The organism is Microbacterium marinilacus (assembly GCF_019753765.1).
Classification (GTDB): Bacteria; Actinomycetota; Actinomycetes; order Actinomycetales; family Microbacteriaceae; genus Microbacterium; species Microbacterium marinilacus.
The window spans coordinates 156,289-269,608 of sequence record NZ_JAIJZW010000001.1 but is presented as its reverse complement, the minus strand read 5'-3'; the positions used below and the strand labels follow the sequence as shown (position 1 = coordinate 269,608).

Below are 113,320 nucleotides of genomic sequence, written 5' to 3'. Positions count from 1 at the left end.
GGCTCCGCTGCGCGGAACCCGACACCCACGACCGAGGGCTCCGCTCCGCGGAACCCCACAACGCCTGCGGATGCCGGCCCGGCATCGGCCTGACGAAGGGAACACCATGGCCACTCGCACCGTTCGCATCGGATCGTCCCACGGTCTGCACGCCCGCCCCGCGAAGCTGTTCGCACAGGCGGCGAAGGACGCGGGCACGCCCGTGACCATCGCGAAGGGCGACGGCAAGCCCGTCAACGCGGCGAGCATCCTCGGTGTGATCGCGCTCGGCATCGACCAGGGCGACGAGGTCACGCTGGCGGCGGAGGGCGACGGCGCGGAGGGCGTGCTGGACTCGCTCGAGCAGCTGCTGCTCACCGACCACGACGCAGAATGAGCGGCCCCGCGATGGACAGCACGACGTTCGCCGGCGTCGGCATCGGCCTGGGCGTCGCCCAGGGACCGGTGGCGCGGATGGCGGAGCGCGCGCCCGCCCCGGCGGACGCGGCCAGCGAGCGCAGCGCGGAGGAGGAGGCCGGGCGCGTGCGCGAGGCCGTCGCCGCCGTCGCCGCGGAGCTGAACCGACGCGCCGACTCGGCCGGCGGCTCCGCGCGCGACGTGCTCGAGGCCCAGGCGATGATGGCCGAGGACCCGTCCCTCGAAGAGGCCGTGCAGTCGCGGCTCGACGACGGCAAGACGGCCGAGTGGGCCGTGCACGACGCGTTCGCGGAGTTCCGCACGACGCTCGAGGCCGTGGGCGGCTACCTCGGCGAGCGCGCCGCCGACCTCGACGACGTCGCGGCGCGCGTGGTCGCGCACCTGCGCGGGGAGCCGGCGCCCGGCGTGCCGTCCCCCGGGCACCCGTTCGTGCTGGTGGCGCCCGACCTCGCGCCCGCCGACACGGCTCTGCTCGACCTCGACCCCGAGTCGCCCAACCGGGTGCTCGCGCTCGTCACCACCGACGGCGGGCCGACGTCGCACACCGCGATCCTCGCGCGCGAGAAGGGCATCGTCGCCGTCGTCGGCACGACGGACGCGGCGGGGCTCGCCGACGGCGACGTCGTGATCGTCGACGCCGCCGCCGGTGCCGTGATCGCTCACCCGGACGACGCGCAGCTCGCCGACGCACGGGGGCGTGCCGAGGCGCGTGCCGCGGCCGAGAAGGCCCCCGTCACGCCGGGCGCGCTCGCCGACGGCACGGCCGTCCCGCTGCTCGCCAACCTCGGCAACTCCGCCGGCGCCGCCGAGGCGCTCGAGCTGGGTGCCGAGGGCGTGGGTCTGTTCCGCACCGAGTTCCTCTTCCTGAGCGCCAAGGAGGCGCCCACGGTCGACGAGCAGCGCGCGGAGTACGCGAAGCTGCTGAGCGCGTTCCGCGGCAAGAAGGTCGTGGTGCGCGCGCTGGACGCCGGCGCGGACAAGCCCCTCGCCTTCCTGAACGACGCCGAGGAGGACAACCCCGCCCTCGGACTGCGCGGGCTGCGCGCGCTGCGCGCGAACGAGCAGATCCTGCGCGACCAGCTCACGGCGCTCGCCGAGGCGAACGCGGACGCCGGCGCCGACCTGTGGGTCATGGCGCCGATGGTCGCGACGGTCGAGGAGACGGAGTACTTCACGTCGCTCGCGCGCGAGCTGGGCATCCGGACCGCGGGCGTGATGGTCGAGGTGCCCTCGATCGCGCTGCTGGCCGACCGGGCGCTCGCGCACACCGACTTCGCGTCGATCGGCACGAACGACCTGACCCAGTACACGATGGCGGCCGACCGCCTGCTCGGGTCCGTGGCGACGCTGCAGGACCCGTGGCACCCCGCGGTCCTTCGCCTGATCGAGCAGGTCGGCGCCGCCGGCGAGAAGCACGGCAAGCCCGTCGGCATCTGCGGCGAGGCGGCCGCCGACCCGCTGCTCGCGGTCGTGCTCGTCGGCCTCGGCGCGACGACGCTGTCCATGGCGCCCGCGGCCCTGGCCGACGTGCGCTACTCCCTCGGCCGCCACACCGCCGACGACGCCCGCCGCATCGCGCGGGCGGCGCTCGACGCCGACGACGCGGCGGGCGCCCGCGCGGCCGCCCGGTCGGCGGCCGATCCCGCGTCCTGACCTCCCTCCCCTCCTCACCTGGACCGGGCGTCCGCAGCGGACGTCCCGCACACATCGAAAACACAGCAGAAAGTCGAGTCATCATGAGTGACACAGCGACCGCGGCGAAGGCGCCCGGTTCCGTTCGAGTGGGCGTGCAGAAGTTCGGCACGTTCCTCTCCGGCATGATCATGCCGAACATCGCGGCGTTCATCGCCTGGGGCCTGCTCACCGCCTTGTTCATCCCCGACGGCTGGCTCGGCAGCAACAGCCCCATCGTGGCGTGGCAGTGGGCCGACTCCGCCATGCTCGGCGGCGGCACCCTGGCCGACGGCACCGAGGCCACCGGCCTCGTCGGCCCGATCATCACCTTCGTCCTGCCGCTGCTCATCGCGTTCACCGGCGGCAACATGGTCTTCGGCCACCGCGGCGGCGTGGTCGGGGCCCTGGCCGCGCTCGGCGTCATCATCGGCGCGGAGGGCACCGTGATGTTCCTCGGCGCGATGATCGCCGGCCCGCTCGCCGCGTGGATCCTGAAGCAGGTCGAGCGGCTCTGGGAGGGCAAGATCCGAACCGGCTTCGAGATGCTGGTCAACAACTTCTCGGCCGGCTTCATCGGCTTCTTCACCGCGCTCGCCGCGTTCTTCTGGCTCGCGCCGGTGATGAAGTGGGTCACCGAGCTGCTCGGCGGCGTGGTCGGCTGGCTGGTCGACACGGGCCTCATCCCGCTCGCGAGCATCATCGTCGAGCCGGCGAAGGTGCTGTTCCTCAACAACGCCATCAACCACGGCGTGTTCACCCCGATCGGCAGCGCCCAGGTCGAGGATATGGGCCGCAGCCTGCTGTTCCTCGTCGAGGCGAACCCCGGCCCCGGCGCCGGCCTGCTGCTCGCGATCGCGGTCTTCGGCGTCGGCGCGGCACGCGCGACGGCTCCGGGAGCCCTGGCCATCCAGTTCCTCGGCGGCATCCACGAGGTGTACTTCCCGTACGTGCTGGCGAAGCCGATCCTCATCGTCGGCCTCATCGCGGGCGGTGCGTCGGGCGTGCTGACGAACGTCATCTTCCAGTCCGGCCTGGTCGCCCCGGCGTCCCCCGGCTCGATCTTCGCGGTGCTGGTGCAGACCGCGCCCGGCAGCCACCTCGGCGTGATCCTGTCCGTGCTCATCTCGGGGGCCGTGACGTTCCTGATCTGCGCCGCGTTCCTGCTCGCCAGCCGCAAGCGCGACCTGGCGGCCGACGCGGCCGGCGGCGACGGCTTCGCCGACGCCGTGGCGCGCACCGAGGCCAACAAGGGCAAGTCGTCGGCCGCGCTCTCCGGTCTCACCGGTGGCGCGACCACGACCCTGACGGCGCCGGCGCGGACGATCGAGCGCGTCGTGTTCGCCTGCGACGCCGGCATGGGCTCGTCGGCCATGGGCGCGAGCGTGCTGCGCAACAAGTTCAAGGCCGCCGGAATCGAGGGCGTGAACGTCACCAACAAGGCCATCGCCGCGCTGGACGGGAAGGCCGACCTGGTCGTCACGCAGCAGCAGCTGACCGATCGCGCCAAGCAGCGCGAGCAGTCGGCCGTGCACGTGTCGGTGGACAACTTCATGAACTCGCCGCGCTACGACGAGATCGTCCAGCTGCTGCTCGCGCAGCGCACCGAGGGCGACGCGGCAGACGCAGGCGGCGTGCCCGAGGCCGCTCCGGCCACCCGGGCCGAGGCGCGCGCCGCCGCCGCGGAGACGACGGGCGGCGACGACGACCGCGTCCTGAGCCTCGGCAACGTGCGCATCCACGAGGGGGCCGTCAGCCGCGAGGAGGCCATCCGCGAGGCGGCGGACCTGCTCGAGGCGACCGGCGCGGTCACCGGCGCCTATCACGACGCGATGCTCGCCCGCGAGCAGACCGTGTCGACCTTCATGGGCAACGAGCTCGCCATCCCGCACGGCACCAACGACGCCAAGGACGCGGTGCTCGCCTCGGCGCTCACCGTGATCCGCTACGACGGCGGGGTCGACTGGGACGGCGACCGGGTCACGTTCGTGGTCGGCATCGCCGGCCGCGGTGACGAGCACCTGAGCCTGCTGCAGAACGTCGCACTGCTGTTCTCGGACGAGGAGCAGGTCGCCGAGCTGAAGAAGGCCCAGACCCCGGAGGAGCTGTTCGCGCTGCTCCGTTCGGTGAACGAGGACTGAGAGGAAGGATCCGGATGACCAAGGCGGTGCACTTCGGTGCAGGCAACATCGGGCGAGGCTTCGTGGGGCTGCTGCTGCACGAGGGCGGCTACGAGGTGGTGTTCTCGGACGTGGCGGCGGCGCTGGTCGACGCGATCAACGACGTCTCCGAGTACACGGTGCACGAGGTGGGCGAGGGCGGACGGGACCGGGTCGTGACCGGGTTCCGCGCCATCGACAGCGCCGCCGATCCGGAGGGCGTGGCGGCGGAGGTGGCGACGGCGGACGTCGTCACCACCGCCGTCGGCCCGACGGTGCTGCGCTTCATCGCGCCGCACATCGTCGCGGGTCTCGCGCTGCGCGAGCCCGACGCGCCGCCGCTGCAGGTCATGGCCTGCGAGAACGCGATCGGCGCGACCGACACGCTCCGGGAGCACATCCGGGAGCAGGCGGGCACCGCCTGGGACGCGCTGTCGGCGCGCGCGGTGTTCGCCAACACCGCCGTCGACCGCATCGTGCCGGGCCAGCCGGAGGGCGGCGGCGTCGACGTCACGGTCGAGCCGTTCTTCGAGTGGGCGATCGAGCGGCATCCGTTCGGCGACACCCCGCCCACGATCCCCGGCGCGCACTTCGTCGACGACCTCGCGCCGTACATCGAGCGCAAGCTGTTCACGGTGAACACCGGCCACGCCACCGCCGCCTACCTCGGCGCGCGGGCGGGCCTCGAGCGGATCTCGGACGCGCTCGCCGACGAGGCCGTCGAGGCAGGCGTCGCCGCGGCGCTCGAGGAGACCTCGGCGCTCCTGGCCGCCAAGCACGGTTTCGACGCGGCCGACCTGGCCGGGTACCGCGCCACGATCCTCGGCCGCTTCCGCAACCCGGCCCTGCCCGACACGGTGCGGCGCGTCGGGCGGCAGCCGCTTCGCAAGCTGTCGCGCCACGAGCGCTTCGTGGGCCCGGCGGCGGAGGCGGCCGAGCGCGGCCTGCCGGTCGACGGCCTCCTGGCCGCGATCGGTGCGGCGCTCGCCTTCCGCGACCCGGAGGACGAGCAGGCGGTCGAGCTGCACCGGCTGCTCGCCGAGCTCGACGCGCCGTCCTTCACCGAGCAGGTGACGGGCCTCGAGCCCTCCCACCCGCTGTTCGCGTCGATCGTGGGCGCCGTCGAGCGGGCCCAGTCGGCCTGACCCCTCGCGCCTCGTGGGGCGGCGGCCGCCGCTCCACGAGGCGCGCAGCCGCTGCCTCCGCGCACCCACCCGGTAGGCTCGTGTCCCTGAGCGTGCGGGAGGACGGATGAGCGGGCAGCGCGTCGTGCCGGTTCGCGTGCGCATCCTCGCGGCGATCCTCGTCGTCACCGCACTCGGCCTGCTCTCCGCCGGCTCCGTCGCCTACCTGCTGCAGCGCGGGCGCGAGATCGCCGAGATCGACGAGGAGCTGATGCAGGAGCTCGACGACGTGCGGCTCGTCGTCTCGGGCGGCGGCGCCGACGTCACGGGCGACCGCTCGGATCTGGACGTCCGCTCCCCCGCCTTCGCGACGACGGCGGAGCTCATGCACGAGATCGTCCGCACGGTCACACCGGGGATCCATGCCAGCGCGGTCGGCATCGTCGACGGCGAGGCGGCCTTCGTCCCGGGCGTCGCCACCCCGTTCCCGCTCACCGACCCGGGCTTCGTGAGCGCGATGGTCGAGGCGACCGGCGGAGAGCGCACCATCATCGGCACCACGGACGGCCCCGACGAGCGCTCGCTGCGCTACATCGCCGTGCCGGTCGGCCTGACGGGGTCGGACTCGACCGGGCTGTTCGTCTCCGCGGTCGACGTCGACGGGCGCCTGCAGGACCTGCACGGGGTGATGACGATCTTCTGGTGGGTCGCCGGCGGCGCGCTCGTCATGGTCGGCCTGGTGGGCTGGTTCGTCGCCGGCCGGCTGCTCTCCCCCGTCCGCGAGCTGCGCGACACCGCCGCGCGCATCACCGCCACCGACCTCGGCGAGCGCATCCCCGTCGCGGGCAACGACGACCTGTCCGAGCTGACGCGCACGATCAACGAGATGATCGCTCGGCTCGACGAGTCGTTCCACGGCCAGCAGCGGCTGCTCGACGACGTCCGCCACGAGCTGTCCACACCGCTCACGATCGTGCGGGGCCACCTCGAGCTGGTCGACCCGCACGACCCGGAGGACGTCGCGCAGGCCCGCGAGGTCGCGCTCGACGAGCTCGACCGGATGTCTGGCCTGGTCGCCGACATCGCCGCCCTCGCCGACGCGGAACGCGCCGCGATGCACCGCCCGGGACTGACGCGCGTCGACCGGCTGACGCGCGAGGTGTTCGAGAAGCTGCGCGTGCTGCCCGGTCACGACTGGGCGCTGGAGGCGGCCGGGCACGGGACGGCCGTGCTCGACGCGTCCCGCGTCACGCAGGCGTGGCTGCAACTCGCAGACAACGCGGCGAAGTACGCCCCGGCGGGCAGCCGCATCGGGATCGGCAGCGACCGCCTGGACGACGCGGTGCGGTTCTGGGTGCGCGACGAGGGCCCTGGCATCCCGCCCGAGGCGCATGAGCGGATCTTCGAGCGCTTCGGCCGCGCCGACGAGGCCCGCGGCGTGGCGGGCTCGGGGCTCGGGCTGTCGATCGTGCTCGCCATCGTGCGGCAGCACGAGGGACGCGTCGAGGTCGAGTCCGCGCCCGGCCGTGGCGCGCTGTTCCGGATCGAGATCCCCCTGCGCCAGCAGGCCGACCCTCCGACGGAGGCCGCATGACCAGCATCCTGATCGCCGAGGACGAGGCGCGGATCGCGCGGTTCGTCGAGAAGGGCCTGCGCGCCGCGGGTTACCGCACCACCGTCGCGGAGCGCGGCGACGACGCCCTGGCACTGGCGACGAGCGAGGACTTCGATCTCGTCCTGCTCGACGTCGGGCTGCCGGGCATCGACGGCTTCACGGTGCTGCGACGCCTGCGCGCGACCGGCGTGTCGACCCCCGTCGTCATGCTGACCGCCCGCGGGTCGACCGAGGACATGGTGCGCGGGCTCGACGACGGCGCGAGCGACTACGTCACGAAGCCGTTCCGGTTCGACGAGCTGCTCGCCCGCGTCCGGGCCAGGGTGCGGGAGTCGGGGGCGCCCGGCGGCGGCGATCCGACGACGCTCGCGCACGGCGGCGTCGTGCTCGACCTGCGCACACGCCGCGCCGAGGTCGACGGCGCCTACGTCGAGCTCTCCACCCGGGAGTTCGAGCTCGCCGAGACGTTCCTGCGCTCGCCCGATCAGGTGCTCTCGCGCGAGCAGCTGCTGAGCCGCGTCTGGGGCTACGACTTCGACCCCGGGTCGAACGTCGTCGACGTGTACGTGCGCTACCTGCGCGCGAAGCTGGGATCGGACCGGATCCAGACCGTGCGCGGCTCGGGGTACCGCTTCACCGGCTGATCCGTCCCGTTCCGCGGCCTCCGCGCCCCGCAGGGAGCAGCGGGAGTCGAGAAAGCGAGATGAGAGTCCTCTCATCCTGGTTTCATCGTCGTCTTCGCGGCGCTCGCGAGGCTGGTTCCCGAACGAAGGGAATCCGCCGTGACGATCCGCATTGTCCTCTACTCGCACGACTCGGTCGGCCTGGGGCACATCCGCCGCAACCTGGCCCTGGCGCACGCGCTCACGGAGGGCCTCCACGCCGAGCTCGACGAGCCCGTCACCGGACTGCTCGTGGCCGGGCGCCCGGAGGCCACGGAGTTCCCGGCCCCGCCGGGATGGGACTGGCTCATCCTGCCCGGGGTGCGGCACTCCTCCGGCGGATACGCCGCGCGCACCCTCGACGTCGAGCTGGGCGCGCTCACCGCCCTGCGCGGCCGAGCGTTCGCCGCCACCCTGACCGCGCTCGAGCCCGACCTGGTCATCATCGACCGGCACCCCCTCGGCGTGGATCGCGAGCTCGAGCACGCGCTGCACCAGCTGCGAGCGCGCCGCCCGGGCTGCGCCGTGGTGCTGGGGCTGCGCGACGTGCTCGACGCGCCGGACGTCGCGCGCGCCGAGTGGCGGGCGGCGGGCGGCGCACGCAACCTGCGACAGCTGTTCGACGCCGTGTGGGTCTTCGGCGACCCCCGCGTGCACGACGCGGTCACCAGCGGCGAGCTGCCGCCCCGGCTGCGCGGTCTCGCGCGGCACACGGGCTACCTCTCGACCGGCCGCGCCGTCGGCGCGGAGCGCTCGGCGGCGGAGCCGTTCGTCCTCACCACGGTCGGCGGCGGCGCCGACGGGCTGCAGCTCGCACTCGCCGCCGCGGCCGCCGAGGTGCCGGAGGGCCACGCGCACGTGGTCGTGACCGGTCCCCAGATGCCGCCGGCCGACCACGCCGCCGTGACGGCGGCGGCACGGCCCGGCACGCGCGTGGTCCATCGCGTCGCCGACGTCCTGGCGCTCGCCCAGCGCGCGGCCGCCGTCGTGTGCATGGGCGGCTACAACACCGTCAGCGAGGTGATGAGCACCGCGACCCCGGCGCTCGTCGTGCCGCGGATCGCGCGACGCAGCGAGCAGCGCATCCGCGCCGCGGCGCTGGCGCGTGCCGGCGCCGTCGACACCGCCCTCCCGGGCGACATCGACGCCGAGACGATCGGCGCCTGGTTCTCGGCCCGCGTCGGCACCCGCGTCGCGCGCAGCGGCATCGACCTCGCGGGCCTCTCCGAGGTGCCGCGTCTCGCCGCCGAGCTGGTCGGTCAGGCCCGCGACGGAGGTGAGCGCGTTGCGATCTGAGCCGCGCCGCATCGGCTACGTCGTCAAGGTGTACCCGCGGTTCTCCGAGACGTTCGTCGTCACCGAGATCCTCGCGCGCGAGGCGGCGGGAGAGCACTTGACGGTGTTCGCGCTGCGCCCGAGCGACGATCCGCGGTTCCACCCGGAGCTCGCGCGCGTCCGCGCGGAGGTCCGCTATCTGCCTCGCCCGACCCGCGTCGCGGCGCTGTGGGAGGCGCTGGGCGCCGCCGCGAGCGCGCCGTGGCTGCGCGACGCGGTCGGTGCCCGCCTCGACGAGCTCCTGGCGGTCGATGCCGCCGACGCGATCGCCGCCGTCGCCCTGGCGCGTCAGGTGCGCGAGGAGCGCATCTCCCACCTGCACGCGCACTTCGGCTCCTCCGCGACGACCGTGGCCCGGCTCGCGGGACTCCTCGCGGGCGTGCCCTACTCCTTCACCGCCCACGCGAAGGACCTGTTCCACGAGTCGGTCGATCCCGCCGATCTCGAGCGCAAGGTGCGCGACGCCGCGTTCGTCGCCACCGTCAGCGCGTTCAACGTGCGTTTCCTGCACGCCCTGCTCCCCCACCTGGAGGACCGCGTGAGACTCGTCTACAACGGCCTGGAGCTGGACCGCTTCCCGTATCGCCGACCGGCGGCGATCGGCCGCCCGCTGCGCATCCTCGCGGTGGGCAGGCTGGTCGAGAAGAAGGGCTTCGCGGTGCTGCTCGACGCTCTGGCGCTCCTGCGTGCCGACGGGGTGGATGCGGTGCTCGACCTCGCCGGCGGCGGTGAGCTCGACGCCGCGCTGCGAGGGCAGGCCGCGGGGCTCGGGCTCGACGACGCCGTGCGGTTCCTCGGCCCGGTGCCCCAGGACGACGTGGCGCGGCTGCTCGACAGCGCCGACGTCTTCGCAGCGCCCTGCGTCGTCGGCGCCGACGGCAACGCCGACGGTCTGCCGACCGTGCTCCTCGAGGCCATGGCGACTGGGGTGCCCTGCGTGTCGACCGCGGTGACGGGCATCCCCGAGGTGATCGTCGACCGCGAGACGGGCATGCTGTGCGCCCCGGGCGACGCGGGACAGCTCGCCGAGGCGCTGCGGGCCCTGGCGACCGGCGAGGTCGACGGCTCCGCTCTCGCGACCCGCGCACGTCGCCTCGTCGAGCGGAGGTTCGACGCGCGCCTGCTGGCCCGGAGGCTGGCAGAGCTCACCTGCGGGCCGCGCGAGCACGCATCCACGACGAACGAGCCGGTGAAGGAGATGGTGTGATGCGAATCGCCTACCTGTGCGCGGATCCGGGCATCCCGGTGCTCGGAGACAAGGGAGCGTCGATCCACGTGCGCCAGATCGTCCGCGCGTTCGTGCGCCGCGGCGACGAGGTGACGATCTACTGCACGCGTCGGGACGGCGCGCCGGGCGACGAGGCCTCGGCGCCGGCGCGCGCCACCGAGCACGGCCTCGACGGCGTGCGCATCGTCGAGGTGCCCGTGCCCCGCGTTCCCGCGGCCGAGCGCGAACGCGCCGTGGCGACGGCGGCCGCGGAGCTCGCCCGTCTCGCCGCCGAAGACGGGTGCGACCTGGTCTACGAGCGCTATGCGCTGTTCTCCGACGCCTCCGCACGGCTGTCCGAGGCGTCGGGAGTGCCGTCGATCGTCGAGGTGAACGCCCCGCTCATCGACGAGCAGCGCACGTACCGCACGCTCGTCGACGAGGCGACGGCGCGGCGGGCCACCGCCCGTGTGCTGGCCCGTGCGACCGTGGTCGCCGCCGTGTCGGCTCCCGTCGCCGCGTGGGCGGAGGAGCACGGTGCGGCGCGCGCGGTCGTCGCTCCCAACGGCGTGGACACCGCGGCCTTCTCCTCGGCGACGCACGCCTCGGCGGGCCCGCTGCGGGCGTGCTTCGTCGGATCGCTGAAGCCCTGGCACGGGGTCGACGTGGCGATCGACGCGATGGCCGGGCTCGGCGGCGTCGAGCTGACGGTCGTCGGCGAGGGCCCCGAGCGTCCCGCCCTCGAGGCACGCGCCCGTCGGCGGGGAGCGGACGTCCGCTTCACGGGTGCGGTGCCGAGCGGCGACGTGCCCCGGATCCTCGCCGGCATGCACGCGGGGCTCGCCCCCTATCCGCCGCACGCGGGCGAGTACTTCTCCCCGCTGAAGGTGTACGAATACCTCGCCGCCGGCGTGGCCGTCGTCGCATCCCGGGCAGGCCAGGTGCCGTCCATCGTGACCGACGGCGCGACGGGACTGCTGGTCGCCCCCGGTGACGCCGCGGAGCTGCGGGCGGCGCTCGCCCGGCTGCGCGACGACCGCGCGCTCGCCTCGAGGCTCGGCGCGTCCGGACGTGCGACGGCCCTCGGCCGCCACGACTGGAGCGTCGTGCTCGACGGCATCCTCTCTCGCCTGCCCGAGGCGGTGCGGGCATGAGCCGCGCCACGAGGCGGGGCGGCACCGGCCGTTCGCTCCGCACGACGTTCTCGATCGCCCGTCCCCACCTGCGCGGCCACGGCCTGCTGATCGCGGGCGGGATGGCCACGCTGCTCGTGGAGGTCGTGCTGCGCGTCCTCGAGCCATGGCCCATCAAGGTCGTCGTCGACGCCGTGAGCGTGAGTCTCGGCGCCGACTCGGGCGCGACCGCGGGCCTGCCCGCGGCGACCGTCCCCCTGCTGCTGGCATGCGGCGTCCTGCTGCTCGGCCTGGTCGGGCTGCGCGCGATCGCGCAGTACTGCTCCACGATCGCGTTCGCGCTCGTGGGCTCCCGCGTGGCGACCGCCCTGCGCGCTCGCGTCTTCGCGCACCTCCAGTCGCTGGGCCTCGGCTATCACTCCCACGCGAAGGCCGGGGACACGGTGCAGCGGGTCATCGGCGACATCGGACGCCTGCAGGAGGTCGCGGTGACCGCCGGCCTGCCGCTCGTCGGCAACATCGTCACGCTGGTGGTCCTCTCGGTCGTGATGCTGGTGCTCGACCCCCTGCTCGCCGTCGTGGTGCTGCTGGCGGCCGGCGCGTACCTGCTGCTGTCGCGCCGCGGCGCACCGCGCATCACCGCTGCCGCGCGCTCCACCCGTCGCAGCGAGGGCGACCTCGCGAACACCGCCGCCGAGACGCTCGGCGCGATCCGCGTCGTGCAGGCCTACGGCCTCGAGGGGCAGCGCGCCGAGGCCTTCGACCGCGGCAACGCCCGGGCGCTGAGCCAGGGCGTCAAGTCCCGCCGGCTCGCCGCCGCGCTCGAGCGCAGCACCGACGTCATCGTCGGCCTCGCGCTCGCCGTGGTGCTCGTGGCCGGCGGGTGGCGCGTGATCGACGGCGCGATGACGCCGGGCGACCTCGTCATCTTCACGATGTACCTGAAGATCGCGCTGCGACCGCTGAAGGACCTCGCGAAGTACACCGGCCGCATCGCCCGCGCCACCGCCTCCGGCGAGCGCGTCGCCGAGCTGCTCGAGGAGCGCGTGGACATCGCCGACCGGCCGGGGACGCCGCCGCTCGGTCCCGTCAGCGGCGACATCCGCTTCGACGCCGTCACCGTCGACGACGGTCACGGGAGACGGCTGTTCGACGAGCTCACACTCGACATCGCCGCGGGCGAGACCGTGTGCCTGCTCGGCCCGTCGGGGGCCGGCAAGAGCACGCTCGCCGGGCTGCTGACGCGCACCTCCGACCCGTTCTCGGGAGCGGTCCGGATCGACGGCGTCGACGTCCGCGACGCGACGGTCTCGAGCGTGCGCGGCAGCGTGACCGTCGTGCTGCAGGAGTCGGTGCTGTTCGCGGCCAGCGTGCGCGACAACATCCGGGCCGGACGGCCGGACGCCTCCGATGCCGACGTCGAACGCGCCGCGCGCCGCGCCCTCGCCCACGACTTCGTCACCGCCCTGCCGCGCGGGTACGACACCGTGCTGGGCGGCCGCGGCGACACGCTGTCGGGCGGTCAGCGGCAGCGCATCGCCATCGCGCGGGCGCTGCTGCGGGACGCCCCGATCGTCGTGCTCGACGAGGCGACCACCGGCCTCGATCCGGCGGCACGCGCCGCGGTGGCCGCGTCGATCGCCGAGCTCACCCGCGGACGGACGACCCTGTCCGTCACGCACGACGCGACCAGCGTGCGGGACGCCGACCGGATCGTGTGGCTCGAGGACGGCCGCATCGTGGAGGACGGGACCCCCCGGTCGCTGCTCGCCGACCCCGGATCGCGCGTCGCGGCATGGTTCCGCGAATCGCTGCAGGAGGCATCATGACCGCCGCCGTCCCGAGCGCCCTCGCCGCGCTGACCGCGCCCCACGACCCGGCCCTGCCGGAGCTCGGCGCGCTGCTCGATCCCGTGCGCCGCGCCGACCTGATGGGCGCTCCGACCGAGGTCGTCCGGGTGCGCTGGAAGCCGGGCTCGAGCGTCGTGATCGCGCTGCGGGACTCGTCCGGCGGCTTCGCGGGCTGGCCCCACGGGCTCGGATGGGTCGTCTCCTACGCCGACGCGGTCAAGCTCCCGAAGACCCGGCGGCGGGCCGCCGCCGTCGGCGCCCCGACGATCCGTCTGGGGGAGACGACGGTCGCGGGGCCGGCGCACGGCGACCGGCTCCTCGCGCCGCGCGTGCGGACGCTGCTCGACGAGCGCCCCGACCTGATGGGCGGCTCCACGGCCCTGCGATACAACCCCCACCGCCGCCTGCTCCTGCGCGCCGGGGGCGACGTCGTCCGCCTCTCTGCGCACGGCTCGCGCGGCGACGAGGTGGCCGCGCGCCTCGCAGAGCTGGATCTGCCGGTGCTGGCGCCGCGCGCGCTCGCTCCCTCCGTCTCGTCCACGCCCTGGTGGGGCGACGGCGACCTCGCGGTCTGTCCCGATCCCGTGGCGGCGCGGCACGCCGGGGCCGCGCTCGCCCTCCTCCACTCCAGCGACCCCGCGGTGGCCCCGGGCCGGCGGATCGATGCGGGCGAGATCGCGCGGGCGGCCGCGGCCGCGGTCTCCCGGCTCCTGCCGCCGCTCGCGGCGCGCGCGCGCCGCGCCGCGGAGCGCCTCGCGACGGCGCCGGCGACGCCCGCCGTCCTCGTCCACGGCGACTTCTCGCCGGACCAGGTGCTCACCGACGGGCGCCGCGTGCGTCTCATCGACTTCGACCGCGCCGCGGCGGGGCCCGCCGAGGCGGACCTCGGGTCGTTCCTGGCCACGGGGGGCTCCCCCGCCCTCGTCGACGGATATCGCGACGGCGGCGGGCGCGTCGACGAGGCGGCGCTGCGGGCATGGCGGGCTCTGGCCGAGCTGCAGCGAGCGGTGGAGCCCTTCCGCGCGGGCGCGAGCGACTGGCCCGACCGTGTGGCGTCCGCACTGGCACGGTGCGAGGAGGGCATCGCATGAGGCTCCCCCGCACCGTCACGTGGCACGGCGAGTCGTGGCGCGTCGCCCGCGCGTGGCCGGCGCGCGGGACGGATGCGCCGGTGCCCGTCGAGCTGCGGCGCGGCGACCTGGTGCGTGGCGCCCATTGGGGGCCGGGCGAGGGGCTCCAGGCGCTGCCGGAGGGCGTCGATCCCCGCCTCCCCGGCCTGACGGCTGCGCTGCGCCGGGGGCGTCTGGTGAGCCATCGCCCCGGGCGGCGCGCGGTCGTGCGGGTCGGAGCCCCCGCTGACGGCGCAGGAGGGACGGCCCGCTCCTACGAGAAGGTGGTGCGCCCGGGCCGTGCCGCCGCCCTGGTCGAGGCGCACCGCCGAGGCGCGGTCTTCGCCGACGCCTTCGTCGTCGGAGAGGCGCGGCTGCTGTCGGACGACACCGTCAGCTTCGCCGCGCTCCCCGGGGCCTCCGTCCACGAGCTCGGCCGCACCGCGGACGACGGCGAGTGGCATCGCCTGTGGGCGACATGGGCCGATGCCTGGCCGGCGGCCGTCGCGTCCGCGCCGGTCGGCGACTGGCCACGGCACGAGGTCTCCGACGAGTGCACGGTGCTCGAGACGTGGGCCGGCCACGCGGCGTCGGCGACCGACGGCCGCCTCACCGCCGACGCGCTGCAGGCGACCGCCCGACGGATCGGCGACCGGCTGCGTGCGCTGCCGCGGGTGCGGGCGGTCGTGTCGCACCGTGACCTGCACGACCAGCAGCTGCTCTGGGACGCCGACCGCGGCCTCGCGCTGATCGATCTCGACACGAGCGCCCTCGCCGACCCGGCCCTGGACCTCGGCAACCTCGCGGCGCACGCCGATCTCGCACGGGCCCAGGGCCGGTGGACGCCCGAGCGCGCCGCGACGGCGGGCGAGGCGATCGCGCAGACGGCCGACGCGATCGAGGTCTCGCCGGAACGACTGGACGCGTGGCGGACGGCCGCACGCTTCCGGGTGGCCTGCGTGCACAGCCTGCGACCAGACGGGCGTGCGGTCGCGGAGCACGAGCTGCGCACGCTCGTCGCCGAGCACACGAGAGACGGAGGATGACCCATGCCTGGCAGAATCGACGACGTGGACGAGACCTCGGAGACGGCGCCGCCGCCGCCGCGCCGCGGCGCACGGGGCTGGCGCGGCGTCCTGCTGCTGACGGCCGGGACCCTCGTCAGCGCGGGTGCCGTGGCGGCCGGCTCGGTCGCGATCGCGCAGACGACGCAGCCGGCGCCCGAGCCCGCCGTCATCGAGCAGACGCCGCTGATCGGCGAGGTCACCGACGCCACGCCCACCCCGAACCCCACCCCGGCCGACACGGCCACGCCCAGCGACACGCCCTCGCCCCAGCCGAGCACCGAGACTCCGGCCCCGAGCTCCGAGCCGCAGCCGGCCGTTCCGCCGGCGCCCGTGCCCGTCGACCCGCCGCCGCCCGTGGAGGTCGACGATGACGACTGGGACGACGACGACGACTGGGACGACGACGACGGGGACGATGACGACGACGATTGAGCAGGCGGCCTCCCCGCCGCTCGCGCGCTTGTCCTAATATCGAACACGTGCCGACGACGCCCGCCACAGGCTCCCAGACCCTCAGCCGAGGGATCCGCCTGCTCGAGATCCTCGCCGCCGCCGAACGGGGGATGTCGATCGACGAGCTGGCCGCGGCGCTCGGCGTGCACCGCTCGGTCGCCTACCGCCTCCTGCGCACGCTCGAGGAGCACGGTCTGATCTCACGCGGCGCGGGCGGTGTCGTCGCCCTCGGCGCCGGCCTCGCGGCGCTGGCGTCGAGCGTCTCCCGCGACCTGCAGCAAGCAGCGTGGCCGGAGCTGACCGAGGCCGCGGACGAGCTGGGCATGACGTGCCTGCTGGTGATGCTCGAGCAGGACGAGGGCATCACCGTCGTGAGCGCTCCCCCGCGTCGCACCGTGGCGGTGTCGTACCAGCCGGGGCACCGGCACCCGATCACGCGCGGCGCGCCCGGGAAGGCGATGCTGATGGAGCTTCCGGAGGCGGCGTGGCCGGAAGAGGCTTCCCGCGCCCTCCGCGCGGAGATCGCCGACAGCCGTGCCCGCGGCTACGCGACAAGCCACGACGAGGTCGTCCCGTCGCTGTGGTCGGTCGCCGTGCCGCTGGCCGTCCCCGGTCAGCCGTTGACCTCCGTCGCCGCCATCCACGTCTCCCTGCCGCGCACCGAGGCGGAGATCGCCGAGCGCCTCCACGCGGCGGCGTCCGGCATCGCCCGCGCGCTCGGCGCCTGATCGCGGCCCGCACCGCCCGCGGCGGGCGGACCCGGCGGTCAGGCCGTGGCGGGCTGCGGACGGAGCACGCCGGCGAAGAACGCGGCCAGCTCGTCCGTCGCGGTCAACGGCAGCACCGCGGACACGTACTGGTCGGGCCGCACCACCACGATCGCCCCGTCGCGGCTGACGCCCCGCGCCTCGAAGACGTCGTCCCGCGGGTCGGCCGCGTAGACCTTCTCGTAGTCCACGACCTGGAACGGCCCGGTCCTCGGCAGGAACGCCGCCGGCACGCGGTCCATCTCGATCCGCGTGTGGTCCTCCTGATAGACGACCTTCAGGTCGAACCATGCGTCGGCGTCGGCTCCCTCCGGCGTGTGAGCGACGACGGGCGAGCCGGGATCGGACGCGATCCAGTCCGCGAGCCGCGAGAGCCGCGAGCCCGACGACGCGCCGTCGGCGTCGGCGAAGGCGTAGATGCGCCAGCGTCCGTCGGCGCGATGGTGGTGGCCCAGGTGCTTCGGGTTGGCGTCGCAGACGCGCACGACGGGGTGCGACGTGAAGCGCCTGCCCACCGGGAAGCCGGTCGCGAGCCCCTGGTGCTCGTCGCCGGCGACCAGCATGGACGGACGGTAGCGCGTCATGAACCCCGCCGGGAACTCGATGGTCCTCAGGTAGAAGTCCTCCAGCTGCGACGGGTCGTCCATGTCCTCTGGCCGCCGCGCCATCAGCGCCGACCACTCCCTGTCGAACTCGATCAGGTCGACGGCGATCTCGTGACGCTCGGCCGAGTACGTGTCGAGCAGAGTCTCGGGGGCGCGTCCGTCGAGCACGTGCGCGAGCTTCCACGCGATGTTCCAGCCGTCCTGCATCGACACGTTCATGCCCTGGCCCGCCTTGGCGGAGTGGGTGTGGCACGCGTCGCCCGCGATGAACACGCGTGGGCTGCGCGACCCGACGTCGTCCGGGGCCACGTCGTCGAACCTGTCGGTCACGCGGTGCGCCACCTCGTAGACGCTCCGCCAGGCGACGTGCCGCACCGTCAGCGTGTAGGGGTGCAGGATCCGGTTCGCCCGTGCCTCCACCTGCTCCTGCGTCGTGAGCCGCACGCGCCCGGCGTCGTCCGGCGAGACCTCCCCGAGGTCCACGTACATCCGGAACAGGTGGTTGCCCTCGCGGGGGATCAGCAGGATGCTGCCGCCGTCGTGCGACTGGATGGCGCACTTGGTGCGGATGTCCGGGAAGTCCGTCTCGGCGAGCACGTCCATCACGCCCCACGCGTGGAAGGCCTGGTCGCCCTCGAGACGACGTCCGATGGCCTCGCGCACCCGGCTGCGCGCCCCGTCCGCGCCGATCACGTACTTCGCGCGGATCACCCGCTCGTCGCCCTCCGCGGCGCCGCCGGCGGGACCGGCGCCGGACGCGCGACGCAGCGTGACGACGACCGGGAACTCTCCGGAGCCCTCCACGCGCAGCGTCCTGAACTCCCAGCCCCAGTCGGGCGCGAGACGTCCGGGAGCGTGACGCGCGTACTCCGCGAAGTAGTCGAGCACGCGAGCCTGGTTGACGATGAGGTGCGGGAACTCGCTGATGCCGTGCGGATCGTCGGGCGTGCGGGCAGCGCGGACGATGTCGCGCGGGTTCTCGGGATCCGGCTTCCAGAAGCACATCTCGGTGATCCGGTACGCCTCCTCGACGATCCGGTTCGCGAACCCGAACGCCTGGAAGGTCTCCACGCTGCGGGCCTGGATCCCGTCGGCCTGCCCGACCTCGAGGCGTCCGGGGCGGCGATCGACGAGGCGCACGGCGATGCCCGGGAACTGGGCCAGCTGCGCCGCGGCGATCATGCCCGCGGGCCCGGCTCCCACGATCAGCACGTCCGTCTCGGCGGGAAGGTCCCCCATCCCGCCGTCCGCCTCGTGGCGGAGTCCGACGCCGGCGGCGGGCTGCACGCGCGGATCACCCGACACGTAACCGTGGTGGTGGAACTGCACGGCGGCTCCCTCGATCTCCATCGATCCCGGCGCGCTTCGTCGCGCGATCCGAGTGATCGATATGCGAACGTTTAGTTCTTTTATCGATCACATGCGAGTGTAGGGACGCGGCTCGGACCGCGCAAGCGACTATGATCATGCCGTCCGGCCACGACGCGACGACGCGGCGACCGCCACCCGGCACCCGCAGCGGCTGCCGCCGGCCGGTGCTCGAAAAAGGAGCACGAAGCGACGCCCAGACGGCAGCGAGACACATACGGAGCACCGAGCCCAGGTGCCGCAGGAGCGGCACCTTCCGGCTCATCCACCCGTCTCGAAAGGCATGCCCATGCCCACCGTCTCCGCGCACGTCGCCGCCGCCCTCTCCCGTCATGTCGATCAGGTGTTCGGCCTGATGGGGAACGGGAACGCCTACTTCCTCGACGCGCTGCTGCGCGACACCGGCGCCGTCTACACCGCCGTGCGCCACGAGGCCGGAGCCGTGGTCGCCGCCGACGCGCACTTCCGCGTGTCCGGCAGGATCGCCGCCGCCACGACCACGTACGGCGCGGGCTTCACCAACGCGCTCACGGCCCTGGCCGAGTCGGCGCAGGCCCGCGTGCCGCTCGTGCTCGTGGTCGGCGACCAGCCCACGCCCGGCCCGAGGCCGTGGGACGTCGACCAGATCGCGCTCGCCTCGGCGGTGGGCGTGCGCACCTACACGGTGGGACGGCCCGACGCCGCCGCGACCACGGTCATCGCGATCGAGCACGCGCTCGCGAACCGCACCCCGGTGGTCCTCGCCCTCCCCTATGACACCCCGGCCCTCGAGGCCGGCGCGGTGCCGGAGCTGCGGGAGCCGCGGCTCCCGCAGCCGGTGCGGCCCTCGACCGACGCGCGGGCCGCCGTCGACCGGGCGGCCGACGCCCTCGCGGCGGCGGCGCGACCCGTGCTGATCGCCGGACGCGGCGCCTGGCTCGCCGGCGCGGGCGACGCGCTCGGCAGGCTCGCCGACGCCGCCGGCGCCGTCACGGCCACGACCGCGCTCGGGCGCGGCGTGTTCCCCGACGAGGCGCACGATCTCGGCGTGACGGGCGGGTTCGGCGCGCCCGGCGCGATGGACCTCGTCCGGAGCGCCGACGTGGTGGTGGCGATCGGCGCGAGCCTCAGCCCGTTCACGATGCGCTTCGGCGAGCTGCTCGATCCCACGGCGCGCCTCATCCAGGTCGACGTCGCCGCGACCGCCACCCATCCCCGCGTCGGCGAGTACATCCGCGGCGACGCCCGGCTCGTCGCGGACATGCTCGCCGACGCGGTGGCCGCTCGACGCCCCTCACTGGGAGGCTGGCGGGACGAGCACGACCTCGCCGCCCTGCGACGCCAGGACGCGGGCGCCGAGCTCGCCCCCGACGGCAGGCTCGACCCGCGCGCCGCGGCCGCGCTCATCGGACGGCTGCTTCCGCAGGACCGCGTCGTCGTGAGCGACGGCGGCCATTTCATCGGCTGGGCGAACATGTTCTGGGACGTCGCGTCACCCGGGCGCATGGTGATGGTCGGCACCGCCTTCCAGTCCATCGGGCTCGGCTGGCCGAGCGTCGCCGGGGCGGCCCAGGCGGCCCCCGACGCGACGATCGTGCTGACGACCGGCGACGGCGGCGGGCTGATGGCGCTGGCCGACCTCGAGACCGCGATCCGCGCGGCGGGCGGGCGGGGCCTGGCGGTGGTCTGGAACGACGCCGCCTACGGCGCGGAGGTCAACCTGTACGGGCTCAAGGGGCTGCACGAGGCACCCATGCGGATCCCCCAGGTCGACTTCGCGGCGCTCGGACGCGCGGCGGGCGCCGAGGGCGTGGTCGTCGAGCGGCTGTCCGACCTCGACCGGCTGGCGACGTGGGCCGCCGAGCCTCCGGCCGATCGCCCCTTCCTGGTGCTCGACCTGCGGGTGTCCGGCACGGTGCTCGCGCCGTACCAGCACGAGGTCATCCGCGTGAACGCCTGACGGCCGAGGGCGGGGCCCGGAGAGACCCCGCCCTCGGCGCTCAGCCTCTCTGCCAGACGCCGATGCCCCGCTCCTGCTCGGCCTCGTTGGCGGGGCTCAGGTCGATGCCACGACGGTCGCGCAGCAGCAGCGTCGCGACGAGCGAGAGCAGCGTGACGCCCAGCAGGTAGTACATGACGTTCGTGGAGTCGCCGGTCGCCGTCTGGATCCACTGGGCGATGGTCGGCGCGAAGGCGCCTCCGAGGATCGAGCCGATCGCGTAGGCGATCGAGACGCCCGAGTACCGCACGGAGGCGGGGAACAGCTCGGCGTACCACGACGACTGCGCGCCGTAGGTGAGCCCCAGACCGAGGCCGAGCAGTACGAGGCCCAGCGCGAGCAGCCCGATGCTGCCCGAGTTCACCAGCGGGAACAGCGTCAGCACGAACACCGCCTGCACGATCCATCCGAGCACGAACGTGCTGCGACGGCCGATCCGGTCGGAGAGGACGCCCGCGGCGAACGTGGCGACGAGCCAGCTGACGGACGACGCCGCCACCGCACACAGCACGGGCCCGCGTTCGAAGCCGAGCGGGCCGTCGGGGTTGGTGGCGTACCCCTGGATGTAGCCGCCGGTGGTCATGTAGCCGACGGCGTTGTTGCCGACGAACACCAGGGCCGCCAGCAGCACCAGCGGCGTGAAGCGGGCGAAGAGCCTCGCGACCGGTGCCGACACCTGTTCCTTGCGTGCGGCGATCTCCTCGAACACCGGGCTCTCCTCGACCCGGCGGCGCACCCAGTAGCCGACGAGGATCAGGACGATGCTGAGGAAGAACGGCACGCGCCAGCCCCACTCGATGAACGCGTCGCCCGGTGCGATCAGCGCCATGATCGCGTTGACGCCGCTCGCGAGCAGCAGGCCGATCGGGACGCCGATCTGCGGGAACGCCCCGAACAGTCCGCGCCGCTGCTTCGGGGCGTGCTCGACCGCCATCAGCACGGCGCCGCCCCACTCGCCGCCCGCCGAGATCCCCTGCAGGACACGCAGCAGGATCAGCAGGATCGGCGCGGCGACGCCGATCTGGGCGTATGTCGGCAGGAAGCCGACCAGGGTCGTGGCGGCGCCCATCAGGATCAGGGTCAGCACCAGCATGGGACGCCGTCCCACCCTGTCGCCGAAGTGACCGGCGAGGAACGCCCCGAGGGGACGGAACAGGAAGCTGATCCCGACGGTGACGAACGAGATGATCTGCGCGAGCCCCGGGAAGTCGTCGTTCAGGGGGCCGAAGAAGAGCCCCGCGAAGACGAGGCCGGCGGCCTGGGCGTAGATGAAGAAGTCGTACCACTCGACGGTCGTGCCGACGACGGTCGCGACGGCGACGCGGCGACGATCGGTCGTCCGGGTGATGGTGCCGGTGGGCGTGAGACCGCCCTCGGCGTCGCTGGCAGACATCTGACCTCCTTTGGTCGAGACGGCCCGGCGCATCGTCGCGCCGGAGCGAGTGTCGGAGTTCTAATAACGAACACCCTGTTCTCATACGGAATCCTGCGGAATCCGGATCAGACGCTACACCACTCCCGTCCCCCGCGCCCACGGCAAGACGGCGACCGTCCGGGCAGGCTCGCGCCCATCGGGGCAGGCTCGCGCCCGTCGGCGGCGCCCGCCGCTCACGACCTGGGATCAGGCGTCGAAGCCCTCGCCGATCAGCTCGATGAGCTCCTCGCGCTCCTCGACCGGCAGGAAGGCGCCGGCGGCCGCGTTGAGCTGGAACGCCTCGAGGTCGTCGAGGCCGTAGTCGAAGGCCGCGACGAGCTGCGCGAGCTCTCGGGTGAGGGACGTCCGGCTCATCAGCCGGTTGTCCGTGTTGACCGTCACCGCGAACCCCAGCTGGTACAGCAGATCGAAGGGGTGGTCCTCGAGCTGCGTGCCCCACGCCGCGATCGCGCCCGAGTGCAGGTTGGACGTGGGCGCCAGCTCGAGGGGGATCTCCCGGTCGCGCACCCAGCGCGCGAGGTCGCCGAAGCGCACGCGCACCTCCTCGCCCTTGCGGGTGACCACCTCGAGGTCCTCCGCGATCCGCACGCCGTGTCCGAGCCGAAGGGCGCGTCCGTCGAGCAGCGCCGAGCGGATCGAGTCGAGGCCTGCGGCCTCACCGGCGTGGATCGTCGTCGGCAGGAACGCGCGGCCGACGATGTCGATGGCCTCGCGATGGCCGGACGGCGGGAAGCCGTCCTCGGGCCCGGCGAGGTCGAAGCCGACCACGCCGTCCTCGCGGAAGTCGACGGCGAGGCGCGCGATCTCCGCGGAGCGGTCCCCCTGACGCAGCGCGGTGAGCAGCTGCGACACGCGGATGCCGCGCCCGGCGTCGTCCGCGGCGTCCTCGCCCTGCTCGATCCCCTCCTGCACGGCCTCGACCGCCTCCTCGAGCGACAGCCCGGCGGTCACGTGCAGCTCGGGCGCCCAGCGCACCTCGCCGTAGATCACGCCGTCCTCGGCGAGGTCCTCGACGAACTCGCGCGCCACGCGCGTGAGTCCCTCGCGGGTCTGCATGACCGCGTTCGTGACCGAGAACGTCTCGAGGTACTTCACGAGCGAGCCGGAGTCGCTCTGCCGGGCGAACCAGGACGCGAGACGCGCGGGATCGGTCTCGGGCAGCTCGACGCCCGCGGCGTCCGCCAGCTCGACCACCGTGTCGGGGCGCAGGCCGCCGTCGAGGTGGTCGTGCAGGGACACCTTGGGCAGGCTGCGGATCGACACGCCCTGCACGCGGGCGTCTCCGAACGGATCGATCATGGGAGCTCCTGAGCTGCGGGATGGGTGGGCGGGCGGCCGGGCGGCGCCCCGCTGGATCATGATGTCGCGACCGACGGCTATCGTGCCAGGGGCTCGTCGCCCCGGACGTACTCGCGCACGAGCGCCGAGCGCTCGGGCGCGGCGTCGCCGATCCCCCATGCGCCCTCCAGCGTGTCGAGGGCACGACCGAAGCGGCTGTCGTCCGGTCCGCCGATCGTGAACAGCGGCTGGCCCGCCACGACCCTGTCCCCCGGCTTCACGTGCAGGTCGATGCCCGCCTCGTGCAGCACGGCGTCATCGGCACGGGCACGTCCGGCTCCGAGACGCCAGGCAGCGACGCCGAACTCGAAGGCCGCCATACGGGTCACGAAGCCGTCGGACGGCGCGGTCACCGTGTGGGTCTCGGCGGGCTCGGGCAGCCGGGCGTCGGGGTCGCCGCCCTGCGCCGTGATCATGCGGCGCCAGGCGTCCATGGCGCGGCCGTCGCGCAGCGCCTCCGCCACGTCGGCGTCCGGCTGTCCGGCGAGCGCGAGCATCTCGCGCGCGAGCGCGACCGTCAGCTCCACGACGTCGGCGGGGCCCCCGCCGGCGAGCACCTCCACCGACTCGCGCACCTCGTTCGCGTTGCCGATCGTCAGACCGAGCGGCGTGTCCATGTCGGTCAGCAGAGCGATGGTGCGCACGCCCGAGTCGGTGCCGAGCTCGACCATCGTGCGCGCCAGCTCGCTGGCCCGCTCGAAGTCCTTCATGAACGCGCCCGAGCCGAACTTCACGTCCAGCACCAGCGCGTCGGTGCCCTCGGCGATCTTCTTCGACATGATGCTCGACGCGATCAGCGGGATGGCCTCCACCGTGCCCGTCACGTCGCGCAGCGCGTACAGGCGCTTGTCGGCCGGGGCGAGCCCGGAGCCCGCCGCGCAGATCACGGCGCCGACGTCGCGCAGCTGCGCGGTCAGCTCGTCGTTCGACAGCGCCGCCCGCCAGCCGGGGATCGACTCGAGCTTGTCGAGCGTGCCCCCGGTGTGACCGAGCCCGCGTCCGGACAGCTGTGGCACCGCGACGCCGAACGCCGCGACGAGCGGGGCGAGCGGCAGCGTGATCTTGTCGCCGACGCCGCCCGTCGAGTGCTTGTCCACCGTCGGCTTGCCGAGCCCCGCGAAACGCATCCGCTCCCCCGAGGCGATCATCGCGTCGGTCATCACGCGGATCTCGTCCCGCTCCATGCCGTTGAGCAGCACCGCCATCGCGAACGCCGACATCTGGGCATCGGCGACGTAGCCGCGGGTGAAGGCGTCGACCATCCAGCGCAGCGCGTCCTCGGGCACCCGGCCGCCGTCGCGCTTGGCGCGGATGACGTCGACGGCGTCGAACGGCTCGGGTGCGGTGGGCATGTCGGTCATCGTCCTGCCTCCTCGAGGTTGCGGGGCCCGAACGCGTCGGGCAGCACCTCGTCGATCGTGCGGATGCCCGAGACGGTCTCGAGCAGCATGCCGGGAAGGGCGTGCTCGAACAGCAGCTGCCTGCACCGGCCGCACGGCATCAGCGTGGCGCCCTTGCCGTCGACGCACACGAACGCCACGAGCCGGCCGCCTCCCGAACGGTGCAGCTCCGACACGAGACCGCACTCGGCGCACAGCGTCACGCCGAAGGCGGCGTTCTCGACGTTGCAGCCCGAGACGATCCGCCCGTCGGACACGAGCGCCGCGGCGCCCACGCGGTAGCGGGAGTACGGGGCGTAGGCGTGCTCCATCGCCTCCGTCGCCACCGCGCGCAGCGAATCCCAGTCGATGTCGCCGGCGCGCGCGCCGCCGGCCCCCTCCGGGGCGTTCCGGTCGTCGGTCATCTCATCCCTTGACATACGGCTGTCCCGCGGCCGCCGGGCCCCGGGAGCGGCCCACGACCCCCGCGACGACGAAGATCGTCACGAGGTACGGCAGCATCAGCATGAACTCGCTCGGGACGGGCGAGCCGATCACCTTGAGGGTGTTCTGCAGGTTCGAGGCGAACCCGAACAGCAGCGCCGCGAGGGTGGCCTTGACCGGATGCCACTGGCCGAAGATGACCGCCGCGAGGGCGATGTATCCGGCGCCGTTGGTCATCTCCTGACCGAACGGGGTGGCGCTCCCCACCGTGAACACCGTCCCGCCGGCGCCGGCGATCGCGCCGGCGATCAGCACCGTCGTCATCCGCGTGCGGCCTACCCGGATGCCGACCGTGTCGGCGGCCTTGGGGTGCTCGCCGACAGCACGTACCCGCAGCCCCCAGCGCGTGTGGAACATCGCGAAGGTGACCGCCGCGACCACCGCGTACATCACGTACACGAGGACCGTCTGCTGGAACAGGACCGGCCCGATCACGGGGATGTCCGACAGCAGCGGGATCGGGATGCGCTCGAAGCGCGGCGGCGTGTTGAGCGTCGCCGCGTTCGGCTGCAGGATCTGCGAGTACAGGAAGCTCGTCACCCCCACCACGAGCACGTTGAGCACCACGCCGACGATCACCTGGTCGACCACGTAGACGATCGCGAACACGCCGAGCAGCAGGCCGACGAGCGCCCCGGCGACCATCGCCGCGACCAGGCCGAGCAGCGGCTGCCCCGTGAGCGACGCGACCATCGCGGAGGTGAACGCGCCGCTGAGCAGCTGCGCCTCGATCGCGATGTTGACCACGCCGACGCGCTCGCCGAGCACCCCGCCGAGGGCGCCGAAGATCAGCGGCACGGCCACGCCCAGCGCGCCCGCGAGCAGCCCGGTGATCGGCACCGCCTGCCCGGCGGCGGCCCAGGACAGGAAGCCGAAGACGAAGATCACGACGTAGGCGACAACCGCCCACAGCGGCGTCCGGCCGCCGCCGCGGACGAAGAACGCCGCCGCGGCCGTGAGCGCCGCGAGCAGCGCGACGGCGATCCACATCGCCGGCATCGCCGGCGTGACGAGGTCGGGCAGCGCGAACGCGTCGCCGCCGGACGCGAAGCGGAAGGTGGCGTCGCCCTCGCGCGGGGCGGCGAGAGCGAGCAGCGCCAGCAGCACGGCGAACAGCGCGAGCGCGATCGGCGTCTTCCAGCTGCGCTGCGTCGAGGTCGCGACGGGCAGGGCCGCGGGTGCGAGGCTCATCGGGCCGTCTCCTTCTCGGCGGCGAGCACCTCGAGGCGCTGCTGCCGGCGGTGCGCGCGCTCCTGGCGGCGGCGGGTGCGCTCGGGCGAGGGCAGCCCGAAGATCGCGCGCACCAGCGGCGGCGCGGCGATGAACAGCACGATCAGGGCCTGCACGACGGTCACGATCTCGAGCGGGATCTGCTCGGCGGTCTTCATCGTGAAGCTGCCGGCCTTCAGCGCGCCGAACAGCAGGCCGGCGGCGAACGTGCCCCAGGGGGTCGAGCGTCCGAGCAGCGCCACCGTGATCGCGTCGAATCCGATGCCGGCGTCGACGGCGGACGTGAAGCCGGACGTGGTGGTGCCCAGCACCTCGATCACGCCGGCGAGGCCGACGAGCCCGCCGGCGAGCAGCATGCCCACGATGTACATCCGCTTCACGTCGATGCCCGCCACGCGCGCGGCGCTCGGGTTCTCCCCCACCGCGCGGAAGCGGAAGCCGAGGCTCGAGCGGTTCAGCAGCCACCACACGAGCACGGTCGCCGCGATGACGAGGACGAAGCCGAGGTGCAGCTTGAACTGCGGTCCGAGCAGCGCGGGCAGCACCGCGGTCTCCTGCATCGCCGGCGTCTTCGGGTTGATCGACCCGGGCGCCTGCAGCAGCCCCGGCGTCCGCAGCATCCACGACACCAGGTAGTACGCGATGTAGTTGAGCATGATCGTGACGATCACCTCGTGTGCGCCGGTGCGGGCCTTGAGCAGGCCCGCGATGCCGCCCCAGAGAGCGCCGGCTGCCACGCCCGCGACGAGCGCGACGAGCAGGTGCAGGCCCCAGGGCAGCTCGACGGCGAAGCCGACCCAGCCCGCCGCGGACGCCGCGACCAGCATCTGGCCGCGTCCGCCGATGTTGAACATGCCGATGCGGAACGCGAGCGCCACGCCGAGGCCCGCGGCGATGAGCGGCGTCGCGAACGTGAGCGTGTCGGTGATCGGACGGATGGCGCGGGCGAAGGTCTCGGCCTCGTAGTTGTAGATCGAGCCGCGGAACAGCGCCGCGTAGCCGCCGAAGACCGCCTCCGCGGCGGCGACGATGGTGTCCCCCGGCCGCGCGAAGAAGTAGCCGGCGGCGCGCTGCACGTCCGCGTCGGTCACGGCGATCATCACGCCGCCGATCGCGAACGCGAGCAGCACCGCGAGCACGACGATCGCGGCGCTCCCCTGGGTGATCTGCCGGGCCGCCAGATGCCACCGCGAGGGGGGCTGCGTCTCGTCCGCGGTCATGCCGCGTGCTCCTCTCCGCCGGCGTGCTCGCCCGCCATCATCAGGCCGAGCACCTCGCGCGGCGTGTCGCCCGCGACGATGCCGACCACGCGGCCGCGATACATCACCAGGATCCTGTCGGCCAGCGCGCTGACCTCGTCGAGCTCGGTGGAGACGACCACCACCGGGACGCCCTCGTCCCGGGTCTCGACGATGCGCTTGTGGATGAACTCGATCGACCCGACGTCCACGCCGCGCGTGGGCTGGGAGGCCACGAGCAGCCGCAGCGGCCTGCTGAGCTCGCGGGCGATGACGACCTTCTGCTGGTTGCCGCCGGAGAGCTGGCCGGCCTGCGCGTCGATCGACGCGGGCCGCACGTCGTACTGCGCCACCTTCTCGGCGGCGAAGTCGCGAAGCGCGGCGCGCTGCACGGTGCCGCGCCGCACGAACGGCGCGCCCGACGACCTGTCGAGCATGAGGTTCTCCGCCACGGTCATCCCCGCGACGAGGCCGTCCTCGGTGCGGTCCTCCGGCACGAACCCGACTCCCGCGTCGAGGATCCGGCGCGGGGTCGCCCCGGCGAGCTCGGCGCCGTCGAGCCGGATGCGGCCGGCGACCCTCTCCTGCAGCCCGAGCAGCGCCTCCGTGAGCTCGGTCTGGCCGTTGCCCTGGACACCGGCGATCGCCAGGATCTCGCCGCTGCGGACGGTGAAGCTGACGTCGTCGACCACCGGCTGCCCCGAGGCGTCGCGCACGGTGAGCCCCTCGACGACGAGCGCGTCCTGGGTGCCGGTCGAGGGCGCCTTCGCCACCGTCAGCTCGACCGCGCGGCCGACCATGAGCGATGCCAGCTCCGCGTTCGACGCGGTCGGCGAGGCCTCTCCGACGACCTTGCCGAGGCGGATCACCGTGATCCGGTCGGCGACCTCGCGCACCTCGCGCAGCTTGTGCGTGATGAAGACGATCGAGGTTCCCGCGGCCTTGAGCTGGCGCATGATGCCCATCAGCTCGTCGGTCTCCTGCGGGGTGAGCACGGCCGTCGGCTCGTCGAAGACGAGCACCTTCGCGTCGCGCGACAGCGCCTTGATGATCTCGACGCGCTGCTGCACACCCACCGGCAGCTCCTCGACGACGGCGTCGGGATCGACGTCGAAGCCGAAGCGCGCCGAGATGTCGCGCACCATCGCGCGCGCGGCGTCGAGGTCGAGGCGACCGCCGGCACGCGTGGGCTCGTGGCCCAGCATCACGTTCTCGGCGACGGTGAAGACCGGCACGAGCATGAAGTGCTGGTGCACCATGCCGATGCCCGCGCGCATGGCCTCGCCCGGGCCGTCGAACAGCTGGGGCTGGTCGTCCAGGAGGATGGTGCCCTCCTCGGCGCGGTAGAGGCCGTAGAGGACGTTCATCAGCGTCGACTTCCCGGCGCCGTTCTCGCCCAGAAGACAGTGGATCTCGCCGGGTTCGACGACCAGGTCGATGTGGTCGTTCGCGACGAGGCTTCCGAAGCGCTTCGTGATGCCGCGGAGCTCGAGCTTCATGGGGCCGATCCTAACGAGACGGGACAGAGAAACGGGTGGGAGGACCGGCGACCGGCCCTCCCACCCAGTGCGCGGGGAAGTGCGCGGGGATCAGCCCGCGAGGTACGAGTCGACGGTGATCGAGCCGTCGATGATCCCGGCGGTGATCTCCTCGAGCTCCGCCTTGACGTCGTCGGAGACGCGGTCCTCGTAGTCGTGGAACGACGCGAGCGAGACGCCGCCGTTCTCGAGCGTGCCGACGTACGGGGCGGCGTCGAAGTCACCGGCGGCGGCCGCGAGCACGGTCTCCTCCACGCTGACGTCCATGCCCTTGCGGATCGACGTCAGCAGCAGGTCGGCGACGCTCGGGTCGCTCTCGTACACGTCGGCGTCCGTGCCGACGAGGGCGATGTCGCGGCCGGAGTCGCGGATCGCGGACGCGGCGCTCTGGTAGATCGGTCCGCCGACGGGCAGGATCACGTCGACGCCCTGGTCGATGATGCCCTGCGCGGCGTTGACCGCCGCGGGCTCGGCCTTGAAGTTGCCGGTGAAGACGCCGTCCTCGCCGTCCCAGCCGATGACCTGGACGTCCTCGCCCTTCTGCTCGTTCCAGTACTCGACGCCCTGGCGGAAGCCGTCCATGAACACCGTCACGGTCGGGTACGCCGCACCGCCGAAGGTGCCGACCTTGTCGGACTCGCTGATCGAGGCCGCCGCGTAGCCGGCGAGGAACGCCGACTGGGCGGTGTCGTAGAGCAGCCCCTTGACGTTCGGCTGGTCGGTGTCGCCGTCGCCGTCGAGGTCCACCGGGTCGTCGATCGAGACGAAGTGGATCTCGGGGTTCGCGGCCGCCGCGTCGTTCGTCGCCTGCGCGAGCGCGAAGCCGACGGTGAGGATCAGGTCGCAGCCCTGGTCCACCAGGCCCGAGACGTTGCCCTCGTACTCCGACTCGTCCTCGGACTGGACGGTGAGCGGCTCGACGCCGAGCTCCTCGCCGGCGGCCATCAGGCCGTTGTAGCTGATCTCGTTGAAGGACTTGTCGTCGAAGCCGCCGAAGTCCGAGACCATGCAGGGGAGGAAGTCGCTGGCCTCCTCGCCGCCGCCGGCGGTGTCCTCCTCCGGGGCGGCGCCGCAGCCGGCGAGAAGGATCGCCGAGGAGACGATCGCGAGACCGGCGAGGCCGGCCTTCCGGGTGGTCCTGATCACACTGTCCTCCATGAACAACGAGACCCGCAGACTGAGCGGGACGTCAGAGGCCCCGACCGGGTGCGGGGCGAATATGCACACGGTACAGAACGCCGACCGTGCATTCCGCGCAGATCGTCCCCCTGAAACGCGATAGTTACAAACCCGTCTCGGGCCGCGCGGTCAGAGCACGCTGTCGCTGCCGCGCGCGTGCAGCGCGCCGACCACGCTCTTGACGCGCTGGGCGTGCTCGCTGTTGGTGACCAGGAGCGCGTCGGCGGTGTCGACCACGATGAGCCCCTCGACGCCGACGACGGCGATCACGCGGTCGGTCTGCGAGACCACGAGCCCCGTCGACTCGTCGACGAGCACGCGGTCGTTCTGCCCGAGGATCGACATCTCGTCCGACCGGCCGCCCGAGATCAGCTTCGCGAGGCTCGCGAAGTCGCCCACGTCGTCCCAGTCGAAGTGACCCGGCACGACCGCCAGGCGCCCCTTCTGCGCGGCCGGCTCGGCGACGGCGTAGTCGATGGCGATCTTCTTCAGGTCGGGCCACACGCGGTCGCAGACCTCCTGCCGGCGATCCGTGTCCCACGCCTCGGCGATCTCGAGGAGCCCCGCGTGCAGCTCGGGCTCGTTCGCCGCGAGCTCCGCGAGCAGCACGTCGGCCCGCGAGATGAACATGCCCGCGTTCCAGAGGAAGCTGCGGTCGGCGTAGTAGCGGCGGGCGGTCTCCAGATCGGGCTTCTCGACGAAGCGCTCCACGATCGCGGCCATGGGCGCGCCCTCGACGTCGATCTCGTCGCCCAGCTGGATGTACCCGAAGCCGACGGACGGCTCGGTCGGCGCGATGCCGATCGTGGAGATGTAGCCGGCGCGCGCTGCCGCCACCGCCTGCTGCACCGCGAAGTCGAACGCCCGCGGGCGCGAGATGTGATGGTCCGCCGCGAACGAGCCGATGATCACGCCGGGCTCGCGCCGCTGCAGGATCGCGGCCGCCAGCCCGATCGCCGCCGCCGACTCGCGCTGCGACGACTCGATGAAGACGTTGGCCGGGTCGATGTCCGGCAGCTCCTCCTCGACGCGCTGCTCGTGGGCCTTCCCCGTGACGACCGCGATGCGGCCGGGCCCGGTCAGCGGCAGCAGGCGGTCCCAGGTGTTGCGCAGCAGGGACACTCCCGACCCGGTCAGGTCGTGGAGGAACTTCGGCGCCTCCGCTCGGGAGAGGGGCCACAGGCGGGAGCCGACGCCGCCCGCGGGGATCACCGCGTAGAAGTCCTCGATCGGGGCAGACATGCGACCCAGGCTACCCGGCGCGCCGCAGCCTCCTCGGGGCGCTCCGCGCGACCACCGGTTTTCTCTCGACGTCGAGAGAGTTAGGCCCGCCTTCGTCGCGCCGTTCGCCGTGAGCGAAGTAGAGTTGTGGGGCCTACGGCCGACCCGCGAGCCACCTGGGCGACAGACCTCGCAAAGATCAGGGAGGAACGACGTGTCCGCTTCCACGCGTGCGACATTGTCGGTGACGGAGACCACCTCGAGGGTCCCACGGGGAACGCTCTACCGCGGCCGTGAGGGCATGTGGTCGTGGGTCCTGCACCGCATCACCGGCGTCGCCATCTTCTTCTTCCTGCTCGTGCACGTGCTCGACACGTCGCTGATCCGGGTCTCCCCCGAGGCGTACGACGCGGTCATCGGCGCCTACAAGCACCCGATCATGGGCCTCGGCGAGATCGCCCTCGTCGGCGCCATCGCCTTCCACGCGATCAACGGGCTCCGGATCATCCTGGTCGACTTCTGGTCGAAGGGCGCCCGCTACCAGCGCCAGCTGTTCTGGGGCGTCCTCGGCGTGTGGGTCGTCATCATGGCGGGCTTCGTGCCGCGTCAGCTCATCAACACGTTCTCGAACCTCGGAGGGGGACACTGATGACCGCCGACGCCCTCGCCGCGCCCCGCGCGCCGCACCGCGCCCCCCGCAACCGGGGCATCAACCTCGAGAAGTGGGGCTGGCTGTACATGCGCGCCTCCGGCGTCGTGCTGGTCGTGCTGATCTTCGGCCACCTCTTCGTGAACCTCGTCGCCCCCGAGGGCGGCGTGCACGCGCTGAACTTCGCGTTCGTCGCCGGCAAGTTCGCCACGCCGTTCTGGCAGTGGTGGGACGTGCTCATGCTCTGGCTCGCGTTCATCCACGGCGCCAACGGCATGCGGACGCTCGTCAACGACTACGTGCAGAACGCCACCGTGCGCACCGTGCTCGTCGCAGCGCTGTGGATCGCCGCGGCCGTCATGATCGTGCTCGGCACGCTCGTGGTGTTCACGTTCGACCCCTGCCTCGGCGTCACGTCCGACAGCACGCTGTGGGAGATGTGCCAGGCCGCCGCCTGAGCGCGAAGATCGAGAACGAGGATATGACCACCGACACCCGTGAGTCCGTCGTGCGCGACGGCGTCCACTACCACCAGTTCGACATCGTGATCGTCGGCGCCGGCGGCGCCGGCATGCGCGCGGCCATCGAGGCCGGCCCCGGCGCGAAGACCGCCGTGATCACGAAGCTGTACCCCACCCGCTCGCACACGGGCGCGGCGCAGGGCGGCATGGCCGCGGCGCTCGCGAACGTCGAGGAGGACTCGTGGGAGTGGCACACGTTCGACACGGTCAAGGGCGGTGACTACCTCGTCGACCAGGACGCCGCCGAGATCCTCGCCAAGGAGGCGATCGACGCGGTCATCGACCTCGAGAACATGGGCCTGCCGTTCAACCGCACGCCCGACGGCAAGATCGACCAGCGCCGATTCGGCGGACACACCGCCGAGCACGGCAAGACGCCCGTGCGCCGCGCGTGCTACGCCGCCGACCGCACGGGCCACATGATCCTGCAGACGCTGTTCCAGAACTGCGTCAAGCTCGGCATCAACTTCTTCAACGAGTTCTACGCGCTCGACCTCATCACGGTGAAGGACGCCGACGGCAAGACGCAGATCGCGGGCGTCGTGGCGTACGAGCTCGCCACCGGCGAGCTGCACGTCTTCCACGCCAAGTCGGTCGTCTTCGCCACCGGCGGCTTCGGGAAGATCTTCAAGACCACGTCCAACGCCCACACCCTCACGGGCGACGGCGTCGGCATCGTGTGGCGCAAGGGCCTCCCGCTCGAGGACGTCGAGTTCTTCCAGTTCCACCCGACCGGCCTCGCCGGGCTCGGCATCCTGCTCACCGAGGGCGCGCGAGGCGAAGGGGCGATCCTGCGCAACGCGTCGGGAGAGCGCTTCATGGAGCGCTACGCCCCCACCATCAAGGACCTCGCGCCCCGCGACATCGTCGCCCGCTGCATGGTGCAGGAGGTGCGCGAGGGCCGCGGCGCGGGCCCCCACAAGGACTACGTGCTGCTCGACTGCACCCACCTCGGCGCGGAGGTGCTCGAGACGAAGCTGCCCGACATCACCGAGTTCGCACGCACCTACCTGGGCGTCGACCCGGTGGTCGAGCCGGTGCCGGTCATGCCGACGGCGCACTACGCGATGGGCGGCATCCCCACCAACAACGACGGCGAGGTGCTCGCCGACAACGACACCGTGGTCCCCGGTCTGTACGCCGCCGGCGAGTGCGCGTGCGTGTCCGTGCACGGCGCCAACCGCCTCGGCACCAACTCGCTGCTCGACATCAACGTCTTCGGCAAGCGCGCCGGACGCAACGCGGTCGAGTACGTGAAGACCGCCGACTTCGTGCCCCTCCCGGAGGACCCGGCGGCCGGCGTCCGCGAGCTGATCGAGGGCATCCGCGGTGCCAAGGGCACCGAGCGCATCGCCGACATCCGCAAGAAGCTGCAGGAGGAGATGGACGCGAACGCCCAGGTCTTCCGCACCGACGAGACGCTCACCGACGTGCTCGGCACGATCGCCGAGCTGCGCGAGCGGTACAAGAACATCTACGTGGACGACAAGGGCCGGCGGTACAACACCGACCTGCTCGAGGCCGTCGAGCTGGGCTTCCTGCTCGACATCGCGGAGATCGTCGCCTACGCGGCCCGCAACCGCAAGGAGAGCCGCGGCGGCCACATGCGCGAGGACTACCAGCAGCGCGACGACGACAACTACATGCAGCACACGATGGCCTACCTCACGGGCGACCCGCACTCGGCCGACCCCGAGGACCACATCAAGCTGGACTGGAAGCCCGTCGTGTTCACCAAGAACGAGCAGGGTGAGTTCAACTACCCGCCGATGGAGAGGAAGTACTGATGGCCACCGCCGTCGTCGCTCCCGTTGAGGAGACCCCCGCGCCCGCAGAGTCGGCGGACTCGGGTGTGCAGTCGTACCTCGTGACGTTCATCGTGCGCCGCTTCGACCCCGAGGTCGACAGCGAGCCGCGCTGGGTGGACTACGACGTCGAGATGTACTCGACGGACCGCGTGCTCGACGCCCTGCACCGCATCAAGTGGGACCAGGACGGCTCGCTGGCCTTCCGCCGCTCGTGCGCGCACGGCATCTGCGGATCGGACGCGATGCGCATCAACGGCCGCAACCGCCTCGCCTGCAAGACGCTGATCAAGGACCTCGACATCTCGAAGCCGATCTACGTCGAGGCGATCAAGGGCCTTCCGCTCGAGAAGGACCTGATCGTCGACATGGACCCGTTCTTCGAGGCGTACCGCGAGGTGCAGCCGTTCCTGCAGGCCTCCTCGCAGCCCGAGAAGGGCAAGGAGCGCCACCAGACGATCGCCGACCGCGCGATCTTCGACGACACCACCAAGTGCATCCTGTGCGCGGCGTGCACCTCGTCGTGCCCCGTGTTCTGGACCGACGGCCAGTACTTCGGCCCGGCCGCGATCGTGAACGCGCACCGGTTCATCTTCGACTCGCGCGACGACGCGGGCGACGTGCGCCTCGACATCCTCAACGACAAGGAGGGCGTGTGGCGCTGCCGCACGACCTTCAACTGCACCGAGGCGTGCCCCCGCGGCATCGAGGTCACGAAGGCCATCGCCGAGGTCAAGCAGGCGGTGCTGCGCGGCCGCTGATCCGCGACATGCGAGAAGGGCCTCGGGGTTCTCCCGGGGCCCTTCTCGCATGCGGGGCGACCGCCCGGCGGCCGGTGTCGGCGGCCCCGATTAGGTTTGTAGGCATGCCCCGCAACGTCCGCATCGCCTCTGTCAACGTCAACGGGATCCGGGCCGCGGCCCGCAACGGGATGGGCACCTGGCTCGACGCCGCCGACGTCGACATCCTGACGCTGCAGGAGGTGAGGGGCGAGCGCGAGCACCTCGAGGCGGCTCTGCCCGGCTGGCGCATCGTCGACGACAAGGCGCTGCAGAAGGGCCGGGCGGGCGTGGCGATCGCCAGTCGCGAGGAGTGCGCGATCTCGCGCGTCGAGCTCGGCGACGACGCCCTCGAGTCGAACGGCCGGTGGCTCGAGGCCGACTTCGAGATCGGCGGCGAGACGGTCACCGTCGTCAGCGCCTACGTCTTCACGGGCGAGGCGGAGACCCCGGCCAAGCAGGACCCGAAGTGGGCGTTCCTCGACGCGATGGAACGACGCCTCCCCGAGCTGTCCGCCGACGGCGCGCTCGCCCTGGTCACCGGCGACCTCAACGTGGGGCACCGCACGCTCGACATCAAGAACTGGCGGGGCAACGTCAAGAAGTCGGGCTTCCTCGCGCGGGAACGCGCCTACTTCGACCGCTTCCTCGGCGCGGCCGGCGAGCCGGTCGCGGGCCAGGAGGGCGTCGGGCGCGGCATGGGCGGGGCGCTGAGCGACACGCGCTCGTTCAGCGAGGGCCGCACGGGCCTCGGGTGGGTGGACGTGGGACGCGCCGCGCACGGCGAGGTCCACGGGCCCTACACCTGGTGGTCGATGCGGGGCCAGGCGTTCGACAACGACACCGGCTGGCGCATCGACTATCACCTCGCCTCCCCCGCGCTCGCGGCACGCGCCTCGAACTACCGCGTCGACAGGGCGCCCTCGTACGACACGCGCTGGAGCGATCACGCCCCGGTGATCGCCGACTACGCGCTCGGCGTCTAGGCCGCCCGGTCGCCCGTGCTTTCCTCCTCCCGGTACGGCGTCGAAGGCGACCGGCGCGGCTCGACCTAGGATTGACGGGTGACCAAGCAGCGCCTCTACTCCGGAATGCAGCCCTCCGCCGACTCGCTCCAGATCGGCAACTACATCGGGGCTCTCCTGCAGTGGCGCACGATGCAGGACGAGTACGACGCCTTCTTCTCCGTCGTCGACCTGCACGCGATCACCGTGCCGCAGGACCCGGCGCAGCTGCGCGAGAAGACCCGCCGCACCGCCGCGCAGTACATCGCCGCCGGCATCGAGCCGTCGCGCTCGACCCTCTACGTGCAGTCGCACGTTCGCGCGCACGCCGAGCTGGCGTGGATCCTGTCCACGATCACGGGCTTCGGCGAGGCCGGCCGGATGACGCAGTTCAAGGACAAGTCGCAGCGCCAGGGCGCCGATGCGACCAGCGTCGGGCTGTTCACGTATCCGATCCTGATGGCGGCGGACATCCTGCTGTACCAGACCGACGTCGTGCCGGTCGGCGACGACCAGAAGCAGCACGTCGAGCTGACGCGCGACCTGGCCGAGCGGTTCAACGCGCGCTTCGGCGAGACCTTCCGCGTGCCGAAGCCGGTGATCCAGCAGGAGACGGCGCGCATCTACGACCTGCAGGAGCCGACGTCGAAGATGTCGAAGTCGGCGGAGTCGCAGGCGGGCGTGCTCTGGCTGCTCGACGACACGAGCGTGACGGCGAAGAAGATCATGCGCGCCGTCACCGACAGCGACGGCACCGTGCGCTACGACCGCGCCGAGAAGCCCGGCGTCTCGAACCTGCTGACGATCTACTCCGCCCTCACCGGACGGTCGGTCGGAGAGATCGAGGACGAGTACGCGGGCCGCGGCTACGGCGACTTCAAGAAGGGCCTGCGCGACGTCGTGGTGGCCGAGTTCGAGCCGGTACGGCAGCGGGCGCTCGAGCTGCTCGACGATCCCGCCGAACTCGACCGCGTGCTGTCCGTCAACGCGGACCGCGCCGCCGAGGTCGCGGACGCGACGCTCGCGGCCGTCTACGAGCGCGTCGGCCTGCTGCGCCGTGGGTGAGCCGGTCGTCCTCCACACCACCCGCCTCACCCTGTCCCGCCCGGTCGCGTCCGATGCCGACGCGATCTTCGAGGTGTGCCAGGACCCGGAGATCCAGCGCTACACGACCGTTCCCTCGCCCTACACGCGCGAGGACGCCGAGACGTTCGTCGGGCTCGTGTCGGAGTGGTGGGACTCGGGCTCGGAGTGCGTGTGGGCGATCCGCGATGTCGAGGGGCTCGCGGGCATGATCGGCCTGCACGCCATCAAGAACGGCGCGGCCGAGCTCGGCTACTGGCTCGCGCCCGCCGCACGCGGTCGTGGCTATGTGGACGAGGCCGCGCGCACGGTCGTCGACTTCGCGTTCGGGCCGCTGCGGCTCGAACGCCTCGAATGGCACGCGGTCGTCGGCAACGCGGCGTCGGCGCGCGTCGCCCAGCGTCTGGGGTTCCGGTTCGAGGGCGTGCGCCGCAAGGGCCTCGCGGGCCACGGACCCCGCGTCGACGGCTGGATCGCCGGCCTGCTCTCGACCGATCCGCGCACGCCCCAGTCCTGGGCGCTCTGACCCCGCCCGGCGAACCGGCGCCGCTCCCGCGCCCTCCCGTCGCGCCCGTCCTGCGTTGTGCGCGGGCGCGTGCCCGGGGCAGGATGGACGCATGCCGGAGATGCCGGAGGTCGAGGGGCTGGTCGGGTTCCTCCACGAGCGCACCGTCGGCCTGGAGCTGACGCAGGCCCGGCTCGCGCAGATCGCCGCGCTGAAGACGTTCGACCCGCGCCTCGACCAGCTCGTCGGGTCCGTCGTGACGGACGTCGCCCGGCACAGCAAGTTCGTGGCGATCGCGCTGGGAGACCTCCAGCTGGTGTTCCATCTCGCGAAGGCGGGTTGGCTGCGGTGGCACGAGGCGCTGCCGGCGACGGTGATCAAACCCGGACGCTCCCCCATCGCGCTGCGCATCGGGTTCGGCGACGGGTCGGGGTTCGACCTGACCGAGGCCGGCACGAAGAAGTCGCTCGCCGTGTACGTCGTGCGCGATCCCGCGGACGTGCCGGGGATCGCGCGGCTCGGCCCCGATCCTCTCGACGAGTCCTTCACCCGCGACACGCTGGCCGGGCTGCTCGAGGGACGACGCAGCCAGATCAAGGGCGTGCTCCGCGATCAGCAGATCGTGGCCGGCATCGGCAACGCCTACTCGGACGAGATCCTGCACGCGGCGCGGATGTCGCCCTACGCGCTGGCCGCCAACCTCGACGCCGGCGACGTCGACCGGCTGTACGAGGCGCTGCGCGCCACGCTGACGTCGGCGGTGCAGACCGCTCGCGGCCGGCCGCCGGCCGAGCTGAAGGACGCGAAGCGCCGCGGCATGAGCGTCCACGCGCGCGCCGGGGAGGCCTGTCCCGTGTGCGGCGACACCGTGCGCAGCGTCTTCCTCGCCGACCGCAGCTTCGAGTACTGCCCCACGTGCCAGACCGGCGGCAAGGTGCTCGCGGACCGCCGCCTCTCGCGACTGCTGAAGTGACAGCCTCCTCAAAGAGCGGAGGCTGTCACCTCTGTCCTGTCCGGTCATCGGCCAGCAGGCCGCTGACATGACGGCCTCCGCAAAGAGCGGAGGCTGTCACCTCTGTCCCGTCCGGTCATCGGCCAGCAGGCCGCTGACATGACGGCCGCCGTCCCCGCGCACAGCGGAATCCGAGGATCCGCTCATGAAGCCCGATGACGGGAATGGAACGGCGGCGTCCGCGTTCGGATAATCTGAGTGCAGCACACGTGCTCCGGGGTCGGTGAGAATCCGAACCGGCGGTGACAGTCCGCGAGCCGAGCGCCAGAGGCGCAAGGCTGATCCGGTGGAATTCCGGGACCGACGGTGATGTGCGACGAGAGTCGCACGAGTCCGGATGGGAGGCAGCACGGGAGACGCGACGCGGTCGACGACCGCGGCGCCCCAACGCCGTCGCCACGATTCGACCCCGGTTCGTCGAAGGAGGGTCGGATGGCGCAACGTCCGGACGGGGCGAGCCCCGTCGAGCAGCGTGCGATGGCGCGCGCCCTCGAGCTGGCGCTGCGCGGCCCCCGCAGCCGCAACCCGCAGGTCGGCGCGGTGATCCTGTCGCCGTCCGGCGAGGTGCTGGCGGAGGGATGGCACCGCGGCGCGGGGACGCCGCACGCCGAGGTCGACGCGCTGGCGGCGTTGCCGGACGGCGGCGCGCACGGTGCGACCGCGATCGTGACGCTCGAGCCGTGCAACCACACTGGCCGCACGGGGCCGTGCGCCGAGGCGCTCATCCGCGCGGGCGTGGCGCGCGTCGTGTACGCGCTCGACGACCCCGGCGACGCGTCCGGCGGCGGTGCGGAGCGGCTGCGCGCCGCGGGCGTCGACGTCGTCGCGGGCGTCCTGGCGGGTCAGGCCCGCGCGCTGGTCGGGCCGTGGCTCACGGCCGCGGCGCTCGGCCGACCGCATGTGACCGTGAAGTGGGCGCAGAGCCTGGACGGGCGCGCCGCCGCGGCCGACGGCTCGAGCCAGTGGATCACGGGCCCCGCGGCGCGCGCCGACGTGCACGCCCGGCGCGCGCGGGCGGACGCGATCGTGGTGGGCACGGGCACCGTGCTCGCCGACGACCCTGCCCTCACCGCGCGGGACGGCGACCGGCTGTTCGCCGAGCAGCCGGTGCCCGTCGTGATCGGCACCCGCGCGACGCCGGACGGCGCGGCCGTCCACGCGCACCCCCGTCCGCCGCTGTTCTACGACACCCGCGACCTGGCGTTCGTGCTCGACGACCTGTGGGATCGCGGCCTGCACCGGGTCTTCGTCGAGGGCGGTCCGACCCTCGCCAGCGCGTTCATCGCGGCGGGCCTCGCCGACCGGGTGCTGGCGTACATCGCCCCCGTGCTGCTGGGCGGCCCCCGCGTCGCGCTCACGGACGTGGGCGTGCCGTCGATCTCTGAGGCGCGGCGACTGCGGGTGTCCGAGCGGCTGACGCTGGGAGACGACCTGCTCGTCGTCGCGGAACGCGACGACGATGCGCACCGTGTCGCGGAACGCGATGAGCTCCCGCACCGTGTCGCGGAACACGACGGGAACCCGCCGACAGCCGACAGCGCGCGAGCCTCCGCGGACGCCACAGAAGGAGAGAGCTGATGTTCACCGGAATCGTCGAGGAGATCGGCCGGATCACGGCCGTCGAGCCGTCGGGCGACGGCGTGCGCCTGACGCTGCACGCCCCGGGCGCCGTCGAGGGCGTGTCCCACGGCGACTCGATCGCCGTCAGCGGCGTGTGCCTGACGGTCGTCGGATGGACCGACGACGGCTTCACCGCCGACGTGATGCGCCAGACGCTGGAGATGTCGACGCTCGACGTCGCCGCGTCCGGCACGCCCGTCAACATCGAGCGCGCGACGGCCGCCGGCGGCCGCCTGGGCGGTCACATCGTGCAGGGCCACATCGACGGCACGGGCGTCGTGCGCGAGGTGCGCCCGGGCGCGCAGTGGCGGGTGGTGCGCGTGAGCCTGCCCGGCCGGCTGGCGCCGCTCGTCGTCGACAAGGGCTCGATCGCCGTTGACGGCGTGTCCCTCACCGTCAGCGCGGTGAGCGCCGCCGGCGTCGCCGACCCGTGGTTCGAGGTGTCGCTCATCCCTGAGACGCTCGCCGCCACGACGCTCGGCGAGCGCGTGACCGGCGACCGCGTCAACCTCGAGACGGACATCCTCGCCCGGCACGTGCAGCGCCTGTTCGCCTTCGGCGCGCCCGCCTCGCAGCCCGAACGCGGATCCTGGTCGTTCGCGACGACCGAGGTGCCCGCCGCCGACTACTCCGTGCTCGACCCGAGCCTCGCCGCGGCGCCGTCCGCCGCACCGACAGAAGGAGGCTCGCTGTGAGCCCTGACCACATCGGGGACCAGGAGGCCTGGCCCCTGTCCCCCCTCGAGGACGCGCTGGATGCGCTGCGCGCCGGGCGCCCGGTCATCGTGGCGGACGACGAGGACCGCGAGAACGAGGGCGACGTCGTGCTCTCGGCGCAGCTGGCGACGCCCGAGTGGGTCGCCTGGGCGGTGCGCTGGTCGTCGGGCTTCCTGTGCGCCCCCATGCCGCAGGACGTCGCCGACCGCCTCGACCTGCCGCCCATGGTCGCCGTGAACGAGGACGCCCGCTCGACCGCGTACACGGTGAGCGTGGACGCGGCGGAGGGCGTCACCACCGGCATCAGCGCCGCCGACCGCGCCCGCACGCTCAACGTGCTGGCCGACCCCGACGCCACGCCGCAGAGCCTGATCCGTCCCGGGCACGTCCTGCCGTTGCGGGCGGTGCCCGGCGGCGTGCGCGACCGCGCGGGCCACACCGAGGCCGCCGTCGAGCTGATGCGCCTGGCCGGCCTCGCGCCGGTCGCGGTGATCGGCGAGATCGTCGCGGAGGACGGCAGCATGATGCGCCTGCCGGGTCTGCGCGAGCTCGGCGCGCGCGAGGGCGTGCCGGTGATCACGATCGAGCAGCTCATCGCGCACCTCGACAGCGTCGACCCGCGTGACACGGATCGTCCGGCCGCGCGGCGCCAGGTCAGCCTGCGCGCGGACGCGACTGTGCCCACCGCGCACGGCACGTTCCGCTTCCTCGCCTACAAGGACCGGCAGACCGGCACGGACCACATCGCCGTCGTCTCCGGCGACCTCTCGTCGGATGCGCCGCTGGTGCGCGTGCACTCGGAGTGCCTGACGGGCGAGGCGTTCGGATCGTTGAAGTGCGAGTGCGGGCCCCAGCTGGAGGCCGCGCTCGACGCGATCGAGCAGGAGGGCGGCGTGGTGGTCTACATGCGCGGCCACGAGGGTCGCGGCATCGGGCTCATCAACAAGCTGCGCGCGTACGCGCTGCAGGAGCGCGGCCTGGACACCGTGGACGCCAACACGGCGCTCGGCCTGCCTGCCGACGCCCGCGACTACGCGGCCGCCGCGGGCATCCTCGCCGACCTGGGCATCGAGCGGATCCGGCTGCTGACGAACAACACCGACAAGGTGGCGCAGCTGCGTGGCTTCGGGCTCGACGTCGTCGAGCAGGTGCCCCTCATCGTCGGTGTCGGCCCCAACAACCACCAGTACCTCGAGACCAAGCGAGACAGGATGGGCCATATCATCGGCGAGGCCGAGCTGGCCGACGCGATCGCGCAGATGCACGACGGAGGAGCGCAGCGATGACCGGAGAGAACGGATGAGCGGAGACAACTCATGAGCGGCAAGGGAGCGCCGGAGCGCGACCGGATCGACGGGGCCGGCCTGGAGGTCGTGGTCGTCGCGGGGACGTGGCACGACGAGATCACGGACGGGCTGATCGCCGGTGCGGAGCGCACGCTCGACGCATCCGGCGCGTCATACCGCCTGGTGCGGGTGGCCGGCTCGTTCGAGCTGCCGGTCGTGGCGAAGGCGGCGCTGGACGCCGGCGCCGACGCGGTCGTGGCGCTGGGCGTCATCATCCGCGGCGGCACGCCGCACTTCGAGTTCGTGTCGTCGGCGGCGACCGACGGGCTCACCCGGGTCGCCCTCGACACCGGCAAGCCGGTGGGCTTCGGCGTGCTGACGCTGGACGACGAGCAGCAGGGGCTCGACCGTGCCGGGCTCGCGGGCTCGCGGGAGGACAAGGGCGCGGAGGCGGCCGACGCCGCGCTGCGCACGGCGCTCACCCTGAAGGAGCTGCGGCGCGCCTGCTTCGCCGACGAGGGCTGAGCGCGACCGAACGGCGCGATCGTCTCGACGCGGGGGCTCGGCAGAACGCTGAGCCCCCGCGTCATGCGTTGAACGTTGTGCGAAATGCTCAACGTGAGCAGTCGCACATCCGCGCAGGTGAGCGAAAGCGTCTGTCGGAGCGACATACACTATCCCTCTGTGCCCCGGCCGATGAGCCGGGGCGTCTACGTTCCCACCGCCCAATCCCCAGACAGGCACGTCATGACCACCGCCGTCCAGACCCCTCCCACGGGGCCCGCCGCCAAGCCCGCCAACTCGCGCTTCCGCGTGATCGCCGCGAGCCTCATCGGCACCACGATCGAGTTCTACGACTTCTACGTCTACGCCACCGCCGCGGTGCTGGTGTTCCCGCACCTCTTCTTCCCGTCGGACGACCCAACGACCTCGCTGCTGACGTCGTTCGCGACGTTCGGCGCGGCGATGGTCGCGCGTCCCGTCGGCGCCGTCATCTTCGGCCACTTCGGCGACCGCTTCGGCCGCAAGGCGACGCTCGTCGCCTCGCTGCTGACGATGGGGATCGCGACGTTCCTCATCGGCGTCCTGCCCACGTACGGCCAGGTCGGCGTGCTGGCCGGCATCCTGCTGCTGGTCATGCGCCTCGCGCAGGGCTTCGCGCTCGGCGGCGAGTGGTCGGGAGCGGCCCTCGTGGCCACCGAGAACGCTCCGGCGGGCAAGCGCGCCCTCTACGGCACGTTCCCGCAGCTCGGCGCGCCGATCGGCTTCATCATCGCCAACGGCCTGTTCCTGGCGATCAACTTCTCGCTGCCCGGCGTCGACGGGGCGCCGTCGGAGGCGTTCCTCGAGTGGGGATGGCGCATCCCGTTCCTCGCCTCCGCCGTCATGGTGATCATCGGCCTGTGGGTCCGCCTGAAGCTCGTCGAGTCGGCGAGCTTCGAGAAGGCGCAGGCCAAGGGCGCGCTGAAGAAGTTCCCCCTCGGCGAGACGTTCCGTCGCTACTGGAAGCAGATCATCCTCGGCACGTTCATCATGCTGGCGACGTACGTGCTGTTCTACCTGCTGACGAGCTTCCTGCTGTCGTACGGCACGAAGGCCACCGACTCGCCCGACGGCGTGCCCGGCCTCGGCTTCCGCTACACCGACTTCGTGATCATGCAGATCGTCGGCGTGGTGTTCTTCGGCATCTTCACGGTGCTCGCCGGCCCGATCGCCGACCGGATCGGCCGCCGCAAGGTGCTGATCGGTGTGACCGCCGCCATCATCGTGTTCGGCGCCCTGTTCCCGGTGTTCCTGCTGCCTCGCGGCGAGGCGACGCTTCCGCTGACGGTCGCGTTCCTGATCATCGGCTTCGCGCTGATGGGGTCGACCTTCGGCCCGATGGGCGCCCTGCTGCCCGAGCTGTTCCCGACGCAGGTGCGCTACACCGGCTCCGCCGTGGCGTACAACGTGTCGTCGATCCTCGGCGCCGCGCTGGCACCGCTGGTCGCGGTCGTGCTGTGGGCCTGGGGCGACGGCAACCCGTGGCTCGTCGGGCTGTACCTCTCGGGCGCCGGCATCCTGACGCTGATCGCGCTGATCCTGTCGCGCGAGACGAAGGACGTCGACTACGAGGCGACCGAGCTCACCCACTGAGCGCTCACGACGAGGCCCCCGGATCCATGGATCCGGGGGCCTCGTCGTCTTCGCCGTGGGGCCCGACCACTACAGCCCATACTCCTCCAGCAGCCGCAGCCACAGCTCGCTGAGGGTGGGGTACGCCGGCACGGCGTGCCAGAGGCGGGCCAACGGCACCTCGCCGACGATCGCGATCGTCGCCGCGTGGATCAGCTCGCCGCTGCCCGGCCCGACCAGCGTGAGACCGACCAGCACGCCACGGTCCTCGTCGACGACCGCGCGGGCGCGACCCGCGTACCCGTCGGCGAGCAGGCCCGCGCCGGCGACGTTCGCGAGGTCGTAGTCGACCACGCGCGTCCGGATGCCGCGGTCCTCCGCCTGGGCGGCCGTCAGGCCGGCGGACGCCGCCTCGGGGTCGGTGAAGACGACCTGGGCCACGGCGGCGTGGTCGGCGGTGGCGACGTGACGTCCCCACGGCGCGTCGTCGACCTCGCCGTCCCGCGCCCGGGCCGCGATGACGTCGCCCACGGCCCGCGCCTCGTACTTGCCCTGGTGCGTCAGCAGCACCCGGCCCGCGGCGTCTCCGGCCGCGTACAGCCAGTCGCTCCCCCGCACCCGCAGGGTGTCGTCGACGTCCAGCAGCCCGCGCGCGTCGAGGAGGTCGTCCACGCCGAGGTCGCGGGTGCGGGCCTCGCGCCCGGTGGCGACGACGACCTCGTCCGCCTCGACCTCGCCGTCGGAGAACGCGACGCGCACCGTCCCGCCGTCTCGGCGCACCTCGTCGATCCGCGCGCCCTCTCTCACGACCACTCCCCGCTCGCGCAGCGCGTCGCGCACGAGGTCGCCGGCGAACGGCTCCATGCCGCGCAGCAGCGAGCTCCGGGACAGCACAGTGACGCTGCTGCCGAGGTCGGCGAACATCGTCGCGACCTCCACCGCGACGACGCCGCCGCCCAGCACGACGAGCCGGGGCGGGACGTCTCCGACGGAGGTCGCCTCTCGGCTCGTCCACGGTCGCGCCTCGCGCAGGCCGGGGATGTCCGGGATGCGCGCCGCGCTGCCCGTGGCGAGCACGACGGCGTGCCGCGCGACGAGCTCGGTCTGCCCGCCGTCGCCGTCGACCAGCACACGCCGCTCGCCCTCGATCCGGCCGCGCCCGCGCACCAGCTCGATGCCGGCGCCCCGCAGCCATCCCACCTGCCCCGAGTCGTCCCAGTCGGAGGCGAAGCCGTCGCGGCGGCGCAGGATCGCGGCGGGGTCGAGCGCGCCGCCGGTGACCCCCGCCACGCTCTGGGCGGCGCGGAGGGCCGCTCCCGGTCGCAGCAGCGCCTTGGAGGGCATGCACGCCCAGTAGGAGCACTCGCCGCCCACCAGCTCCGACTCGACGATCACCACCTCGAGCCCGCCCCGCACGGCACGGTCGGCGACGTTCTCGCCGACCGGCCCCGCTCCGATGACCACCACGTCCGTCTCGCGCACTGCCGCCTCCTGCACTGTCATGTCGCCGACGCTACGCGGCGACATCCCCGCGGAGCCAGGGGCTTGCGCGGAGGCCGGCGTCTCCGCAGGGCCTCGACCCGGCCGCCGCCACCGGCCGCGTCGGTCAGGGCCGACTCACTGGCAGGGCAGAGGAAGGGATCGATACCGTGAGGGGCATGGAGACCCTGCGCGACGTCGTCGTCCTCGTCCACCTCGTCGGCTTCGCCATCCTGTTCGGCTCGTGGGTCGTGGAGGCCGCGGCGAAGCGCTACCGCGCCACCCGCCTCATGGACGTCGGACTGGCGATCGCGTTCGTCGCCGACCTCGCGCTCTCCGCCCCCTGGGGGCTCGGCGACGGAGGTCTGAACTACGCCAAGATCGGCATCAAGCTGGTCGTCCTGCTCGTCATCGGCGGGCTCGCCGGCATCAGCCGCGCCCGCGCCAAGAAGGGCACGCCGCTGCCCACGTGGACCTTCTGGCTGATCGGCGCGCTGATCCTGCTCAACGCGGGCCTCGCCGTCATCTGGTAGCCGCCGCGGGCGGCGCGCCGCCTACACGAGGGGCGTGCCGTGCGTGTGGAACGTCTCGATCGTCTTCATGCCCCACGCCTGGCCCTTCTTCCGCTCCTCCTGGCTCCACTCGACCACGGGCTGGTCGGGGTCGAGCAGCAGGCGGGCACCGGCGTTGGCGAACTCGATGCGGTTGCCGCCGGGCTCCCACACGTACAGGAAGAACGTCTGGTTGATGGCGTGCTTGTGCGGACCCGACTCGATGTGGATGCCGTTCTCGAGGAAGATGTCGGCCGCCTTGAGGATGTCCTCGCGGGTGTCCGGCGCGAACGCGATGTGGTGGAGCCGGTTGCCGTGCTTCGTCCAGTCATCGGAGTAGACGACGTCGTACGACTTCAGCGAGAAGTGGAACCACCAGGCCGCAAACCTGCCGTCGTCGTTGCGGATGCGCTCGCTCTCGCGCATGCCGAGCGCACGGGCGAGGAACTCGCCGTTCGCCTCGACGTCCTTGGCGAGGTAGTTGATGTGGTCGAGACGACGGGCGTTGACCCCGTGTCCGGGGAACCGCGAGGCCTGGTTCTTCAGCGCGGGCCGGTCGTCGGTGGCGGCGTAGCGCTCGGTCTCGTAGTAGATGGCCATCTCGTGGCCATCGGGGTCGTGGAAGCGGAAGGTGGGCCCGGTGCCGACCTCTCCGTCGACCCAGCCGTCGCCCAGCCCGAGCTCCTGGATGGCGGCGACGCGACGGTCGAGGGCCTCCTGGCCCGTCGCGCGGAACGACGTGCGCCCGACGCCGGCGGCGTCCTTCCTCGCGGTGAGCTTGATCGTGTACAGCTCGTACTCGTCCCACGTGCGCAGGAACACCGAGTCGCCCTCCTCGGCGACGACGCGCATCGAGAGCAGGTCCTCGAAGAACCAGCGGCTCTTGTCGAACTCGGGCGTGAACAGCTCGACGTTCGCGAGGTGCGCGACGTCGAAGGAGGTGGAGTCGGTCATGGGTGCGGTCCTCTCTGACAGCGGGTCTCGGGTGGGGGCTTACGGTCGGGTCACGGTCGGGGGCGCGGGTACACCGTGCCGTCGAAGATCTTGCGCGCGGTGCGCAGCGCGGCGGAACGCTCCACGACCCACGAGCCGGGCTCTCCGGACACGGCCACGTCGACGTCGAAGTGGCCCGTCGGGTGCTCCAGGACGAAGGGGGCACCGGGCTCGGGCACGGTCGCGAGCTCATGCCCGACGGCGCCCTCCGGCAGCACCCCGGCGGCGACGGTGAGAGCGCCCAGCACGCCGATGGAGGTGTGCACGCGATGCGGCAGGAAGCTGCGGGTGGTGATCGCGCCGCCGTGGCGGGGCTCGCTGAGGATGACCATCTTCGGCACCGTCGCCTCGGAGACGTCGCCGAGGCCCATGCGCTCGGCGGCGGCAAGGCGAAGAGCCTCCAGCCTCGCCTTCAGCTCCTGGTCCTCCTCGAGCGCCGACGGCTCCTCGGTGCCGGAGAGCCCCAGGTCGGAGGCGCGGATCAGCACGCTCGGCATGCCGTTGTCGACGCACGTCACCGTGATGGGATCCGGGACCGCCAGCTCGTCGGCGACGGAGCCCGTGGGGAAAAGGGCGCCGGTCGAAGACCCGGCCGTCCCCTCGAAGTCGAGTGACACGGCGCCGGCCTCGCCGGGGACGCCGTCGATCGCGATGCGGTCCTCCGCGGGGCCGTCGTAGTCGACGACCGGCACGCCGTCGGCGAAGGAGGGCGTGGCGAAGGTCGCGGTCGCGATGCTGCCGGTGTTGACCATCCGGATCCGCACGCTCGTCCGACCGGCGACGCCGGGGACGAGCCCGCGCTCGACGGCGAACGACCCCACGCCGGCGAGGATGTTGCCGCAGTTCTGCCGGTCGGTGACGAACGCCTCGTCCACGCCGACCTGCAGGAAGAGGTAGTCGACGTCGGCGTCAGCATCGGCGGACGGCGACACGACCGCCACCTTCGAGGTCAGCGGGTGGGCACCTCCGAGGCCGTCGATCTGACGCGGGTCGGGCGTGCCCATGATGCGCAGCAGCAGCTCGTCGCGCACGGCCGGATCGGCGGGCAGATCGGCGGCCACGAAGTAGGCGCCCTTCGACGTGCCGCCGCGCATCAGCATGCAGCGGACGCCTGTCGTCTCGATGTCAGCGGCCATCGCCCGCCTCGTAGGCGGCCTGCGAGACGTAGCGCACTCCGAGGTCGGCGAGGAGCGCGCGCAGGCCCTTGCGGTCGAGGCTCAGCTCCGCGCCGGCCGCGTAGGCGGCGCGGTCCGCCTCCTCCTTCGCGACGCGGGCCTCCGCCGCGGCGAGCGCCTCGGCGGCGCGCTCGCGCGGCACGCACACGACGCCGTCGTCGTCGGCGATGACGACGTCGCCGGGGCGGACGACCATGCCGTCGACGACCACGGGCACGTTCACGGAGCCGGGCGTCGCCTTCACGGTGCCCTGCGAGTGCACGCCGTTGGACCACGCGGGAAAGCCCATGTCGCGAAGGTCCTGGGTGTCGCGCACGCCCGTCGCGGTGACGAGCCCGCGCACGCCGCGCGCCTTCAGGGCGGTGGCGAACAGGTCGCCGAACGCGCCGTCCGACGACGGCGAGGTCGTCGCGACGACCAGCACGTCGCCCGCCCGGCACTGCTCGACCGCGGCGTGGATCATGAGGTTGTCCCCCGGCCAGCTGAGCACGGTGACCGCCGTCCCGGCGATCCGCGCGCCCTGCTGGATCGGCGTCAGGCTCGGCCCCGCAAGGCCGACGCGCCCCATGGCCTCGTGGACCGTGGCGACTCCGTGCAGCGCGAGGCCGTCGACCGCCGCCGCGTCGGCGCGGGCGATGTCGGTGACGACGACCGCGCTCACGCCAACGTCCCCGTCACCTGCGGGTAGTACCGCACGTACGCCTCGCCCATCGTGTCGTGCGGCAGGCCCAGGTTGGGCCCGGCGTTGCGCTTGACCTGCACGCCGCGGCGCACGGCCAGCGCCGTGTAGTACTCCCACATGTGCTTCTGCGCCGGCAGGCACTCCATCGCCTTCTGCTTGAGGGGGAAGGCGTCGGTGATGTCCAGCAGCACGTTGGGCTTGAAGTCCGACTGCTCGGGCTGGTGGGGCTCGAAGAAGAACACGGGCGGGGCGCCGATGATGTCCTGCTTCGAGGGGTACGAGCCGTCGGAGTTCGCCACGCCGATCGCCTGCGCGAGCACGCGCGCCTGCAGTGCCATGCGGGCGGCGGCCGGGTGGTCGCCGTTGTAGGGATCGGCGAGCGGGTGCGTCAGCACGACCGTCGGCTGCACGCGGCGGTACACGTCGACGAGCCTCTGCACGGCCTCGGGGCTCTCGACGAGCGGATAGTCGCCGAGGTCGAGGAACTCGATGTCGGCGCCGAGGGCCGCGGCGGCAGCGCTCGCCTCGTCGCGGCGGATCTGCTTGATCTCGTCGAGCGGTTTGCCGGCGAGCCACTGACTGGCGGACTCTCCCCGCTCGCCGTACGAGAGGCAGACCACGGTCGCCTTCTCGCCCCGCAGCGTGGCCGCGGCGATGGCGCCGCCTGCGCGCCACACGAAGTCTCCGGCGTGCGCGCTCACGACGAGGAGCGACGGCTCGGTCTCTGCCATAGAGTCATCCGTTCGTTCGACCTGTCCCCTTCTTCGGGGAGGTTCGCGGGCCAGCGGCACGACGGCCTTTCCGGCCGGGAGCCTTGCGGGCGTCGTCCCCTCGACGGGGCCTCCGCCCGGCACGCGTCCGCTGCTGAAGTTCCTCTGAGTGAAGCACCCTCTGTTGTCTTGGTCAAGATTATGTCTACAATCCTGGCGACGATGAACGGTGCTGTTCACCTCGCGGAGTCCGCGCCCGCATCGCTCGACGACGACGTCCGAAAGAGCCACGAAGGAGCCTCATGGCGAACAACCTGCAGGAGCTGCTCGACGAGCAGGGAAACACCGTGGAGTTGCTGCGCAACTCCCGTCTGGGCACGTACATCTACCCGGTCGTGCCGACCGAGTTCAGCAACTGGCGGCGCGAGCAGAAGGCGTGGCGCGAGACCGCGGTCCTCTACGACCAGACGCACCACATGGTGAACTTCTTCGTCTCGGGCCCCGATGCCCTGAAGCTGCTCAGCGACACCGGCATCAACAGCTTCTCGAACTTCGCCGTCGACACCGCCAAGCAGTTCGTGCCCACGGCGTCCAACGGCGGCGTGATCGGCGACGGCATCCTCTTCCGCGAGGCCGACCTCGACTACGTGTACGTCGGCCGTGCGCCGGGCGCCAACTGGCTGCAGTTCCATGCCGAGACCGGCGGCTACGACGTGGAGTTCCGGTACGACGACCGCTCGCCCTCCCGCCCGTACGGCCAGGCCGTGCACCGCGAGTACTACCGGTTCCAGATCCAGGGCCCGCGCGCGTGGGACATCATCGAGAAGCTCAACGGCGGGACGCTCGAGAAGGTCCGGTTCTTCCACATGGGCCACCTCGAGATCGCGGGCAGGCAGGTGCGGACGCTCCGCCACGGCATGGCCGGCGCCCCGGGACTGGAGCTGTGGGGTCCGTACGAGGACCACGGTCTCATCCGCGATGCGATCCTCGAGGCGGGCGCCGAGTTCGGCATCGAGCCCTGCGGCTCGCGCGCGTACTCGTCGAACACCCTGGAGTCGGGATGGATCCCGTCGCCCCTGCCCGCCATCTACTCGAGCGAGGGCGAGCGCGCCTACCGCGAGTGGCTGCCGACGAACAGCTACGAGGCGATCAACGCGATCGCGGGCTCGTTCGTGTCCGACGACATCGAGGACTACTACCTCAACCCGTGGGAGCTCGGCTACGGCTCGTTCGTGAAGTTCGACCACGACTTCGTCGGCCGCGACGCGCTCGAGAAGGTCGACCCCGAGCAGCAGCGCCGCAAGGTCACGCTCGCCTGGAACGACGAGGACCTCGCCAAGATCCTGACGAGCGTCATCGACCGCGACAGCGAGGGCTACCAGTTCTTCGACCTGCCGAACGCGAACTACGGCTCGAGCAACTTCGACGCCGTGATCGACGCCGACGGCAAGAACATCGGCCTGTCGCTGTTCACCGGCGTGACCGCGAACGAGAAGCGGGGCCTGTCGCTCGCGACCGTCGACCGCGACGTGCCCGAGGGCGCGGAGGTGCGGGTCGTGTGGGGTGAGCCGGACGGCGGGTCGGGCAAGACGACGGTCGAGCCGCACAAGCAGATCGAGGTGCGCGCCATCGTGAGCCCGGTGCCGTACGCGACGGTCGCCCGCGAGACCTACCAGGGCGGCTGGCGCTCCAGCGGCGCGCTCTGACCATACGACCGACGCGGCGCCCCGGATCCTCGAGGATCCGGGGCGTCGCTCGTCGTGGGGCGTCAGGCGCCGTCGAGGGCGATCACGACCGACTTCGTCCGGGTGAACGAGGCGAGCGCCTCCGGGCCGTTCTCGCGCCCCCAGCCCGAGTCCTTCACGCCCCCGAACGGCATCGCCGTGTCGAGCATCGCCCACCCGTTGACCCACACGATGCCCGCCTCGAGCCGCGCCGCGCCGCGGTGCACCCGGCTGACGTCGCTCGTCTGCACGCCTGCGGCGAGACCGTAGGCGGTCCCGTTGGCGAGGCGCACCGCCTCGTCCTCGGTGTCGAACGGCTGCACCGTGAGGACCGGCCCGAACACCTCCTCGCGGACGGCCGGCGCGTCCTGCGGCAGATCGGCGATCACGGTCGGCGAGAAGTAGAACCCGCCGTCGAGGTCGACGCGACCACCGCCCGCGACGACCCGCCCGCCGGCGGCGACGGCGTCGCGCACCATCCGCTCGACGCGGTCGCGCTGGGCGGCGCTCGCCAGCGGGCCGATGACCGTGCCGGGGTCGCTCGGCCGGCCGAGCGGCACGCCGCCCACGGCCTCGGCGAGGACGCCGATCACGATCTCGTACACGGGGCGCTCCACGAGCAGTCGAGGCCCCGCCATGCAGAACTGGCCCGTGTTGTAGACGAACGCGTTGATCACGGCGCCGATCGCCCGGTCGAGGTCGGCGTCGGCGAACAGGATGTTGGCGGCGTTGCCGCCGAGCTCGGCGGCGACGGGGATCAGCCGCTCCCCCGCGACCTTCGCCACCTCGCGGCCGACGGTCGTCGAGCCGGTGAAGGCGACCATGTCCACGCGCGGGTCACGCACCAGCGCGTCGCCGATGTCGGGTCCAGGCCCGGTGACGAGGTTGTACACGCCGTCGGGCACGCCCGCGTCGCGCAGCACCTCGGCCATCAGCAGCGCGCTCAGCGGGGTGAGCGGCGACGGCTTGTGCACCACCGCGTTCCCCGCGGCGAGCGCGGGCGCGATCTTCGAGCTCGACAGGATGAGGGGGAAGTTGAAGGGGCTGATCGCGGCGACGACGCCGCGCGGCTCGCAGCGCGTGTAGGCGAACGCGGGGATCGGCACGTCGCGGGTGGCGCCGTCGAGGTGCGGCGCGAGGGTGCCGTAGTACTCGTACTGGTCGGTGGCGCCGGGAACGTCGATGGCGCGCGCGAGGGCGAGGGGCTTGCCGACGTCCACGCTCTCCGCCCGGGCGAGCTCGTCGGCGCGCTCCCGCATGAGCGCCGCGGCGCGCAGCAGGACGCGTGAGCGCTCGCGTCCCGACAGCGAGCGCCATCCGCCGTCGTCGAAGGCCGCGCGTGCGGCGGCGGTCGCCGCCGCCACGTCGGCGGGGGTCGCGGCGGCGACCTCCGCGACGGTCCGCCCGGTCGCCGGGTCGACGACGTCCATGCGGCCTCCGTCGCGCGGCTCCTCCCAGCGTCCTCCGATCCACAGGCGGGGCCGGACGTCGGGCGGTGCCACCCCGCCCGGGTCGGCGGAGGTCGGGTCGAGAGTGGTGGACATGGGTGTTCTCCTCGTCGAGATCACGGGAAGCGGAGACGACGCCGTCGCCGCGGTGGGTGACACCCTAGGGCGTGCCGCGATGCCCGGGAAGGGAGCTTCCATCCGGTCGGAGGACGCGTCCGCCGGCTCAGTCGCCCTCGACCAGGATGCGCCGCAGCCAGGCGTGGGTCGCTCGGGTGACGTCGTCGTGCGCCCCGGCCTCCGCGAGCATCTCGAGCGCGTCGCCCACCTCCTGCGCCCGACGCTCGGCGTGTCGGCGCGTCCCGGTGACGAACCTCTCGACGAGCGCGTCGCCTCCGGAGCCGAGCTCGCTCGCGATCTGTCCGCGCAGCCAGTCCTCCGCGCCGAGCGCGCGACCGGCCTCGAGCGCCTCGATCGTCACGGCGGCGAGCCCCTTCATGAAGATCGCCCGCAGCAGCTTGAGCCTCGCCGCATCGCCGACCCCGCCCGGCGCGACGTCGACCGGCACGCCGAACGGCCGCATCCGCGCGGCGAACGCCTCGGCCCCCTCGCCGCTGGCGAGCAGCGGGGTGCGGTGACCCGCCCGCGGCACGGGCGCCAGCACGGCGACGTCGGCCATCCCGACGCCGGACTCCTGCACCGCGCGCGCCACCCGGTGCTTCGTGTCGGGGGCCGCGGCGTTGAGGTCGGCGAGCACCGCGTGCCCCGTCATCCCCGCGGCGGCGTCCCGGGCGGCGGTCACCGAGGCGCGGGCGCCGACGAGGCTCAGCACGACGTCGGCTCCGTCGACGCAGTCCTGCAGCCGGTCGTACTGCGCAACGCCCGCGCCGGTGACGTCGACGTGCGGGTCGTACCCGGTGACGTCGGCGCCGGCCTCCGCGAGGCCCCGCGCGTAGAGCCTGCCCGCCTCCCCGAGCCCCATCACCGCGATCCGAGTCATGGCGGACAATCTACGGCCCTTGGCCCGACACGCGGAAGCGATTCGCGCCACGATTGTTGACACTTTGACCCCGTGTTCATAGCCTTCCGAATACGGGATGACCCGAACGTCCCGCCACGCCACGGTCACCACAGCGACCCCTGGGCGCGGCAGGACGGCGGTCGCCCTGCCCCACTGCAACGACGCATCAGGAGACGGGAGCGATGGCCGCTCGACTCACTCTGCAGGACGTCAACCTCCGCTTCGGCGGGGTGACGGTGCTGCACGACGTCGGCTTCGACGTGGAGCCCGGCGAGATCCTCGGACTCGTCGGACCGAACGGCGCGGGCAAGACGTCCCTGTTCAACTGCATCAGCGGGCACTACCGGCCCACCTCCGGGTCGATCTCGATCGATGGCGACGAGGTCAGCGGATCGCACCCCTCGCGCCTGCCTCGCCACGGGCTCGCCCGCACCTTCCAGCACCCCGCGCTGCAGCTGAACGCGACCGTGCTCGAGAACGTCCTGCTGGGAGGGCACACCCGCCTGCCCGCCGGCCCGCTCGCCTGGTCGCTGCGCGTGCCGCCCACGGGGCGGCGCGAGCGCGAGCTGCGCGAGGAGGCGCTCGGCCTGCTCGACGCGCACGGCCTCGGCTGGGCCGCCGATCTCGCCGCCGACGAGCTGTCGCACGGCCTGCACAAGGGCATCGAGCTGTGCCGGGCCCTGCTGATGCGCCCCAGCCTGCTGCTGCTCGACGAGCCGGCCGCCGGGCTCTCCCACGGCGAGGTCGAGCGCTTCATCGAGACGGTCCGCGGCCTGCGGCACGACGCCGACGTCACCGTCGTGATCGTCGAGCACCACATGGGGCTGATCTCCGCGCTCACCGACCGGGTCGTCGTGCTGGACCACGGCCGGAAGCTCATGGAGGGCACCGCGGCGGAGGCGCAGGCCGACCCGCGGGTCATCGAGGCCTACATCGGGAAGGACGCCGCGGATGACGCTGCTTGAGCTCACCGACGTGACCGCGTCGTACGGGCCCGTCCAGGTGCTCGAGGGCGTCTCGCTGAGCGTGCCCGAGGGCGGGGCCGTCGGCATCCTCGGCGCGAACGGCGCCGGCAAGACCACCACGCTCCGCGCGATCAGCGGCGTCGTGCGCACCACCGGACGCATCGTCTTCGATGGGCAGGACATCAGCGGCCTGCGGCCCGATCAGGTGGCGGCCCGCGGCATCGCGCACGTCCCCGAGGGCCGCGGCACCCTGCCCAACCTCACGGTCCGCGAGAACCTCATGGTCGGGGCGTACCTGCGCAAGGACCGACGCCGCATCCCCACGGACGTCGACTACCTGCTCGACCTCTTCCCGAACCTCAAGGAACGGATCTCGTCGAACGCGTCGGCGCTGTCGGGCGGCGAGCAGCAGATGCTCGCCGTCGGTCGCGCGTTCATGGCCAAGCCCCGGCTGCTGGTGCTGGACGAGCCGTCGCTCGGCCTGGCGCCGAGCACCGCCAAGAACGTCTACGAGGCCATCCGCCGCCTCCGGCTCGAGTCGGACATCGCGATGCTCGTCGTCGAGCAGAACGCCAATCTCGCCTTCAGCATCGTCGACACCGCCACGGTGCTCGAGACCGGCCGCAGCGTGCTCACCGGCACGTCGGCCGAGCTGAAGGGCCGGGACGAGATCCGCCGCGCTTACCTGGGAGGCTGACGTGGGAACCTTCATCCAGCTCGTCGTCGACGGCCTCGCCATGGGGTCGATCTACGCGGCCCTCGCCCTGGCGATCGTCCTCGTCAACCAGTCCACGGGCATGGTCAACTTCGCGCAGGGCGGCATGGCGGTGCTGTCCGGATACATCGCGTATGCCTTCCTCGGCATGGGCGTGCCGCTGATCCTCGCGCTCGTGATCGCGGTGGCGATCTCGTTCGTGCTCGGCGCGCTGATCGAGCGCTTCCTGATGCGCAGGTTCGAGGGCGGCGACCCGGACACGGCCGTGGTCGTCACCGTCGGCCTGCTGACCCTCATCACGGGCATCTGCGGCTGGATCTGGTCGTACAACAACCGCCAGTTCCCCTCGCTGTTCCCCGGCGACTCGTTCCCCGTCCTGGGCGCCGCCGTGAGCTGGCGCTCGCTGGGCACGTTCCTGGTGATCGCCGCGATCATGGTGCTGCTGCAGCTGCTGTTCCGGAAGACGAAGGTCGGCCTCGCGCTGCGCGCCGTCGCCGACAACCCCCGGTCGTCCTCCTTCTCGGGCCTTCCCGTCGGGCGCCTGCTGATGGTCGGCTGGGGGCTCGCCGCCGCGCTCGGGGCGATCGCCGGAGCGCTCGTCGCGCCGCGGCTCAGCCTCACACCGGGCATGCTCGACAGCGCGCTCGTCTACGCGCTGGCGGCGGTGATACTCGGCGGCGCGTCCAGCCCGATCGGCGTGGTCGTCGCCGCCTGGCTGATCGGAGTCCTCGAGAACCTGGCCGCCGTCTATGTGCCGTTCATCGGACACGACCTGAAGATCGCGGTGCCGTTCATCCTGCTGTTCGTGGTGCTGCTGGTCAGGCCGCAGGGCCTGTTCGGCCGCAAGACGGTGGTGCGGGTCTGATGGCCGCCCGGAAGAAGGAGACCCCCGCGATGACCCCCACGCGACCGGGTGCCGCGTCCGCGCCCCTGTGGCGCCGCCCCTGGGTGCAGACCGCGATCGTCGTCGCGGTCGCCCTGGTGCTGCTGCTGGCGCCGTGGAACCTCGACGTGGCGACCAACCAGGCCCTGGCGCGCATCGGCGTCTACGCCGTCGCGGTGCTGGGCCTCAACGTGATCATGGGGTACACGGGGCAGGTATCCCTCGGCCAGATCTTCTTCGTCGGACTCGGCGCCTATGTGACCGCGTACGGCGTCAACGAGGGCTGGAACGTCGTCGTGGTCTTCGCCCTCGCGGTGCTGCTCGCGGGGATCACCGGATACGTCATCGCCCTCGCGGCGGCGCGCCTCGGCGGGCTCGCGATCGCCATGGTGACGATCGCCCTGCCGATCATCGGCGTCCCCCTCGCCAAGCGCCTGTCGGAGTGGACCGGCGGCTCGCAGGGCACGTCGGCGCGGTTCTCGGCGGCGCCCGACTGGACGGGCGTCCCGAACGACATCTGGCAGTACTACATCGTGCTGGTGATCGCCGCGATCGTCTTCCTGCTCGTGCGCAACCTCGTGCACGGCAAGTTCGGCCGCGCTCTCGCGATCGTCAAGGAGAACGAGGCCGTCGCCTCGTCGATGGGCATCTCGCCGTACCGCTACAAGGTCATGGCCTTCACGATCGCGGCGATGGTGGGCGGCGTCAGCGGCTTCCTCTACATGGTCGTCGTGCAGTACACCTCCCCCGAGACGCTGTCGTTCCACCACTCGATCAGCCTGCTCGCGTCGATGGTGATCGGCGGCGCGGGCAGCATCGTCGGCTCCGTCATCGGCGGCGCCTACTACGTGCTGGTGCCGAACGTGACCAACGAGATCAACGCGACCCTGACCTCGCTGATCCAGGGCGTCATCCTGCTCGTCGTGCTCTTCGTCCTCCCGGGCGGGATCGCGAGCCTGCCGCGCGTCGTCCGCCGCCTGCTGCGCCGTCGCGGCGGCTCGGGCGACCGGACGGCCACCGCGCCCGTCGACGACAAGCCGCAGTAATCCAGTCCCCACCGGAAACACCAGAGAGAAGGTCAGCATGAACACGCGCAGCAAGGCGGTGAGGAACGCCCTGGGCATCGTCGCCCTCGGATCGGCCCTCGCGCTCACGCTCGCCGGATGCTCGCGCGCCGCCGAGCCGGGCGGCTCGGGCGACGGCGACGGCGAGGCCACGGCGAGCCCCGGCATCACCGACGACAGCATCACGTTGGGCGTCACCACGCCGCTCAGCGGCGGCACAGCCGGCCCGGGCAACTGCACCGTCGCGGGCCTCGTGGCCTACTTCGGCCAGGCGGGCCCGATCGAGTTCGGCGACGGCAAGACGCGCGAGGTCACCGTCGAGGCGTTCGACGACACGTACGACCCGCAGAAGGCGCTGTCGAACTTCCAGCAGAACCAGTCGAGCGTGTTCGCGTTCACGTCGGGGCTCGGCACCCCGACGAACCGCGCGTACCGCGAGGCGGCGATCGAGGACGAGGTGCCGCAGGCGCTCGTCATGACCGGCGATCCGCTGTTCAGCGACCGCACGGAGAGCCCGTGGCAGCTCGGCTTCGTGCCGATCTACCAGAACGAGGGAGCCGCGTTCGGCGAGCTGCTCGCCGAGTCGGCCGAGGAGCACACGGTCGCGATCCTGTCGCAGAACGACGACTTCGGCGAGGGCTACGTCGAGGGCTTCAAGGAGGCCATCGAGGGCGCCGACAACATCGAGATCGTCGAGGAGCTCACCTACGAGGCGACCGACACCTCCGTCGACGCGCAGCTCACCGAGCTCGCCGCGAGCGACGCCGACGTGTTCTTCAACGCGATGTCGATCACCCCGCTGGTGATCTCGTCGATCGAGAAGGCCCGCGAGCTGTCGTGGAGCCCCAGCTGGTTCCTGCCCTCCAACACGTCGAGCCCGGGCGGCATCCTGTCGCCGGCCGGCGCAGACCCGGAGGACGGCTTCTACTCGGTGTCGTTCTCGAAGGCCCCGCAGAGCCCCGCCTTCGCGGAGGACGAGGACGTCGTGGCGTTCCTCGCCGCGCTGGAGGAGTTCTCGGGCGACTACACGACGGTGCCCGAGTTCCCGCACTGCATGTGGAGCTACATCGTCGGCGCGACGCTCGAGCAGGCGTTCCAGAACATGGAGGAGCCGACCCGCGAGAGCTTCATGGAGGCGCTCACGAGCATCTCCGACTTCCAGGCGCCGCTGATGCTCGACGGCACCGCGGTCGACACCACGGTGGACGGCCAGCCCGCGGTCTCGACCGTGATCGTGCAGCGGTACAACGGCCAGGGTTACGCGAACGCCGAGACGTTCGAGTAGGCGACCGCGACAGAGGGGCCCGGCGTCGCGCCGGGCCCCTCTGTCGCGCGCGGGCGCGGGCACGACGCGGGAGGCGCCGCTTCTCGGCCCGGGTCAGGTCAGGGCAGCTCGGAGAGCAGGCGGACGATGCCCTGCAGGTGCCGGCGGGTGGCGTCGGCCGCCGCGTCCGGGTCGCGGGCCAGCACCGCGTCGATGATCGCGATGTGCTCGGGGCCCGACTGGCTCACCCGCCCCGGGTGATACGCCAGCCGGAACTGGTGGCGCGCCGACTGCGCGTGCAGACGCTCGAGCAGCTGCGTGGCCGTCGCGTGCCCGCTGAGCTCGCGGATGCGGCGGTCCATCTCCTGGTTCAGCGTCGCGTAGCCCACCAGGTCCCCGGCGTCCACCGCCGAGCGGATCTGCTCGCGCAGGTCGGCGAGGCCCGCCGCGTCCTCGTCGGAGACGTTCTCGGCGGCCTTGCGCGCGCACAGCTCCTCGAGCCCCATGCGCACCTCGACGATCTCGATGGCCTCCTCGACGCTGATCGCGCGTACGCGGGCGCCGCGGTTCGGCAGCCGCTCGACGAGCCCCTCGCCCGCGAGGTTCATCAGCGCCGTCCGCACCGCGGCGCGCGTCGCGTCGAAGCGCGCGCTGATGTCCGCCTCGATGAGCCGCTGATGCGGCGCGAAGTCCCCGCTGAGGATCGCGCCGCGGATCCGGTCGGTCAGGTCCGGTTGGAGGCTCTCCGTGGTCGCCTCGGTCGTCGTCGACACCCTGCTCCCCTCAGATCGGGCCCGTCCGGGCCACGCTGCGACATCCGCCCCGCGGGCGCGGGACGTCGTCGTCCGCGTCGGCCGTGGGAAGGCTGAGGCCTATTCTGCAAGACGACGGCCGGATTGTCGCAGATCCTGTCGACAAAACCCGCCGGCGTGGCGGCTCAGTCCTCCGGGGCGCCGTCCGTGTGGGCGCGGATGCGGGTGAGCATGTCCTGCAGCTGAGCGTTGAGCAGCCGCACCTCGTCGGCCGGCATGCCGTCGAGGATGATCTCCTGGCCGCGCATCGAGATCGGCCGCATGGCGTGGTGCATCTCGGCCCCCGCGGCGCTCAGGTACATCGGGCGGGAGCCGCGCGGCCCGTCGGACAGCAGGATCAGGCCGCGGTCTCGCAGGGTGTTCACGCTCTTCGAGATCACCGCCTTGTTGACGCCGAGGAAGTCGGACACGTCGGTCGAGGTCGTGCCGGGGCGTGTGGCGAGCGCCGAGATCACGCGCCAGTCGTTCGTGCCGAGCCCGAACCTCCGTCGCAGCTCGTGCGACTCCCGCCACACGAGGGCGTTCGACAGCAGGGCGACGAGACGCGGCGTGAAGCTGTCGGGTTCGAGGATGTCGGTCAGCGGCTCCGCGATGGCACCCTCCGGAGCCTCGTGGTGGGGGCGTCGCGTCGCCGTCCCGGCAGCGCGCGCCTCTGCGACCTCGCCCATCCGATCCCCCTCCTCACGCCGTGGTCGTGCCGCGGCGTGCGCACAGTCTCGCAGACGCCCGACCCTGCGAGGCGCAGGCGCGACCGTCCCAACAAGTTTATTCCCGATCCTGTTTACATCTAAACAAGCTGCTGCTAGCTTCTCTCACACCGGCGCCAACGAGGGCTCCGGTGCAGTGCGAGAGTCGACGACGACGTCCGCGTGTGATGCGTCTGTCGGCTTCGGCGAGGAGGAGACAAGACATGACTCGGGCAGTCCTCGACACCGGCGAGCGGCACTCCGTCGACGAGCTGGAGGATCTGGCATACGAGCTGCGGCGCAAGCTGCTGCTCCTGTGCGGCACCTACGAGGGCGCCGTGCACATCGGCGGCGACCTGTCGGTCGCCGACATCCTCACGGCGCTGTTCCACCACGGGCTGCGCGTCGACCCCGGAGACCTCGCGAACCCCGCACGCGACCGCTTCGTGCTGAGCAAGGGGCACGCGGCCGTGTGCATGTACATCGCCATGGCGATGCGCGGGTTCTTCTCCTACGACGACATCGTCGCCACGTACGGCCAGCTCGACAGCGCGTACGGCATGCACCCCTGCAAGGTGCAGCTGCCGGGCGTGGAGGCGTCGACCGGATCGCTCGGCCACGGCCTGCCGCTCGCGGTGGGCATGGCCCTCAGCGCACGCCACCGCGGCGAGGACCACCGCGTCGTCACCCTGCTGGGCGACGGCGAGACCGGCGAGGGCTCGGTGTGGGAGGCCGCGATGGCCGGCCGCAGTCAGCGGCTCGGCAACCTCGTCGCGTTCGTCGACCGCAACCGCCAGCTCATGACGAGCTTCGCCGAGGAGCGCGTGATGTTCGAGCCGTACCCCGACAAGTGGCGCGCGTTCGGCTGGAACGTGATCGAGGTGGACGGACACGACATGAGCCAGCTGGTGGCCGCGATCGACGCGCTGCCCGCCCCCGACAGCGACGTCCCCACCGTCGTCGTCTGCGAGACCGTCAAGGGCAAGGGCGTCGACTTCATGGAGCGCAACCTCGCCTGGCACGCCGGCTCGCTCGGCGCCGACGACCTGAAGCGCGCGCTGGCCGCGCTCGACCGCTCCCGCGCCGACGCACCCGACACCATCGAGCAGGAGGCCCGCTGATGCCCGTCACCTTCACCTTCGGAGAGATGCTCTCCGCCCGCTCAGTCATCGGCTCGACGCTCGCCGAGCTCGGCGAGACGCACGAGAACCTCTGGGTGCTGACGCCCGACATCGGGGCGACGCTGGTCGAGTTCCGCGACCGCTACCCCGACCGCTTCGTCGACGTGGGCCTCGCCGAGCAGGTGTGCGTCGGGATCGCCGCCGGGCTCGCGTACGACGGCAACATCCCCGTCGTGTCGGGCATGCTGCCGTTCCTCTCGATGCGCGCGCTCGAGCAGGTGCGCTCCGACGTCTGCTACCCGAACCTGCCCGTGAAGATCATCGGCACGCACGGCGGCCTCGTCGGCAACGGCGGCTCCACGCACTACGCCGTCGAGGACCTCAGCCTGATGTGCTCGCTGACGAACATGACGGTGACGTCCATCGGCGACCCCGTGATGGTCGGCGAGGTCATCCGGCAGTCGATGGACATGACCGGCCCCATCTACATCCGCCTCGCCGTCGGCAAGAAGGACAAGGTGCTCTACGAGCAGGGCGAGCACGAGATCCGGATCGGCAAGGGCATCGTCGCGCGGGACGGCTCGGACGTCACGCTGTTCACGCACGGCACGACCGTCGCGCAGTCGCTGGACGCCGCCGAACAGCTCGCCGAGGACGGCGTCTCGGTGCGCGTGGTCGACATGTTCACGCTGAAGCCGATCGACGCCGACCTGATCGAGCGCAGCGCGGCGGAGACCGGCGGCCGCTTCGTGGTCGTCGAGGACCACCTCGCCTACGGCGGCCTCGCCACGCGCATCGCCGACGTCGTCGCCGACCGCGGCATCCGCCTGACGTCGTTCGAACGGCTCGGCATCCCGCAGGTCTACGCGGGCTTCGGCGAGGACGAGCAGCTGCGCGACAAGCACGGCTACGGCCTCTCGGCGACGGTCGCGGCGCTGCGCCGCGCCGTCGGCCCCGAGACCCGCTCCGCCGCCGACGAGCCCGCCGCCGTCTGAACCCCACAGCTGACGAGGAGACACAGGATGAGGACCGTCGCCGTCACCAAGATCGGCAGCCTGCGCGATCCGGACGAGACCACCCGCGGACGCATCGGGGTCGTCGACCTCCCCGAGCAGGAGCTCGGACCGGAGGACGTGCGGATCCGCGTCGCGTACTCCGCCATCTGCGGCTCGGACCCGCATCTCGCGGAGGGCTTCTTCGGCACGGACGTGCCGATCGGCCTCGGGCACGAGCTGTCCGGTGTCGTCGAGGCCCTCGGCGAGCGCGCCACGCGGGGCGGGCTGCGGGTCGGAGACCGCGTCGCCGGCAACTTCCTGAAGTTCTGCGGCACGTGCCGCGCCTGCAACGACGGCCGGCAGCAGTTCTGCGAGAACTCCAAGGAGTACAACCGCCCCGGCATGGCGGAGACCATCACGTGGCACGAGTCGCAGGTCTACCGCCTGCCCGACGACGTGTCGCTGCTGCAGGGCTGCCTGCTGGAGCCCACCAGCGTCGCCGTCCGGATCGCCGACAAGACGCGCGTGCGCGTCGGGGACCGCGTCGCGATCTGCGGCGGCGGCCCCATCGGCCAGCTCGCGCTGCAGGTGATGCGGCGCCACGGCGCGACCTCCCTCACGCTGATCGAGCCCATCGCCGAGCGTCGCGAGATGGCTCTGCGCCACGGCGCCGACTTCGCGGTCGACCCGGTCGGCGAGGACCAGACGGCCCGTGCGGCCGAGATCACGGGTGGACGCGGCTACGACGTCGTGATCGACGCCTCGGGCTCGACCCGGGCCGTGCGGGGCCTGCTCGACATCGCGACCCTCGGCGGCACCGTCGTCTACGGCGCGATGTACCCGGACGACTTCGAGATGCCGCTGCACCTGTCCGACTACCTGTATCTGAAGGAGCTCACGCTCACGGGCGTCTTCGTCTCGCCCTACGCCTTCCCCCGCGCCCTGCAGCTGCTGCCCCACCTCGAGCTCGACGAGCTGACCGCCGCGGTCTTCGACCTCGACGACGCCGTCGCGGCGTTCGAGGCGCACGTCAGCGGCCGGCACCCCAAGGTGGTCATCCGCTGCAACTCGTTCGAGGACGACGCATGAGGCGGCTCGGAGCGGGCGGAGCGACGACGTGAGCGACCGGACGTCCGTCGCCGACGTCACGGCGGACATCGCGGGCGGCGTGCAGCCCCCGGCCCTCGAGGTGCGCGACATCGTCAAGCGGTTCGACGGCGTGCAGGCGCTGCGCGGGGTCGAGCTCGAGGTGCGCCCGGGAGAGATCCACGCGCTCCTCGGCGAGAACGGCGCCGGCAAGTCGACGCTGATCAAGATCATCACCGGTCTCTACCAGCAGGACGAGGGCGAAGTCCTGATCGCCGGCGAGCCCGTCGACTTCGCGAACGTCCGCGCCGCGCACAAGGCGGGCGTGGTCGCGCTCTACCAGGAGCTGTCGATCGTGCCGACGATCTCGGTCGCCGAGAACATCGTGCTGGGCGACGGCGCGCCCTCGACGCTCGGCGTCGTGCGCTGGGACGAGCTGCACCGCCGAGCCCGCGCACAGCTGACACGGCTGAACCAGCGCATCCCCCTCCGGCGACTCGCCGGCGCCCTCTCCCCCGTGCAGCAGACGATGGTGGCCGTCGCCCGCGCGCTGATGATCGACGCCAAGGTGCTGATCCTCGACGAGCCCACGGCGGCTCTCACCGACACGGAGATCGGCGACCTGTTCGAGGTGCTGCGCGGCCTGCGCGACGACGGGGTGGCGATCGTGTACGTCTCGCACCGGCTCGAGGAGGTGTTCGAGCTGTGCGACCGGCTCACCGTCATGCGCAACGGCCGCACGATCGTCACGAAGCCCGTCGCCGAGTCGTCGATCGACGACGTGATCTCGACCATGGTCGGCCGCGAGCAGAGCGAGCTCTATCCCGATCGCGGCACCGCCGGAGACGAGGTCGTGCTGCGCGTCGACGGGCTCTCGGGGCGCCGCGTGCGGGACGTCTCGTTCGAGGCGCGGGCCGGCGAGGTCATCGGCATCGGCGGCCTCGCGGGCTCGGGTCGCAGCGAGCTGCTGCGGCTGCTCGCCGGCGCGCAGCGGCGCAGCGACGGTCACGTCGAGGTCGCGGGCGTGTCGCTCCGCCGCCGCGGCGTGGGGCGCGCCCTCGAGGCGGGCATCGCGCTCGTGCCGGAGGAGCGGCGCAGTCAGGGCGTGATCCTGTCGGCGCCGATCTCGGAGAACGTCGCGATCGCCAACCTTCGGACGGTCGGCCCCGGCGGCATCGTGTCGGGCCGTCGTGTCCAGCAGCTCGCCCGGCGCGCGCTCGACGAGCTGCAGATCAAGGCGAGCGGCGTGCGCCAGCCCGTCGGCCAGCTCTCGGGCGGGAACCAGCAGAAGGTCGTGCTGGCGAAGATGCTCGCCCGCAGCCCGCGCGTGCTGCTCATGGACGAGCCGACGCGCGGCATCGACGTCGGCACCAAGGCCGAGATCTACCGACTCATCCGCCGGCTCGCGGCCACCGGCACCACGGTCGTCGCCGTCAGCAGCGAGCTGCCCGAGCTGATCGGGCTGTCGGACCGCATCCTCGTGATGCACGAGGGGCGCGTCGCCGGCGTGGTCGACGCGGCGGAGGCCGACGACGAGCTCCTGCTCGGATACGCATACGGAAGGGACGCCTGAGATGGCGCAGACAGACACTCTCACGATCCCCGCGGTGGGACGCGATCGCTCGGCCTGGACCCAGTGGGTGTGGCAGGGCAGCACGATCGTCGCGCTCATCCTGCTCGTCATCGTGTTCACCGCCGCCGGACGCGGGGTGTTCCTCACCCCCGGCAACATGACGAACATCCTCAACCAGGTGGCGATCCTGACGATCATCGCGGTCGCGCAGACCGTCGTGATGGTCGTGGGCGACTTCGACCTCTCGGTCGGCACGACCGCGACGCTCTCCGGGGCCTCGACCGGCGCGCTGCTGGTCGGCGGCACCCCGATCCCGCTCGCGGTGGTCGCGGGGCTCGGGGTGGGGCTCCTCGTCGGCGCCGTCAACGGCGTGCTGGTGGCCTACCTGAACCTGTCGGCGTTCGTCGCGACGCTCGCGACCATGACGACCGTCGGCGGTCTCGCCCTCATCGTCACGACCGGCACGAACATCTACGGCTGGCCCGAGGAGTTCAACATCCTCGGCCAGATGCGGGTGAACTCGATCCCCGCACCGGTGATCTACGCCGCCGTGCTGTCCGTGGTCGTGTGGCTCGTGCTGCGCTTCACCACGATCGGCCGCCGCTGGTACGCGATCGGCGGCAACGCGGAGGTCGCGCGGCTGTCGGGCGTGAGCGTGCGCTCCACGCGCTTCCTCGCCTTCGCGGTGGCGGGCGTGCTCTCGGGCCTCGGCGGCATCGTGCTGGTCAGCCGCCTCGGCAGCGCCGGGCCGAGCTCGGCGAACGACCTGATGATGTACGCCGTCGCCGCCGTCTTCCTCGGCATGACCCTGCTGCGCAGCGGCCAGGCGAACGTCGGCGGCACGCTCGTCGGCGTCGCGATCATCGGCGTCGTCCAGAACGGCCTGAACATCGTCGGCGTCAACACGTACTTCCAGCAGGTGCTCATCGGCGTGATCATCGTCGGCGCCGTCCTGCTGTCAGGGCTCAAGAAGAAGACCGTCTGACCCGGGGCGCCCGCCCCGCAACCGCAACACCCACGCATCACGCATCACGCATCACGCATCACGACAAAGGAGTTCACGATGCACGCACGAACCATGCGCAAGCCCCTGGCCGCCGCCGGCGTCTCGCTCTTCGCCCTCGCCGCCCTCGTCGGCTGCTCGGTCGACACCGGCGGAGGCACCGCCGGCGAGAGCGCCGAGAAGACCGACGGGATGGGGGACGACGGCGTCTTCAAGGTCGCCGCCTTCACCGCCGGCTACGGCACCCCCGGCGGCAAGCTCACGCTCGACGACTTCGTCGCGAAGGGCAACGAGCAGGAGAACTGGGAGGTCACGCTCTACACCAGCTCGTTCGACTACGACAAGATCAACAGCGACATCCAGACCGCCATCACGCAGGGCGCGGACGCCATCCTCGCCGGCTTCCCGGACCCGCGTCAGACAGCGCCGCTCGAGCAGGCGGCCGCCGCCGCGGGCATCCCGATCTTCTCGATCGACGGCGGCGTCGAGCCGAACGACGCGTTCGCCGTCGACATCACCTTCAGCCAGCAGCAGATGGCGGAGGCGACGGTCGGCGCGCTCGAGGAGGCCATGGGCGGCCTCGAGGGCAAGAACGTGATGGTGATCGGCCACGACCCGCACATCGGCATCACGACCCGCAGCAACCTCGCGCTCGACCTGCTCGAGGAGTCCGGCTCGAACATCGCCGGCGGCGAGATGAAGCAGGCGCTCGATCCCGGCACGGGACGCACCGAGGCCCTCAACTTCGTCACCGACTACCTCCAGGCGAACCCCGACGGGCTCGACGGGGTCTGGGTCGGCTGGGACGACGCCGCGCTCGGTGCGGTGAAGGCCATCAACGAGGCGGGCCGGGACGACATCTTCGTCACCGGCGTGGACGCGCTCGAGGAGACGACGGTCGAGATCAAGAAGGACGGCCCGATGTACGCCTCGATGGCGCAGGACTGGATCGGGGTGGTCGACCAGATGATCGACATCATGAACGACTACCGCGACTCCGCGACGCTGCCGGAGGACAACTTCATCGACCTCGACGGCGAGCTCATCGACCGCAGCAACGTCGACTCGTTCGAGCCGACCCTCTGATCCGGTGGCCGACATGGGAATCGTCACCGCCGCCGGGCTCCCGGCGCTGACCGACCTCAGCGGCGACGTCGTCGTCGTGACCGGGGCGTCGAGCGGCATCGGCCAGGCCGCCGCCGAGGTCTACGCCGCAGCCGGCGCCGTGGTGGTCGTCCTCGGGCGCAGCGCGTCGCGCGTGGCAGACGTCGCCGCCGGCATCGTCGCGGCCGGCGGGAGCGCGCACGGCTATGCGGTCGACGTCTCGGAGCGCGGCGCCATGGACGCGGTGCTGACGCGCATCGTGGACGAGGTCGGCCGCCCCACCGTGGTCGTCGCGAACGCCGGCATCGCCGGCGGCGCGAGCTACCGCGCCGACGGCAGGATCGCCGACTACACCGACGCCGAGTGGGACGAGGTGCTCGCGACCAACCTCACGGGCACGTTCGAGACCGTGCGCGCCGCGGCGCGGGTGCTCGAGCCCGGCGGGCGCATCCTGGTGACGGCATCCACCGCCGGACTGCGCACGGACCCCATGGTGTCGTACGCGTACGTGACGACGAAGGCGGGGATCCTCAACCTCGTGCGTCAGCTGGCGCTCGAGCTGGCGCCGCGCGGCATCCGCGTCAACGCCATCGCCCCGGGGCCGTTCAAGGGCACCCGGATCGGCGACGGCAAGACCGAGATCACCCCCGAGCAGGAGGCGGGCTGGGCCGAGACCATCCCCCTCGGACGGATGGGCACGATGGCCGACGTGCAGGGGCCGATGCTGTTCCTGGTCTCGCCCGCGGCGTCCTTCGTCACGGGCGCGATCCTGGCGGTCGACGGCGGCGCGCTCGCGCTGTCCCACATCGGCTTCTGAGACCGCCGCGCGCACGTGGGCGCACCGGCAGGCACGACGAACACACATCCGACACGACACATCCGACAAGACACATCCGACGAGAGGGAGATCGACACATGAGACTGGACGGCAAGGTCGCCATCATCACGGGCGGGGCGAGCGGGATCGGGCGCGCCACCGTGCACAAGTTCGTGCGGGAGGGCGCGAAGGTGCTCGTCGCGGACATCGATCGGGCCCGCGCGGAGGAGGTCGTGGCCGAGGTCGAGGAGGCCGGCTTCCCCGGCTCCGCCGCGGCGACCGCGGTCGACGTGTCCGTGTTCGCGCAGGTCGAGCAGATGGTGGCGGAAGCCGTCCGGGTCTTCGGCGCGGTCCACGTCATCTTCAACAACGCGGGCATCGCCGGCGGCGTCCCGCTGTTGGAGCACGACCCGGAGGCCGACTACGAGCGCATCGTGCGCGTCGACCAGAACGGCGTCTACTACGGCATCGTCGCGGCCGGCCGGCAGATGGCGAAGCAGGGCTCGGGCGGCGTCATCATCAGCACGTCGTCCGTGTACGGCGAGCAGGCGGCCGAGCTGTCGTTCACCTACAGCGCCGCGAAGGCGGCCGTGATCTCGTTCACCCGCTCGGCGGCGTACGAGCTGGCGGAGCACGGCATCCGCGCGGTGGCCATCACCCCCGGCCGGGTGGCGACGCCGATCATCAACCAGTTCAGCGACGAGCTGCGCGCGACGTTCGCGGCCGAGCAGCTGCGCGGCCGGCTGACGAACCCGGACGAGATCGCCGACGTCGTGGCGTTCCTCGCCTCGGACGAGTCGCGCGTCATCAACGGCACGGTGGTGAGCGTCGACGACGGCTACTCCGTCTTCAAGCAGCGGCTGCAGCTGCCGGTGTTCTGAGCGGGCCCCGATGAGCGCCGTCGCCGAACGACTGCCCCCGGGGCTCGATGTCGCGTGCCACCTCAACGTGCTGCTCGCCGACCCCGGGTCCGACCTGATCGCCTCCGCCCTCGACGCGATCGCCGCACGCGGCTTCCGTCGCGTCGTGCTGGCGCCCGTCGACGCCGACGCGTTCGACGCCGCGGGCTTCCGCAGGCTCTGCGAGGCGCGCGGGCTCACGGCGATCCCCATCGCGGGCCAGTCGCCGGGCGCCGACGTGTCCTCGTCCGACCCGCAGGTGCGCGCGGCGGGCATCGCCGCGCTGCGGCGCATGGTCGGCCTCGCGGCGGCGCTCGGCTCCGACCAGCTCAACGGCGTGCCGTACGGGCTGTTCGGCCGGGCCCCGAGCGCGGCCCCCGTCGATGCGTGGCGACGGTCCGCCGCGGCCGTCGGGGAGGTCGCGGACGAGGCGCACGAGCGGGGCGTCGCCATGGTGTTCGAGGTGCTCAACCGCTACGAGACCGCGCTCGTGAACACCGCCGACCAGGCGATGGCGTATGCCGAGGCGAGCGGGTCGCCGCACCTGCGGATCCACCTCGACACGTTCCACATGGCGGTCGAGGAGGACGACCTGGCGGGCGCGATCCGCACCGCCCTGCCGCGGCTGGCGTTCCTCGAGCTCGGCCAGTCGGGTCGCGGCGCGCTCTCCCGAGGGGCGGTGGACGTGGCGGACGTCGTGCGCGGCGCCCTCGACGCCGGCTACGAAGGGCGCTGGGGCGTCGAGGCGTTCACCGCGGCGATCCTGCCGGAGCCTGCCCGCGACGCGCTCGCGATCTGGCGCGAGCCCTATCGCGACGGCGTCCACCTGACCGACGACGCCGTGCGCGTGATCCGGGCGGGCTGGGCGTCGAGCACCGTCGGACGCCGCGCCGCGCGGCTCTCCCGCGCGCAGGTCCCGACCGTCGGGACGGCGCCGTGAGATCCATTCACGCGAATCCTGTCACCCGTGTTGTATCCGCCTCCGGCGTGGACGACACTGATCCCGAGACTTCCCCCCGGAACCCCGCGGGCGCACCGCCCGCAGCACACACACAGAGAGGTGAGTGATCCCATGACGGACACGGAGAACGCCGTGGTGAGCACGGACGCGGCATCCGCCCCGGACGTGACCACGGCAGGCGCGGAGGCCACGGCCGCCGCCGTGCGCACGGGCCTGTACATCGGAGGCGAGGAGCGCTTCACCGACGAGGTGCTGAAGGTCGCCGACCCCGCCAAGCCCGGCGTCGTCGTCGGCGAGGCGGCATCCGCCTCGAAGCAGGACGTCGCCGACGCGGTCGAGGCCGCCAAGGCCGCCTTCCCCGCGTGGTCGGCGCTGAGCGCCCAGGAACGCGCGAAGGCCATGGCCGACGCGATCGCCGGCATCGCCGACGAGCGCGACGACGACGCGGCGATCCTGTCGCAGGAGAACGGCAAGGTCCGGATGGAGGGATGGGTCGACGCGCTCGTCTTCGAGATCCGCTGGAACCTCGCCCTCGCACTGGCCGAGGAGGTCGACAAGGGCAAGGTGCTCGAGCCCGCGCCCGGCATCCCGGTCACGACGCAGGTCGGCTACCAGCCGCTGGGCGTCGTCTCGGTGATCGTGCCGTTCAACTGGCCCATCGCGATCCTCGGCGCATCGCTGCCGCACGCGCTGCTCGCCGGCAACACCGCGATCGTCAAGCCGCCGCCCTCCGCGCCGCTGGCCACGACCCGGGTCGTGCAGCGGGTGGCCGAGAAGCTGCCCGCGGGCGTGCTCAACGTGGTGACGGGCACGGACGAGAACATGTCCGCCCTCATCCAGAACACCGACGTCGCCAAGCTCTGCTTCACCGGCAGCGTCAACGGCGGCAAGCGGATGATGGAGATGGCGTCCAAGTCGCTGACGCGCGTCACGCTCGAGCTGGGCGGCAACGACGCGGCCGTGATCGCGGAGGACGCGATCCTCGATGACACGCACCTCGACCGCCTGTACGCGGCGATCTACGACACGACCGGCCAGATCTGCATGAACGCCAAGCGCCTCTACGTGCACCGCTCCCGCAAGGACGAGCTCGTCGCCGGGCTCGAGGCGCGGCTGCAGAAGGTCGTGCTCGGATACGGGCTCGACGAGGGCACCACGATGGGACCGCTGCACCAGCCGGCGCAGAAGGCCTTCGTCGAGGAGCTCATCCAGGAGGCCAAGGACGCGGGCGCCGAGGTGCGCGAGTACGGGGAGCTGCCCGGCGGCGAGCTGGAGGGCGGCAACTTCCTGCGCCCGGCGCTCGTGATCGACCCGGACCCGTCGCTGCGGGTGGTCACGATGGAGCAGTTCGGTCCCGTCATCCCCGTGATCGCCTTCGACAGCGAGGACGAGGCGATCGCGGCGGCGAACGACACGTGGGGCGGCCTGTGCGGCTCGGTGTGGACCGCCAGCCCGGACACCGCGCAGCGGATCGGCTCGCAGCTGGAGTGCGGCTACGTCTGGGTCAACGACCACGGCGCCACCCGCCTCGACCTGCGCGCGCCGTTCGGCGGCGTGAAGCAGTCGGGCTTCGGCCGCGAGCAGGGCATCGAGGGCGTGCGCGCCTTCCAGGACACCCGCTCGATCGCCACGCTCGACGAGGAGGCCCTCGCGGCCATGGCGCACTGATACGCGACAATCCCTCTCTGCGCCGAGAATGCGTGCGACACGCGCATTCTCGGCGCAGAGTCGTATTCTCGGTGGATCCTCGCGGTGTCAGCGCAGCAGCGCGCGGCACGCCAGGTGCAACGCCAGCCGGGAGCCGGGATCGCCCATGTCGACCCCGAGCAGCTCCTGGATGCGCTGCATGCGGGTGCTGACCGTGTTGCGGTGCACCTCCAGCGCGTCGGCCGTCGCGGCGATCCCCGACTCGTTGTCGAGATAGGCCGCGAGGGTGCGCAGCAGCACGTCGTCCTCGCCGCGCAGGGGCGCCAGCAGCGACTCGGCCGCGGGCAGGAACGTGTCGTTCTCGGTGCGCGCGAGCAGCAGCTGCTCGAGGCCGAAGGTGTCGACCCGCACGAACCACCCGGTGGAGGAGCGATCGCTGGCGATGCGCGCGGCGTCGGCCGCCTCGCCGAGCGTCGCCGCGAGCCCGGGCGCGTCGCGCTGCAGCGAGCCGACGCCGGTGGCCACGTTGAACGCGCGCCTCGTCGACTCGTGCAGCGACCGCAGCGCCCCGACCGCGGCCTCCAGCTCGCCGGGGGCGGGGGCCTCGACGACGCGCAGCCAGCCCGTCACGCCCCGTCCCATCACGGTCGCGTGATGCTCGAGCCCCAGGGTGCTGAGGCCCGCCGTGACCGACCGCAGCAGGCCGTGCGGGTCCACGCGCCCGCGGGAGACGATCCGGAACCCCAGGTGATGCCCGTTCTGGCGCCAGCCGCGCTCGAGCATGCGCCTCTCCACGTCCGCGTCGTGAGCGCCGCGCAGCTCGAGGAACTCGCGCAGGAGGTCGGCGGACACCGAGGCGTCGCTCACCGCCGCCACCTCGTCGATCAGGATGCGGGCGGCCACCGCGGGCATCGCGACGTCCGCGGCCACGGCGAGCGCCCGCAGCTGCGAGGGACGGATGCCCGTCGCGAAGAACGCCAGCCGCAGCCCAGGCCGAGACGGGCTGTCCACGCGCACGCTCGCCACCGACACGTCGTCGGCCTCCGCCAGGTCGGTCCATCGCTCCCAGTCGATCGCGGCGGCGGCCGGCCCCAGCTCGCCGCCCGCCTCCTCCAAGACGCCCGACGCGTCCAGCAGCGCGACGCCCCGACCGGTCGCGGCCGCGAGATGTGCCAGCAGATCGCGCAGATCCCGTGCGGGGTAACGGAAAACCGTGACGAGGCGGCGCACGATCTCGAGCGCCACCGCGTCGCGCGCCAGCGCGAGCCGCCAGCAGGTCTCGGCGAGCTCGAAGGGCCGCTCGGCCTCCAGCACCAGCAGTCCGATCCGATCGGCGAGGCGACGCGCCCCCTGTCCCAGGGCCTCCGCCCCCGGCACCGCGAGGGCGGCGTAGCTGCGGTCCCGCACGCGGCGCAGCAGCGCGTCCGTGCGCCACGGCTCGGCCGGGAGCGGCGTCGCGAGGATCGCCAGGCGTCCGCCCCCGTCGTCGGCCAGGTGCTCGTCGGTGAGCGCCAGGGCGGCCGCCGGCCACTCGCCGTCCGCCGGCCCCGCGACGTGCCGCACGCCGCCGTGCGCCGACTCCGCGCGCAGGGCCGCCAGATCGAGGACGCTCACCATGCGGGGTCCAGTGCCTCGATGCCGTAGAACGAGGGGACCACGCGCCGCATCCGCTCGCGCGACGCGCGCCACCACCCCGACACGGGCAGCTCGACGACGGCGACGTGCTGACCGAGCTTGAGCTGCGGCACCTCGAGGATGGCGCGCGTGCGTGCATCTACCACCGCCAGCACGTCGGGAGAGGAGCTCACCAGGGCGCCGTCGGTGACGAGGGCGAGCGTCTCCGTCCTCGTCACGAGACGATGCACCGCGCCGTCCGCCCCGGAGATCTCGAACGACTGCACCTGCGGGTCGACAGGGCCGGTCAGGGCGTCACGGATGCGCCCGACCGCCAGCAGCCGACCGCCGAGCGCCTCGGCGAACTCCGGCACGGGCAGCTCGCGGGCGCCGAGGAACGCGCGACCCAGGTCGAGCGCGCGGGAGAGCATGCCGGGCATCGCGTGCTGCCGCAGGTCTCCCACGGTGAAGCCGCCGACGACGACGGCGCCCGTGCCGCCCGCCTGCTGCAGCGCGGCGCGCACCAGCGACTCGACGTCGGTCGGCCGCGCGCTCTCGATCAGCGTGACGCCCGCGCCGGTGGTGACGGCGAACACGAGACCGGGCACGCCGTCGACGACGAGCGAGACCTGGTCGATGCGCGGCAGAGCCCTCCCCATGCAGTCGGCGTCGACGAGCACGCGCCCGCCTGCCGCCACCGGGCCGGTGAGACCGTTCAGGCCCCCGATCTCGAACGAGCACAGGGCGGGCACCTCGCGCCCCAGCCACCGCTCGACGGCCGCCACGAGCGGCGCGAACGGCTCGATTCCCGGCAGCCGCTCGGTGAGCACCATCGTCGAGCCCGCGAACGCCGCCGCGATGCAGGGCGTCGCGGGGTCCAGGTCGTCGACGCAGACGAGGTCGACCGGCCAGCTCGCCGAGCGCGCGATCAGCTCCAGGTGGGTGGTCACTCCCCCGCCTCCGGACCCCAGCAGCGCGCAGCCGCGGGCCAGGGCCGCGACATCGGCTCGCTCGACCCGTCGCGCCACGTCCGTCAGCCTAGGCCTCGTCGGGGAGACCGCGTGAGCCCTGAGCGACAGCCCGTCCTCGGGCGATCCCGGACGCGCACGATCCCGGACCCCGCGATCAGCGCGACTCGACGGGGCGGAACGTCTCGTCGAGCCCGAAGGCGGCGGGGCCGAACGCGGCGAGCGCCTCCGGCGTGCGCATGAGGTCGGGCGTCGAGATGCCGAGCACCCGCACTCGTTGCCCGTAGCGCAGCCCCTCGGTCGTGATCGGCTCGGCGGTCTCGTGGTCGACGACGCAGATGAGGTCGGGCACGATCGCCAGCAGCTCGCCGCCCCGCCGTGCCGTCAGGTTCTCGTTCTGGAACGCGATCTCGAGCTCGTCGCCGCCGTCGAGCGGCGCGATCCGCGCGAGGCCGCGCGCGAAGCCCTCCGTGGTGCGGCGGTCGACGTCGACGACTTTGCCCACGAACAGCTCGCGCACGTGCGAGTAGAGCGTCGGGGCCAGGGTGTCGGCGATCGCCTCGAACGGCGAGCGCTTCTGCTCGCGCGCGACCCGGATCGCCCGGCCGAGGGCGAGCGCCATGGAGATGGTCCGCGGCACCGCCGTGCGCTTCACGTCGGCACCGGACATGGCGTACTCGGCGATGTGGCCGACCCCGCCGAGGCGGATCGTCACGGCGCGCGCCAGCCGCTCCATCTGCCGGTCGTCGTCGCCGGTGTCGATGATCACGCGCTCGCCGCGCTCGCCCGCGAGGGCGAGCGGCGAGCCGTGCACGCCGTACACGGCGAAGGTCTCCATCGACAGCTCGGGGAAGGCGCGGCCCATGCCGTCGGCGTCCACCACCGGCAGGCCCGTCTCGGCGGCCACGACGAACGGGATCATCGAGTTGATGCCGCCGCACTCGATCGGCATGGTGGCGTCGGCCGTCCGTCCGAGGTGCTCCTCGAGCGTGCGCAGCGCGAGCACGGGCTCGGTGCCGGCCGGGATCTTCTCGATCATGACGGTGGGCGCGCCCATCTGGGCGGTCGGGATGACGAAGGCGTCATCCGGCAGCTCGTCGGGGTCCAGCACCGTGATCGCCCCGTCGCCCAGCACGCGCTCGACGAGCTTCGACCCGATGTAGGGGTCGCCGCCGCCTCCCGTGCCGAGCAGGGTCGCGCCGCGGGCGAGGTCGGGCAGATCGGCGGCCGTCAGCTCCCAGCTCATGCGTGCACCGCCGAGACCGTGCCGTCGAAGCGATGGGCGGGGATGTCGTAGCCGAAGTACCGGGGACCGACCATCGCCAGCGCCTCCTCCGAGTGCCAGCGGGGATCGCTCGGCGCCGCGAGCACGCGCACCCTCTGGCCGTAGCGCAGGCCCTCGGTGGTGATCGGCTCGCCCGAGTCGTGCTCGAGCACCATGATGAGGTCGGGCGTCGTCGCGAGGGTGCGCCCGTCGAGCTCCGCGATGAGGTGCTCGTTCTGGAACCGCAGCGTCAGCTCGCCCGCGCCGTCGATCCGCGCGGTGCCGCGGGCGAAGCCGCTGGTGGTGCCGCGCTGGACGTCGACGACCTTGCCGGAGAACAGCTCGCGCCCTCCCAGCAGCCCGGCGACGCGCTCGACGGGGTCGAGCTTGAGCTCGCGGGCCTCCCGGATGCCTGCGCCGAGGTCGATGCACTGCCGCAGCGAGCCGTCCACGAGCGACTCGCGTGCCTGCGCGCCGCTCATCGCGAAGCCCGAGATCATGATGGAGCAGCCCATCTCGACGGCCGCGACGCGCGCGATCCGCTCGGTCCAGAGGTTGTCGACCGTCTGGAGCACGCCGACGTTGCCCTTCTCATCGCTGAAGGCGAGCGGCGAGGCGCTCACGCCGTACAGCGTCGGGAGCACCATCTGCAGCTCGGGGAACGCCCGTCCCATGCCGTCGCCGTCCACCAGCGGCAGGCCGAGCGCCGCCGCGGCCGCGATCGGGATGGTCGAGTTCACGCCGCCCGCCTCGGCGCACGCGACGTGCGTCACGGGCCGGCCGAGGTAGGTGCCGAGGGCGCGCACGGGCCCCATGACCTCGTCGAGCCCGGGCAGCTTCTCGACCATGACGGTCGGCGCGCCCATCATCGCGACGGTCAGCACGAGGGCGTCCTCCGGCAGCTCGTCGAGGCGCACGGCGGTGACGGGCCCGTGCTCGGCGATCGCCCGCTTGGCGAGCAGGGCCCCGATGTACGGGTCGCCGCCTCCGCCGGTGCCGAGGACGGCGGCGCCGCGGGCCAGGTCGTCGATCGACGCGCTGTCGACGCGCCAGCTCATCGCGCGCCCATCTCGAGGTCGCCGACCGCCTTGACCCGCACGCGCGTGGCGTTGCCGGGCAGGTACGGGATCGGCACCTCGTCGAAGTCGACGATCGCGACCGAGTCCGGGCGGGCCCCGGCGGCGACCGCCTTCTCGACGGCCTCCTGCTTCACGGCGGCGATGATCTCGTCGCGCCGCCCGGGCTCGACCACGGTCACCTTGTCGATCTCGCCGCCGACCTGGGCGATCGACGCGCCGATCGCGTTGGCCACGGCGTAGTTCTCCGGCCGGTGGACGACGCCGAACACCGGCAGCTCGTCGGGCAGCAGGATGGATCCTCCGCCGACCGCCACCACGGGGATGGGGTCGGGCGACGTGCGCATCCGGTCGACGGCCTCCGCGACGCGCTCGGCGATCCGCGCGAGCACGCGCTCGACGAGCTCCGGGTCGAGGTGAGCGACCTTCGACGCGTCGCCGATCTGCGCCCGGCCGGCCGCGACCGCGATGTCCGTGGCGGTCAGCGTGGAGCCGCCGAACACGAGCGCCTCGCTCGTCAGCCGGTAGCCGACGGACTCGGGCCCCACCTCGGCCGTGTCGACGTCGACGATGCTGCCGCCGCCGATGCCGATGGACAGCACGTCCGGCATGCGGAAGTTCGTGCGGATGCCCGCGACCTTGACCTCGTTCGCCGTCTCGCGGGGGAAGCCGCCGATCAGCAGCCCGATGTCGGCGGTGGTGCCGCCCACGTCGACGACCGCGCACGTCGACAGCCCGCTCGTGACGGCGGCGCCGCGCATCGAGTTGGTGGGCCCCGACGCGAACGTCGCCACCGGGTAGCGGCGCACGAAGTCCTCGTCCATCAGGGTGCCGTCGTTCTGGCTGAGCAAGATCGGCGCGTCGATGCCGTGCGACCGCACGGCCGCCGTCAGCCCGTCGACGATCTCGCCCGCGAGCTCGCGCAGCGCGGCGTTGATGATCGTGGCGTTCTCGCGCTCGAGCAGGCCGATCCGCCCGATCTCGTGACTGAGCGACACCGCGACGTCGTCGCCGAGCACCTCGCCGACGATCCGCGCGGCCTCGAGCTCGAGGTCGTGGTTGACGGGGCTGAACACGCTGGAGATCGCCAGCGATCGCACGCCGGCCGCCTTCATGTCCCGCGCGTGCTCCCGCAGCTCCTCGGGGTCGAGCGGCGAGATCGGCCTGCCGTCGAACTCGTAGCCGCCGTGTGCGAGGTACGTACGAGCCTGCAGCGCCTCGACGAGCGGCTGCGGCCAGTCGACGAGCGGCGGCAGGGCGCGCGTCGCGGGCAGGCCGAGCCGCAGCGCGGCGGTCGGCGCGAGACGCTTGGCCTGCACGAGGGCGTTGATGAAGTGCGTCGTGCCGATCATCACCGCCTCGACGTCGCCGCCCCCGAACGCGTGCTGATCGCGCAGCGCCTCCACCGCCTGCACGATGCCGCTCGTGACGTCCGGGGTGGTCGAGTGCTTGACCGCCGCCAGGGTCGTGGTGCCGTCCATGAGGACCGCGTCGGTGTTGGTGCCGCCGACGTCGATGCCGATGTGCATGAAGCTCGTCTCTCTCTTCCCGCTCGGGGTGCGTTCGGGTCCGGGTTGCGTTCGATGGTGCGTCGGATTTGCGCGGGGCGCGCCCGCGGCCCGATGGGCCGGATGCGATCAGGCCGTCTGCGCCTGCTGCTCCGCGGCGATCTCGGGGGTCTTCGCGCTGCCGACGCCCCGCACCCAGCCGAGGCGGCCGGCCGCGATGTAGAGCGCCATCGACAGCAGCAGGCTCAGGACGGACGGGATGCCCCAGGTCACGAAGTAGCCGACGACCGCGGACACCGCCCAGATGATGAGCGTGGCGGGCACGAAGCGCGGTGCCGACGACGGCAGCGTGCCGGACGCCTTGCTCACCTCGAGGTCGCTGCGCCACCGCTTCACGACGAAGTACTCGGCCACCATGATCCCCGCGATGGGCGGGAAGACGACGGAGAGCACCGTGAGGAAGGCGGTGAACTGGCCCAGGATGCCGACCGCTGCGAGGACCGTGCCGACCACGCCCAGCACGATGGTCGTCGTGACGCGGTGCAGCTGCCGGCGGAAGGTCGTGGAGACGAAGTTCACCAGTCCGAGCGACGACGAGTACAGGTTCCAGTCGTTGATCTTGAGCGTGCCGCTGATCACGATCAGCAGTCCCACGAAGCCGACGGACGAGGTGACGATCGCGACGATGTCGCCGCTGCGGGCGGCGTGCGCGAGCAGCACTCCCGCCAGGCCGATGACGAACTCGCCCAGGCTGACGCCCACGACGGTCTGCTTGACCACGTCCCGGCCGGAGCGGTTGAAGCGCGTCATGTCGCCGGTGATGATCGCGCCGACGATCACTCCGCCCGCGACGATGCCCGAGCCGGCGAGGATCGACATCTCGGGGCCGGCCGGGGCGCTCGTGAGCAGCGTGCCGAGGTCGTGGCGCGAGAGCTCGGAGATGACCGACCAGCCGACCAGCACGAGGAAGAGCGGGACGGTGACGTTCGCGAGCCACTGCATGCCCTTGAAGCCGAAGGCGACGATCGCCGTGACCGCGAGTCCGCAGATCAGGCTCCATCCCCAGGCGGGCAGCACGCCGGGCATCAGGGCGTCGAGCGAGTCGGCGGCGATCGCCGAGTGGATGCCGAACCAGCCGATGAGGCTGATGCCGACCGCCAGGCCGACGAGCGAGGCGCCGACCTCGCCGAAACCGGTCCACCGTGCGAGCAGGGCGGTGTTCAGGCCCTCGCGCTGGCCGATGATGCCGACCAGGCACATGATCACCTCGACGATGATCGAGCCGAGCAGGATGGCCCAGAACGCGTTCGCGAACGACATGCTGAAGCCGAGGGTGGCGCCGAGCAGGAACTGCGAGAGCGCGGAGACCTGGCCGAAGCGCTGGACGGCGATGCCGAACCAGTGCTTGCGATCGGAGAGGGGCACGCGGGAGAGGGCGTAGTCGTCGACGTGGGCGGAGCTTGCCATGACGGCTCCTTCGGGGAGAGGAGGCACTGGAAGGGTGGGGTTCCGCAAGCGTAGGAGCCGCCCCCGCGACGCGCGATGTGCAGTGCGTCGGTTATCGTCGTCGAACTGTGCCGAATGCCCATCCGCCCCGAGATGTGCTCAGTGAGCGCGCGAGCCGGACCGCCACCGCGCACGGAGCTCCCCGGCCCGCACGGCCGCCGCGACCCGGTTCTGGGCAGGAGGGATGGGGCACGAGTAGTAGTCGCTGAAGCCGCACGGCGGCACGATCGCGCGGTTGAAGTCCAGCGTGATCGCCGCTCCGGACGCCACGGCGTCCAGGCGCAGGAAGCGACCGGGCGCGTAGCTCTCGGAGCCCGTGGTCGCGTCGGCGAACACCAGCACCAGCGCCGGGCCGTCGGCGAAGACCGAGAAGGCGTACGGCACACCGTCGATCTCCGCGCGCACGGTGCCCGGGACGGCCTTGGTGTGCCCCGTGTCCGAGTCGCGCGTGAACCCCCAGGGCACCTGCTGCACCTCGTCGTGCGCCTCGAACACCGCCGGGACGACCCATGCCGGGTCGTGGTCGACGGTCTCGATGCCGTCGAAGTCGTCCAGCGCCGGCGCCTCGGCGTCGTAGATGCGCAGCTCGTAGCCGGTGCCGTCGAGGCTGAAGACGTCCGCCGTGACGCTCCCGGCACGCAGCAGCGGCAGCCCGTCGGGCCCGAGACGCCGCACGAGCGTCTCCTCCCCGATGCTCTCGGCGCCCGAGGCGGTGACCAGCTCGAGCTCGCCGAGCGGGCGCACCCGGACGCCCTCCTCGTCGCCCACCCGATGGACGGTCGCGGGGAGGCCCCGGACCTGCTCCGGCGCACCGCCGACGCGCTGGTAGTCGACGAGGGCGATGTTGCCCGCCGGGCCGGAGACCTGCTGCAGCCGCAGCTGCCGCCAGGCGTCGTACGCGGACCTGTCCGCTTCGCTGCTGCTCATGCCGCCATTCTCACCCCCGTGTCGGCCCCCGCCGCGACAATCCCTCCACGCGCCGAGAATGCGTACGCCGCACGCATTCTCGGCGCGCAGACGTATTCTCGAGATTTGCGCGCGCACAGAACGTCAACTATGGTTGACGCTATGGCCGATTCCGTCACCGCCGTGGGCTCCGACCCGGACGAGCCGATCCCCCACCTCTTCCGCATCGCGGAGCAGCGCCGCGCGCTCAGCCGCGAGGAGGAGACTCAGGTGCGTCGAGCGCGTGTGCAGGGATACTCGTGGGAGGCCATCGCCACCGCCCTCGGCATCACCAAGCAGGCAGCCCACAAGAAGTTCGGCCGGAAGTAGCACCATGCCCGACAGCCCCCGTCGCAATCCGTTCGCCCGCCCCCGTAAGGACGACGGTCCCCGCGCGACCTTCCGCCAGCTGCTGCCCTTCCTGTTCGAGCACAAACGCGTGCTGGTCTGGGTCTCGGTGCTCAGCATGCTCGGCGCTCTCGCGACGCTGGTGCAGCCGCTGCTCATCGGCCAGGTCATCGAGCGGGTACAGACCTCCGAGCCCCTGGGCCTCCTGGTGTGGGCTCTCGTGCTGTTCGTCGTGGTCTCGTCCGCGATCAGCGCGTATCAGCACTTCCTGCTGCAGCGCACGGGCACGGCCGTGGTGCTGTCGAGCCGGCGGAGGCTGATCGCACGCATCCTGCACCTGCCGGTGTCCGAGTTCGACGCCCGCCGCACCGGCGACCTGGTGTCCCGGGTCGGCACGGACACGACCATGCTCTACGCGGTGCTGACGCAGGGCCTCGCCGACAGCGTGGGCAGCGTCCTGCTGTTCATCGGTGCGCTGATCGCGATGCTCGTGATCGACCCCGTCCTGCTGCTCAGCATCGTCGGGGTGATCGGCGCCAGCGTGGTGGCGGTCGTGGCGTTGAGCGGCCGGATGCGCCGCGCCACGGCGCAGCAGCAGCAGCGCGTCGGCGAGCTGACGAGCGGCATCGAGCGCGCGATCGGCGCCGTGCGCACCATCCGCGCCGCCGGTGCGACAGCACGCGAGGAGCAGGCGGTCGCCGCGAAGGCGTCGCAGGCCTACGAGTCCGGTGTCGAGGTCGCGCGCGCCTCCGCGCTCGTCGTGCCGATCGCCGGCGTGGCGCTGCAGGCGTCGATGCTCGTCGTCCTGGGCGTCGGCGGGATGCGCGTGGCGTCGGGCGCCGTGGCCGTGTCGAGCCTGGTGACGTTCGTCATGTTCCTGTTCCTGCTGGTCATGCCGCTCGCCTCCGCCTTCGGCGCGATCGCCAGCGTGGGGCAGGCGCTGGGCGCGCTCGGCCGCATCCAGGAGGTGCTCGACCTGCCCGACGAGACGTCGACGGATGCCGCCCCTCGACCGGCCGCCCCGGTCGCGGACGCCCCCGCCCTGGCGTTCCGCGACATCCGCTTCCGGTACCCGGAGGCGTCGGTGGCCGCTCGCGAGCGCGCGGCGAGGGAGGCGGTCGAGGCGCACGTGCCGCTGTCGGAGGACGACGACGCGACGGTCGCCGTCACGGAGGACGTGCTGCGGGGAGTGACCTTCGAGGTGCCGCGCGGCGCCCGCGTGGCGCTCGTCGGGCCGAGCGGCGCCGGCAAGTCCACCGTGCTCGCGCTGCTCGAGCGGTTCTACGACCCGTCCTCCGGCCGCATCGAGCTCGACGGCCAGGACATCCGCGAGCTGTCGCGGGAGGACGTGCGCGCCCGGTTCGGCTACGTCGAGCAGGACGCTCCCACGCTCGCCGGCACGATCGCCGACAACCTGCGCCTCGCGTCGCCGGACGCCTCCGACGCCGACTGCGAGCGTGTGCTGCGCGCGGTGAACCTCGGCGGCGTGATCGACCGGTCGCCGTTCGGCGTCGACACCCCGGTGGGCGAGGACGGCGTGATGCTCTCCGGCGGCGAGCGCCAGCGGCTCGCGATCGCGCGGGCCCTGCTCGCGGCGCCGCCGATCCTGCTGCTCGACGAGTCGACGTCGTCGCTGGACGGTCTCAACGAGCAGCTCATGCGCGACGCGATCGACGCGGTCGCCGAGGGGCGCACCCTGCTCGTGATCGCGCATCGCCTGTCGACCGTGGTCGACAGCGACCGCATCGTGGTGCTGGATCGCGGCGAGGTCGTCGGGCAGGGCACGCACAGCGAGCTCGTGCGGGACGTCCCCCTCTACCGCGATCTCGCCCGCCACCAGCTGCTGGTGTGAGCGCGGGCCGCGGCGTGGGACGCGCCGCGGCCTACTCCCGGGGGCGGCCCCGTCGGCGCTTCGCCGGTGCCGTCCGGATGGTCTCCGTCTGCCACGGGATGGCCGTTCCGGTGGGATGGGCGACCTCCGCGCCGGCGCCGAAGCGCGCCCGCAGGTCGGCCTTGCGCACCTTTCCCGAAGCCGTGCGCGGCAGGTCGTCCACGACGACGACGTTCTTGGGGATCTTGTACCGGGCGATGCGCCCGTCCAGGTGGGCGCGCACCTGATCGGTGGTGACCTCGACGCCCTCCTGCACGGTGAGGATCGCCCACGGCACCTCGCCCCATCTCGGGTCGGGCACGCCGATGACGGCGGCGCCCGTGACGCCCTCGATGTCGAAGAGGTGGTTCTCGACCTCCGCCGGGTAGATGTTCTCGCCGCCGGAGATCACCATGTCCTTCAGCCGGTCGGCGATGAACAGGTAGCCGTCGGCGTCGAGATAGCCCATGTCGCCGGTGCGGAACCAGCCGTCCTCGGTGAAGGCCGCCTCGTTCGCGTCCGGCAGGTTCAGGTAGCCGGGGAACACGTTCGGCCCGCGCGCCTCGATCTCGCCGACGGTGCCGCGCGGCACGACGTCGCCGTTCTCGTCGGCGATCCGCACGGCGGAGAAGAAGTGCGGCAGGCCGACGCTGCCCTGCTTGTCGCGCGTGCGATCGGCGGGAAGCGCGGTGTGGCCGGGCGAGGTCTCGGTCATGCCGTAGCCCTGCGTGAAGCTCAGCCCGCGCTCCTCGTAGACGTCGAGGATCCGGGTCGGCACGGCGGAGCCGCCGCACGTGAGGCGGTTGAGGCTCGACAGGTCCGTGCCGGCCCAGTCGGGGTGGTCTGCCATCAGCTGGTACGTCGTGGGAACGCCGCTCAGCATCGTGATGCGGTGCTGCTGGACCAGCGCCAGCGCGCGACCCGGATCGAACCCCTTCTCGAGCACGATCGTGCCGCCCTTGAGGACCAGGGGCAGCGCGCCCATGCCGAGCGCCGCCGCGTGGAAGAGCGGCGAGATCAGCAGCGCCACGTCCGACGAGACGAGGTCGTAGTCGATCACGCAGTTGAGCGACACCCACGTGAGGTTGGCGTGGGTGAGCACCGCTCCCTTCGCCCGGCCGGTGGTGCCGGAGGTGTAGAGGATCGCCGCCGGGTCCTCGGGCGCGACCGGCACGTCGACGTGTCCGCCCGTCGGTCGCGTCATCAGCCGTCGCAGGCCGGGCTCGTCGTCGTCGCCGTCGCCGGTCGGGATGACGTGGGGGATGCCGCCCGACTCGACGCCCGGCGCGATCTTGTCGTGCAGCTCGGGGTCGTAGATCACCGCGCGGGCTCCGCTGTCGGTCAGCACGTGCGCCACCTCGGGCGGGGCGAGCCGGGTGTTGATCGGCACGAACACGGCGCCCAGCTGCGCGACCCCGAACAGGGTCTGCAGGAAGGCGGGGCTGTTCTCGCCGATGTACGCGACGGCGTCGCCCTTGCCGATGCCCTTCGTCGCGAGCACCGCGGCGATCCGGTCGGCCGCGTCGGCGAACTCTCGGTAGGTGTACGACGCGTCGCCGAAGATCAGCGCGGTCTTGTCGGGGGTCCTGGTGCGGCGGGTGGAGGGCCACGCGCCGATTCCGGGGTGGGTCATCTCGCTCCTCGTCGTTGAAGGCGATCGGATGGGTGGGGGCGTCCGGCTCTGCCGACGGGCGTCGGCCGGGCGACGCGACGGGCCGCCGGGGTCGGGACTCAGCGGTAGAAGCGGTAGAGGCCGCGGGCGATGACGGCGGGGCGCTCGCCGCCCTCGATCTCGAGGGTCTGGTCGACCGTGAGCTGCACGCCGTCGCCCTTGACCTCCTCGACCTCCGCGACGACGGCGTTCATGCGGACCCGCGAGCCGACGGGCACGGGCGAGACGAAGCGCACCCGGTCGAGGCCGTAGTTGACCTTGGTGGTGACCCCCTCGGTCTCCAGCAGCTCGCTCCAGAACCGCGTGGCGAGCGAGAGCGTGAGGAAGCCGTGTGCGATCGGGCCGCCGAACGGCCCGTCGGCCGCGGTGGCCGGATCGGTGTGGATCCACTGGTGGTCGTCGACGGCGTCGGCGAACGTGTCGACGCGGTCCTGCGCGATCTCGGCCCACTCGGTCCAGCCGAGGTCGGCGCCGGCGAGCGAGGCGAGCTCGTCGAAGGTGGCGGTGGTGGTCATGTTCTCCTCCGGGTGCGTGGCGGTGGTGCGTGGTGGTGGTGCGCGGCGGCGTGCTCAGGCGAAGGCGGAGGCCCCCGTGAGCGAGCGTCCGACGATGAGCGCGTTGATCTCGTGGGTGCCCTCGTACGAGTAGACGGCCTCGGCGTCGGCGAAGAACCGGGCGGCGTCGTGCTCGAGCAGCAGCCCGTTGCCGCCCAGCACCTCCCGGGCGAGCGCTGCCGTCTCGCGCGCACGCTCGGCGGTGACCATCTTCGCCAGCGCGGAGTTCTCGTCGCTCCACACGCCGGCGTCCTGCCGGGCGGACAGCGCGGTGACGAGGGCGAGCGACGAGGTGACGTTGCCGAGCATCCGGGCGAGCTTCTCCTGCACGAGCTGGAAGCCCCCGAGCGCACGCCCGAACTGCTCGCGACGCGCCGTGTACGTCAGGGCGGCGTCGAGGGCACCGGCCTGCAGCCCCGTCGCGATCCACGCGACGTCCGAGCGCATGCGACGCAGGAGCGCGGCGACGTCGCGCCACGACTCGACCCCATGGAGACGCCTGTCCTCCTCCACGCGGACGCCGCGCAGCACGATGTGGGTGTTCTGCATGGGACGCAGCGACACCTTGCCGCGGATGCCCCGGACATCGACGCCGGGGGCGTTCCTGTCGACGAGGAAGGCCTTGATCCGTCCGTCGGCGTCGTCGCGTGCGAAGACGGCGAGGACGTCCGCGGTGGCGGCGCCGCCGATCCATCGCTTCTCGCCGTCGATGGTCCACGTGTCGCCCTCCCGCCGCGCCCGCGTGGCCAGCCCTCCGGCGATGTCGGAGCCGTGATCGGGCTCGGTGAGGCAGAAGGCCCCCCTCATCTCGAAGGAGCGCACCAGCGGATCCCACCGCGCCGCCTGCTCGGCTGAGCCGCCGTACCGGATGGCGGTGCGGAACAGCCCCGCCTGGGCGGTGTACGCGGTCGCGACCGAGACGTCGGCTCGGGCGAGCGTGAGGCAGCGGAAGCCCGAGAACGTGCTCGAGTCGGCCTCCTCGACCGCCACCCCCTCGGGGTCCATCAGCCGCAGCGGCACCAGTGCGTCGAGCACGGCGTCCGGCATCACGGCGCGCTCCCACGCATCGGCCATGAGCGGCACGATGTCGCGCCGCAGGGTGGCCGACAGGCCGTCGAGCGCCGCTCGGGCGGCCGCGCTGAGGTGGCGCTCCGCGAAGCCGTAGCGCTCCAGCACGGCGTCGACGGTCGTCGAGGAATCCCCGTCGGTCATCGCGTCCTCCCGAATGCGCCGTGCGCGAGGCTGGCTCTCACGAGAGCCCCAGCAGGCGGGCGGCGTTGTCCTTCATGATGCCGGGCACCACCTCGGGCTTGAAGAGCCCGACGGCCTCGGCGTCCCGCATCCAGCGATCCGGGGTGAGGAGCGGGAAGTCGGAGCCGAACAGCACCCGATCGCGCAGCAGCGAGTTGGCGTGCCGCACGAGCTCGGCCGGGAAGTACTTCGGGCTCCATCCCGACAGGTCGATCCACGTCGAGTGCTTGTGCGTCGCGACCGAGAGCGCCTCGTCCTGCCAGGGCACGGACGGGTGCGCCATCACGATCTGCAGCGTCGGGAAGGCCGCGGCGACCCCGTCGAGCAGCATGGGGTTCGACAGCGCGAGCCGGAGGCCCCGCCCACCGGGCATGCCGGCGCCGATCCCGGTCTGGCCGGTGTGGAAGAGCGCGGGGACGCCCGCGTCCTGCAGCAGAGCGTAGACGTCGTGGAAGCGCTCCTCGCCCGGGTCGAATCCCTGCACCGTCGGGTGGAACTTGAAGCCGCGCACCCCGTGGTCCTCGAGCAGCCGTCGCATCTCGTCGAGCGCGTCCGGCCGGTTCGGGTCGACCGAGCCGAACGGGATCAGCACGTCGTTGTTGCGTGCCGCGCCCTCGGCGATCTCGGCGCTCGAGATCGGCGCCTGGCCGAGGTTGGTCGTGGCGTCGACGGTGAACACCACCGCCGCCATCCGCCGTTCGCGGTAGTACGCCGCCACGCCGTCCAGGTCGGGCCGCGGGCCGTCGGCTCGGAAGTATCGGCTCGCGGCGTCCTGAAGGTCGGGCGGCAGCGACGAGCGCCCGTGTCCGTCGACCTCGATGTGCACATGGCTGTCGATCGCCTCGATGGCGTCCAAGTCGATCGCGGGCTCGTAGCGCGTCATGTCGGCGGTCCGATCAGGCCTGCGGCGGCTGCAGCTCGTCGGGCAGGGGCGGGAAGGTCTCTCCCAGCGACTGCAGCTCGCCGACCTCGGCGGCGAAGGACTCCACCAGGGCGTCGTACGTCCAGCCGCCCTCCCGGTAGGCCGTCGCGACCGGCTCGGGGTGCGACCAGAGCTGCAGCCGGTCGCCGCCCACGCCGATCGCCTGTCCCGTCACCCCCGCGGCCTCGTCCGACGCGAGGAACGCGACCAGGCCGGCGACGTCGGCCGCCGTGCCGAAGCCGAGGTCGTGGCGGAAGAACCGCGGCATGGGCTCGCCCTTCTCGTCGGCCGCGACGGCGGAGGCGAAGTACGGCACGGTCGCGGTCATCGCGGTCGCCGCGACGGGGATGACCGCGTTGGCCGTGATGCTCGCCCGCTTCAGCTCGAGGGCCCAGGTGCGCACCATCCCGACGATGCCGGCCTTCGCGGCGGCGTAGTTGGTCTGACCGAAGTTGCCTCGCTGGCCGGTGGGCGAGCCGATCGCGATGATCCGGCCGCCCTCCCCCTGCTCGCGCAGGCGGATCGCCGCCTCGCGGACGATCGTGAAGGTGCCGCGCAGATGCACGCCGATCACGGTGTCGAAGTCGTCGTCGCTCATCTTCCACAGCACGGTGTCGCGCAGCACGCCGGCGTTCGTGACGACGATGTCGAGTCGCCCATAGGTCTCGAAGGCCGCGTCGACGAGCTGCTTCGCGGTCTCGGTCGGGCCGACCGGTGCGACGACCGCGGTGGCGGCGCCGCCTGCGTCGGCGATGGCGCGGACCGCGGCGTCGGCGGCGGACTCGACCACGTCGTTCACGACGACGGAGGCTCCCTGGCGGGCGAGCTCCTGGGCGTAGGCGAGGCCGAGCCCGCGGCCCGATCCGGTGACGATGGCGACCTTGCCGGTGAGCGTCATGGGTAATCTCCTTCGATCGGGATCATCGAAGCGCAGACTCTTGATGATGTCAACGATTGATTTCATCCACTTTGCTACAGTCCCCGATATGAACAGCGAGCTGCGCGCACACCTGCCTCTCGTGGACGACACCGCGTTCCTGATGGCGCGCGCCAACGCCCGCTCCCTCGCCGCGACGCACGACGCGCTGGCGGCGCACGGACTCCGGGTGCGGTCGTACTCGGTGCTCGCGCTCGCCGTCGCCGAGGCCCGCCTGTCGCAGCGCGACATCGCCGAGTACCTCTGGCTCGACCCCAGCCAGGTCGTGGCGCTCGTCGACGATCTGCAGCAACGAGGCCTCGTGGCGCGCGAGCCCGACGAGAACGATCGCCGCGCGAAGGTCATCGTCGCCACCGACGACGGCCGCCGCACCCACGCCGCGGCGGCACTGGCGGTGCGCGAGAGCGAGGAGGAGACGCTCGACGTGCTGGACGACGCCGAGCGTCAGCAGCTGCGCGAGCTGCTGATGCGTCTCGCCTTCGCCGCCTGACCGGTTCTCCTCCCCGGCCGGACGATGCAGTCCCGTGACATTCGCAACCATTGACTTCCTCAACGGCTCGGTGTTCACTGAGGCCATCCCGCGCCGACCCGGCGCTCCCTCAGTCACAAAGGAGTAACTGAGCATCATGTCCCGCACCCGCATCTTCTCCGCCGCCGCCCTCGCCACGGTCGGCGTCCTCTCCCTCGCCGCGTGCAGCAGCGGCTCCCCCAGCGGCCCCGCCGAGACCGAGACCGCGCCGGCCGCCGAGGGCGGCGGCGACCTCACCCCGATCACGGTCGGGCTGCTCGCCATCGCGCCCGCCGCGGCGGTGCAGTACGGCATCGACGAGGGCATCTTCGAGGAGCACGGCCTCGACGTCACGGTGCAGATGGCCCAGGGCGGCGCCGCCATGCTGCCGGCCGTCTCCACCGGCCAGTACGACTTCGGCGTCGGCAACCCGCTGTCCGTGCTCACCGCGGCGAGCCAGGGCGTCGACGTCCGGATCGCTTCCGGCTACTCGTTCTCGCTGGCCGAGGGCGACGACATCAACGCCGTCGTCGCCCGCGCCGGGGAGGGCATCGAGTCGTGGTCCGACCTCGAGGGCAAGAAGGTGTCGGTCAACGCCGTGAAGACGCAGGGCGACCTGACGATCGACGAGGCGGTGGAGCAGGACGGCGGCGACCCGAGCGCCGTGGAGTACATCGAGGTGGCGTTCCCGGACGCGCTCGCCCAGCTCGACGGCGGCAACGTCGACGCGGTCTGGATCCCCGAGCCGTTCCTGTCCGCCGCGCTCGCCGACCCCGACACGTACACGGTCGTGGGGCACCCCAACCAGGAGACGATCCCCGGCCTGCCGACCATGGTCACCTTCACGTCCGGCGCCGTGGGCGAGGACGCGGAGCTGCTGGAGGCGTGGCGCGGCGCCGTGTCCGAGACGCTCGCCGCCGCCACCGAGGACCGTGAGGGATTCGGCCAGACCATCTCCGAGTTCACGGGCATGCCCGAGGCCGCGGCCGCCGACCTGCGCCTCGAGCGCCTGGACGCCGAGCTCGACCCGCAGCTGATCGCCGACCTCAGCGACCTGGCGCAGAAGTTCGAGTTCCTGACGAGCGCGCCGGACCTCGAGACGGTCATCCTCGACTGACCGCGCGAGCGCGCCAGACCCGAGGCCCGATCCGATGACCTCCCCCGCACCCCACGACACGATCACCCGCACGGTCGCCGTGGCCCAGGCCCGACGCAGGCGGCGGCGGTTCCGTCCCCGCCGCCTGCTCCTCGGGCTCGCCGGCATCCTGACCTTCCTGCTGATCTGGGAGATCGCCTCGCGCACCGGCGCCGTGAACCCGACCTACCTGCCGCCGGCCTCCGAGGTGCTCGTGACGTTCGGGGCGAACGCCGCGCTCACCGGCACCTGGGTCGCGGTGGGCCAGACCCTGTGGTCGTGGGCGCTCGGCATGCTCCTCGCCCTGGTGCTGGCAGTGCCGCTCGGCATCGTGATCGGCCTGTCGCCGTTCCTGTCGCGCGCCACGCGGTCGACCGTCGAGTTCCTGCGGCCGATCCCGTCCGTGGCGCTCATCCCGCTGGCCGTGCTCGCGTTCGCGGTGCCGCTGCAGCAGAGCCTCCTGATCATCACGTACGGCGCGTTCTGGCAGATCTTCATCCAGGTGCTCTACGGCGTCGCGGACGTCGACGCGGTCGCCATGAGCACCGCGCGCAGCTACGGCTTCTCGTGGTGGCAGCGCGTGCGCGACGTGGTGTTCCCGACGATGCTCCCTTACCTGCTCACGGGCTTCCGCCTCGCGGCCGCCGTCGCGCTGATCCTGGCGATCACCGCCGAGCTCGTGATCGGCACCCCGGGGGTCGGCAAGCAGGCGGGCCTCGCGAAGGACGCGGGCCTGTACGCCTCCACCTACGCGCTGGTGCTCCTCACCGGACTGCTGGGCGTGGTGATCAACCTCGGCGTGCGGACGGCCGAGCGGCGCCTGCTCTCCTGGCACCAGTCCGTGCGAGGAGAGTCCTGATGCGCCGGTCGCTGATCGGCCTGGCCTACGCGCTCGGGCTCCCGCTGATCCTGATCGCGATCTGGTGGATCGCGTCGCTCGGCGCCACCAGCATCTTCGTACCCAAGCCCGTGCCGCTCGTGAGCCAGTTCTTCGAGGTCTGGATCGGCGACCGGCTGCTCACGGACGTGCTGCCGAGCCTCGGACGCTTCCTGGCCGGCACCGCGATCGCCATCGTGCTCGGCGTGCTGATCGGGCTGGGCGTCGGCCTGAGCCGCGCGCTGCGGGCGTTCACCGAGCCGGTGTTCGAGTTCTTCCGCGCCATCCCGCCCCCGGTGCTGATCCCGGTCTTCGCGCTCGTGATCGGGATCGGCGACGACATGCGGATCGCCGTGATCGCGTTCGGCGCGATCTGGCCCGTCATCCTCAACACCATCGAGGGCGTCCGCGCGGCGGACGACGTGCAGACCGAGACCAGCCGCTCGTACGGCATCCACGGCCTCGGCCGCGTGCGGTACCAGGTGCTGCCCTCGGCGGCGCCGCAGATCCTGGCGGGCGTGCGGCAGAGCCTGCCCATCGGGATCATCCTCATGGTGATCAGCGAGATGCTCTACGCCTCGTCGGGGCTCGGCTTCTCGATCATCCAGCTGCAGCGCAGCTTCGCGGTGCCGCAGATGTGGAGCGGCATCCTGCTGCTCGGGCTTCTCGGCTACGCGGTCTCGCTGCTGTTCAAACTCGTCGAGCGCCGCGTCCTGCGCTGGTACCACGGACTGAAGGAACTGCAGAATGCCTCCTGAGAACGACATCCCCGCCGCGGTCGTCGCCGGCCGCGGACGCACCCTGGCGCCGGAGCAGACGCTGCTGTCGGTGCGCGGGCTGAAGAAGGTCTACGAGACCGACGGCGGCGACATCGAGGCGGTGCGCGACCTCACGTTCGATCTCGGCCGCAACGAGCTGACGTGCCTCGTCGGCCCGTCGGGGTCGGGGAAGACCACGCTTCTGAAGTGCATCGCGGGGCTGCTCGATCCGACCGAGGGCGAGGTGGTGCTCGACGGCAGGCGCGTCACCGGGCCGCCGAAGAAGATGGCGGTCGTGTTCCAGGAGTACGGCCGCTCGCTGTTCCCGTGGCTCCGGGTGGCCGACAACGTCGAGCTGCCGCTGAAGAACGCCGGCGTCCCCAAGGCGCGCCGCGCCGAGCTGGTCGCCGAGGCGCTCGAGAGCGTCGGGCTGGCGCACGTGCCGCGCTCGTACCCCTGGCAGCTGTCGGGCGGCATGCAGCAGCGCGTGGCGATCGCCCGTGCCATCGCGTACCAGCCCGAGATGCTGCTCATGGACGAGCCCTTCGCGGCGGTCGACGCGCAGACGCGCGCCGACCTCGAGGACCTCGTGCGGCAGGTGCGGGAACGCCTGGGCGTCACGGTCCTGTTCGTCACGCACGACATCGACGAGTCGGTGTACCTCGCCTCGCGCGTGATCATCCTCTCGTCGTCGCCGACCGTGATCCAGGAGGACCTGGTGATCGACCTGCCGGACCAGCGCGATCAGCTCGAGACGCGGGCGCTGCCCCGCTTCACCGAGCTGCGCCACCACGTGTACGAGCAGATCCAGCTCGCCAAGCGCGGCTTCCGCCCGGACGACGCCCGGGTCGGCTGAGCCGCGCGCCCCGCCGGCACGCGCGGCGCGGCCGCTCGCGACACCGCATCCGCCGTGTGAGACCGGATCCGCTGGGCGACACCGCCCACGTCACCCCCGGTCTCACACGGCAGGTGCGGTCTCACGCGGCAGGTGCGGCCCGAAGCGGGCGGGTGCTGTCCCGTCGCGTCAGCGCGCGAGCGGCCAGCCGGTGTACGCCTCGGCGAGGTACGCCCGGCCGTGCGCGGAGCCGACGACGGAGCGCAGCTCGCCGAGCTGTCGCGCCCGATCGAAGGGAGACGCGTCCGGCGCGACGTGCAGCATGCTGGTCATCCACCACGAGAAGTGCTGGGCCTTCCAGATGCGCTCGAGGGCACGATCCGGATAGGCGTCGAGCGGGCGCTCGTCCGCCTCGAGCAGCAGCGCGCGCAGGGCGTCGGACAACAGGACGACGTCGGCGACGGCCAGGTTCATGCCCTTGGCTCCGGTCGGCGGGACGGTGTGGGCGGCGTCGCCCACGAGGATCGCCCGCCCCCGGCGCAGCTGGTGGGCGACGAAGCTGCGGAACCGCAGCACGTCGCGTTGGAATATCGGCCCCTCGTGCAGCGTCGTCCCGGGCACGCGTGACTGGAGGACGTCCCAGAGCTCGCTCTCGGAGTAGGCGGCGGGGTCGTCGTCCGGATCGCACTGGAAGTACATCCGCTGCACGGTCGGGCTGCGCTGGCTGATCAGCGCGAACCCGTCGGGCGAGCTGCTGTAGATCAGCTCGTCCGCCGACGGCGGCGCCTCGCAGAGCACGCCGAACCACGCGAAGGGGTACTCGCGGTAGAACCCGCCGTGGGGCCCGGTCACCGCCTCGCGGGTCACGCCGCGAGAGCCGTCGGCGCCGATCACGACGTCCGCCTCGATCTCGATCCGCTCGCCGCCCGGCCCCCGGGCGATCACGCGGGGACGCGACGTCTCGACGTCATCGAGCGCGACGGCGCTCACTCCGAAGCGCAGGTCCTGGCCGGCGGCGAGGCGCGCCGCGATCAGGTCCTTGAGCACCTCGTGCTGCGGGTACAGCCAGACGCCCCGCCCGACGGTCTCCGCGAAGTCGATGCGGTGTCCCGCCCCGGCGAACCGCAGCTCGATGCCGTCGTGCCGGGTGCCGGCCTCGAGCACGCGCGTCGAGGCCGCGGTCTCGTGCAGGATCTCGACGGTGCCCTGCTCGAGGATGCCGGCACGGATCGTCGACTCGATCTCCTCCCGGGAGCGCGAGTCGATCACGATCGACGCGATGCCCTCCCGATCCAGCAGGTGCGCGAGGAGCAGGCCCGCGGGGCCCGCTCCCACGATCGCGACGCGGGTGCGTTCGTTCATCTGTCGTCTCCTTCGACGGCCTGCCCGACGGCTCCCGGCGGCGTGCGCGCCGCGGGACCGGGGGAAACGTGATGCGACGAGTCTTCCGGGAGGGAAGACGCCCCGCGAGCGCCAGCCCGTTCAACGGGAAGGGTCGCGCGAGGGCCGGCGTCACTCCGCCGGCTCGTCCAGCCTCCGCGAGATCCCGGCGGCCGCACGGCGGAGCTCCTCCACGGCACCCGCCGTCGGCGACTCGCGGGGTAAGACGACGGAGAGCGCGGCGATCACGCGCCCCCGCTGCCGGATCGGCACCGCGACGCCGGTCGACACCGGCTCGACGAACCCTCGCGCCACGACGATGCCCTCCTGCCGGATCCGCGCGAGAAGCTCGCGGAGGCGGCCGGGGTCGGTCACCGTGTCCGCCGTCACCGCCGGGAGGGGCCGCGCGAGGACGCGCTCTCGCAGCTCGTCGTCGGCGAAGGCCAGCAGCACGAGCCCGGACGACGACGCGTGCAGCGGCAGCCTGCCCGCGATGCGGGTGATGTTCGAGACGGCGCGGGCGTCCGACAGCCGCTCGAGGAACAGCGCTTCGCCCTGCTCGAGCACGGCGAGCTGGATGTGCTCGCGCACGCGCGCGTGCACGAGCTCCATGAACGGCAGCGCCGCCTCCCGCAGCCGGAGCGCGCGCGAGCCGCGCTGGGCGACCTCCCACAAGTGCATGCCGAGACGCACCCGCCCGTCGGCGTCCCGGTCGAGCAGCCCGGTCCCGACGAGCTCCGTCACGAGCCTGTGGGCGGTCGACGACGGCAGCCCGGCTCGACGCGCGATCTCGGACGGCGTCTGCACCGATCGCTCGGCGTCGAACGTCTCGAGGATCCGCGCGATGCGCTCGGCGACGGACTCGCCGGAGCTCGAGTTGGCCACGGAGTCAGCCTGTCACACGGGCCGTCGTGCGCCGAGCGGCGTGAGAGAGTGAACGGCCCGCCCCCGGATCGGAAGAGAGGGGCGGGCCGTTTCTTGGTCGCGTTCGAGCCGGGGCGTTTGCGGCGCCGGTTCCGGCTCGAGCGCGGCGAAGGACCGTGTGCGGTCAGTCCTTCGCTGCTTGGAGGCGGGCGCGGAGCGCATCCAGCTGCGCTCGCAGCTCCGCCGGGGTCTTGTCGCCGAAGAGGGCGTAGAACTCCTCGGTCAGGTCGGTCTCCGCGAGCCAGGAGTCGGCGTCGATGGAGAACAGCTCGTCGAGGTCCGCCTCCGGCACGTCGATGCCGTCGAGGTTCAGCGAGCCCAGGGCGGGGACCCGCCCGATCGGCGTCTCGACGGCGTCCGCCTCGCCCTGCAGGCGGCGGACGATCCAGTCGATGACGCGCGAGTTGTCGCCGAAGCCCGGCCACAGGAAGCGGCCGTCCGAGCCCTTGCGGAACCAGTTGACCTGGTAGACCGCGGGCAGCGTCTCGGCCTTCTCGCCCATCTCGAGCCAGTGCGCGAAGTAGTCGGCCATGTTGTAGCCGCAGAACGGCATCATGGCGAACGGGTCGCGGCGCAGCTCTCCGACCGTGCCCTCGGCGGCGGCGGTGCGCTCGGACGAGATCGTCGAGCCGAGGAACACGCCGTGGGCCCAGTCGAACGACTCGACCACGAGGGGGACGTTGGTCGCACGGCGACCGCCGAACAGGATGACGTCGAGCGGCACGGCCTCCTCCCAGTCGGGGGAGATCGACGGCGCCTGCGCGGCCGACACGGTGAAGCGCGAGTTCGGGTGGGCGGCGGGACGTCCGGCGTCCGGCGTCCAGTCCTGCCCCTGCCAGTCGATGAGGTGGCCGGGCGCGTCGTCGGTCAGCCCCTCCCACCACACGTCGCCGTCGTCGGTCAGCGCGACGTTGGTGAAGATGACGTTGCCCCAGAGGGTCTCGACCGCCGTGACGTTCGTCGACTCGCCGGTGCCCGGCGCGACGCCGAAGAAGCCGGCCTCGGGGTTGATCGCGTAGAGGCGGCCGTCCTCGCCCGGTCGGATCCAGGTGATGTCGTCGCCGAGGGTCTCGACGGTCCACCCCGGGATCGTCGGGCGCAGCATGGCGAGGTTCGTCTTGCCGCACGCCGAGGGGAAGGCCGCGGCGACGTGGTACGCGCGTCCCTTCGGGTCGATCACCCGGATGAGCAGCATGTGCTCGGCCATCCAGCCCTGGTCACGGCCCAGCACCGACGCGATCCGCAGCGCGTAGCACTTCTTGGCCAGGATCGCGTTGCCGCCGTAGCCGGAGCCGAACGACCACACCTCGAGCGTCTCGGGGTAGTGGACGATGTACTTGTCGTCGTTGCTCGGCCAGCTCGAGTCCGGCTCCCCCGGCTCCAGCGGGGCGCCGACCGAGTGGACGGTCTTGACGAACGGCGTCCCCTCGGCGATCAGGCGGGTCACCTCGGATCCAACGCGCGTCATGATCCCGATGGAGGCGACCGCGTAGGCGCTGTCGGTCAGCTGCACGCCGAGCTGCGAGATCGGGCCCCCGATCTTGCCCATCGAGAACGGCACGACGAACATCGTCCGTCCGCGCATCGAGCCCTCGAACAGCGGGCTGAGCTTCGCGCGCATCTCGTCGGGCGCGACCCAGTTGTTGGTCGGGCCGGCGTCCTCGCGCCTCTCGGAGCAGATGAAGGTCCTCGACTCGAGTCGGGCGACGTCGCCGGCGTCCGAGCGGGCCAGGAACGAGTTCGGCCGCTTCTCGTCGTCGAGCGGGATGAGCGTGCCGTCCCCCACCATCTGCTCGACGAGGGCGGCGTTCTCCTCCGCCGAGCCGTCGATCCAGTGGATCCGGTCGGGCTGCGTCAGGGCGGCGATCTCGTCCACCCATGCCACGAGGGCCGCCATTCCCGGTCCGTCGACGGCGGGCTGGGCGCCGAAGGCGTCGAGCGGGCTCGTCGTGCGGGCGGTGGGGCTCTCGATGATGGCCATCCGGTTTTCCTAACGAGGGGAGTTGCGGGGGGACTTCTCCAGGATCGCCCGCCGTGCGCAGCCCTTTCGGCCGCATAGCCCCAAAAGAATCGCGATTCTTTCGATAGGATCAAGGAATGACCCCCCGGGACGACCAGAAGACCGGCATCGAGCTCAAGACGCTCGGGCATCGGATCCGTCACCATCGTCTGCAGCAGGGCTTCACGCTCGACGAGCTCGGCGCGGCCGTGGGCGTGGCGGGCAGCCAGCTGAGCCTGATCGAGAACGGCAAGCGGGAGCCGAAGCTGTCGTTGCTGCAGGCCATCGCCGCCGCGACGCAGACCGCGGTCACCGACCTCATCTCGGGCGAGCCGCCGAACCGCCGCGCCGCCCTCGAGATCGAGCTCGAGCGCGCGCAGTCGAGCTCGGTGTTCCGCAGCCTCGGCATCCCGCCGGTCAAGGTCACCAAGACGCTGCCCGACGAGACGATCGAGGCGATCCTCGGCCTGCATCGCGAGCTGCAGCGGCGCGAGACCGAGGCCATCGCGACCCCGGAGGAGGCGCGGCGGGCCAACACCGAGCTGCGGCTGCGCATGCGCGGCCTGAACAACTACCTGCCTGATCTCGAGCGCCTCGCGGAGAAGCAGCTGCGCGCGGCCGGCCACACGCAGGGGGCGTTGACGCACCGCACGGTGAGCATCATGGCCGAGCAGCTCGGCTTCGAGCTGATCTACGCCGACGACCTGCCCCCGTCCACCCGGTCGATCACCGACCTCGAGAACGGCCGGATCTATCTGCCGCCCGCCTCCATCCCCGGCGGGCATGGCCTGCGGTCGATGGCGCTGCAGGCGATGGCGCACCGCTTGCTCGGTCACCAGCCTCCGACGTCGTACGCCGACTTCCTGCAGCAGCGCCTCGAGATCAACTACTACGCAGCGTGCTGCCTGATGCCCGAGGCGAACGCGGTGGCCTTCCTGCAGCAGGCGCGGAAGGACCGCAACCTCGCGGTGGAGGACTTCCGCGACGCGTTCGGCGTCACCCACGAGGCGGCGGCGATGCGGATGACCAATCTGATGACCGAGCACCTCGGCATGCCGCTGCACTTCCTGCGCGTCGGCGAGGCCGGCCAGATCGAGCGCGTGTACGAGAACGACGCCCTGCCGCTGCCCGAGGACGTGACGGGGTCGGTCGAGGGGCAGATCGTGTGCCGGAAGTTCGCCGCACGCGACGCGTTCGACCAGCAGAACCGCACCACCGAGCACTACCAGTACACGGACACTCCGGCGGGCACGTTCTGGTGCTCCACCCAGACGGGGACGGCCGAGCGCGGCGCGTTCTCCATCACCGTCGGCGTGCGCTTCGACGACGCGAAGTGGTGGCGCGGGCGCGAGACCCAGAATCGCGAGACCTCGACGTGCCCCGACGAGAGCTGCTGCCGCCGGGCACCGTCCGAGCAGTCGGCGCGCTGGAAGGGACGCGCCTGGCCGAGCGCGCGCGTCCACACCCACATCTTCGCGCCGCTCCCCCGCGGGGCGTTCCCCGGGGTCGACGACACCGCCGTCTACGAGTTCCTGGACCGCCACGTCGGCGCCTGACCCGGCGCCCGACGACCGCGATCAGGCGACGGTGCGCTCCGCGGCCTCCACCACGTTGGTCATCAGCAGCGCCACCGTCATCGGACCGACACCGCCCGGGTTCGGCGACAGCCAGCCGGCGACCCCGGCGACGTCCGGGTGCACGTCGCCGTAGACCTTCGACTTGCCCGTCTCCGGGTCGTCCTCGCGCGTCACGCCCACGTCGAGCACAGCGGCGCCGGGCTTGACGTCCTCCGCCTTGACGAGGTGCTTCACGCCGGCGCCCGCGACGATGACGTCCGCCTCGCGGAGGTACGGCCCCATATCGGGCGTGCCCGTGTGCACCTGCGTCACGGTCGCGTTGACGTCCTTGCGCGTGAGCAGCAGCCCCATCGGCCGCCCGATGGTCACGCCCCGGCCGACGACGACGACGTGCTTGCCCGCCAGGTCGTAGCCGTTGCGGGTCAGCAGCTCGATGACGCCGCGGGGCGTGCACGGCAGCGGGGTGGAGATGGGGTGGTTGACGTTGAGCACGAGGCGTCCGAGGTTGGTCGGGTGCAGGCCGTCGGCGTCCTTCGCGGGATCGATGCGCTCGAGCACCGCGTCCGTGTCGAGGTGCTTCGGCAGCGGCAGCTGCACGATGTAGCCGTGGCACGTCGGGTCGGCGTTGAGCTCGTCGATCAGCGCCTCGACCTGCTCCTGCGTGGCGTCGGCGGGCAGCTCGCGCTGGATCGAGTTCATCCCGATCGCCTCCGACTGCCGGTGCTTCATCCCGACGTACAGCTGGGAGGCGGGGTCGGCGCCGACCAGCACCGTCGCGATGCCCGGCGTCACGCCCTTCTCCTTCAGCGCGGCGACGCGCTGCGCCAGCTCCTCCTTGATGGCCTTCGCCGTGGCGACGCCGTCCAGCTTCTGGGCTACCTGACTCTCCGTGGGCATGCCGAGACCTTACTCGCCGAGGCCCGGGTAGAGGGGGAAGCTTTCCGCCAGACGGGCCACGCGCTCGCGCAGGGCGGGCACGTCCGCGCCCGGCTGCAGCGCCAGCGCGATGACGTCGGCCACCTCGGTGAACTCGGCGTCGCCGAACCCGCGGGTCGCGAGGGCGGGCGTGCCGATCCGCAGGCCGGACGTGGTCATCGGCGGGCGCGGGTCGTTCGGGACCGAGTTGCGGTTCACGGTGATGCGGATCTCGTGCAGCAGGTCCTCGGCCTGCTTGCCGTCGATCGCGGCGTCGCGCAGGTCGACCAGCACGAGGTGCACATCGGTGCCGCCCGAGCGCACCGCGATGCCGGCGTCGGCGACGTCCTGCCGGGAGAGGCGCTCGGCGAGGATGCGGGCGCCGCGCAGCGTGCGCTCCTGGCGGTCCTTGAAGGCGTCCGTGGCGGCGAGCTTGAACGCCGTGGCCTTGGCCGCGATGACGTGCATGAGCGGGCCGCCCTGCTGACCGGGGAACACGGCGGAGTTGATCTTCTTCGCGATCTCCGCGTCGTTGCTCAGGATGAAGCCGGAGCGAGGACCGCCGATGGTCTTGTGGACGGTCGACGACACGACGTGCGCGTGGGGAACCGGGCTCGGGTGCAGGCCGGCGGCGACCAGGCCCGCGAAGTGCGCCATGTCGACCCACAGCAGCGCACCGACCTCGTCGGCGATCTCGCGGAACGCCGCGAAGTCGAGCTGACGGGGGTAGGCCGACCAGCCGGCGATGATCACCTTCGGCTTGTGCTCGTGCGCGAGGCGGCGCACCTCGTCCATGTCCACGAGCGACGTCTCGGCGTCGACCCCGTAGGCGACGATGTCGTAGAGGCGGCCCGAGAAGTTGATCTTCATGCCGTGCGTCAGGTGGCCGCCATGGTCGAGCGACAGACCCAGGATGGTGTCGCCGGGGCGGGCGATCGCGTGCAGCACGGCGGCGTTGGCGGATGCGCCCGAGTGGGGCTGGACGTTCGCGAACGCGGCGCCGAACAGCGCCTTGGCGCGCTCGATCGCGAGCTCCTCCGCGACGTCGACGACCTCGCAGCCGCCGTAGTAGCGACGGCCCGGGTAGCCCTCCGCGTACTTGTTGGTGAGCACCGAGCCCTGCGACTCCAGCACGGAGACGGGAACGAAGTTCTCGGACGCGATCATCTCGAGGAAGCCGCGCTGGCGGTCCAGCTCGCGCTGCAGCACCTCCGCGATCTCGGGGTCGACCTCGGCGAGAGGGGCGTTGAACAGCGGATCGGTCATGCGATCTCCAGACGACGTGCGGGAAGGACTCTTCGCATCGGCCCAGGCGTGCGGTCGTATGCCGTCTCGGTCGCTTCCCGGTGGTACACCACCTCAACGCCAGTCGCGACAGATCGAGTCTACGGGATGTGCTTAGGTCGTCGCATGGCCGCGATCCTCCATTCCGCCCGCGTCGTGTCCGACGGGACGGAGACGCCCGACGCCTGGCTGCGCCTGGCCGACGGTCGGATCGCGGACCGCGGCACCGGACGCGGCTGGGAGGCCGCCGCCGCACCGGGCGACGACGTCCTCGACGCGCGGGAGGTCGCCGGCGAAGGCGCCGTGGTGACGCCGGGCTTCGTCGACATCCACACGCACGGCGCCGGCGGCGGCGCCCACGACGCCGGCCTGGACGGCATCGTCGCCGCACGGGCGGTGCATCGCGCCCACGGCACCACCCGCGCCGTCGTCTCGCTCGTCACCGCGGGCGTCGAGGAGCTCGCTCACCGCGTCTCCGAGATCGCCTCCCTCACCGCGCAGGACCCGGAGATCCTCGGCTCGCATCTCGAGGGCCCGTTCCTCGACCCCGGGCATCACGGCGCGCACGACACGACGCTGCTGCGGGAGCCCGCGCCGGCCGTCGTCGAGCGGCTGCTGCGGGCGGGGCGCCTCGACGGGCGACCGACCGTTCGCCAGATCACCCTGGCACCCGAGCTGCGCGGCGGTCTCGACGCGATCAGGACGGCGGTGCGACTCGGCACCGCGGCGGCGATCGGGCACACGGCCGCCGACGCGCGCCGGACGGAGGAGGCGATCCTCGCGGGAGCGACGATCCTGACGCACGCGTTCAACGCCATGCCCGGCATCCACCACCGCGAGCCGGGGCCGATCCCCGTCGCGGCCCGCAGCCCGCGCGTCACCCTCGAGCTGATCGCCGACGGCGTGCACGTGCACGACGACGTGGTGCGGCTGGCGTTCGCCGCGGCACCGGGGCGCGTCGCCCTGATCACCGACGCGATGGCCGCCACCGGCATGGGCGACGGCGCGTACCGGCTGGGCGCGCTCGACGTCGACGTCGTCGGCGGCGTCGCGCGGGTGCGCGGCACCGACACGATCGCGGGCTCCACGCTGACGCAGGACGCGGCGCTGCGCCGCGCGGTCGGCGCAGGCGTCCCGCTCCCGACGGCGGTGGACGCGCTGACCCGTGTGCCGGCGCGCGCGATCGGCGAGCGCGGCATCGGCTCGCTCGCCGTGGGCTCCGTCGCCGACGCCGTGCTGCTCGACGCGGCGCTCGCGGCGGTGCGCGGGGTGTGGGTCGCGGGCCGTCCGATCTGATCACGCGGAGAAGCACGGGACAGGGACGAAGCGGCGGCGTCTCCGGTCGTCGCGCGACGGTGACGGTCGTGGAGAGAAGAGACGGGGCTCGAGAGCCCTCCCCCGAGAATCTCTCGAGCCCCTGCGCGGAGCGACGTTCGTCCTCCTGCGCGATCCGTCCACGAGCCCCCCGGCAGCGCGGAGCGGAAGTCATCGCTCTCACCCATGAGACGCAGGCGACCCCGATCCGTTACGCGACTTCGACGAAAAAGTCCGCGCGCTGGGCGCAGGACGTGCGGCGCCACAGAATCGCCCCCGAAATCACCCTCGTCAGTGGCGCAAAACGCCCGTGAGGATGGACAATGGGAGGGTGTGCCGGGAGGGCGCGGCTTCGCCCCGACCACGCGGCCGCGCATCGCCGGCCCGCCGGCCCGGCGAAATCCGTCCGACTCCGATCGAAGCGACATGACCACCGAAGAGATCCCCGACGCCCCTGAGGCGGCGCCCGACACCGACCTGGTGCTGCGGTCGCGCTCGGGCGATGCCGACGCGTTCGGCGAGCTCTGGCGGCGTCATTACCGGTCCGGTGTCGTGGTCGCGCGCTCCGTCACGTCGAGCATCGACGCCGATGACCTGGTGCAGGAGGCGTACACCCGGATCTTCCAGGCCATCCGCCGCGGCGGCGGCCCCACGGGTGCCTTCCGCGCCTACCTGTTCACGGCGATCCGCAACACGGCCGCCGGTTGGGGAAGGGCCCGCTCCGAGACGGCGATCGACGAGCTGGAGACGATCGAGGACCCGGAGACGACGGACGAGGCCACCATGGCCGCGCTCGATCGCAGCCTCACGCACAACGCGTTCCGCAGCCTGCCGTCGCGCTGGCAGGAGGTGCTCTGGTACACCGAGATCGAGCAGCTGACCCCGGCTCAGATCGCGCCGCTGCTCAGCATGAAGCCGGCCGCGGTGTCGCAGCTCTCGTTCCGGGCGCGTGAGGGCCTGCGCGAGGCCTGGATCCAGGCCCACCTGAACTCGCTGGAGGACGGCTCGGAGTGCCAGTGGGCGATCGAGCACCTCGGCGCCCACACACGAGGCAACCTGGGCGCCCGAAACCAGAACCGGCTCGACACCCACCTCGCCGACTGCCCCCGCTGCACGATCGTCGCCGGCGAGGCGCAGGAGGTCGGCAGCAGGCTGGCGCTCGTGCTGCTGCCGCTCACGATCGGCGTGGGGGCCACGGCCTCCTACCTGGCCGCGCTGCAGCGCGACGACGCCGCCGCTGTGGCGCTCGCCGCCATGCCTTCGCATGTGGTGGAGGGCGCGGTCGTCGCCGGCGGCGGGCTCGCCGCGGGCGCGTCCGGTGGCGACGGGGGCGGGTCGGGAGCCGGTGGCGCCTCGACCTCCGGGTCGGCGTGGACCGTCGGCGGCCTGGTGGCCGCAGGGGCCGCGGCGCTCGCGGTGGCGGCCACGGTGGTGGCCTTCGCCCTCTCGCCCGGGCTCGGCGGCGCGGGAGACCCCGCGGCAGGCGCCGACGCCTCGGACTCGCCGTCGGCCGAGGTCGACGCCTCGCCCGAGCTGGTGGACAAGACCAGTGAGACGGAGGCGGCGACCCCGAGCCCGAGCCCGTCGCCCACGAACGAGCCGACGACCGAGCCCGGCACCGCTGCACCGCCGACCATCGAGACTCCCGCCCCCGAGCCGTCGCAGCCGGAGGCGGAGCCGACGACCGAGCCCGAGCCCGAGCCGACCCCCGTCGAGGAGCCCGCGGAGCCCGCGCCCCTGGCGCTGGACTCGGCGCGGTCGGGCGACTCGGGCGACGTGGTGCTCGACATCTCGGGAGAGCCCGGGAGCACCGTCCAGGCGTTCGCGCTGACCGACGCGACCTCCGGGTCGGGCGGTGACGGCTCCACGTCCGCCGGCGTGCCGCTCGCGGTCGCGATGGCGGCGCAGTCGGCCCTCGCCGAGACCACCCTGGACGACTCCGGATCGGGCGTCCTCAGCTTCCCGCTGACGCTCGAGCAGGTGCGCGCCGACGTGACCATCGAGATCGTCTACGTCGACTCCGACGCCGGGTCCACCTCCCACCGTCTGAGCGAGTTCGGCGACCTGGTCGACCAGCTCCTCGCGGTGCTCGCGCCGTCCCCCGAGCCGACCGAGCCGGTGGAGACGCCGACCCCCACGCCGACGCAGACCGAGACGCCCGCTCCGACCGAGACGCCCGTCGCCACGGAGACGCCGACGCCGGAGCCCACCACGCCGAGCCCGACCCCGTCCGCCACGGAGGAGCCGGAGGAGCCGACGACTCCCGGGGTCACCGCGGCCTGCGGCTACGCATGGATCGGCGGCGGCATCACGTGCACGATCCTCTCCGACAGCACCTGGGGCGACGCCTACATCGAGGTGCCGGACAGCGAGCCGCGCTTCCTGACGAGGATCGTGCCGGGGGTTCCGATCCAGGTGGACTTCTCCGGCGACACCGACCCGGCGTCCGCGCTCTACGTCACGACCAGCGGCGGCGTGGTCATCCCGCTGGGAACGCTCGGCGATCTCCTCCCCGCGCAGTGAGCGCTGCCATGCCGCGCGCCGACTGGGCGCGCGCCGACGCGGTCGCGCCCGACGGTACGCCGATCGCCTACTGGACGTCGGGTGAGGGGGATCCGCTTCTCCTGATCGCGGGGCAGGCGGTCGATCACACGTCGTGGTGCGTCGCCGCCGAGCTGCTGCAGCCGGGTCGCCGCCTCATCACGTTCGACCACCGCGGCATCGGCGAGAGCGGGCTCGGGGCGCCCGGGCGCTACGACACCAGGCTGTTCGCCGAGGACGTCGTCGCCGTGCTCGACCATGCCGGTGTCGAGCGTGCCGACGTCATCGGCCATTCGCTCGGCGGGCGCGTGGCGCAGTGGCTCGCCGCCGACGCCCCGACCCGCGTTCGACGGCTCGTCCTGGCCTCCACGTCGGCGGGCGACGCGCACGGTGCTTCCCGCTCGCCCGCGGCGGACGTGGCGTTGCGCTCCGGTCAGCCGTCGCGGATCGCTGAGGTGTTCTTCACGCGCGACCCGGCATGGTTCGCGCATCTGCTGGCGATCGGCGGCGATCCGAACGCCCGGGGGCGCCACTTCCGCGCCAGCCGTCGGCACGACAGCCTGGCGGAGCTGCACCGCATCGTGGCGCCCACCCTGATCCTGCACGGCGCGGCGGACGAGATCGCGCCGGTCGACCATGCCCGGCTGCTGCATGACCGGATCGCCGATGCGGAGCTGGCGATCCTGCCCGGCGCCCGGCACGGCATCGTGCTCGAGGGCGGGCACGGCGCGCTGCTCGCCGACAGGTTCCTGCGCGGTCTGCCCGCCTAGCCGGGCGCGCTCGGCCACCGTCGGCTCGTCCCCGTCGTCTGCACGACTCGAGGAGATCTGCGCAGGTGCGGCGCGACCACGGCGGATCCGTCCGAGAACGCGCAGAGCTCCGCCCCCGATGCATCCGGACGGCCGTCAGCGACGGCGGCCGTTGCCGAAGACTCCGCGGATCACGCCGTTGATCAGCGTCTGAGTGCTGCGGGAGCCGAGCACGCGCTCGAGCGTCGACTTCTCGGCCTTCGACGACGTGCGGGTGCGCGCGCCGGACGTCTTGCGGATCAACCGGTCGTACTCCTGCTGGGCCTTCTTCTCCGCGGCTGCGCTCGCCTTCTCGATCTCGGCCTTCTGCCGGGCGAGCTCGGCGTCCGTCTCGGCGCGCCGCTGCGCCTCTTCTGCGGCGTTCATCTTGGCGGTGAGGATCTCGTAGGCGGACTCCCGGTCGACCCGGTCTCCGTACTTCGCCAGCAGGGGCGAGGCCGCCACCGCCTCGTCGATCCGCTCGTCGGGCGTCGGCTCCATCAGCCCTTGGGGAGCGCGCACGCGCGTCCACGCGACAGGCGTAGGGGCGCCCTTCTCGCTCATGACGGTGACGATCGCCTCGCCCGTGCCGAGCTCCTGCAGCACGCGCTCGAGGTCGTAGCCCGACGTGGGGTAGGTGCCCACCGTCGCTCGCAGGGCCTTCGCGTCGTCCGGCGTGAACGCGCGCAGCTGGTGCTGCACGCGCGAGCCGAGCTGTGCGAGCACGTCCGGGTGCACGTCCTTGGGGGTCTGCGTCACGAAGAACACGCCCACGCCCTTCGAGCGGACGAGGCGCACCGTCTGGGTGATGGCCGCCACGAAGTCCTTGGAGGCGTTCGCGAACAGCAGGTGCGCCTCGTCGAAGAAGAACACCAGCTTCGGCTTGTCGGTGTCGCCGACCTCGGGAAGGACCTCGAACAGCTCGGCCAACAGGTACATCAGGAAGGTCGAGAACAGCTCGGGCCGGCTGGCGACGCCCGGCACCTCGAGCAGGGAGACGACGCCACGGCCGTCCGCGGCCGTGCGCAGGAGCTCCGACACGTCGAACTCGGGCTCTCCGAAGAACACGTCCGCGCCGCCGTCGGCGAAGGTGATCAGCTCCCTCAGGATCACGCCGGCGGTCGCGCTGGAGAGGCCGCCGAGCTGCTTGAGCTCTCCCTTGCCCTCGTCGCCCGTGAGGTACGAGAGCACCGACCGCAGGTCTTCGAGGTCGACGAGCGGCAGGCCGTTCCTGTCGGCGTAGTGGAACACCAGCGCGAGGCTCGACTCCTGCGTGCTGTTCAGGCCGAGCACCTTCGACAGCAGCAGCGGGCCGAAGCCGGTGACGGTGGCCCGCACGGGAACGCCCTTGCCGATGCCGCCCAGCGCGAGGTACTCGACCGCCGAGGCTTCGGGAGACCAGTCCTGGCCGATGCCGCGCGTGCGCTCCAGCAGCCTGTCGCTCGGCACACCGGGGGTCGCCATGCCCGACAGGTCTCCCTTGATGTCGGCGGCGAACACCGGCACGCCCTTCGCGGCGAGCTGCTCGGCCAGTCCCTGCAGGGTGCGCGTCTTCCCCGTGCCCGTGGCGCCCGCGACGAGGCCGTGGCGGTTGAGCATCGCGAGCGGGATGCGGATCTGCGCCTCCGGCACCGGCTCGCCGTTGACCAGCGCGCCGATGTCGAGCGTCTCGGCTTCGAACGCGTAGCCGTCGGCGATCGCCCGCACCGCCTCCGGTTCGAGGGGGCCGCGGGCGGCCGCCGACTCCGGGACCGCCACCCCCGTGGGCTCGGCGTCCCCGTCCGCCGGACCGGCGACGACGGCCGGGGCGGAGGCGCGGACGTCGTCCTCCGGCGCCTGCGCAGCCGCCGCCTGCGCCGCGGCGAGGCGGGCCCTCGCCTCGGCGACGCGCAGCGCCGCCTGCGCGGCGTCCGCCTCCGCCTGCAGGCGGGCGAGCTCGGCCTCGGCGGCCACGACGGCGGGATCCTTCTCGTCGGTCATGCCGCCAGCCTATGGCGCGGGCGTCACGCGACGGGAGGCGGCGATCCGCCGGTTCCCCGCCCCGGCCTCCGCGCGACCACGGGCTCGGGTGAGAGAAGCGCCGCGGCCAACAGGGCGACGCCGGCCCCGAGCAGCGCACCGCCCGCGATGTCGGTCAGCCAGTGCGCCGACACGTACGTGCGGGCGAACGCCATCACGACCGCCCAGCAGCCCGCGAGAACCGCGACCCAGGCGCGCGGCACCAGCAGCCAGGCCACCACGCCGAGCGTCGCGGCGTGTGCGACGTGCCCCGAGGGGAACGACCCGAAGTCGACCGTCACCAGGATGTCCTCGGGTCGTGCCCGTCCCAGCACGTTCTTGAGCACCTGCACCAGCAGAGCGCTCGCCAGCGCCGCGAGCGCGACGTAGCCCGCGGGCCGCCAGCGCCGCAGTGCGAGCAGCAGCGCCACCGCCACGATCGGCACCGCCGTCGCGACCAGCCCGCCGCCCACGAAGTCCATGAACAGCGCCAGCTGCAGCACCGGTCCTGGCGTCCTCGTCGCCAGCGCCTCGCTCCACCAGACGTCCAGCGCGGTCGGGCTCTCGCCGGACAGGCGCAGGGCGGCTCCCAGCACGACGCCGGCGAGCAGCAGCGCCCCGCCCCACCGGGCCAGAGCGCCGCGGGCGCGTGTGCGGGATCCGTTCACGGGAGCCGCCTCAGGGGTTCAGCCGCTCGACGGTCCGCGGCCGCACGACGAGCCACAGGGCGAGCACGCCGACGATGGCACAGCCCACCATCACGGACGCCATCGTCGTGCCCGTGATGCCCGCGGAGCCGCCGATCCATCCGACGAGGGGCGAGATGACGCCGGCGACGCCGTTGTTCGACGCGCCGAGCAGGGACGCCGCCGTGCCGGCCGCCTTGCCGTGCCGGTCCAGGGCCAGCACCTGCGCGCAGGGGAAGGTGAAGCCGCAGGTGGTCATGAAGACGAACAGCGGGACGACGGTGCCCCACAGCCCGAGCCCGAGCTGATCGCAGATCACGATGGCGGCGCCCGAGACGACGAGCATCGCCGTCGCGCCGGCGAGCACCCACTGTGGTCCGAAGCGCGCCGCGAGGCGGGCGGCCACCTGGTTGCCGATCACGAGGCCGACCGAGTTCACCGCGAACAGCAGGCCGTACTGCAGAGCGTCGAAGCCGTAGGTCGTCTGGAACAGGAAGGGGGACGCCGTCAGATACGAGAACAGCCCCGAGAACGTCATGCCGCCGATGATGAGCACGCCGACGTACACCCGGTCGGACAGCACGGAGCGGTAGCGCTGCCAGACCGTGCTGGTGCCCCGCTCGTGCCGCCGCTCGCGCGGCAGCGTCTCCGGCACCAGGAAGATCGCGCACGCGAGCATCACCACGCCGTAGGCGGCGAGCACGAAGAAGATGCCCTCCCAGGGCATCACCCCGAGCAGCGCCGACCCCACGAGGGGCGCGATCACCGGAGCGAGCCCGGTGACGAGCGCCAGGCGCGACAGCATCACCACGAGCCGCTGACCGCCGAACAGATCGCGGACGATCGCCATGGCGACCACGGCTCCTGCGGCGGCCCCGAAGCCCATCGCGACGCGCGCGATCCCGAGCAGCAGGAGGTCGGGCGCGATCGCCGCGGCCAGGCTGGCGAGGATGTGCGCGCCCGTCGCGATCAGCAGAGGCACCCGTCTGCCGACCGTGTCGCTCAGCGGGCCGACCACGAGCTGACCGAGCGCGAAGCCGATCATCGTGCCGGTCAGCGTGAGCTGGACCGCCGCCGACGTCGTGTCGAACGCGTCCTCGATCAGCGGGAAGGCCGGCAGGTACAGGTCCACCGTGAACGGCCCGAGGGCCGTCAGCGCGCCGAGCAGCAGCACGTAGACGAAACGACGCGACGCGGAGATCGCGTCGCCCGGGTGCAGCACGATCGGCGCGGTCGCGGGGTCGGACCCGAGCGTCCTGATCGCGCCCGTCGCGGGCGGGATCGGGATGGATGCCGTGAACGGCAGGGAGATGGAATCGGTGCGCGGGTTGCGGGCGTCAGGCACGGGGCTCTCTCGTCGTGGGCGGAACCACTCATGCTATCGCGCGGCGAACCGCGCGACCCGCTGACCCCGGACCCAGATCATAGGGTTCTCGGAGGCTCCGCACGCCTGGAATCTCCATGCCGCCGCATAGGATCTTGCTGTGTCCTCCCCCAAGCGTTCCGGCAATCCCGCCAAGCAGGCCCAGATCGACCTGACCGTCAAGCAGCAGCGCGATGCGAAACGGCAGGAGAAGCTCGCCGAGTACCAGCGGCAGCTGAAGAAGCGCCAGCGCGGCAAGCTCGTCTGGTGGGTGGTCGGCGGGGTCGCGGTCGTCGCGATCGCGGCCGTGATCATCGCGTCCTACGTCTTCGCGCCGAAGTCGGCGTCGTACACCGCCGGCAGCGAGGGGGTCGAGATCGAGGGCGTCGAGACGTTCGAGTTCGCCTCCGACCACGTCGAGGGCACGGTCGACTACGAGCAGACCCCGCCCGCGGGAGGCCCGCACAACAGCGCCTGGCTGAGCTGCGGCATCTACACCGAGCCCCAGCCGAACGAGAACGCGGTGCACTCGCTCGAGCACGGCGCCGTGTGGATCACCTACGACCCCGAGCTCATCACGGGTGAGGACCTCGACGCGCTGCGCGCGCTGGCCCCCCGCACCTACGCGATCGTGTCGCCCTATGAGGGGCTCGACACCCCCATCGCGGTGAGCGCATGGGAGCACCAGCTCAAGGTCGACACGGTGGACGACCCCCGCATCGCGCAGTTCTTCGAGGAGTACTGGCAGGGCGGCACCGCGCCGGAGCTCGGCGCCTCCTGCACCGGCATCGAAGGCCCCGGCAAGATCTGATGCCCTCGATGCGCACGGCCCGGCCGAGCGAGCGGGAACGATGACCGAGGCCTCGTCCACCGCTCCGGAGCCCGACGACCTGGAGACCCCCGCTCGCCGGGCGCCGTGGGCGCTAATCGCCCTGGCGGTCGTGGTCGCCGCCGCGTTGGCGTTCGCGATCGGCCGCTTCTCGACCTTCGGCTCCCAGCCCGGCGGCCCGAACGCCGCCGACATCGGCTTCGCGCGCGACATGCAGGTGCACCACGCGCAGGCCGTCGAGATGGCCATGATCGAGTACCGCTCCACCGAAGACGAGGAGCTGCGGCTCATCGCCTACGACATCGCGACGGCGCAGGCGCAGCAGTCCGGCCAGATGTTCGACTGGCTCGTCCAGTGGGGCGTGCCGCAGGCCGGCAGCGACGCGCTGATGGCCTGGATGTCCGAGGACGAGGGCCACGAGCACGGCGGCACCACCGCGGACGAGGCGACGGACGACGAGCTGCGGGCGGCGATGGGCATGGCGTCGGACGACGAGCTGGCCCGGCTGCGGGACGCGACGGGCACCGCCCAGGACTGTCTCTTCACCGAGCTGATGATCCGCCACCACGAGGGCGCGATCGAGATGGTCGACGCCGTCCAGCGTCTCGGCAGCGATGCGAACACGGCCCGCACGGCCGCCGGCATGGCCGAGTCGCAGACCCGGGAGGTCCAGGCGTTGGAGTCGGTGAGCGCCCGCCTCGGCTGCGGCTGACCCCTCCGCGTACATCTGCAGACGGACCCGGATCACCCCGGGGGCCGATGTCGGGCGACGTGCGCGCCGGAAGCATGGAGGCATGCACACCCTTCGCCTCCGCGCCCTCGCCGGCGCCGCTCTGACCGCCGCCGTCCTCGCCGTCGCCACCGGCTGCGCCGCGATCGAGGACGCGCTGCACAAGGAGCGCTCGCTCTCCTTCGAGACGCTGCACGACCTCGCGGAGGGGTGGGATCGCGAGGTGTCGTGGTTCCCGGCGGACGCGACCGGGATCCGGATCGCGGAATCGTCGATCGCCGCGGACGCCAGCGTGCTGCTCGCGTCGTCGCAGGAGCTCGATCCGGACCTCTGCGCGCCGTCCGACCGCCTGTCGGCGCCGTCGTACCAGGTCGACGGCGCGCCCGACGTGTACGCCGCCTCCGACGCCTACGCGTGCGGCGCGTGGACCGTGATCGCCGCCCCCGGCGGCTGGTACGGCTGGACGCCGAACCACTCCGACGAGCGAGCAGCGTCGCCCACGGAGTGATCCGGCGCCCGCCTCACTTCTGCGAGCCGGCGAGGAGCGCCTGCACGAAGTAGCGCTGGAACGCGAAGAACACGATCAGCGGCACGATCATCGACAGGAACGCGCCCGCCGACAGCACGTCGATGTTCGAGCCGAACTGACGCAGCTGAGACTGGATCGCCACGGTGAGCGGCATCGAGTCGGAGTTCGTGAAGATCAGCGCGACGAGCATGTCGTTCCATGTCCACAGGAACTGGAAGATCGCGAGCGACGCGATCGCCGGCAGCCCCAACGGCAGGATCACCGTGAAGAAGATCCGCCACTCCCCCGCACCGTCGATCCGCGCAGCCTCCATGAGCTCTGCGGGGATCTGCGTGAAGAAGTTGCGCAGCAGAAAGATCGCGAACGGCAGTCCGAACGCCGTGTGGAACAGGATCACGCCGAGCACGCTGCCGAAGATCCCGAGGGCCCCGAACAGCCGTGCGAGCGGGATCAGCGCGACCTGCAGCGGCACGGCCAGCAGCACGATCACGACGATCAGCAGCCAGTCGCGCCCCGGGAAGCGCATCCACGCGAACGCGTACCCGGCGAACGCGCCGAAGAGGACGACCAGCACCGTCGTCGGCACGGCGATCACGACCGTGTTCCACAGCGACCCCGTGATGGCCGGGTTCGACAGCAGGTTGGCGTAGTTCTCGATCGTGATCTCGGCCGGCTTGGTGAACACCGTCCACCAGCCGGAGGCCGCGTTGTCGCCCACCGTGCGCAGCGACGTGATGAACAGGCCCACGGACGGCACGAGCCAGAAGATCGCGACGACCGCCAGGACGATGTTGACGACCGTCGATCCGAGAGCGGATGCGATCCGCTCTCCGGCGCTCTTCTTGCGGGTGACGATTCCCAGCGAGGAGGCGGATGTCATCGCGCACGCTCCTCTGCGCTCGCCAGCGACTCGCGCGCGCTCATCGCGCACGCTCCTCGCGGAACCGCCGCACGTTCATGATCATCGACGGCAGCACCAGGATCAGCAGCAGGATCGCGAGCGCCGAGCCGAGGCCCTGGTTCGCGCCGCCGCCGAAGGACACGGTCCACATCTCGACCGCGATCACGTTCGCCGCGGGTTTCGAGGCGCCCGGCGGTATGACGTAGACGAGGTCGAAGATCTTCAGCACGTTGATGATCAGCGTGACGAACACGACGATCAGCACCGGCGCGAGCAGGGGCGCCGTGATCCGGCTGAACACCTGCCACTCCGTGGCGCCGTCCATGCGCGCGGCCTCCTGCAGCGAACGGTCCATCGCCGAGAGCCCGGAGGCGATCATGACCATCGCGAAGCCCGCCCAGATCCAGATGTAGGACAGGATGATCACCGCGTTGATGAAGGACGAGCTCAGCCACGAGACGCCCTGGGCGCCCGCATCGAAGTTCGTCGCCGGCAGCGCGATCGTGTACGCCTGCCCCGGGTCCAGCCCGTCGATCGAGTAGGTGCCGTCGGCCCCGGTCGTGGCGTAGCCGTGCACCGACCCGTCCGGCCCGACCGCATCGACGCGCATCCCTGGGAGGCCGCTCTTGCCCTCGTCGATCTCTCCCTGTGTGCCGCCGCCGCCGCGCACGACGTCGAGGAACACGGTGCCGGTGATCTGCGAGTCCCCCGCCTCCGGAGCGGCCACGGCCTGCGCCGCGTCGTCCGGCAGGTTGGACTGCCGGACGCCCGTCAACGGGAAGTCCTGGACGCTGCCGGGGGCGATCTCCTGCTCGCTCGCGATCACGCCTCCGTCGGCGATCACGCCGAAGCCGTCGCGCGGCTCGGCGCCCGGGTATCCCCCGCTCTCGCCGAACGCGTTCTGCGTGCCCGCGATCACCGCGTTCACGACGCCGAGCTGCGGGCTCTCCTGGAACATGCCG

At 72.3% G+C, this 113,320-nt stretch carries 101 protein-coding genes and 2 riboswitches (2 of these 103 running past the window's edge); of the genes, 60 read left to right on the top strand and 41 right to left on the bottom strand.

The features are described from left to right. The 15 genes from K5S26_RS01260 to K5S26_RS01190 all read left to right on the top strand — a co-directional run. On the top strand, positions 1 to 93 hold the final stretch of the coding sequence (locus K5S26_RS01260) for a PTS sugar transporter subunit IIB (RefSeq protein WP_221855244.1). The gene continues 321 nt to the left of window position 1, outside the view; the window shows 93 of its 414 coding nt (coding positions 322-414); the start codon falls outside the window, past its left edge; it ends in the stop codon at positions 91 to 93. 13 nt (positions 94 to 106) lie between these two features. Next, positions 107 to 376: an HPr family phosphocarrier protein gene (locus tag K5S26_RS01255; protein ID WP_221855243.1), complete on the top strand. Its 270-nt coding sequence runs from the start codon at positions 107 to 109 to the stop codon at positions 374 to 376. Positions 377 to 387: 11 nt separating this feature from the next. Continuing rightward, the gene (ptsP, locus tag K5S26_RS01250) at positions 388 to 2,070 is read left to right on the top strand and encodes a phosphoenolpyruvate--protein phosphotransferase (protein WP_221855242.1); all 1,683 of its coding nucleotides are present in this window, start codon (positions 388 to 390) and stop codon (positions 2,068 to 2,070) included. A gap of 83 nt (positions 2,071 to 2,153) precedes the next feature. Continuing rightward, positions 2,154 to 4,229: a PTS mannitol transporter subunit IICBA gene (locus K5S26_RS01245; protein ID WP_221855241.1), complete on the top strand. Its 2,076-nt coding sequence runs from the start codon at positions 2,154 to 2,156 to the stop codon at positions 4,227 to 4,229. 14 nt (positions 4,230 to 4,243) lie between these two features. Further along, positions 4,244 to 5,392: a mannitol-1-phosphate 5-dehydrogenase gene (locus K5S26_RS01240; protein ID WP_221855240.1), complete on the top strand. Its 1,149-nt coding sequence runs from the start codon at positions 4,244 to 4,246 to the stop codon at positions 5,390 to 5,392. 106 nt (positions 5,393 to 5,498) lie between these two features. Then, complete coding sequence (locus K5S26_RS01235; RefSeq protein WP_221855239.1) at positions 5,499 to 6,965, top strand: sensor histidine kinase; 1,467 nt, start codon at positions 5,499 to 5,501, stop codon at positions 6,963 to 6,965. After that, entirely contained in the window at positions 6,962 to 7,630 is a 669-nt protein-coding gene (locus K5S26_RS01230; RefSeq protein ID WP_221855237.1) for a response regulator transcription factor, read from the top strand. The genes K5S26_RS01235 and K5S26_RS01230 overlap by 4 nt, the downstream gene beginning before the upstream one ends. 138 nt (positions 7,631 to 7,768) lie before the next feature. After that, a complete protein-coding gene (locus K5S26_RS01225) occupies positions 7,769 to 8,944 on the top strand; it encodes a glycosyltransferase family protein (protein WP_221855235.1) in 1,176 nt (391 codons plus the stop codon). Beyond that, positions 8,934 to 10,190, top strand: a complete 1,257-nt coding sequence (locus K5S26_RS01220; RefSeq protein ID WP_221855233.1) for a glycosyltransferase — start codon at positions 8,934 to 8,936, stop codon at positions 10,188 to 10,190. The genes K5S26_RS01225 and K5S26_RS01220 overlap by 11 nt, the downstream gene beginning before the upstream one ends. Beyond that, entirely contained in the window at positions 10,190 to 11,344 is a 1,155-nt protein-coding gene (locus tag K5S26_RS01215) for a glycosyltransferase family 4 protein (RefSeq protein ID WP_221855232.1), read from the top strand. The genes K5S26_RS01220 and K5S26_RS01215 overlap by 1 nt, the downstream gene beginning before the upstream one ends. Then, positions 11,341 to 13,152, top strand: a complete 1,812-nt coding sequence (locus tag K5S26_RS01210) for an ABC transporter ATP-binding protein (protein ID WP_221855230.1) — start codon at positions 11,341 to 11,343, stop codon at positions 13,150 to 13,152. The genes K5S26_RS01215 and K5S26_RS01210 overlap by 4 nt, the downstream gene beginning before the upstream one ends. Next, positions 13,149 to 14,264, top strand: coding sequence for a phosphotransferase family protein (locus K5S26_RS01205; protein WP_221855229.1), 1,116 nt, complete (start codon positions 13,149 to 13,151; stop codon positions 14,262 to 14,264). Before K5S26_RS01210 ends, K5S26_RS01205 begins: the two co-directional genes overlap by 4 nt. Next, positions 14,261 to 15,328: a phosphotransferase gene (locus tag K5S26_RS01200; RefSeq protein WP_221855227.1), complete on the top strand. Its 1,068-nt coding sequence runs from the start codon at positions 14,261 to 14,263 to the stop codon at positions 15,326 to 15,328. Before K5S26_RS01205 ends, K5S26_RS01200 begins: the two co-directional genes overlap by 4 nt. A 3-nt stretch (positions 15,329 to 15,331) precedes the next feature. Further along, complete coding sequence (locus tag K5S26_RS01195; RefSeq protein ID WP_221855225.1) at positions 15,332 to 15,781, top strand: hypothetical protein; 450 nt, start codon at positions 15,332 to 15,334, stop codon at positions 15,779 to 15,781. A 47-nt stretch (positions 15,782 to 15,828) separates the two neighbouring features. After that, the gene (locus tag K5S26_RS01190; RefSeq protein ID WP_221855223.1) at positions 15,829 to 16,530 is read left to right on the top strand and encodes an IclR family transcriptional regulator; all 702 of its coding nucleotides are present in this window, start codon (positions 15,829 to 15,831) and stop codon (positions 16,528 to 16,530) included. 38 nt (positions 16,531 to 16,568) lie between these two features. On the opposite strand, the gene K5S26_RS01185 is transcribed toward K5S26_RS01190, so the two are convergent. Next, positions 16,569 to 18,503 carry an FAD-binding monooxygenase gene (locus K5S26_RS01185; RefSeq protein WP_221855979.1) on the bottom strand — a complete coding sequence of 645 codons (1,935 nt, stop codon included), beginning with the start codon at positions 18,501 to 18,503 and terminating at the stop codon, positions 16,569 to 16,571. Between the two features lie 328 nt (positions 18,504 to 18,831). Between K5S26_RS01185 and K5S26_RS01180 the strand changes: the two genes are divergently transcribed. After that, complete coding sequence (locus tag K5S26_RS01180; protein ID WP_221855221.1) at positions 18,832 to 20,481, top strand: thiamine pyrophosphate-binding protein; 1,650 nt, start codon at positions 18,832 to 18,834, stop codon at positions 20,479 to 20,481. 40 nt (positions 20,482 to 20,521) lie between these two features. Here K5S26_RS01180 and K5S26_RS01175 read toward each other — a convergent pair whose 3' ends face one another. The 9 genes from K5S26_RS01175 to K5S26_RS01135 form a co-directional block, all read right to left on the bottom strand. Beyond that, positions 20,522 to 21,913: an MFS transporter gene (locus tag K5S26_RS01175; RefSeq protein WP_221855219.1), complete on the bottom strand. Its 1,392-nt coding sequence runs from the start codon at positions 21,911 to 21,913 to the stop codon at positions 20,522 to 20,524. A gap of 228 nt (positions 21,914 to 22,141) precedes the next feature. Then, entirely contained in the window at positions 22,142 to 23,254 is a 1,113-nt protein-coding gene (locus tag K5S26_RS01170; RefSeq protein ID WP_221855218.1) for an adenosine deaminase, read from the bottom strand. A 77-nt stretch (positions 23,255 to 23,331) separates the two neighbouring features. Next, complete coding sequence (locus tag K5S26_RS01165; protein WP_221855216.1) at positions 23,332 to 24,654, bottom strand: thymidine phosphorylase; 1,323 nt, start codon at positions 24,652 to 24,654, stop codon at positions 23,332 to 23,334. Then, complete coding sequence (locus tag K5S26_RS01160; RefSeq protein ID WP_221855214.1) at positions 24,651 to 25,097, bottom strand: cytidine deaminase; 447 nt, start codon at positions 25,095 to 25,097, stop codon at positions 24,651 to 24,653. The genes K5S26_RS01165 and K5S26_RS01160 overlap by 4 nt, the downstream gene beginning before the upstream one ends. Before the next feature lies 1 nt (position 25,098). Next, entirely contained in the window at positions 25,099 to 26,367 is a 1,269-nt protein-coding gene (locus K5S26_RS01155) for an ABC transporter permease (protein WP_221855212.1), read from the bottom strand. Continuing rightward, the gene (locus tag K5S26_RS01150) at positions 26,364 to 27,626 is read right to left on the bottom strand and encodes an ABC transporter permease (RefSeq protein WP_221855211.1); all 1,263 of its coding nucleotides are present in this window, start codon (positions 27,624 to 27,626) and stop codon (positions 26,364 to 26,366) included. Before K5S26_RS01150 ends, K5S26_RS01155 begins: the two co-directional genes overlap by 4 nt. Continuing rightward, the gene (locus tag K5S26_RS01145; protein WP_221855209.1) at positions 27,623 to 29,143 is read right to left on the bottom strand and encodes an ABC transporter ATP-binding protein; all 1,521 of its coding nucleotides are present in this window, start codon (positions 29,141 to 29,143) and stop codon (positions 27,623 to 27,625) included. The genes K5S26_RS01150 and K5S26_RS01145 overlap by 4 nt, the downstream gene beginning before the upstream one ends. A 90-nt stretch (positions 29,144 to 29,233) precedes the next feature. Further along, entirely contained in the window at positions 29,234 to 30,328 is a 1,095-nt protein-coding gene (locus K5S26_RS01140) for a BMP family lipoprotein (protein ID WP_308122712.1), read from the bottom strand. A 162-nt stretch (positions 30,329 to 30,490) separates the two neighbouring features. After that, on the bottom strand, positions 30,491 to 31,603 hold the full coding sequence (locus K5S26_RS01135; RefSeq protein ID WP_221855206.1) for a mannose-1-phosphate guanylyltransferase: 1,113 nt from the start codon (positions 31,601 to 31,603) through the stop codon (positions 30,491 to 30,493). A gap of 193 nt (positions 31,604 to 31,796) precedes the next feature. Between K5S26_RS01135 and sdhC the strand changes: the two genes are divergently transcribed. From sdhC to K5S26_RS01070, 13 genes are all read left to right on the top strand, one after another. Continuing rightward, positions 31,797 to 32,231, top strand: coding sequence for a succinate dehydrogenase, cytochrome b556 subunit (gene sdhC, locus K5S26_RS01130; RefSeq protein ID WP_221855204.1), 435 nt, complete (start codon positions 31,797 to 31,799; stop codon positions 32,229 to 32,231). After that, positions 32,231 to 32,689: a succinate dehydrogenase hydrophobic membrane anchor subunit gene (locus K5S26_RS01125; protein ID WP_221855202.1), complete on the top strand. Its 459-nt coding sequence runs from the start codon at positions 32,231 to 32,233 to the stop codon at positions 32,687 to 32,689. The genes sdhC and K5S26_RS01125 overlap by 1 nt, the downstream gene beginning before the upstream one ends. A 23-nt stretch (positions 32,690 to 32,712) precedes the next feature. Then, positions 32,713 to 34,539, top strand: a complete 1,827-nt coding sequence (sdhA, locus tag K5S26_RS01120; protein ID WP_221855200.1) for a succinate dehydrogenase flavoprotein subunit — start codon at positions 32,713 to 32,715, stop codon at positions 34,537 to 34,539. Beyond that, positions 34,539 to 35,318: a succinate dehydrogenase iron-sulfur subunit gene (locus K5S26_RS01115; protein ID WP_221855198.1), complete on the top strand. Its 780-nt coding sequence runs from the start codon at positions 34,539 to 34,541 to the stop codon at positions 35,316 to 35,318. The genes sdhA and K5S26_RS01115 overlap by 1 nt, the downstream gene beginning before the upstream one ends. Before the next feature lie 104 nt (positions 35,319 to 35,422). Further along, entirely contained in the window at positions 35,423 to 36,322 is a 900-nt protein-coding gene (locus K5S26_RS01110; RefSeq protein ID WP_221855196.1) for an exodeoxyribonuclease III, read from the top strand. A 78-nt stretch (positions 36,323 to 36,400) separates the two neighbouring features. After that, positions 36,401 to 37,405, top strand: coding sequence for a tryptophan--tRNA ligase (gene trpS / locus K5S26_RS01105; RefSeq protein WP_221855194.1), 1,005 nt, complete (start codon positions 36,401 to 36,403; stop codon positions 37,403 to 37,405). Next, positions 37,398 to 37,949, top strand: coding sequence for a GNAT family N-acetyltransferase (locus K5S26_RS01100; protein ID WP_221855193.1), 552 nt, complete (start codon positions 37,398 to 37,400; stop codon positions 37,947 to 37,949). The genes trpS and K5S26_RS01100 overlap by 8 nt, the downstream gene beginning before the upstream one ends. A 91-nt stretch (positions 37,950 to 38,040) precedes the next feature. Beyond that, positions 38,041 to 38,901: an Fpg/Nei family DNA glycosylase gene (locus tag K5S26_RS01095; RefSeq protein WP_221855191.1), complete on the top strand. Its 861-nt coding sequence runs from the start codon at positions 38,041 to 38,043 to the stop codon at positions 38,899 to 38,901. 244 nt (positions 38,902 to 39,145) lie between these two features. Then, positions 39,146 to 39,295, top strand: a riboswitch (FMN riboswitch). A 77-nt stretch (positions 39,296 to 39,372) separates the two neighbouring features. Then, a complete protein-coding gene (ribD, locus tag K5S26_RS01090; protein WP_246603403.1) occupies positions 39,373 to 40,518 on the top strand; it encodes a bifunctional diaminohydroxyphosphoribosylaminopyrimidine deaminase/5-amino-6-(5-phosphoribosylamino)uracil reductase RibD in 1,146 nt (381 codons plus the stop codon). After that, the gene (locus K5S26_RS01085) at positions 40,518 to 41,255 is read left to right on the top strand and encodes a riboflavin synthase (RefSeq protein WP_221855189.1); all 738 of its coding nucleotides are present in this window, start codon (positions 40,518 to 40,520) and stop codon (positions 41,253 to 41,255) included. Before ribD ends, K5S26_RS01085 begins: the two co-directional genes overlap by 1 nt. Further along, the gene (ribA, locus tag K5S26_RS01080; protein ID WP_308122711.1) at positions 41,252 to 42,562 is read left to right on the top strand and encodes a GTP cyclohydrolase II; all 1,311 of its coding nucleotides are present in this window, start codon (positions 41,252 to 41,254) and stop codon (positions 42,560 to 42,562) included. The genes K5S26_RS01085 and ribA overlap by 4 nt, the downstream gene beginning before the upstream one ends. A gap of 30 nt (positions 42,563 to 42,592) precedes the next feature. Continuing rightward, entirely contained in the window at positions 42,593 to 43,087 is a 495-nt protein-coding gene (gene ribH, locus K5S26_RS01075; protein ID WP_221855187.1) for a 6,7-dimethyl-8-ribityllumazine synthase, read from the top strand. A 222-nt stretch (positions 43,088 to 43,309) separates the two neighbouring features. After that, the gene (locus tag K5S26_RS01070; RefSeq protein ID WP_221855185.1) at positions 43,310 to 44,698 is read left to right on the top strand and encodes an MFS transporter; all 1,389 of its coding nucleotides are present in this window, start codon (positions 43,310 to 43,312) and stop codon (positions 44,696 to 44,698) included. Positions 44,699 to 44,767: 69 nt separating this feature from the next. On the opposite strand, the gene K5S26_RS01065 is transcribed toward K5S26_RS01070, so the two are convergent. Beyond that, entirely contained in the window at positions 44,768 to 46,180 is a 1,413-nt protein-coding gene (locus K5S26_RS01065; RefSeq protein WP_221855183.1) for a dihydrolipoyl dehydrogenase family protein, read from the bottom strand. Between the two features lie 155 nt (positions 46,181 to 46,335). Here K5S26_RS01065 and K5S26_RS01060 point away from each other — a divergent pair, with 155 nt between their 5' ends. Beyond that, positions 46,336 to 46,689, top strand: a complete 354-nt coding sequence (locus K5S26_RS01060) for a Fe-S protein (protein ID WP_221855181.1) — start codon at positions 46,336 to 46,338, stop codon at positions 46,687 to 46,689. Positions 46,690 to 46,710: 21 nt separating this feature from the next. Here the strand turns inward: K5S26_RS01060 and K5S26_RS01055 are convergent, their stop codons facing one another. Genes K5S26_RS01055 through K5S26_RS01040 form a run of 4 tightly spaced genes read right to left on the bottom strand, consistent with a single transcriptional unit; the run spans position 46,711 to position 50,288 of the window. Next, positions 46,711 to 47,661, bottom strand: coding sequence for a VOC family protein (locus K5S26_RS01055; protein ID WP_221855178.1), 951 nt, complete (start codon positions 47,659 to 47,661; stop codon positions 46,711 to 46,713). Between the two features lie 50 nt (positions 47,662 to 47,711). After that, positions 47,712 to 48,836, bottom strand: coding sequence for a 4-oxalomesaconate tautomerase (locus tag K5S26_RS01050; RefSeq protein WP_221855176.1), 1,125 nt, complete (start codon positions 48,834 to 48,836; stop codon positions 47,712 to 47,714). Further along, complete coding sequence (locus K5S26_RS01045) at positions 48,826 to 49,536, bottom strand: 4-carboxy-4-hydroxy-2-oxoadipate aldolase/oxaloacetate decarboxylase (protein ID WP_221855175.1); 711 nt, start codon at positions 49,534 to 49,536, stop codon at positions 48,826 to 48,828. The genes K5S26_RS01050 and K5S26_RS01045 overlap by 11 nt, the downstream gene beginning before the upstream one ends. Continuing rightward, a complete protein-coding gene (locus K5S26_RS01040; protein WP_221855173.1) occupies positions 49,533 to 50,288 on the bottom strand; it encodes a PIG-L deacetylase family protein in 756 nt (251 codons plus the stop codon). Before K5S26_RS01040 ends, K5S26_RS01045 begins: the two co-directional genes overlap by 4 nt. Before the next feature lie 281 nt (positions 50,289 to 50,569). Between K5S26_RS01040 and ligM the strand changes: the two genes are divergently transcribed. Beyond that, positions 50,570 to 51,973, top strand: a complete 1,404-nt coding sequence (ligM, locus tag K5S26_RS01035; RefSeq protein WP_221855171.1) for a vanillate/3-O-methylgallate O-demethylase — start codon at positions 50,570 to 50,572, stop codon at positions 51,971 to 51,973. Positions 51,974 to 52,035: 62 nt separating this feature from the next. Here ligM and K5S26_RS01030 read toward each other — a convergent pair whose 3' ends face one another. Together K5S26_RS01030 and K5S26_RS01025 are read right to left on the bottom strand one after the other, a co-directional pair. Further along, complete coding sequence (locus K5S26_RS01030; RefSeq protein ID WP_221855169.1) at positions 52,036 to 53,535, bottom strand: aldehyde dehydrogenase family protein; 1,500 nt, start codon at positions 53,533 to 53,535, stop codon at positions 52,036 to 52,038. Positions 53,536 to 53,662: 127 nt separating this feature from the next. Continuing rightward, positions 53,663 to 54,436, bottom strand: coding sequence for an NAD(P)-dependent oxidoreductase (locus K5S26_RS01025; RefSeq protein ID WP_221855168.1), 774 nt, complete (start codon positions 54,434 to 54,436; stop codon positions 53,663 to 53,665). 203 nt (positions 54,437 to 54,639) lie between these two features. Between K5S26_RS01025 and K5S26_RS01020 the strand changes: the two genes are divergently transcribed. Genes K5S26_RS01020 through K5S26_RS01000 form a run of 5 tightly spaced genes read left to right on the top strand, consistent with a single transcriptional unit; the run spans position 54,640 to position 59,369 of the window. Beyond that, positions 54,640 to 55,422 (top strand): ABC transporter ATP-binding protein, encoded by a 783-nt coding sequence (locus K5S26_RS01020; RefSeq protein ID WP_221855165.1) that lies wholly within the window; start codon positions 54,640 to 54,642, stop codon positions 55,420 to 55,422. Continuing rightward, positions 55,409 to 56,119 (top strand): ABC transporter ATP-binding protein, encoded by a 711-nt coding sequence (locus K5S26_RS01015; protein ID WP_221855163.1) that lies wholly within the window; start codon positions 55,409 to 55,411, stop codon positions 56,117 to 56,119. The genes K5S26_RS01020 and K5S26_RS01015 overlap by 14 nt, the downstream gene beginning before the upstream one ends. A 1-nt stretch (position 56,120) precedes the next feature. Further along, positions 56,121 to 57,002 (top strand): branched-chain amino acid ABC transporter permease, encoded by an 882-nt coding sequence (locus K5S26_RS01010; protein ID WP_221855161.1) that lies wholly within the window; start codon positions 56,121 to 56,123, stop codon positions 57,000 to 57,002. A 29-nt stretch (positions 57,003 to 57,031) separates the two neighbouring features. Continuing rightward, positions 57,032 to 58,066, top strand: coding sequence for a branched-chain amino acid ABC transporter permease (locus K5S26_RS01005; protein ID WP_221855159.1), 1,035 nt, complete (start codon positions 57,032 to 57,034; stop codon positions 58,064 to 58,066). Between the two features lie 37 nt (positions 58,067 to 58,103). After that, positions 58,104 to 59,369, top strand: coding sequence for an ABC transporter substrate-binding protein (locus K5S26_RS01000; RefSeq protein ID WP_221855157.1), 1,266 nt, complete (start codon positions 58,104 to 58,106; stop codon positions 59,367 to 59,369). 98 nt (positions 59,370 to 59,467) lie between these two features. Here K5S26_RS01000 and K5S26_RS00995 read toward each other — a convergent pair whose 3' ends face one another. Both K5S26_RS00995 and K5S26_RS00990 read right to left on the bottom strand, forming a co-directional pair. Continuing rightward, positions 59,468 to 60,121, bottom strand: coding sequence for a GntR family transcriptional regulator (locus K5S26_RS00995; protein WP_221855155.1), 654 nt, complete (start codon positions 60,119 to 60,121; stop codon positions 59,468 to 59,470). A gap of 164 nt (positions 60,122 to 60,285) precedes the next feature. After that, positions 60,286 to 60,828: a MarR family winged helix-turn-helix transcriptional regulator gene (locus tag K5S26_RS00990; protein ID WP_221855154.1), complete on the bottom strand. Its 543-nt coding sequence runs from the start codon at positions 60,826 to 60,828 to the stop codon at positions 60,286 to 60,288. A 242-nt stretch (positions 60,829 to 61,070) separates the two neighbouring features. On the opposite strand from K5S26_RS00990, the gene K5S26_RS00985 reads away from it, so the two are divergent. The 10 genes from K5S26_RS00985 to K5S26_RS00940 all read left to right on the top strand — a co-directional run bounded on the left by K5S26_RS00985 (position 61,071) and on the right by K5S26_RS00940 (position 72,073). Beyond that, a complete protein-coding gene (locus tag K5S26_RS00985; protein WP_221855151.1) occupies positions 61,071 to 61,967 on the top strand; it encodes a transketolase in 897 nt (298 codons plus the stop codon). Then, entirely contained in the window at positions 61,967 to 62,962 is a 996-nt protein-coding gene (locus tag K5S26_RS00980; protein WP_221855149.1) for a transketolase family protein, read from the top strand. The genes K5S26_RS00985 and K5S26_RS00980 overlap by 1 nt, the downstream gene beginning before the upstream one ends. Before the next feature lie 27 nt (positions 62,963 to 62,989). Further along, positions 62,990 to 64,051 carry a zinc-dependent alcohol dehydrogenase gene (locus K5S26_RS00975; protein ID WP_221855147.1) on the top strand — a complete coding sequence of 354 codons (1,062 nt, stop codon included), beginning with the start codon at positions 62,990 to 62,992 and terminating at the stop codon, positions 64,049 to 64,051. Between the two features lie 28 nt (positions 64,052 to 64,079). Then, positions 64,080 to 65,621 (top strand): sugar ABC transporter ATP-binding protein, encoded by a 1,542-nt coding sequence (locus tag K5S26_RS00970; protein WP_308122710.1) that lies wholly within the window; start codon positions 64,080 to 64,082, stop codon positions 65,619 to 65,621. Between the two features lies 1 nt (position 65,622). Beyond that, a complete protein-coding gene (locus K5S26_RS00965; protein ID WP_221855145.1) occupies positions 65,623 to 66,606 on the top strand; it encodes an ABC transporter permease in 984 nt (327 codons plus the stop codon). Between the two features lie 78 nt (positions 66,607 to 66,684). Continuing rightward, positions 66,685 to 67,710, top strand: coding sequence for a sugar ABC transporter substrate-binding protein (locus K5S26_RS00960; protein ID WP_221855143.1), 1,026 nt, complete (start codon positions 66,685 to 66,687; stop codon positions 67,708 to 67,710). 13 nt (positions 67,711 to 67,723) lie between these two features. Next, on the top strand, positions 67,724 to 68,545 hold the full coding sequence (locus K5S26_RS00955) for an SDR family NAD(P)-dependent oxidoreductase (protein WP_221855141.1): 822 nt from the start codon (positions 67,724 to 67,726) through the stop codon (positions 68,543 to 68,545). 98 nt (positions 68,546 to 68,643) lie between these two features. After that, positions 68,644 to 69,426 (top strand): SDR family NAD(P)-dependent oxidoreductase, encoded by a 783-nt coding sequence (locus K5S26_RS00950; protein WP_221855139.1) that lies wholly within the window; start codon positions 68,644 to 68,646, stop codon positions 69,424 to 69,426. 10 nt (positions 69,427 to 69,436) lie between these two features. Beyond that, complete coding sequence (locus tag K5S26_RS00945) at positions 69,437 to 70,384, top strand: sugar phosphate isomerase/epimerase family protein (RefSeq protein WP_221855137.1); 948 nt, start codon at positions 69,437 to 69,439, stop codon at positions 70,382 to 70,384. A 132-nt stretch (positions 70,385 to 70,516) separates the two neighbouring features. Further along, positions 70,517 to 72,073, top strand: a complete 1,557-nt coding sequence (locus tag K5S26_RS00940; protein WP_221855135.1) for an aldehyde dehydrogenase family protein — start codon at positions 70,517 to 70,519, stop codon at positions 72,071 to 72,073. Between the two features lie 87 nt (positions 72,074 to 72,160). Here K5S26_RS00940 and K5S26_RS00935 read toward each other — a convergent pair whose 3' ends face one another. The 7 genes from K5S26_RS00935 to K5S26_RS00905 all read right to left on the bottom strand — a co-directional run bounded on the left by K5S26_RS00935 (position 72,161) and on the right by K5S26_RS00905 (position 80,915). Beyond that, on the bottom strand, positions 72,161 to 73,669 hold the full coding sequence (locus tag K5S26_RS00935) for a PucR family transcriptional regulator (RefSeq protein WP_221855133.1): 1,509 nt from the start codon (positions 73,667 to 73,669) through the stop codon (positions 72,161 to 72,163). Next, positions 73,663 to 74,694 (bottom strand): DUF917 domain-containing protein, encoded by a 1,032-nt coding sequence (locus K5S26_RS00930; protein WP_221855131.1) that lies wholly within the window; start codon positions 74,692 to 74,694, stop codon positions 73,663 to 73,665. The genes K5S26_RS00935 and K5S26_RS00930 overlap by 7 nt, the downstream gene beginning before the upstream one ends. 97 nt (positions 74,695 to 74,791) lie before the next feature. Further along, entirely contained in the window at positions 74,792 to 75,880 is a 1,089-nt protein-coding gene (locus K5S26_RS00925; protein ID WP_221855129.1) for an S-methyl thiohydantoin desulfurase family protein, read from the bottom strand. After that, positions 75,877 to 76,956, bottom strand: coding sequence for an S-methyl thiohydantoin desulfurase family protein (locus tag K5S26_RS00920; RefSeq protein WP_221855127.1), 1,080 nt, complete (start codon positions 76,954 to 76,956; stop codon positions 75,877 to 75,879). The genes K5S26_RS00925 and K5S26_RS00920 overlap by 4 nt, the downstream gene beginning before the upstream one ends. Further along, on the bottom strand, positions 76,953 to 78,503 hold the full coding sequence (locus tag K5S26_RS00915; RefSeq protein WP_221855125.1) for a hydantoinase/oxoprolinase N-terminal domain-containing protein: 1,551 nt from the start codon (positions 78,501 to 78,503) through the stop codon (positions 76,953 to 76,955). Before K5S26_RS00915 ends, K5S26_RS00920 begins: the two co-directional genes overlap by 4 nt. Positions 78,504 to 78,611: 108 nt before the next feature. Continuing rightward, the gene (locus K5S26_RS00910) at positions 78,612 to 79,949 is read right to left on the bottom strand and encodes a purine-cytosine permease family protein (protein ID WP_221855123.1); all 1,338 of its coding nucleotides are present in this window, start codon (positions 79,947 to 79,949) and stop codon (positions 78,612 to 78,614) included. Positions 79,950 to 80,087: 138 nt separating this feature from the next. Then, on the bottom strand, positions 80,088 to 80,915 hold the full coding sequence (locus K5S26_RS00905; protein ID WP_221855121.1) for a DUF1684 domain-containing protein: 828 nt from the start codon (positions 80,913 to 80,915) through the stop codon (positions 80,088 to 80,090). Between the two features lie 141 nt (positions 80,916 to 81,056). Here K5S26_RS00905 and K5S26_RS00900 point away from each other — a divergent pair, with 141 nt between their 5' ends. Both K5S26_RS00900 and K5S26_RS00895 read left to right on the top strand, forming a co-directional pair. Then, the gene (locus tag K5S26_RS00900; RefSeq protein WP_221855119.1) at positions 81,057 to 81,263 is read left to right on the top strand and encodes an AsnC family protein; all 207 of its coding nucleotides are present in this window, start codon (positions 81,057 to 81,059) and stop codon (positions 81,261 to 81,263) included. A 4-nt stretch (positions 81,264 to 81,267) separates the two neighbouring features. After that, positions 81,268 to 83,133 carry an ABC transporter ATP-binding protein gene (locus K5S26_RS00895; RefSeq protein WP_221855118.1) on the top strand — a complete coding sequence of 622 codons (1,866 nt, stop codon included), beginning with the start codon at positions 81,268 to 81,270 and terminating at the stop codon, positions 83,131 to 83,133. Positions 83,134 to 83,164: 31 nt separating this feature from the next. Here K5S26_RS00895 and K5S26_RS00890 read toward each other — a convergent pair whose 3' ends face one another. The 5 genes from K5S26_RS00890 to K5S26_RS00870 form a co-directional block, all read right to left on the bottom strand. Beyond that, a complete protein-coding gene (locus tag K5S26_RS00890) occupies positions 83,165 to 84,784 on the bottom strand; it encodes an acyl-CoA synthetase (protein ID WP_221855116.1) in 1,620 nt (539 codons plus the stop codon). 98 nt (positions 84,785 to 84,882) lie between these two features. Beyond that, the gene (locus K5S26_RS00885) at positions 84,883 to 85,338 is read right to left on the bottom strand and encodes a MaoC family dehydratase (protein WP_221855114.1); all 456 of its coding nucleotides are present in this window, start codon (positions 85,336 to 85,338) and stop codon (positions 84,883 to 84,885) included. A gap of 54 nt (positions 85,339 to 85,392) precedes the next feature. After that, complete coding sequence (locus K5S26_RS00880) at positions 85,393 to 86,589, bottom strand: acyl-CoA dehydrogenase family protein (RefSeq protein ID WP_221855111.1); 1,197 nt, start codon at positions 86,587 to 86,589, stop codon at positions 85,393 to 85,395. Between the two features lie 37 nt (positions 86,590 to 86,626). After that, positions 86,627 to 87,511, bottom strand: coding sequence for an amidohydrolase family protein (locus tag K5S26_RS00875; RefSeq protein WP_221855109.1), 885 nt, complete (start codon positions 87,509 to 87,511; stop codon positions 86,627 to 86,629). A 13-nt stretch (positions 87,512 to 87,524) separates the two neighbouring features. Continuing rightward, positions 87,525 to 88,448 carry an SDR family oxidoreductase gene (locus K5S26_RS00870; RefSeq protein ID WP_221855107.1) on the bottom strand — a complete coding sequence of 308 codons (924 nt, stop codon included), beginning with the start codon at positions 88,446 to 88,448 and terminating at the stop codon, positions 87,525 to 87,527. 88 nt (positions 88,449 to 88,536) lie between these two features. Between K5S26_RS00870 and K5S26_RS00865 the strand changes: the two genes are divergently transcribed. From K5S26_RS00865 to K5S26_RS00845, 5 genes are all read left to right on the top strand, one after another. Further along, the gene (locus K5S26_RS00865; RefSeq protein WP_221855105.1) at positions 88,537 to 88,977 is read left to right on the top strand and encodes a MarR family winged helix-turn-helix transcriptional regulator; all 441 of its coding nucleotides are present in this window, start codon (positions 88,537 to 88,539) and stop codon (positions 88,975 to 88,977) included. A 136-nt stretch (positions 88,978 to 89,113) separates the two neighbouring features. Continuing rightward, complete coding sequence (locus tag K5S26_RS00860) at positions 89,114 to 90,112, top strand: ABC transporter substrate-binding protein (RefSeq protein ID WP_221855103.1); 999 nt, start codon at positions 89,114 to 89,116, stop codon at positions 90,110 to 90,112. Between the two features lie 34 nt (positions 90,113 to 90,146). After that, positions 90,147 to 90,989 carry an ABC transporter permease gene (locus K5S26_RS00855; RefSeq protein WP_221855101.1) on the top strand — a complete coding sequence of 281 codons (843 nt, stop codon included), beginning with the start codon at positions 90,147 to 90,149 and terminating at the stop codon, positions 90,987 to 90,989. Continuing rightward, positions 90,989 to 91,765 (top strand): ABC transporter permease, encoded by a 777-nt coding sequence (locus K5S26_RS00850; RefSeq protein ID WP_221855099.1) that lies wholly within the window; start codon positions 90,989 to 90,991, stop codon positions 91,763 to 91,765. The genes K5S26_RS00855 and K5S26_RS00850 overlap by 1 nt, the downstream gene beginning before the upstream one ends. Beyond that, positions 91,755 to 92,621, top strand: a complete 867-nt coding sequence (locus K5S26_RS00845; RefSeq protein WP_221855098.1) for an ABC transporter ATP-binding protein — start codon at positions 91,755 to 91,757, stop codon at positions 92,619 to 92,621. The genes K5S26_RS00850 and K5S26_RS00845 overlap by 11 nt, the downstream gene beginning before the upstream one ends. A gap of 168 nt (positions 92,622 to 92,789) precedes the next feature. Here the strand turns inward: K5S26_RS00845 and K5S26_RS00840 are convergent, their stop codons facing one another. From K5S26_RS00840 to K5S26_RS00830, 3 genes are all read right to left on the bottom strand, one after another. Continuing rightward, on the bottom strand, positions 92,790 to 93,962 hold the full coding sequence (locus tag K5S26_RS00840) for a 4-hydroxybenzoate 3-monooxygenase (RefSeq protein WP_221855096.1): 1,173 nt from the start codon (positions 93,960 to 93,962) through the stop codon (positions 92,790 to 92,792). A 150-nt stretch (positions 93,963 to 94,112) separates the two neighbouring features. Continuing rightward, a complete protein-coding gene (locus K5S26_RS19100) occupies positions 94,113 to 94,865 on the bottom strand; it encodes an IclR family transcriptional regulator (protein WP_221855094.1) in 753 nt (250 codons plus the stop codon). A 163-nt stretch (positions 94,866 to 95,028) separates the two neighbouring features. Next, positions 95,029 to 96,885 (bottom strand): phosphoenolpyruvate carboxykinase (GTP), encoded by a 1,857-nt coding sequence (locus tag K5S26_RS00830; protein ID WP_221855092.1) that lies wholly within the window; start codon positions 96,883 to 96,885, stop codon positions 95,029 to 95,031. A 116-nt stretch (positions 96,886 to 97,001) separates the two neighbouring features. Here K5S26_RS00830 and K5S26_RS00825 point away from each other — a divergent pair, with 116 nt between their 5' ends. Continuing rightward, complete coding sequence (locus tag K5S26_RS00825) at positions 97,002 to 98,459, top strand: XRE family transcriptional regulator (RefSeq protein ID WP_221855091.1); 1,458 nt, start codon at positions 97,002 to 97,004, stop codon at positions 98,457 to 98,459. Positions 98,460 to 98,480: 21 nt separating this feature from the next. On the opposite strand, the gene K5S26_RS00820 is transcribed toward K5S26_RS00825, so the two are convergent. Both K5S26_RS00820 and glyA read right to left on the bottom strand, forming a co-directional pair. Then, positions 98,481 to 99,377, bottom strand: a complete 897-nt coding sequence (locus tag K5S26_RS00820; RefSeq protein ID WP_221855089.1) for a bifunctional methylenetetrahydrofolate dehydrogenase/methenyltetrahydrofolate cyclohydrolase — start codon at positions 99,375 to 99,377, stop codon at positions 98,481 to 98,483. A 9-nt stretch (positions 99,378 to 99,386) separates the two neighbouring features. Then, entirely contained in the window at positions 99,387 to 100,661 is a 1,275-nt protein-coding gene (gene glyA, locus K5S26_RS00815; protein WP_221855087.1) for a serine hydroxymethyltransferase, read from the bottom strand. 33 nt (positions 100,662 to 100,694) lie between these two features. Beyond that, positions 100,695 to 100,778: riboswitch (ZMP/ZTP riboswitch) on the bottom strand. Between the two features lie 27 nt (positions 100,779 to 100,805). On the opposite strand from glyA, the gene K5S26_RS00810 reads away from it, so the two are divergent. The 3 genes from K5S26_RS00810 to K5S26_RS00800 all read left to right on the top strand — a co-directional run bounded on the left by K5S26_RS00810 (position 100,806) and on the right by K5S26_RS00800 (position 105,304). Next, on the top strand, positions 100,806 to 101,975 hold the full coding sequence (locus K5S26_RS00810) for an N-acetylglucosamine-6-phosphate deacetylase (protein WP_221855086.1): 1,170 nt from the start codon (positions 100,806 to 100,808) through the stop codon (positions 101,973 to 101,975). A 444-nt stretch (positions 101,976 to 102,419) separates the two neighbouring features. Next, positions 102,420 to 104,516 (top strand): sigma-70 family RNA polymerase sigma factor, encoded by a 2,097-nt coding sequence (locus tag K5S26_RS00805; protein WP_221855085.1) that lies wholly within the window; start codon positions 102,420 to 102,422, stop codon positions 104,514 to 104,516. Between the two features lie 8 nt (positions 104,517 to 104,524). Continuing rightward, entirely contained in the window at positions 104,525 to 105,304 is a 780-nt protein-coding gene (locus K5S26_RS00800) for an alpha/beta fold hydrolase (RefSeq protein WP_221855083.1), read from the top strand. 135 nt (positions 105,305 to 105,439) lie between these two features. On the opposite strand, the gene K5S26_RS00795 is transcribed toward K5S26_RS00800, so the two are convergent. From K5S26_RS00795 to K5S26_RS00785, 3 genes are read right to left on the bottom strand one after another with little or no spacing between them, the layout of a single operon-like run. Further along, complete coding sequence (locus K5S26_RS00795) at positions 105,440 to 107,302, bottom strand: helicase HerA-like domain-containing protein (RefSeq protein ID WP_221855081.1); 1,863 nt, start codon at positions 107,300 to 107,302, stop codon at positions 105,440 to 105,442. Between the two features lie 23 nt (positions 107,303 to 107,325). Further along, positions 107,326 to 107,988 carry a phosphatase PAP2 family protein gene (locus K5S26_RS00790; protein ID WP_221855079.1) on the bottom strand — a complete coding sequence of 221 codons (663 nt, stop codon included), beginning with the start codon at positions 107,986 to 107,988 and terminating at the stop codon, positions 107,326 to 107,328. Between the two features lie 10 nt (positions 107,989 to 107,998). After that, entirely contained in the window at positions 107,999 to 109,312 is a 1,314-nt protein-coding gene (locus tag K5S26_RS00785) for a multidrug effflux MFS transporter (protein ID WP_246603471.1), read from the bottom strand. A 178-nt stretch (positions 109,313 to 109,490) separates the two neighbouring features. Between K5S26_RS00785 and K5S26_RS00780 the strand changes: the two genes are divergently transcribed. The 3 genes from K5S26_RS00780 to K5S26_RS00770 all read left to right on the top strand — a co-directional run bounded on the left by K5S26_RS00780 (position 109,491) and on the right by K5S26_RS00770 (position 111,436). Beyond that, entirely contained in the window at positions 109,491 to 110,180 is a 690-nt protein-coding gene (locus K5S26_RS00780) for a thioredoxin-like domain-containing protein (protein ID WP_221855075.1), read from the top strand. A 40-nt stretch (positions 110,181 to 110,220) separates the two neighbouring features. Beyond that, positions 110,221 to 110,910 carry a DUF305 domain-containing protein gene (locus tag K5S26_RS00775; protein ID WP_221855073.1) on the top strand — a complete coding sequence of 230 codons (690 nt, stop codon included), beginning with the start codon at positions 110,221 to 110,223 and terminating at the stop codon, positions 110,908 to 110,910. An 82-nt stretch (positions 110,911 to 110,992) separates the two neighbouring features. After that, a complete protein-coding gene (locus tag K5S26_RS00770; protein ID WP_221855072.1) occupies positions 110,993 to 111,436 on the top strand; it encodes a hypothetical protein in 444 nt (147 codons plus the stop codon). 13 nt (positions 111,437 to 111,449) lie between these two features. Here K5S26_RS00770 and K5S26_RS00765 read toward each other — a convergent pair whose 3' ends face one another. Together K5S26_RS00765 and K5S26_RS00760 are read right to left on the bottom strand one after the other, a co-directional pair. Next, a complete protein-coding gene (locus tag K5S26_RS00765) occupies positions 111,450 to 112,337 on the bottom strand; it encodes a carbohydrate ABC transporter permease (protein ID WP_221855070.1) in 888 nt (295 codons plus the stop codon). 40 nt (positions 112,338 to 112,377) lie between these two features. Beyond that, positions 112,378 to 113,320: the 3' portion of an ABC transporter permease subunit gene (locus K5S26_RS00760; RefSeq protein ID WP_221855068.1), read on the bottom strand. The gene runs 419 nt beyond the window's last position; 943 of the gene's 1,362 nt are visible here — the last part of the coding sequence; its start codon lies off the right edge, out of view; it ends in the stop codon at positions 112,378 to 112,380.

Bases quoted from the DNA above. Each gene is read 5' to 3' on its own strand.
- K5S26_RS01180 (WP_221855221.1), top strand. From the start codon at position 18,832: ATGCCCACCGTCTCCGCGCACGTCGCCGCCGCCCTCTCCCGTCATGTC.
- K5S26_RS00775 (WP_221855073.1), top strand. From the start codon at position 110,221: ATGACCGAGGCCTCGTCCACCGCTCCGGAGCCCGACGACCTGGAGACC.
- K5S26_RS00770 (WP_221855072.1), top strand. From the start codon at position 110,993: ATGCACACCCTTCGCCTCCGCGCCCTCGCCGGCGCCGCTCTGACCGCC.
- K5S26_RS01240 (WP_221855240.1), top strand. From the start codon at position 4,244: ATGACCAAGGCGGTGCACTTCGGTGCAGGCAACATCGGGCGAGGCTTC.
- glyA (WP_221855087.1), bottom strand. From the start codon at position 100,661: ATGACCGATCCGCTGTTCAACGCCCCTCTCGCCGAGGTCGACCCCGAG.
- K5S26_RS00910 (WP_221855123.1), bottom strand. From the start codon at position 79,949: ATGGCAAGCTCCGCCCACGTCGACGACTACGCCCTCTCCCGCGTGCCC.
- K5S26_RS01085 (WP_221855189.1), top strand. From the start codon at position 40,518: ATGTTCACCGGAATCGTCGAGGAGATCGGCCGGATCACGGCCGTCGAG.
- K5S26_RS00940 (WP_221855135.1), top strand. From the start codon at position 70,517: ATGACGGACACGGAGAACGCCGTGGTGAGCACGGACGCGGCATCCGCC.
- K5S26_RS01065 (WP_221855183.1), bottom strand. From the start codon at position 46,180: ATGACAGTGCAGGAGGCGGCAGTGCGCGAGACGGACGTGGTGGTCATC.
- K5S26_RS01175 (WP_221855219.1), bottom strand. From the start codon at position 21,913: ATGTCTGCCAGCGACGCCGAGGGCGGTCTCACGCCCACCGGCACCATC.
- K5S26_RS00870 (WP_221855107.1), bottom strand. From the start codon at position 88,448: ATGACGCTCACCGGCAAGGTCGCCATCGTCACCGGATCGGGCCGCGGG.
- K5S26_RS01165 (WP_221855216.1), bottom strand. From the start codon at position 24,654: ATGACCGACATGCCCACCGCACCCGAGCCGTTCGACGCCGTCGACGTC.
- K5S26_RS00985 (WP_221855151.1), top strand. From the start codon at position 61,071: ATGACTCGGGCAGTCCTCGACACCGGCGAGCGGCACTCCGTCGACGAG.
- K5S26_RS00820 (WP_221855089.1), bottom strand. From the start codon at position 99,377: ATGCCCACGGAGAGTCAGGTAGCCCAGAAGCTGGACGGCGTCGCCACG.
- K5S26_RS01095 (WP_221855191.1), top strand. From the start codon at position 38,041: ATGCCGGAGATGCCGGAGGTCGAGGGGCTGGTCGGGTTCCTCCACGAG.
- K5S26_RS00855 (WP_221855101.1), top strand. From the start codon at position 90,147: ATGACCTCCCCCGCACCCCACGACACGATCACCCGCACGGTCGCCGTG.
- K5S26_RS00895 (WP_221855118.1), top strand. From the start codon at position 81,268: ATGCCCGACAGCCCCCGTCGCAATCCGTTCGCCCGCCCCCGTAAGGAC.
- K5S26_RS00880 (WP_221855111.1), bottom strand. From the start codon at position 86,589: ATGACCGACGGGGATTCCTCGACGACCGTCGACGCCGTGCTGGAGCGC.
- K5S26_RS00990 (WP_221855154.1), bottom strand. From the start codon at position 60,828: ATGGGCGAGGTCGCAGAGGCGCGCGCTGCCGGGACGGCGACGCGACGC.
- K5S26_RS00905 (WP_221855121.1), bottom strand. From the start codon at position 80,915: ATGAGCAGCAGCGAAGCGGACAGGTCCGCGTACGACGCCTGGCGGCAG.
- K5S26_RS01070 (WP_221855185.1), top strand. From the start codon at position 43,310: ATGACCACCGCCGTCCAGACCCCTCCCACGGGGCCCGCCGCCAAGCCC.
- K5S26_RS01235 (WP_221855239.1), top strand. From the start codon at position 5,499: ATGAGCGGGCAGCGCGTCGTGCCGGTTCGCGTGCGCATCCTCGCGGCG.
- K5S26_RS00825 (WP_221855091.1), top strand. From the start codon at position 97,002: ATGACCCCCCGGGACGACCAGAAGACCGGCATCGAGCTCAAGACGCTC.
- K5S26_RS00810 (WP_221855086.1), top strand. From the start codon at position 100,806: ATGGCCGCGATCCTCCATTCCGCCCGCGTCGTGTCCGACGGGACGGAG.
- K5S26_RS01150 (WP_221855211.1), bottom strand. From the start codon at position 27,626: ATGACCGCGGACGAGACGCAGCCCCCCTCGCGGTGGCATCTGGCGGCC.
- K5S26_RS01030 (WP_221855169.1), bottom strand. From the start codon at position 53,535: ATGTCCACCACTCTCGACCCGACCTCCGCCGACCCGGGCGGGGTGGCA.
- K5S26_RS01025 (WP_221855168.1), bottom strand. From the start codon at position 54,436: ATGACTCGGATCGCGGTGATGGGGCTCGGGGAGGCGGGCAGGCTCTAC.
- K5S26_RS01160 (WP_221855214.1), bottom strand. From the start codon at position 25,097: ATGACCGACGACCGGAACGCCCCGGAGGGGGCCGGCGGCGCGCGCGCC.
- K5S26_RS01040 (WP_221855173.1), bottom strand. From the start codon at position 50,288: ATGGCAGAGACCGAGCCGTCGCTCCTCGTCGTGAGCGCGCACGCCGGA.
- ptsP (WP_221855242.1), top strand. From the start codon at position 388: ATGGACAGCACGACGTTCGCCGGCGTCGGCATCGGCCTGGGCGTCGCC.
- K5S26_RS00840 (WP_221855096.1), bottom strand. From the start codon at position 93,962: ATGAACGAACGCACCCGCGTCGCGATCGTGGGAGCGGGCCCCGCGGGC.
- ligM (WP_221855171.1), top strand. From the start codon at position 50,570: ATGGCGAACAACCTGCAGGAGCTGCTCGACGAGCAGGGAAACACCGTG.
- K5S26_RS00885 (WP_221855114.1), bottom strand. From the start codon at position 85,338: ATGACCACCACCGCCACCTTCGACGAGCTCGCCTCGCTCGCCGGCGCC.
- K5S26_RS00920 (WP_221855127.1), bottom strand. From the start codon at position 76,956: ATGAGCTGGCGCGTCGACAGCGCGTCGATCGACGACCTGGCCCGCGGC.
- K5S26_RS01170 (WP_221855218.1), bottom strand. From the start codon at position 23,254: ATGATCGATCCGTTCGGAGACGCCCGCGTGCAGGGCGTGTCGATCCGC.
- K5S26_RS01055 (WP_221855178.1), bottom strand. From the start codon at position 47,661: ATGACCGACTCCACCTCCTTCGACGTCGCGCACCTCGCGAACGTCGAG.
- K5S26_RS01110 (WP_221855196.1), top strand. From the start codon at position 35,423: ATGCCCCGCAACGTCCGCATCGCCTCTGTCAACGTCAACGGGATCCGG.
- K5S26_RS00865 (WP_221855105.1), top strand. From the start codon at position 88,537: ATGAACAGCGAGCTGCGCGCACACCTGCCTCTCGTGGACGACACCGCG.
- K5S26_RS00945 (WP_221855137.1), top strand. From the start codon at position 69,437: ATGAGCGCCGTCGCCGAACGACTGCCCCCGGGGCTCGATGTCGCGTGC.
- K5S26_RS01050 (WP_221855176.1), bottom strand. From the start codon at position 48,836: ATGGCCGCTGACATCGAGACGACAGGCGTCCGCTGCATGCTGATGCGC.
- K5S26_RS01155 (WP_221855212.1), bottom strand. From the start codon at position 26,367: ATGAGCCTCGCACCCGCGGCCCTGCCCGTCGCGACCTCGACGCAGCGC.
- ribH (WP_221855187.1), top strand. From the start codon at position 42,593: ATGAGCGGCAAGGGAGCGCCGGAGCGCGACCGGATCGACGGGGCCGGC.
- K5S26_RS00980 (WP_221855149.1), top strand. From the start codon at position 61,967: ATGCCCGTCACCTTCACCTTCGGAGAGATGCTCTCCGCCCGCTCAGTC.
- K5S26_RS00925 (WP_221855129.1), bottom strand. From the start codon at position 75,880: ATGAGCTGGGAGCTGACGGCCGCCGATCTGCCCGACCTCGCCCGCGGC.
- K5S26_RS01245 (WP_221855241.1), top strand. From the start codon at position 2,154: ATGAGTGACACAGCGACCGCGGCGAAGGCGCCCGGTTCCGTTCGAGTG.
- K5S26_RS00875 (WP_221855109.1), bottom strand. From the start codon at position 87,511: ATGACGCGCTACGAGCCCGCGATCGACTTGGACGCCATCGAGGCGATC.
- K5S26_RS01060 (WP_221855181.1), top strand. From the start codon at position 46,336: ATGGAGACCCTGCGCGACGTCGTCGTCCTCGTCCACCTCGTCGGCTTC.
- K5S26_RS00975 (WP_221855147.1), top strand. From the start codon at position 62,990: ATGAGGACCGTCGCCGTCACCAAGATCGGCAGCCTGCGCGATCCGGAC.
- K5S26_RS01145 (WP_221855209.1), bottom strand. From the start codon at position 29,143: ATGAAGCTCGAGCTCCGCGGCATCACGAAGCGCTTCGGAAGCCTCGTC.
- K5S26_RS00830 (WP_221855092.1), bottom strand. From the start codon at position 96,885: ATGGCCATCATCGAGAGCCCCACCGCCCGCACGACGAGCCCGCTCGAC.
- K5S26_RS01005 (WP_221855159.1), top strand. From the start codon at position 57,032: ATGACCCCCACGCGACCGGGTGCCGCGTCCGCGCCCCTGTGGCGCCGC.
- K5S26_RS01020 (WP_221855165.1), top strand. From the start codon at position 54,640: ATGGCCGCTCGACTCACTCTGCAGGACGTCAACCTCCGCTTCGGCGGG.
- K5S26_RS00850 (WP_221855099.1), top strand. From the start codon at position 90,989: ATGCGCCGGTCGCTGATCGGCCTGGCCTACGCGCTCGGGCTCCCGCTG.
- sdhA (WP_221855200.1), top strand. From the start codon at position 32,713: ATGACCACCGACACCCGTGAGTCCGTCGTGCGCGACGGCGTCCACTAC.
- K5S26_RS01215 (WP_221855232.1), top strand. From the start codon at position 10,190: ATGCGAATCGCCTACCTGTGCGCGGATCCGGGCATCCCGGTGCTCGGA.
- K5S26_RS00960 (WP_221855143.1), top strand. From the start codon at position 66,685: ATGCACGCACGAACCATGCGCAAGCCCCTGGCCGCCGCCGGCGTCTCG.
- K5S26_RS01230 (WP_221855237.1), top strand. From the start codon at position 6,962: ATGACCAGCATCCTGATCGCCGAGGACGAGGCGCGGATCGCGCGGTTC.
- K5S26_RS01135 (WP_221855206.1), bottom strand. From the start codon at position 31,603: ATGTCTGCCCCGATCGAGGACTTCTACGCGGTGATCCCCGCGGGCGGC.
- ribD (WP_246603403.1), top strand. From the start codon at position 39,373: ATGGCGCAACGTCCGGACGGGGCGAGCCCCGTCGAGCAGCGTGCGATG.
- K5S26_RS01115 (WP_221855198.1), top strand. From the start codon at position 34,539: ATGGCCACCGCCGTCGTCGCTCCCGTTGAGGAGACCCCCGCGCCCGCA.
- K5S26_RS00915 (WP_221855125.1), bottom strand. From the start codon at position 78,503: ATGCACATCGGCATCGACGTCGGCGGCACCAACACCGACGCGGTCCTC.
- K5S26_RS00955 (WP_221855141.1), top strand. From the start codon at position 67,724: ATGGGAATCGTCACCGCCGCCGGGCTCCCGGCGCTGACCGACCTCAGC.
- K5S26_RS01255 (WP_221855243.1), top strand. From the start codon at position 107: ATGGCCACTCGCACCGTTCGCATCGGATCGTCCCACGGTCTGCACGCC.
- K5S26_RS00935 (WP_221855133.1), bottom strand. From the start codon at position 73,669: ATGGTGAGCGTCCTCGATCTGGCGGCCCTGCGCGCGGAGTCGGCGCAC.
- K5S26_RS00765 (WP_221855070.1), bottom strand. From the start codon at position 112,337: ATGACATCCGCCTCCTCGCTGGGAATCGTCACCCGCAAGAAGAGCGCC.
- K5S26_RS01205 (WP_221855229.1), top strand. From the start codon at position 13,149: ATGACCGCCGCCGTCCCGAGCGCCCTCGCCGCGCTGACCGCGCCCCAC.
- K5S26_RS00890 (WP_221855116.1), bottom strand. From the start codon at position 84,784: ATGACCCACCCCGGAATCGGCGCGTGGCCCTCCACCCGCCGCACCAGG.
- K5S26_RS00800 (WP_221855083.1), top strand. From the start codon at position 104,525: ATGCCGCGCGCCGACTGGGCGCGCGCCGACGCGGTCGCGCCCGACGGT.
- K5S26_RS00860 (WP_221855103.1), top strand. From the start codon at position 89,114: ATGTCCCGCACCCGCATCTTCTCCGCCGCCGCCCTCGCCACGGTCGGC.
- K5S26_RS00965 (WP_221855145.1), top strand. From the start codon at position 65,623: ATGGCGCAGACAGACACTCTCACGATCCCCGCGGTGGGACGCGATCGC.
- K5S26_RS00900 (WP_221855119.1), top strand. From the start codon at position 81,057: ATGGCCGATTCCGTCACCGCCGTGGGCTCCGACCCGGACGAGCCGATC.
- K5S26_RS01195 (WP_221855225.1), top strand. From the start codon at position 15,332: ATGCCTGGCAGAATCGACGACGTGGACGAGACCTCGGAGACGGCGCCG.
- K5S26_RS00950 (WP_221855139.1), top strand. From the start codon at position 68,644: ATGAGACTGGACGGCAAGGTCGCCATCATCACGGGCGGGGCGAGCGGG.
- K5S26_RS00845 (WP_221855098.1), top strand. From the start codon at position 91,755: ATGCCTCCTGAGAACGACATCCCCGCCGCGGTCGTCGCCGGCCGCGGA.
- K5S26_RS01000 (WP_221855157.1), top strand. From the start codon at position 58,104: ATGAACACGCGCAGCAAGGCGGTGAGGAACGCCCTGGGCATCGTCGCC.
- K5S26_RS00795 (WP_221855081.1), bottom strand. From the start codon at position 107,302: ATGACCGACGAGAAGGATCCCGCCGTCGTGGCCGCCGAGGCCGAGCTC.
- K5S26_RS01200 (WP_221855227.1), top strand. From the start codon at position 14,261: ATGAGGCTCCCCCGCACCGTCACGTGGCACGGCGAGTCGTGGCGCGTC.
- K5S26_RS01125 (WP_221855202.1), top strand. From the start codon at position 32,231: ATGACCGCCGACGCCCTCGCCGCGCCCCGCGCGCCGCACCGCGCCCCC.
- K5S26_RS00805 (WP_221855085.1), top strand. From the start codon at position 102,420: ATGACCACCGAAGAGATCCCCGACGCCCCTGAGGCGGCGCCCGACACC.
- K5S26_RS01015 (WP_221855163.1), top strand. From the start codon at position 55,409: ATGACGCTGCTTGAGCTCACCGACGTGACCGCGTCGTACGGGCCCGTC.
- K5S26_RS01210 (WP_221855230.1), top strand. From the start codon at position 11,341: ATGAGCCGCGCCACGAGGCGGGGCGGCACCGGCCGTTCGCTCCGCACG.